Origin of the sequence: Streptomyces sp. S465 (assembly GCF_026898115.1) — a bacterium.
In the GTDB taxonomy this organism is placed as follows: domain Bacteria; phylum Actinomycetota; class Actinomycetes; order Streptomycetales; family Streptomycetaceae; genus Streptomyces; species Streptomyces luomodiensis.
Map to the genome: position 1 here is coordinate 8891807 of NZ_CP114036.1, position 115343 is coordinate 9007149.

The 115343-nt window shown below is 70.7% G+C and carries 80 protein-coding genes and 3 pseudogenes (2 of these 83 running past the window's edge); 48 read left to right on the forward strand and 35 right to left on the reverse strand.

Features of this window, described 5'->3' with window-relative positions; translation table 11 throughout:
- The 5 genes and pseudogenes from N6H00_RS37570 to N6H00_RS37590 form a co-directional block, all read left to right on the forward strand.
- Nucleotides 1-552, forward strand: the end of a protein-coding gene (locus N6H00_RS37570; RefSeq protein ID WP_268976360.1) for an aspartate aminotransferase family protein. 705 nt of this gene lie to the left of the window's left edge; only the last 552 of its 1257 coding nucleotides appear in the window; its start codon lies beyond the left edge, outside the window; it ends in the stop codon at nucleotides 550-552.
- A 42-nt stretch (nucleotides 553-594) separates the two neighbouring features.
- On the forward strand, nucleotides 595-1059 hold the full coding sequence (locus tag N6H00_RS37575) for a type II toxin-antitoxin system RatA family toxin (protein WP_268976361.1): 465 nt from the start codon (nucleotides 595-597) through the stop codon (nucleotides 1057-1059).
- 85 nt (nucleotides 1060-1144) lie between these two features.
- Nucleotides 1145-8728, forward strand: a complete 7584-nt coding sequence (locus N6H00_RS37580) for a type I polyketide synthase (RefSeq protein ID WP_268976362.1) — start codon at nucleotides 1145-1147, stop codon at nucleotides 8726-8728.
- A gap of 71 nt (nucleotides 8729-8799) precedes the next feature.
- On the forward strand, nucleotides 8800-20310 hold the full coding sequence (locus N6H00_RS37585; protein ID WP_268976363.1) for a type I polyketide synthase: 11511 nt from the start codon (nucleotides 8800-8802) through the stop codon (nucleotides 20308-20310).
- 86 nt (nucleotides 20311-20396) lie between these two features.
- Nucleotides 20397-25439, forward strand: a pseudogene (locus N6H00_RS37590) (type I polyketide synthase); the annotation flags it as partial.
- A gap of 71 nt (nucleotides 25440-25510) precedes the next feature.
- Here the strand turns inward: N6H00_RS37590 and N6H00_RS37595 are convergent.
- From N6H00_RS37595 to N6H00_RS37605, 3 genes are all read right to left on the reverse strand, one after another.
- A complete protein-coding gene (locus N6H00_RS37595; RefSeq protein WP_268976365.1) occupies nucleotides 25511-26053 on the reverse strand; it encodes a hypothetical protein in 543 nt (180 codons plus the stop codon).
- 119 nt (nucleotides 26054-26172) lie between these two features.
- A complete protein-coding gene (locus N6H00_RS37600) occupies nucleotides 26173-27573 on the reverse strand; it encodes an esterase/lipase family protein (RefSeq protein ID WP_268976366.1) in 1401 nt (466 codons plus the stop codon).
- 57 nt (nucleotides 27574-27630) lie between these two features.
- Nucleotides 27631-32250, reverse strand: a complete 4620-nt coding sequence (locus N6H00_RS37605) for a hypothetical protein (protein WP_268976367.1) — start codon at nucleotides 32248-32250, stop codon at nucleotides 27631-27633.
- Nucleotides 32251-32394: 144 nt separating this feature from the next.
- On the opposite strand from N6H00_RS37605, the gene N6H00_RS37610 reads away from it, so the two are divergent.
- Nucleotides 32395-33414, forward strand: coding sequence for a translation initiation factor 2 (locus N6H00_RS37610; protein ID WP_268976368.1), 1020 nt, complete (start codon nucleotides 32395-32397; stop codon nucleotides 33412-33414).
- Between the two features lie 89 nt (nucleotides 33415-33503).
- Here the strand turns inward: N6H00_RS37610 and N6H00_RS37615 are convergent, their stop codons facing one another.
- The gene (locus N6H00_RS37615; RefSeq protein WP_268976369.1) at nucleotides 33504-33938 is read right to left on the reverse strand and encodes a DUF4231 domain-containing protein; all 435 of its coding nucleotides are present in this window, start codon (nucleotides 33936-33938) and stop codon (nucleotides 33504-33506) included.
- 147 nt (nucleotides 33939-34085) lie between these two features.
- Here N6H00_RS37615 and N6H00_RS37620 point away from each other — a divergent pair.
- Nucleotides 34086-34355: pseudogene (locus tag N6H00_RS37620) on the forward strand (VOC family protein); the annotation flags it as partial.
- A 277-nt stretch (nucleotides 34356-34632) separates the two neighbouring features.
- Complete coding sequence (locus N6H00_RS37625; RefSeq protein ID WP_268976371.1) at nucleotides 34633-35898, forward strand: glucuronyl esterase domain-containing protein; 1266 nt, start codon at nucleotides 34633-34635, stop codon at nucleotides 35896-35898.
- A gap of 93 nt (nucleotides 35899-35991) precedes the next feature.
- Here N6H00_RS37625 and N6H00_RS37630 read toward each other — a convergent pair whose 3' ends face one another.
- Nucleotides 35992-36633, reverse strand: a complete 642-nt coding sequence (locus tag N6H00_RS37630) for a LysR substrate-binding domain-containing protein (RefSeq protein ID WP_268976372.1) — start codon at nucleotides 36631-36633, stop codon at nucleotides 35992-35994.
- Here N6H00_RS37630 and N6H00_RS37635 point away from each other — a divergent pair.
- Nucleotides 36582-37177 (forward strand): annotated as a pseudogene (locus N6H00_RS37635) (EamA family transporter); the annotation flags it as partial. The gene N6H00_RS37630 and the pseudogene N6H00_RS37635 overlap by 52 nt on opposite strands.
- Nucleotides 37178-37203: 26 nt before the next feature.
- Here N6H00_RS37635 and N6H00_RS37640 read toward each other — a convergent pair.
- Nucleotides 37204-37626, reverse strand: coding sequence for a MarR family winged helix-turn-helix transcriptional regulator (locus N6H00_RS37640; protein ID WP_268976373.1), 423 nt, complete (start codon nucleotides 37624-37626; stop codon nucleotides 37204-37206).
- Between the two features lie 139 nt (nucleotides 37627-37765).
- On the opposite strand from N6H00_RS37640, the gene N6H00_RS37645 reads away from it, so the two are divergent.
- Nucleotides 37766-38599, forward strand: coding sequence for an SDR family NAD(P)-dependent oxidoreductase (locus N6H00_RS37645; RefSeq protein ID WP_268976374.1), 834 nt, complete (start codon nucleotides 37766-37768; stop codon nucleotides 38597-38599).
- 48 nt (nucleotides 38600-38647) lie between these two features.
- Here N6H00_RS37645 and N6H00_RS37650 read toward each other — a convergent pair whose 3' ends face one another.
- A complete protein-coding gene (locus N6H00_RS37650; protein ID WP_268976375.1) occupies nucleotides 38648-38989 on the reverse strand; it encodes a DUF3140 domain-containing protein in 342 nt (113 codons plus the stop codon).
- Nucleotides 38989-39216 (reverse strand): DUF2945 domain-containing protein, encoded by a 228-nt coding sequence (locus N6H00_RS37655; protein WP_268976377.1) that lies wholly within the window; start codon nucleotides 39214-39216, stop codon nucleotides 38989-38991. The genes N6H00_RS37650 and N6H00_RS37655 overlap by 1 nt, the downstream gene beginning before the upstream one ends.
- A 240-nt stretch (nucleotides 39217-39456) precedes the next feature.
- Here N6H00_RS37655 and N6H00_RS37660 point away from each other — a divergent pair, with 240 nt between their 5' ends.
- The 4 genes from N6H00_RS37660 to N6H00_RS37675 all read left to right on the forward strand — a co-directional run bounded on the left by N6H00_RS37660 (nucleotide 39457) and on the right by N6H00_RS37675 (nucleotide 43178).
- Entirely contained in the window at nucleotides 39457-41181 is a 1725-nt protein-coding gene (locus N6H00_RS37660) for a hypothetical protein (RefSeq protein ID WP_268976378.1), read from the forward strand.
- Nucleotides 41181-41768 (forward strand): hypothetical protein, encoded by a 588-nt coding sequence (locus N6H00_RS37665; protein ID WP_268976380.1) that lies wholly within the window; start codon nucleotides 41181-41183, stop codon nucleotides 41766-41768. Before N6H00_RS37660 ends, N6H00_RS37665 begins: the two co-directional genes overlap by 1 nt.
- Nucleotides 41769-41783: 15 nt before the next feature.
- Nucleotides 41784-42395: a hypothetical protein gene (locus N6H00_RS37670; RefSeq protein WP_268976382.1), complete on the forward strand. Its 612-nt coding sequence runs from the start codon at nucleotides 41784-41786 to the stop codon at nucleotides 42393-42395.
- A gap of 75 nt (nucleotides 42396-42470) precedes the next feature.
- A complete protein-coding gene (locus N6H00_RS37675) occupies nucleotides 42471-43178 on the forward strand; it encodes a class I SAM-dependent methyltransferase (protein WP_268976383.1) in 708 nt (235 codons plus the stop codon).
- A 9-nt stretch (nucleotides 43179-43187) separates the two neighbouring features.
- Here the strand turns inward: N6H00_RS37675 and N6H00_RS37680 are convergent, their stop codons facing one another.
- Entirely contained in the window at nucleotides 43188-43628 is a 441-nt protein-coding gene (locus tag N6H00_RS37680) for a glutaredoxin domain-containing protein (RefSeq protein WP_268976384.1), read from the reverse strand.
- 490 nt (nucleotides 43629-44118) lie between these two features.
- Here N6H00_RS37680 and N6H00_RS37685 point away from each other — a divergent pair, with 490 nt between their 5' ends.
- The 11 genes from N6H00_RS37685 (at nucleotide 44119) to N6H00_RS37735 (ending at nucleotide 61517) form a co-directional block, all read left to right on the forward strand.
- On the forward strand, nucleotides 44119-49272 hold the full coding sequence (locus N6H00_RS37685) for a non-ribosomal peptide synthetase (protein ID WP_268976385.1): 5154 nt from the start codon (nucleotides 44119-44121) through the stop codon (nucleotides 49270-49272).
- Between the two features lies 1 nt (nucleotide 49273).
- Nucleotides 49274-53797, forward strand: a complete 4524-nt coding sequence (locus N6H00_RS37690) for a non-ribosomal peptide synthetase (protein WP_268976386.1) — start codon at nucleotides 49274-49276, stop codon at nucleotides 53795-53797.
- Entirely contained in the window at nucleotides 53794-53988 is a 195-nt protein-coding gene (locus N6H00_RS37695) for an MbtH family protein (protein WP_268976387.1), read from the forward strand. Before N6H00_RS37690 ends, N6H00_RS37695 begins: the two co-directional genes overlap by 4 nt.
- Nucleotides 53989-54107: 119 nt before the next feature.
- Nucleotides 54108-54782, forward strand: coding sequence for a class I SAM-dependent methyltransferase (locus tag N6H00_RS37700; RefSeq protein WP_268976388.1), 675 nt, complete (start codon nucleotides 54108-54110; stop codon nucleotides 54780-54782).
- Nucleotides 54783-54808: 26 nt separating this feature from the next.
- Entirely contained in the window at nucleotides 54809-55591 is a 783-nt protein-coding gene (locus N6H00_RS37705) for a thioesterase II family protein (protein WP_268976389.1), read from the forward strand.
- Nucleotides 55592-55651: 60 nt separating this feature from the next.
- On the forward strand, nucleotides 55652-56878 hold the full coding sequence (locus N6H00_RS37710; RefSeq protein WP_268976390.1) for a cytochrome P450: 1227 nt from the start codon (nucleotides 55652-55654) through the stop codon (nucleotides 56876-56878).
- 434 nt (nucleotides 56879-57312) lie between these two features.
- On the forward strand, nucleotides 57313-57804 hold the full coding sequence (locus N6H00_RS37715) for a nucleotidyltransferase domain-containing protein (protein ID WP_268976391.1): 492 nt from the start codon (nucleotides 57313-57315) through the stop codon (nucleotides 57802-57804).
- 134 nt (nucleotides 57805-57938) lie between these two features.
- Nucleotides 57939-58784 carry a hypothetical protein gene (locus N6H00_RS37720; protein WP_268976392.1) on the forward strand — a complete coding sequence of 282 codons (846 nt, stop codon included), beginning with the start codon at nucleotides 57939-57941 and terminating at the stop codon, nucleotides 58782-58784.
- Between the two features lie 211 nt (nucleotides 58785-58995).
- Complete coding sequence (locus N6H00_RS37725) at nucleotides 58996-59274, forward strand: polyprenyl synthetase (protein ID WP_268976393.1); 279 nt, start codon at nucleotides 58996-58998, stop codon at nucleotides 59272-59274.
- Nucleotides 59264-60319 carry a polyprenyl synthetase family protein gene (locus N6H00_RS37730; RefSeq protein WP_268976394.1) on the forward strand — a complete coding sequence of 352 codons (1056 nt, stop codon included), beginning with the start codon at nucleotides 59264-59266 and terminating at the stop codon, nucleotides 60317-60319. Before N6H00_RS37725 ends, N6H00_RS37730 begins: the two co-directional genes overlap by 11 nt.
- Nucleotides 60320-60353: 34 nt before the next feature.
- Nucleotides 60354-61517, forward strand: a complete 1164-nt coding sequence (locus tag N6H00_RS37735) for an oxygenase MpaB family protein (protein WP_268976395.1) — start codon at nucleotides 60354-60356, stop codon at nucleotides 61515-61517.
- 45 nt (nucleotides 61518-61562) lie between these two features.
- Here the strand turns inward: N6H00_RS37735 and N6H00_RS37740 are convergent, their stop codons facing one another.
- The 8 genes from N6H00_RS37740 to N6H00_RS37775 all read right to left on the reverse strand — a co-directional run bounded on the left by N6H00_RS37740 (nucleotide 61563) and on the right by N6H00_RS37775 (nucleotide 70792).
- On the reverse strand, nucleotides 61563-63182 hold the full coding sequence (locus tag N6H00_RS37740) for an FAD-dependent oxidoreductase (RefSeq protein WP_268976396.1): 1620 nt from the start codon (nucleotides 63180-63182) through the stop codon (nucleotides 61563-61565).
- Nucleotides 63179-64309, reverse strand: coding sequence for a zinc-dependent alcohol dehydrogenase (locus N6H00_RS37745; protein WP_268976397.1), 1131 nt, complete (start codon nucleotides 64307-64309; stop codon nucleotides 63179-63181). The genes N6H00_RS37740 and N6H00_RS37745 overlap by 4 nt, the downstream gene beginning before the upstream one ends.
- A complete protein-coding gene (locus N6H00_RS37750; RefSeq protein ID WP_268976398.1) occupies nucleotides 64306-64593 on the reverse strand; it encodes a YciI family protein in 288 nt (95 codons plus the stop codon). The genes N6H00_RS37745 and N6H00_RS37750 overlap by 4 nt, the downstream gene beginning before the upstream one ends.
- An 86-nt stretch (nucleotides 64594-64679) precedes the next feature.
- Nucleotides 64680-66398 (reverse strand): FAD-binding protein, encoded by a 1719-nt coding sequence (locus tag N6H00_RS37755; protein ID WP_268976399.1) that lies wholly within the window; start codon nucleotides 66396-66398, stop codon nucleotides 64680-64682.
- 29 nt (nucleotides 66399-66427) lie between these two features.
- Nucleotides 66428-67279, reverse strand: a complete 852-nt coding sequence (locus N6H00_RS37760) for a TIM barrel protein (protein ID WP_268976400.1) — start codon at nucleotides 67277-67279, stop codon at nucleotides 66428-66430.
- Entirely contained in the window at nucleotides 67252-68355 is a 1104-nt protein-coding gene (locus N6H00_RS37765; RefSeq protein ID WP_268976401.1) for a Gfo/Idh/MocA family protein, read from the reverse strand. Before N6H00_RS37765 ends, N6H00_RS37760 begins: the two co-directional genes overlap by 28 nt.
- On the reverse strand, nucleotides 68355-69740 hold the full coding sequence (locus tag N6H00_RS37770) for an MFS transporter (protein WP_268976402.1): 1386 nt from the start codon (nucleotides 69738-69740) through the stop codon (nucleotides 68355-68357). The genes N6H00_RS37765 and N6H00_RS37770 overlap by 1 nt, the downstream gene beginning before the upstream one ends.
- Nucleotides 69741-69895: 155 nt before the next feature.
- Nucleotides 69896-70792 (reverse strand): LysR family transcriptional regulator, encoded by an 897-nt coding sequence (locus N6H00_RS37775; RefSeq protein ID WP_268976403.1) that lies wholly within the window; start codon nucleotides 70790-70792, stop codon nucleotides 69896-69898.
- Between the two features lie 154 nt (nucleotides 70793-70946).
- Here N6H00_RS37775 and N6H00_RS37780 point away from each other — a divergent pair, with 154 nt between their 5' ends.
- Nucleotides 70947-72674, forward strand: a complete 1728-nt coding sequence (locus N6H00_RS37780; RefSeq protein WP_268976404.1) for an FAD-dependent oxidoreductase — start codon at nucleotides 70947-70949, stop codon at nucleotides 72672-72674.
- Entirely contained in the window at nucleotides 72671-73360 is a 690-nt protein-coding gene (locus N6H00_RS37785; RefSeq protein ID WP_268976405.1) for an SDR family NAD(P)-dependent oxidoreductase, read from the forward strand. The genes N6H00_RS37780 and N6H00_RS37785 overlap by 4 nt, the downstream gene beginning before the upstream one ends.
- Here the strand turns inward: N6H00_RS37785 and N6H00_RS37790 are convergent.
- Nucleotides 73327-73584 carry a hypothetical protein gene (locus tag N6H00_RS37790; protein ID WP_268976406.1) on the reverse strand — a complete coding sequence of 86 codons (258 nt, stop codon included), beginning with the start codon at nucleotides 73582-73584 and terminating at the stop codon, nucleotides 73327-73329. The genes N6H00_RS37785 and N6H00_RS37790 overlap by 34 nt on opposite strands.
- Nucleotides 73585-73601: 17 nt before the next feature.
- Nucleotides 73602-74210: a TetR/AcrR family transcriptional regulator gene (locus N6H00_RS37795; protein WP_268976407.1), complete on the reverse strand. Its 609-nt coding sequence runs from the start codon at nucleotides 74208-74210 to the stop codon at nucleotides 73602-73604.
- Nucleotides 74211-74383: 173 nt separating this feature from the next.
- Here N6H00_RS37795 and N6H00_RS37800 point away from each other — a divergent pair, with 173 nt between their 5' ends.
- The 8 genes from N6H00_RS37800 (at nucleotide 74384) to N6H00_RS37835 (ending at nucleotide 84568) form a co-directional block, all read left to right on the forward strand.
- Nucleotides 74384-75358, forward strand: a complete 975-nt coding sequence (locus tag N6H00_RS37800; protein ID WP_268976408.1) for a phosphotriesterase — start codon at nucleotides 74384-74386, stop codon at nucleotides 75356-75358.
- 57 nt (nucleotides 75359-75415) lie between these two features.
- Nucleotides 75416-76369, forward strand: coding sequence for a phosphotriesterase family protein (locus N6H00_RS37805; protein WP_268976409.1), 954 nt, complete (start codon nucleotides 75416-75418; stop codon nucleotides 76367-76369).
- Nucleotides 76370-76429: 60 nt separating this feature from the next.
- Nucleotides 76430-77554 (forward strand): FAD-dependent monooxygenase, encoded by a 1125-nt coding sequence (locus N6H00_RS37810; RefSeq protein ID WP_268976410.1) that lies wholly within the window; start codon nucleotides 76430-76432, stop codon nucleotides 77552-77554.
- A gap of 4 nt (nucleotides 77555-77558) precedes the next feature.
- Nucleotides 77559-78482 (forward strand): alpha/beta hydrolase, encoded by a 924-nt coding sequence (locus N6H00_RS37815; protein WP_268976411.1) that lies wholly within the window; start codon nucleotides 77559-77561, stop codon nucleotides 78480-78482.
- A gap of 36 nt (nucleotides 78483-78518) precedes the next feature.
- A complete protein-coding gene (locus N6H00_RS37820) occupies nucleotides 78519-79484 on the forward strand; it encodes an MBL fold metallo-hydrolase (RefSeq protein ID WP_268976412.1) in 966 nt (321 codons plus the stop codon).
- A complete protein-coding gene (locus N6H00_RS37825) occupies nucleotides 79481-81196 on the forward strand; it encodes a CocE/NonD family hydrolase (RefSeq protein WP_268976413.1) in 1716 nt (571 codons plus the stop codon). Before N6H00_RS37820 ends, N6H00_RS37825 begins: the two co-directional genes overlap by 4 nt.
- 53 nt (nucleotides 81197-81249) lie before the next feature.
- The gene (locus N6H00_RS37830; RefSeq protein WP_268976414.1) at nucleotides 81250-81690 is read left to right on the forward strand and encodes a hypothetical protein; all 441 of its coding nucleotides are present in this window, start codon (nucleotides 81250-81252) and stop codon (nucleotides 81688-81690) included.
- Between the two features lie 202 nt (nucleotides 81691-81892).
- Nucleotides 81893-84568, forward strand: a complete 2676-nt coding sequence (locus N6H00_RS37835; protein WP_443073157.1) for an NACHT domain-containing protein — start codon at nucleotides 81893-81895, stop codon at nucleotides 84566-84568.
- A 27-nt stretch (nucleotides 84569-84595) separates the two neighbouring features.
- Here the strand turns inward: N6H00_RS37835 and N6H00_RS37840 are convergent, their stop codons facing one another.
- From N6H00_RS37840 to N6H00_RS37855, 4 genes are all read right to left on the reverse strand, one after another.
- A complete protein-coding gene (locus tag N6H00_RS37840; RefSeq protein WP_268976416.1) occupies nucleotides 84596-85060 on the reverse strand; it encodes a MaoC family dehydratase in 465 nt (154 codons plus the stop codon).
- Nucleotides 85061-85072: 12 nt separating this feature from the next.
- Nucleotides 85073-86557, reverse strand: a complete 1485-nt coding sequence (locus N6H00_RS37845) for an acyl-CoA synthetase (protein ID WP_268976417.1) — start codon at nucleotides 86555-86557, stop codon at nucleotides 85073-85075.
- A 76-nt stretch (nucleotides 86558-86633) separates the two neighbouring features.
- The gene (locus N6H00_RS37850; protein ID WP_268976418.1) at nucleotides 86634-87527 is read right to left on the reverse strand and encodes an amidohydrolase family protein; all 894 of its coding nucleotides are present in this window, start codon (nucleotides 87525-87527) and stop codon (nucleotides 86634-86636) included.
- 1 nt (nucleotide 87528) lies between these two features.
- Nucleotides 87529-88443, reverse strand: a complete 915-nt coding sequence (locus tag N6H00_RS37855; RefSeq protein ID WP_268976419.1) for an SDR family oxidoreductase — start codon at nucleotides 88441-88443, stop codon at nucleotides 87529-87531.
- A 167-nt stretch (nucleotides 88444-88610) separates the two neighbouring features.
- On the opposite strand from N6H00_RS37855, the gene N6H00_RS37860 reads away from it, so the two are divergent.
- Complete coding sequence (locus tag N6H00_RS37860) at nucleotides 88611-89051, forward strand: MarR family winged helix-turn-helix transcriptional regulator (RefSeq protein ID WP_268977266.1); 441 nt, start codon at nucleotides 88611-88613, stop codon at nucleotides 89049-89051.
- Nucleotides 89052-89106: 55 nt separating this feature from the next.
- Here the strand turns inward: N6H00_RS37860 and N6H00_RS37865 are convergent, their stop codons facing one another.
- On the reverse strand, nucleotides 89107-89757 hold the full coding sequence (locus N6H00_RS37865; RefSeq protein ID WP_268976420.1) for an HD domain-containing protein: 651 nt from the start codon (nucleotides 89755-89757) through the stop codon (nucleotides 89107-89109).
- A 142-nt stretch (nucleotides 89758-89899) separates the two neighbouring features.
- Here N6H00_RS37865 and N6H00_RS37870 point away from each other — a divergent pair, with 142 nt between their 5' ends.
- Entirely contained in the window at nucleotides 89900-90910 is a 1011-nt protein-coding gene (locus N6H00_RS37870; RefSeq protein WP_268976421.1) for a GlxA family transcriptional regulator, read from the forward strand.
- Nucleotides 90911-91255: 345 nt separating this feature from the next.
- Here N6H00_RS37870 and N6H00_RS37875 read toward each other — a convergent pair whose 3' ends face one another.
- Nucleotides 91256-92182 (reverse strand): LysR family transcriptional regulator, encoded by a 927-nt coding sequence (locus tag N6H00_RS37875; protein ID WP_268976423.1) that lies wholly within the window; start codon nucleotides 92180-92182, stop codon nucleotides 91256-91258.
- Between the two features lie 236 nt (nucleotides 92183-92418).
- Nucleotides 92419-93270, reverse strand: coding sequence for an SDR family oxidoreductase (locus tag N6H00_RS37880; protein ID WP_268976425.1), 852 nt, complete (start codon nucleotides 93268-93270; stop codon nucleotides 92419-92421).
- A gap of 122 nt (nucleotides 93271-93392) precedes the next feature.
- Here N6H00_RS37880 and N6H00_RS37885 point away from each other — a divergent pair, with 122 nt between their 5' ends.
- Together N6H00_RS37885 and N6H00_RS37890 are read left to right on the forward strand one after the other, a co-directional pair.
- Nucleotides 93393-93779 (forward strand): winged helix-turn-helix transcriptional regulator, encoded by a 387-nt coding sequence (locus N6H00_RS37885; RefSeq protein WP_268976426.1) that lies wholly within the window; start codon nucleotides 93393-93395, stop codon nucleotides 93777-93779.
- A 345-nt stretch (nucleotides 93780-94124) separates the two neighbouring features.
- Nucleotides 94125-95570 (forward strand): MFS transporter, encoded by a 1446-nt coding sequence (locus N6H00_RS37890; protein WP_268976427.1) that lies wholly within the window; start codon nucleotides 94125-94127, stop codon nucleotides 95568-95570.
- 115 nt (nucleotides 95571-95685) lie between these two features.
- Here the strand turns inward: N6H00_RS37890 and leuD are convergent, their stop codons facing one another.
- Together leuD and leuC are read right to left on the reverse strand one after the other, a co-directional pair.
- The gene (gene leuD, locus N6H00_RS37895) at nucleotides 95686-96291 is read right to left on the reverse strand and encodes a 3-isopropylmalate dehydratase small subunit (RefSeq protein ID WP_268976428.1); all 606 of its coding nucleotides are present in this window, start codon (nucleotides 96289-96291) and stop codon (nucleotides 95686-95688) included.
- On the reverse strand, nucleotides 96291-97709 hold the full coding sequence (gene leuC / locus N6H00_RS37900; RefSeq protein WP_268976429.1) for a 3-isopropylmalate dehydratase large subunit: 1419 nt from the start codon (nucleotides 97707-97709) through the stop codon (nucleotides 96291-96293). The genes leuD and leuC overlap by 1 nt, the downstream gene beginning before the upstream one ends.
- Before the next feature lie 144 nt (nucleotides 97710-97853).
- Here leuC and N6H00_RS37905 point away from each other — a divergent pair, with 144 nt between their 5' ends.
- Nucleotides 97854-98330 carry an Lrp/AsnC family transcriptional regulator gene (locus N6H00_RS37905; protein WP_268976430.1) on the forward strand — a complete coding sequence of 159 codons (477 nt, stop codon included), beginning with the start codon at nucleotides 97854-97856 and terminating at the stop codon, nucleotides 98328-98330.
- 61 nt (nucleotides 98331-98391) lie between these two features.
- On the opposite strand, the gene N6H00_RS37910 is transcribed toward N6H00_RS37905, so the two are convergent.
- Nucleotides 98392-98838, reverse strand: coding sequence for an Lrp/AsnC family transcriptional regulator (locus N6H00_RS37910; RefSeq protein WP_268976431.1), 447 nt, complete (start codon nucleotides 98836-98838; stop codon nucleotides 98392-98394).
- A gap of 191 nt (nucleotides 98839-99029) precedes the next feature.
- Here N6H00_RS37910 and N6H00_RS37915 point away from each other — a divergent pair, with 191 nt between their 5' ends.
- The 3 genes from N6H00_RS37915 to N6H00_RS37925 all read left to right on the forward strand — a co-directional run bounded on the left by N6H00_RS37915 (nucleotide 99030) and on the right by N6H00_RS37925 (nucleotide 103906).
- Nucleotides 99030-102455, forward strand: coding sequence for an indolepyruvate ferredoxin oxidoreductase family protein (locus N6H00_RS37915; RefSeq protein ID WP_268976432.1), 3426 nt, complete (start codon nucleotides 99030-99032; stop codon nucleotides 102453-102455).
- A gap of 221 nt (nucleotides 102456-102676) precedes the next feature.
- Nucleotides 102677-103468 (forward strand): hypothetical protein, encoded by a 792-nt coding sequence (locus tag N6H00_RS37920; protein WP_268976433.1) that lies wholly within the window; start codon nucleotides 102677-102679, stop codon nucleotides 103466-103468.
- Nucleotides 103469-103504: 36 nt separating this feature from the next.
- A complete protein-coding gene (locus N6H00_RS37925; RefSeq protein ID WP_268976434.1) occupies nucleotides 103505-103906 on the forward strand; it encodes a hypothetical protein in 402 nt (133 codons plus the stop codon).
- 117 nt (nucleotides 103907-104023) lie between these two features.
- On the opposite strand, the gene N6H00_RS37930 is transcribed toward N6H00_RS37925, so the two are convergent.
- Together N6H00_RS37930 and N6H00_RS37935 are read right to left on the reverse strand one after the other, a co-directional pair.
- Nucleotides 104024-104866 carry an HpcH/HpaI aldolase/citrate lyase family protein gene (locus tag N6H00_RS37930; RefSeq protein WP_268976435.1) on the reverse strand — a complete coding sequence of 281 codons (843 nt, stop codon included), beginning with the start codon at nucleotides 104864-104866 and terminating at the stop codon, nucleotides 104024-104026.
- Nucleotides 104867-105083: 217 nt separating this feature from the next.
- Nucleotides 105084-106298 carry a CaiB/BaiF CoA transferase family protein gene (locus N6H00_RS37935; protein ID WP_268976436.1) on the reverse strand — a complete coding sequence of 405 codons (1215 nt, stop codon included), beginning with the start codon at nucleotides 106296-106298 and terminating at the stop codon, nucleotides 105084-105086.
- 157 nt (nucleotides 106299-106455) lie between these two features.
- Between N6H00_RS37935 and N6H00_RS37940 the strand changes: the two genes are divergently transcribed.
- The gene (locus tag N6H00_RS37940) at nucleotides 106456-107145 is read left to right on the forward strand and encodes a GntR family transcriptional regulator (RefSeq protein ID WP_268976437.1); all 690 of its coding nucleotides are present in this window, start codon (nucleotides 106456-106458) and stop codon (nucleotides 107143-107145) included.
- A gap of 185 nt (nucleotides 107146-107330) precedes the next feature.
- Here the strand turns inward: N6H00_RS37940 and eno are convergent, their stop codons facing one another.
- Entirely contained in the window at nucleotides 107331-108614 is a 1284-nt protein-coding gene (eno, locus tag N6H00_RS37945; RefSeq protein WP_268976438.1) for a phosphopyruvate hydratase, read from the reverse strand.
- A 93-nt stretch (nucleotides 108615-108707) separates the two neighbouring features.
- Between eno and N6H00_RS37950 the strand changes: the two genes are divergently transcribed.
- Complete coding sequence (locus tag N6H00_RS37950) at nucleotides 108708-109571, forward strand: winged helix-turn-helix transcriptional regulator (RefSeq protein WP_268976439.1); 864 nt, start codon at nucleotides 108708-108710, stop codon at nucleotides 109569-109571.
- 128 nt (nucleotides 109572-109699) lie between these two features.
- On the opposite strand, the gene N6H00_RS37955 is transcribed toward N6H00_RS37950, so the two are convergent.
- The gene (locus N6H00_RS37955; protein WP_268976440.1) at nucleotides 109700-110461 is read right to left on the reverse strand and encodes an SDR family NAD(P)-dependent oxidoreductase; all 762 of its coding nucleotides are present in this window, start codon (nucleotides 110459-110461) and stop codon (nucleotides 109700-109702) included.
- 253 nt (nucleotides 110462-110714) lie between these two features.
- On the opposite strand from N6H00_RS37955, the gene N6H00_RS37960 reads away from it, so the two are divergent.
- Nucleotides 110715-111122: a YciI family protein gene (locus N6H00_RS37960; RefSeq protein WP_268976441.1), complete on the forward strand. Its 408-nt coding sequence runs from the start codon at nucleotides 110715-110717 to the stop codon at nucleotides 111120-111122.
- A 361-nt stretch (nucleotides 111123-111483) separates the two neighbouring features.
- Here the strand turns inward: N6H00_RS37960 and N6H00_RS37965 are convergent, their stop codons facing one another.
- Nucleotides 111484-112233, reverse strand: a complete 750-nt coding sequence (locus N6H00_RS37965; RefSeq protein WP_268976442.1) for an SDR family NAD(P)-dependent oxidoreductase — start codon at nucleotides 112231-112233, stop codon at nucleotides 111484-111486.
- Between the two features lie 94 nt (nucleotides 112234-112327).
- Here N6H00_RS37965 and N6H00_RS37970 point away from each other — a divergent pair, with 94 nt between their 5' ends.
- Both N6H00_RS37970 and N6H00_RS37975 read left to right on the forward strand, forming a co-directional pair.
- On the forward strand, nucleotides 112328-112936 hold the full coding sequence (locus N6H00_RS37970) for a TetR/AcrR family transcriptional regulator (protein ID WP_268976443.1): 609 nt from the start codon (nucleotides 112328-112330) through the stop codon (nucleotides 112934-112936).
- A 73-nt stretch (nucleotides 112937-113009) separates the two neighbouring features.
- Nucleotides 113010-113750 (forward strand): class I SAM-dependent methyltransferase, encoded by a 741-nt coding sequence (locus N6H00_RS37975; protein ID WP_268976444.1) that lies wholly within the window; start codon nucleotides 113010-113012, stop codon nucleotides 113748-113750.
- Between the two features lie 147 nt (nucleotides 113751-113897).
- On the opposite strand, the gene N6H00_RS37980 is transcribed toward N6H00_RS37975, so the two are convergent.
- Nucleotides 113898-115343, reverse strand: the 3' portion of a protein-coding gene (locus tag N6H00_RS37980) for a glycoside hydrolase family 35 protein (protein WP_268976445.1). It continues 306 nt past the right edge of the window; only the last 1446 of its 1752 coding nucleotides appear in the window; its start codon lies beyond the right edge, outside the window; the stop codon is at nucleotides 113898-113900.

The following is a 115343-nucleotide window of genomic DNA, read 5'->3' on the forward strand; positions in this document are numbered from 1 at the left end:
CGCACCGGCACCTGGTGGGCCATCAGCGAACTGCCGGTCCAACCCGACGTCATGCTGGTCGGAAAGGGCCTGTCCGGCGGTGTGGTACCGGTCTCGGCCGCGGTCGCCACGCCCACCGCGTACGCGCCGTTCGACAAGGACCCGATCCTGCACGCCTCCACGTTCGGCGGGTCGCCCATCCAGACCGCGGCGGTGCTGGCCGCCATCGAGGCGACCAAGGCCCATGACGTCCTCGGCGCGGCCGGCACGATCGGCGAGCGCCTCCTGCGGACCCTGCGCACAGCGGCGCAGGCCGCGCCCCCGGGCTCGATCAGGGAGGTACGGGGCAAGGGGCTGCTGCTCGGCGTCGAATTCGAGGACCCGGGCTCGTCCGCCGAGCTGATGCTCCACCTGCTGGACCGGGGCGTGCTCATCAACCACTCGGTGAACAATCCGCACGTGGTGCGGTTCACGCCGCCGGCGCTGATGTCCGAGGACGAGGTGGACACGCTCGAAGCGGCGATGGAGGACTCCTTCCGGCAGCTCGGAAAGCTGTCGGTGGGACGCCGGTGACCGTCCGGTGAGCTGGTGGCAGATCGAAACGGGGAAGGCGAAATGAAGACCGTACACGTCGACCAGATGGTCGTCGGATGGGACCGGTTCGCGATTTACGAGAAGCTCAAGGACGGCGAAAGCTACAAACAGCACGCCCCGGAGCACGTGAAATCGGTCCTGATGGAATCCACCGACGATCCCCACACCATGCTCTCGCACTGGGAGCTGTACTTCCGCAACGGCCTGCTGGAGTGGTCCGAGCGGGATCACTACGACGAGGAGAACACCACTCTCCGGTTCGAGCAGATCGACGGCGACTTCGACGAGTTCCACGGCAGTTGGGAAGTGTCCCCGGTGCCGGACCCCGCCGGGGAGCCGACGGTTCGCGTCCGGTTCACCGCCACGTTCGACTTCGGTGTGCCCAGTGTCGAGGCCATGATCGAGCCGGTGGCCGCGAAACTCCTCGAGGAATCCGTGAGCCGGATCATCACCGAGCTGTTCAGCGGCAGCGGGTCAGCGGTGTGATCCGGACGGTCGTCGTCACCTTGTGCTGAAGTGCCGGCCGGCCCGCACCGGCCGGGGCGCGGTTTTCTGGGGGAAGGTTCAGGCCATGCACGGTTCTTATGTCGATCTGCTCCGCCTTCGGGAGTCGGAGCAGCCGGAGGCGCACGTCTACCGATTCCTGGAATCCGGCGAGGTCGACGGCGACATCACCGAGATGTCCTATCGAGAGCTGGCGACACGCGCGCGTGCCATCGCCGCCACATTGCAGGAGCGCGGATTCGCGGGCCGGCACGCGCTGCTGCTTTATCCGCCGGGCCTGGAGTTCACGGGCGGATTCTTCGGCTGTCTTTTCGGCGGGGCCGTCGCGGTGCCCGTCCCGCTGCCGGAGTTCCACCAGCTCGACCGCTCCCTGCGCAGGTTGAAGCGGATCATCGCCGACGCCGGCATCGCGGTCGTCCTGACCACGCGGCTGGTGGCCGACGGCCTGGCCGCCGTGATCCACGAGATGCCCGAACTCGCCGCCCTGGAGTGGATCGCGACCGACGACATCGCCGACGAGCGGCAAACCGCGTGGCGCGACCCGGGCGTCGGCCCGGATTCCACGGCGTTCCTCCAGTACACCTCCGGCTCGACGTCCGAGCCGCGCGGGGTGATCGTCAGCCACCGCAACCTGCTGCACAACCAGCGGGCCACGGCGGAGGGAATGGGACACACCCCCGAACTGGTCGCGTCCTGGGAGGGCGACCTGATCGGCAGCTGGCTGCCGGTGTACCACGACATGGGCCTGATCGGGCCGGTGCTGCACACGGTCTACGTCGGCAGCAGCGCGGTGCTGATGTCGCCGCTGCACTTCCTCCAGCAGCCCAGGCGCTGGCCGGCGATGGTCTCGGCGTTCGGGGTGCGGTGCAGCGGTGCGCCGAACTTCGGCTACGAGCTCTGCGTCCGGCGCGCCACCCCGGAATCCGTGGCGAGCCTGGACCTCAGCCGGTGGCGGGTGGCCGCCAACGGCGCCGAGCCCGTCCGGGCGGGCACCTTGCGCCGGTTCGCGGACACGTTCGCACCCGCGGGCTTCCGGCCCGCGTCGCTGTTGCCGGTGTACGGACTGGCCGAGGCGACGCTGACGGTGACCGCAGGCTCCGGCGGCGGCCTGGACCGGGCGCCCACGATCCTCCGGGCCGGACCCGGACAACCGGAGTGGGTCAGCTCGGGACGGCCCGCCGAGGGGACGACCGTCCTGATCGCCGACCCGGAACGGTGCACCGAGTGCCCGGAAGGGACGGTCGGCGAGATCTGGGTGACCGGCGGGAGCGTGGCGGGCGGCTATCACGGCGACGCCGAGAAGACCAGGGAGACGTTCGACGGCCGGCTCGACGACGGGCGCGGCGGGTTTCTGCGCACCGGCGATCTGGGCTTCCTCCGGGACGGCGAACTGTTCGTGACGGGGCGACGCAAGGACCTGCTGATCATCGACGGCAAGAACCACTACCCGCAGGACGTGGAGCTGACCGTGGAGTCCGCGCACCCCGCGGTGCGCGCCGGCTGCGTGGCGGTGTTCTCCGTCGAGCGTGGGGATGGCGAGGTCGGAGATGACGGCAATGACGGCGGTAGCGGTGGCGATGGCGAGGTGCCGGTCGTCGTCGCGGAGGTGAAGACGACCGACCACGCCGAGCTCGACGCGGTCGAGGACGCCGTCCGCAGCGCCGTCGGCGCGCAGCACGGCCTTGCCGTCCGCGCGGTGGTGCTGATCCCGCCCAGCACGATATTCAAGACCAGCAGCGGCAAGATCCAGCGGCAGGCCACCCGTGCCGCCTATCTGGCCGGGGAACTCACGGCCGTGGAGCGAGCCGCGCCGGACACACCGGTGGAGCAGCCACCGGCAGCGCAGCATGCAGCAACCCCGGATCAGGCACCGGCAGAGCACACGTCCCCGGCGCCGCCGTCCCGTACCCCCGTGCCCACCGTCGCGTCGATCCGGGACTGGCTCGTCGCGGCGGTCGCCCGGGACACCGGCACCGACCCGGCGCGGATCGACCTGGACCGGCCGATCGCCGAGTTCGGGCTCGGCTCACGTGGCCTGGTCGAACTCACGGTACGGCTGTCCGAGTTCGTCGGCCGGAAGCTGGAACCCAGCCTGGTGTTCGAGCATCCGTCGATTTCGGCGGTGGCGACCGCGCTCGGCACCGCCGGGACGACGAGTTCGGCCACCGAGCGGGTCCCGGCCGACAGCGCGGTGGCGATCATCTCGATGGCCTGCCGCTTTCCGGGCGGCGCCGACGACCCCGAGGCGCTCTGGAAACTGCTCGCCGACGGTGTCGACGCCGTCCAGGCCGTGCCGGAGGAGAGGTGGGACACCACCGGACTGCACGACACGGACCCCGACGCGCCCGGAAAGACCTACACCCTCCAGGGCGGCTTCCTCACCGGCGTCGACCGCTTCGACGCGCCGTTCTTCGGGATCTCCGCGCATGAGGCCGCCGCGATGGACCCCCAGCAGCGGTTGCTGCTGCAAGCCTCCTGGGAAGCGATCGAACGCGCGGGCATCGATCCCCGACGCCTGGCCGGCACCGCCACCGGTGTCTACATCGGGCTGTACGACAGCGGATACCTGGCGGGCGCCGACCTGGACCAGCTGAACGGGCACGTCGGCACCGGCAACGCCGGCAGCGTCGCCTCCGGCCGCATCGCCTACACGCTCGGGCTGCGGGGACCGGCGCTCACGGTCGACACGGCCTGCTCCTCGTCCCTGGTGGCCCTGCATCTGGCCGCGCGGGCCGTGGCCGCCGGTGAATGCGAACTCGCCCTCGCGGGCGGTGCCTCCGTCATGGCGACACCGCGTGCCCATGTGGAATTCAGCCGCCTGCGCGGACTGTCCGCCTCCGGCCGCTGCCGGCCGTTCTCCAGCGACGCCGACGGCGTGGTCTGGGCCGAAGGGTGCGGTCTGGTCCTGCTCAAACGACTCGACGCCGCGTTGCGGGACGGCGACCCGGTGCTCGCGGTCGTCCGCGGTTCGGCGGTCAACCAGGACGGCCGCAGCCAGGGACTCAGCGCACCGAACGGACTCGCCCAGGAACAGGTGATCCGAGCGGCCCTCGCCTCGGCCGACCTGGAGCCGCAGGACATCGACTACGTCGAGACGCACGGCACCGGCACACCGCTCGGCGACCCGATCGAGGCCCGTGCGCTGGCCAGGGTCTTCGGACCCGGCCGCGCCGCCGACCGGCCACTGGCGATCGGGTCGCTCAAGTCGAACCTCGGCCACACCCAGGCCGCGGCCGGTATCGGCGGGGTCATCAAGACCGTACTCGCCTTGCGTCACGAACTGCTGCCCGCGTCGCTGCACGCCGACCACCTGACGCCCCACATCGACTGGGCCACGGCCGGACTGACGGTGCAGCGCGATCCGGCGCCGTGGCCGTCGGGCCGGGGTACCCGGCGTACCCGGCGTGCCGGGGTCAGCGCGTTCGGTATCAGCGGCACGAACGCCCATGTGGTGCTGGAGGAGCCGCCGGTCAGGGGCCACCTGCCGACGGACTCGGCAGACTCACCGGCCTCGGCCGACTCGTCCGCCTCGGCGGTGTCGGAGCCGCTGCTCATACCGGTCTCCGCCCGTACCCGGACGGCGCTGTCGGGCCAGGCCGAGCGCCTGCTGGCGTTCCTCCAAGCCGGTCCCGACGACACCGGTCCCGACGACATCACGTCCGACGACATCACGTCCGATCTGTCGCTTCCCGCCCTGGCCCGGTCGCTCGCGACGCGACGCACCCACTTCGAACACCGGGCCGTCGTCAGGGCCCGGACCGCGGACGAACTCCGCGCCGGACTGGCCGGGCTCGCAGGCGGCGACACCGCGCCGAACCTGGTCACCGGCTCCGCCCCGGCGTTGAGCTCCGGCAAGGTGGCGTTCGTGTTCCCGGGCCAAGGGGCACAGTGGGCGTCCATGGCGCTCGACCTGCTGGACTGCTCGGCACCGTTCCGGACCGAGCTCGCCAAGGCCGACGCCGCGATCCGGCGGTACACCGGCTGGTCCGCCACGGCCGTGCTGCGCGGTGAGGCCGACGCTCCCGAGCTGACCGGGGACGATGTCGTGCAGCCCGTGCTGTTCGCCGTGATGGTGTCGCTGGCCGCGCACTGGCGGGAGCGCGGAGTGGCTCCGGACGCCGTCATCGGACACAGCCAGGGCGAGATCGCGGCTGCCTACGTCAGTGGCGCGCTCGGACTGTCCGACGCCGCCGCCGTGGTCGTCCTCCGCAGCCGGGCCCTGCCGCGCATCGCCGGCGCCGGCGCGATGGCGGTCGTCGGACTGCCCGCCGACGAACTGCGGTCGCGGCTGGGCGGCGCGGTGGCGGTCGCCGCGGTCAACGGACCGAGGACGACGGTGGTCGCCGGCGACCGCGCCGCGGTGACCGACCTGCTCGCGACGCTGGACGGCGAGCAGGTGTTCCATCGCATGCTCGACGTCGACTACGCCTCGCACACCGAACACGTGGCGTCCCTGCGCGAGTCGCTGGCGGCCGATCTGGCCGGTATCACCGCCCGGCCCGGCCCGATCGCCTGGTACTCCACGGTGCTGGCCGAGGCGGTGACCGGCGCCGCACTCGATGACGGCTACTGGTACCGGAACCTGCGCGAACCGGTGCGGTTCGCCGAGACCGTCACCCGGATGATCGCGGACGGCTACCGGTTCTTCGTCGAGATGAGCCCGCATCCGTCGCTCGTCACCGCCGTGCACAGCGTCGCGGAGGACAACGGCCGCGAGGTCGTCGCCGTCGGCTCCCTGCGCCGCGAGGAGGACGGGCCGGCGTGTCTGGACCGCGCGCAGGCCGAGTTGTACATCGGTGGCCTGGAGCCGGACTGGGCCAGGCTGCTGGGGACGGACGACGGCGGTGGGCGCGGCGATGCCCTCCCGGACCTCCCCACCTACGCCTGGGACGACCATGCGTACTGGACCACCCCGAGGCCGGGAACCACAGGGCTGCCGGGCTTCGGACGGACCGGTCACCCGTTCCTCACCACCGTCGTGCCGAATCCGGCGACCGGGGCCGTGACATTGGCCGGTGCGCTGGCGCTGGACCGGCAGCCGTGGCTCGCCGACCACGCGGTCGAGGACACGGTGGTGCTGCCCGGCACGGCGTTCGTGGAGCTGGCACTGGTCGCCGGTGACGAAGTCGGCTGCGACGCGGTGCGGGAACTGGTCATGCGCGAGCCGCTGAGCCTGTCGCCGGGCACCGAGATCGCGCTCCAGGTCGTGGTGGGCCCGTCGGACGACGCGGGCGACAGGCCCGTTTCCATCCACGCCTGCGGGGATGGCGAACGGACGTGGACCGAGCACGCGCGCGGGACGCTGTCACACGCGGACGACTCCGGCACCGGAGCACCCGGCAGCGAAACACCCGGCAGCGAAACCATGGCGTGGCCGCCCGCCGATGCCGTGGCCGTCGATCTGACCGACGGCTACGAGCGGCTCGCGGCGCTCGGCTACCAGTACGGACCGACGTTCATGGGTTTGCGCGCGGCATGGCGGCTCGGCGACGACCTGTATGCCGACGTGGCCCTGCCCGACGACGTTCAGGATTCCGCCACGGCCCACCTGCTGCACCCCGCGCTGTTCGACGCCGCACTGCACGCGCTGGCGCTCCAGGCCGGTCCGGTGCCGGACGACACCATCCCGCTGCCCTTCTCCTGGTCGCGCGTCACGGTACGGTCGGCCGGCGCCGTGGCTCTTCGCGCGCATCTGGCCCTGATCGGCGACGAACAGGTCCGGATCACCCTGACCGACGCCGACGGTGCGCTGGTGGCACAGGTCGACACGCTGGAACTGCGGAAGACGCCGCTGTCCCGGCTCGTGACGTCCACGCGCCCCCATGACTCGTGGTACGTGGTCGACTGGGTCCCGCTGCCTGTGCCGGACGAGGCGTACGAGCCGCCGCGATCGCCGAGCGAAACGCCCGCGCTGCTCCTACGCCGCAGCACGGAACCGGAGCCCGCCGATCGCCTGCCGGCCACGGCCGAGAGCGAGGTCTCGGCCGTCCTCGACCAGGTCAAGGCGCGACTGGCCGCCGAGGACGACGACGAACCGCCGTTGGCCGTCGTCACCAGCCAGGCCATCGCGGTCGACGGGCACGAGACCGACCTGGACCTGTGCCACGCACCGGTGTGGGGCCTCCTCCGGTCCGCACAGACCGAGCATCCGGGCCGGATCGTGCTGGTCGACGTGGACGACTGGGCCGACGCGCCGATCGCGATCGCGACCGCGACGGCGGCCGGCAACGACGAGCCACAGCTCGTCTTGCGCCATGGACGTTTCTTCGCACCCCGGCTGGCAGCGGCCACCCCGGAGCAGGAAACGGGCCGGGGAGGGGAGCAGGGACAGGGAACGCGGCCACGGCTCAGTGACGGCACAGTGCTGATCACCGGCGGCACCGGATCGCTCGGCAGCCTGGTCGCCCGACACCTGGTGAGCGCGTACGGGGTACGGAACCTGCTGCTCGTCAGCAGGCAAGGCCGCTCCGCCGCCGGTGCGGAGGCGCTCGTCACCGAACTGGAGGAGAGGGGCGCCTCGGTACGCGTCGCCGCCTGCGACGCGGCGGATCGCGCGGCCCTGGCGGCAGTGCTCGACGAGCTCCCCGCGGCACAGCCGTTGACCGCGGTCATCCACACCGCCGGTGTGCTTGCCGACGCCGTGTTCTTGTCGACCACACCGCGGAACCTCGCCGCGACGTTCCGGGCGAAGGTGGCGACCGCCTGGAACCTGCACGAACTCACCAAGGACCAGAACCTGTCGGCCTTCGTCCTGTTCTCGTCGGCGGCCGGTGTGCTGGGCGCGCCGGGCCAGGCCGGTTACGCCGCTGCCAACACGTTCCTGGACGCGCTGGCCCAGCACCGGCGGTACCTCGGACTCCCCGGTTCCTCCCTCGCTTGGGGCCTCTGGGAGCAGTCGGACGGAATGACCGCGTCGTTGCGGGAAGGCAGGCTGTCCCGGATCGGCCGCGGTGGCATGATCGCGCTGTCACCGGACCATGGCCTGGCCCTGCTCGACAGCGCACTGTCCACGGAGCCCGTGCTGGCCGTGCCGGCGCGGTTGCGGCTGGACGCGCTGGCACGGTCGGAGACGATCCCGTCGGTACTGCGTGGGCTGGTGCGTGGCCGAGCGCGTCGGTCGGCGGACGGTGGCCGCGCGGCGCGGTCGGCGTTGTTGCGGCGGCTGGAGGGGGTGTCCGAGGTCCAGCGGGACGCGGTGGTGCTCGAGCTGGTGCGTACGCACGTCGCGGCCGTTCTCGGGCGTGCGGGGGCCGGGGACATCGCTCCGGACCGGGCCTTTCAGGACCTCGGTTTCGATTCCCTGACGGCGGTCGAGCTGCGGAACCGGCTCAAGAACGCCACCGGGCTGACCCTGTCGGCCACAGTGGTCTTCGACTACCCCACGCCCGACGCGCTGGCGAAATACATCGTGACCAACCTGCCCGGCCAACCCGACGCGCCTGCTGCGAGCGTTGCGGCGGACTCCGACGTCTGGTCGGTCATCAGAGCCATTCCGCTCGCGGATCTGCGGGATTCCGGACTGCTCGACAAGCTGTTGCTGCTGGCCGAAGCGTCCGAGGAGCGGCAGGCCAAGGCAAAGGCGAACGACGATCTCATCGACTCCATGGGCGCGGACGATCTGGTGGCGTTCGCCCTGTCCCAGGGGGAGTGACATGTCGGCTATCCGTGCGCTATCGACCTCGGACAACGTCGGTGGGCCTCTTAATGGAAAGTGTGGTTTCCGTGACCGGTTCTGATGGTGAGCTGATCGAGGCACTGCGTGTGTCGCTCAAGGAGAACGAGCGGCTCAAGCAGCGGATCGAGACGTTGGTGACGCGTTCGTCCGAGCCGATCGCGGTGGTGGGTATGGCGTGCCGGTTTCCGGGTGGGGTGGATTCGCCGGAGGATTTGTGGGATGTGGTTGCCGGTGGTCGGGATGTGGTGTCGGGGTTTCCGGTTGATCGGGGTTGGGATGTGGGGGGTTTGTTTGATCCTGATCCTGATGCGGTGGGGAGGTCGTATACGCGGTCTGGTGGTTTTCTGGTGGATGCGGCGGGTTTTGATGCGGGGTTTTTTGGGATTTCGCCGGGTGAGGCGTTGGCGATGGATCCGCAGCAGCGGTTGTTGTTGGAGTTGTCGTGGGAGGCGTTGGAGCGGGCTGGTGTTGATCCGGTGTCGTTGCGTGGTTCGGCGACGGGTGTGTTTGCGGGGTTGATTGCGCAGGCGTATGGGATTGATGCTGGTGATGCGGTGGATGGGTATCGGTCGACGGGGTTGCAGTCGAGTGTGGCGTCGGGGCGTGTGGCGTATGTGTTGGGGTTGGAGGGGCCGGCTGTTTCGGTGGATACGGCGTGTTCGTCGTCGTTGGTGGCGTTGCATTTGGCGGTGCAGTCGTTGCGGTTGGGTGAGTGTGATGTGGCGTTGGCGGGTGGGGTGACGGTGATGGCGTCGCCGATGATTTTTTCGGAGTTCAGTCGGCAGCGTGGGTTGTCGGTGGATGGGCGGTGTAAGGCGTTTTCGGGGTTGGCTGATGGGACGGGGTTTGCTGAGGGTGGGGGGTTGTTGGTGGTGGAGCGGTTGTCGGATGCGCGGCGGTTGGGGCATGAGGTGTTGGCGGTGGTGCGGGGTTCGGCGGTGAATCAGGATGGTGCGTCGAATGGTTTGACGGCGCCGAATGGTCCGTCGCAGCAGCGGGTGATTCGTTCGGCGTTGGCGGGTGCGGGGTTGTCGGCGTCGGATGTGGATGTGGTGGAGGCGCATGGGACGGGCACCACGTTGGGTGATCCGATCGAGGCCCAGGCGGTGTTGGCGACGTATGGGCAGGGTCGGGAGTGTCCGTTGTGGTTGGGGTCGGTGAAGTCGAATTTGGGTCATACGCAGGCTGCGGCGGGTGTGGCTGGTGTGATCAAGATGGTGGAGGCGATGCGGCACGGGGTGTTGCCGCGGACGTTGCATGTGGATGAGCCGACGCCGCATGTGGATTGGTCGGCTGGGTTGGTGGAGTTGTTGGTTGAGGAGCGGGTCTGGCCGGGGGATGGTGGCAGGCCGCGGCGGGCTGGTGTGTCGTCGTTCGGGATCAGTGGCACGAATGCGCATGTGATTCTTGAGCAGGCACCCGCGTTGGAAGCGGTCCCGGAACCGGCAGGCATGAGGTTGCCGGTGGTGCCGTGGGTTTTGTCCGCGAAGAGTGACGCGGGTTTGACGGATCAAGCCCGCCGATTGCTGGAGCACATCGAGTGCCATCCTGAGCTGGACGTGGTCGATGTCGGTCATTCGTTGACCCATCGGTCGGTGTTCGAGCATCGGGCTGTGGTGGTCGGTGCTGATCGGGAGGAGCTGGTCCGGGGGCTGGCGGGTCTGGTCGAGGGCGAGCAGCCTGGGCGGGGTGTGGTGCGGGGGCGTGCGGCGGGTGAGGGCAAGACGGCCTTTGTCTTCCCGGGGCAGGGGTCGCAGTGGCTCGGCATGGGCGCGGAGCTGTATGTGGATTGTGCCGCTTTCGCTGAGGTGTTTGATGTGGTGGTGGGGGAGTTGGATCGGCATCTGCGGCTGCCGTTGCGTGAGGTGATGTGGGGTGAGGATGCGGGGTTGCTGGATTCGACGGAGTTTGCGCAGCCGGCGTTGTTCGCTGTGGGGGTGGCGTTGTTCCGTGTGTTGGAGGGTTGGGGTGTGTGTCCGGATGTTGTGGTGGGGCATTCGGTGGGTGAGTTGGCGGCGGCGCATGTGTCGGGTGTGTTGTCTTTGGCGGATGCGGCGGTGTTGGTGGTGGCGCGGGGTCGGTTGATGCAGGGGTTGCCGGCGGGTGGGGTGATGGTGGCGGTTGAGGCCAGTGCGGAGGAGGTGGCGGAGTCGCTGGTGGAGGGTGCTGTTCTTGCTGCGGTCAATGGTCCGGATGCGGTGGTGGTCTCTGGTGTGGAGGAGGCTGTGGGTGAGGTTGCGGCGGGGTGGCGGGAGCGGGGGCGCAGGGTTCGTCGGTTGGCGGTGTCTCATGCGTTTCATTCGCCGTTGATGGATCCGATGTTGGGTGGGTTCGGTGAGGTTGCGGCGGGGGTGTCGGTGGGTGTGGCGGAGATTCCGCTGGTGTCGAATGTGAGTGGTGAGTGGGCTCGGGATGGTTATGGTTCGGCTGAGTACTGGGTGGATCATGTGCGGCAGCCGGTGCGGTTCGCTGATGGTGTGCGGTGCCTGGTATCGGCTGGTGTGACTCGGTTTGTTGAACTGGGTCCGGCCAGCGGGCTGACCGCCACCATTCCATCCGCGCTGACCGTTCCCGTGCTGCGGAAAAAGCACCCAGAAGCGTTCTCTGTGATCACCGCGTTGGGACAGCTGGCGGCAGCCGGTGTGGGTGTCGATTGGCGTGCTGTCATCGGACCTGGTGCGCGGCGGGTGCCGTTGCCGACGTATGCGTTTCAGCGGTCCCGGTACTGGTTGCGCGGGTCCGGTGCGCCGGGGGACGTGAAGCGGTTCGGGTTGGAGGGAACCGAGCACGCGTTGCTGGGTGCGGTGGTCGAGCAGCCGGATACCGGCGGGGTGGTGCTGACCGGCTGGCTGTCGACGGCCGCGCAACCGTGGCTGGCGGATCACGCGGTGGCGGAAACGACGGTGTTCCCCAGCACGGCGTTCGTGGAATTGGGCATCCGCGCCGGGGACGAGGTGGACTGCGGTGTCATCGAAGACCTGACAATGCGGGAGCCGTTGGTGTTGCCGACCGAGGGCGGCGTGCGGATCCGGGTGGTCGTCGGCGAGGTCAGCCAGAACGGTCGTCGCCCAGTGGCGATGTATTCGCGTGGCGATACTGAATGGGTCCTGCACGCCGAGGGCGAATTGAGCTCGGAAGAACCGTCGGCCAACGCCACAGATCTGTCGGTCTGGCCGCCCGAAGGCGCGGTCGCTGTCGACATGACCGATGCCTATGGGCGTCTGGCTGAGCGTGGTTATGAGTACGGGCCTGCTTTTCAGGGGTTGCGTGCGGTGTGGCGGCGGGGTGAGGAGTTGTTCGCCGAGGTTTCTCTTCCGCAGGACACGGAGGTGAGCGACCTCGGGGTGCATCCGGCGCTGCTGGACGGCGTACTGCATGCGTGGCACATCAACGACATCAGCACCGCTGAAACGGTCCTTCCGTTCGCGTGGGAGGGGGTGTCGTTGTGTGCGGCGGGTGCGGTGGCGGTGCGGGCGCGGATCGCGCCGGTGGGGCCGGGTGCGGTGTCGGTGGAGTTGGCGGATACTGCGGGCCTGCCGGTGTTGTCGGTGCGGTCGATGACTTCTCGTCCGGTGTCCCCGGAGCAGCTGCGGGCAGCGGTCCAGGCCGCTGGTGGGGTGTCGGACCGGTTGTTCGAGGTGGTGTGGTCGCCTGTGTCGGTTGGCCAGTCCGGTGCGGAGCGCGGTGATGCGGACGCCGTGGTGTTCGAGGTGCGGTCGGGATCGGATGTGGGGGTGGTGGCGGGGGTGTACGAGGCCACGCACCGCGTGCTGGAGGTTGTGCAGTCCTGGTTGTCGGGCGCGGGGGTCGGCAAGCTGGTCGTTGTCACGCGCGGGGCGGTGGGTCTGCCCGGCGAGGGTGTCGCTGATCTTGCCGGGGCGGCGGTGTGGGGTCTGGTGCGCTCGGCGCAGACGGAGAACCCCGACCGGATCGTCCTGGTCGACACCGACACCGACGCTGACGTCGACACCGGTGCGATCCTCGCCACCGGTGAACCACAGCTCGTCATCCGTGCCGGAACGCTTCACGCTCCGCGTCTGAGCGGGGTGCCGGTCACCTCCGCCCGTCCGACGCCCGTCGGCTCGTTGGCTGAGGGCACGGTGTTGGTCACCGGTGGTACGGGGATGGCCGGTGCGGTGCTGGCCCGGCACCTGGTGCAGGTGCACGGCGCACGTCATCTGCTGCTGGTCAGTCGTCGCGGTGAGCGGGCCGATGGTGCTGGGGAGCTGGTGGCCGAGTTGTCCGAGCTGGGGGCGGATGCTCGGGTGGTGGCGTGTGATGTGGCCGACCGGTCCGCGTTGGAGCGGGTGCTGGCGGACATCCCGGAGGACCGGCCGTTGGCCGGAGTGGTGCATGCGGCCGGTGTGCTGGACGACGCGGTGATCGGCTCCCTGACACCGGAACGGGTCGACACGGTGCTGCGGGCCAAGGTCGACGCGGCATGGAACCTGCACGAGGCGACGCGCGATCTGGGCCTGTCGATGTTCGTGCTCTTCTCTTCCATGGCGGGGACGGTCGGCGCGCCGGGGCAGGGCAACTACGCCGCCGCGAATACCTTCCTCGACGGCTTGGCAACCCACCGACGTGCCCTGGGGCTGCCCGCGGTCTCGTTGGCGTGGGGTCTGTGGGCCGAGGCCAGTGCCATGACCGGGCACTTGGGTGCGGAGGACCTGGCCCGGCTGGGACGAGGTGGTGTGCAGCCCATGGCCGCACACGAGGCGACCGAATTGTTCGACGTGGCGCTGCTCGCCGACCGTGCGCACATGGTGCCGGCGCGCATTGACGTCACCAGGTTGCGGAGCCGATTGGCGAGTGGACTGGTGCCCCCGCTGCTCGCCGGGTTGGTGCGCGGCCGGGTGCGTCGGACGGTCGACACTGCTCGTGCTGCGGAGTCGGCGTTGGCGCAGCGCCTGGACGGAGTGTCCGCAAGCGAGCAGGACGCGGTGGTGCTTCAGCTGGTACGTTCGCACATCGCCGCTGTGCTCGGACATGCGGGCGCCGACGCCGTCGATCCGGACCGGGCCTTCCAGGACCTCGGATTCAGTTCGTTGACTGCGGTCGAACTCGGCAACCGGCTCAACAACGCCACGGGTCTGACGCTGCCGACCACCCTCGTCTTCGACTACCCCACGCCCAACGCGCTCGCGCGGCACATCCGCGAGAAGATCACCGGCACCCGGTCGCAGGTCCGGCGCGCACCGGCCGCTGCCGCGAGTCTGTCCGAGCCGATCGCGGTGGTGGGTATGGCGTGCCGGTTTCCGGGTGGGGTGGATTCGCCGGAGGATTTGTGGGATGTGGTTGCCGGTGGTCGGGATGTGGTGTCGGGGTTTCCGGTTGATCGGGGTTGGGATGTGGGGGGTTTGTTTGATCCTGATCCTGATGCGGTGGGGAGGTCGTATACGCGGTCTGGTGGTTTTCTGGTGGATGCGGCGGGTTTTGATGCGGGGTTTTTTGGGATTTCGCCGGGTGAGGCGTTGGCGATGGATCCGCAGCAGCGGTTGTTGTTGGAGTTGTCGTGGGAGGCGTTGGAGCGGGCTGGTGTTGATCCGGTGTCGTTGCGTGGTTCGGCGACGGGTGTGTTTGCGGGGTTGATTGCGCAGGCGTATGGGATTGATGCTGGTGATGCGGTGGATGGGTATCGGTCGACGGGGTTGCAGTCGAGTGTGGCGTCGGGGCGTGTGGCGTATGTGTTGGGGTTGGAGGGTCCGGCTGTTTCGGTGGATACGGCGTGTTCGTCGTCGTTGGTGGCGTTGCATTTGGCGGTGCAGTCGTTGCGGTTGGGTGAGTGTGATGTGGCGTTGGCGGGTGGGGTGACGGTGATGGCGTCGCCGACGGTTTTTTCGGAGTTCAGTCGGCAGCGTGGGTTGTCGGTGGATGGGCGGTGTAAGGCGTTTTCGGGGTTGGCTGATGGGACGGGGTTTGCTGAGGGTGGGGGGTTGTTGGTGGTGGAGCGGTTGTCGGATGCGCGGCGGTTGGGGCATGAGGTGTTGGCGGTGGTGCGGGGTTCGGCGGTGAATCAGGATGGTGCGTCGAATGGTTTGACGGCGCCGAATGGTCCGTCGCAGCAGCGGGTGATTCGTTCGGCGTTGGCGGGTGCGGGGTTGTCGGCGTCGGATGTGGATGTGGTGGAGGCGCATGGGACGGGCACCACGTTGGGTGATCCGATCGAGGCCCAGGCGGTGTTGGCGACGTATGGGCAGGGTCGGGAGTGTCCGTTGTGGTTGGGGTCGGTGAAGTCGAATTTGGGTCATACGCAGGCTGCGGCGGGTGTGGCTGGTGTGATCAAGATGGTGGAGGCGATGCGGCACGGGGTGTTGCCGCGGACGTTGCATGTGGATGAGCCGACGCCGCATGTGGATTGGTCGGCTGGGTTGGTGGAGTTGTTGGTTGAGGAGCGGGTCTGGCCGGGGGATGGTGGCAGGCCGCGGCGGGCTGGTGTGTCGTCGTTCGGGATCAGTGGCACGAATGCGCATGTGATTCTTGAGCAGGCACCCGCGTTGGAAGCGGTCCCGGAACCGGCAGGCATGAGGTTGCCGGTGGTGCCGTGGGTTTTGTCCGCGAAGAGTGACGCGGGTTTGACGGATCAAGCCCGCCGATTGCTGGAGCACATCGAGTGCCATCCTGAGCTGGACGTGGTCGATGTCGGTCATTCGTTGACCCATCGGTCGGTGTTCGAGCATCGGGCTGTGGTGGTCGGTGCTGATCGGGAGGAGCTGGTCCGGGGACTGGCGGGTCTGGTCGAGGGCGCGCCTGGACGCGGTGTGGTACGCGGGCGTGCGGCGGGTGAGGGCAAGACGGCTTTTGTCTTCCCCGGACAGGGGTCGCAATGGCTCGGCATGGGCGCCGCACTCATCGACACGTCACCGATATTCGCGGAAAAGATTCGTGCCTGCGCGACCGCTCTCGACGAGTTCGTGGACTGGTCATTGACCGATGTGCTGCGAGGTGCTGACGGAGCGCCTTCGCTCGATCGCGTCGACGTCGTGCAGCCCGCGTTGTTCGCCGTGATGGTGTCGCTGGTCGAACTGTGGCGGTCGGCCGGTGTGCGTCCGGACGCCGTGATCGGACACTCCCAGGGTGAGATCGCCGCCGCGCACGTGGCCGGTGCGCTCTCGCTGCGCGACGCCGTCCGTGTGGTCGCCTTGCGGAGCCGGCTGCTGACCGCCCTCTCCGGAGCCGGCGGCATGGTCTCCCTCGCGTGTGGAGTGGAGCAGGCGAAGAAGCTGATAGCGCGTTGCGGCCACCCGCTGAGCATCGCAGTCGTCAACGGGCCCGCCGCGGTCGTGGTGGCAGGCGAACCGGCCGGACTGGACGACCTGATGGCACGTTGTGCGGCCGAGGACGTACGCGCCCGCCGCGTCGACGTGGACTACGCCTCGCACTCGGCACAGGTCGAGGCGATCCGAGAGGAGCTGCTCGCCGCGTTGTCCGGCATCGAGCCGCGTACCACCGAGATCTCGTTCTTCTCGACGGTCACGGGAGACGTGCTCGACACCGATGTGCTGGATGGCGACTACTGGTATCGAAACATCAGGCACACGGTGGAATTCGCAGCCGCCGTGCGCTCCGCCCGTGGTCAGGGATACCGGTTCTTCATCGAGGCCAGCCCGCACCCGGTGCTGATCGCGGGCATCGAGGACGCCGCCGACGATCGTGCGGACCACCATGGGGAAGCCGTCGTCATCCCGTCCCTCGGACGTGGCGATGGTGGGTTGGACCGATTCCTGACCTCACTGGGCGCGGCCCATGTCCGGGGTGCCCGTGTCGATTGGCGTGCTGTCATCGGACGTGGTGCGCGGCGGGTGCCGTTGCCGACGTATGCGTTCCAGCGGTCCCGGTACTGGTTGCGCGGGTCCGGTGCGCCGGGGGATGTGAAGCGGTTCGGGCTGGAGGGAACCGAGCACGCCTTGCTGGGTGCCGTGGTCGAGCAGCCGGACACGGGCGGGGTGGTGCTGACCGGCCGGTTGTCGACGGCGGACCAGCCGTGGCTGGCGGATCATGCGGTGGCGGGAACGACATTGTTCCCCGGTACCGGGTTCGTGGAGTTGGCGATCCGCGCCGGCGACGAGGTGGGTTGCGGTGTTGTCGAAGAGTTGATGCTGCGGGCGCCGTTGGTGGTGCCGGCCGAGGGCGGGGTACAGATCCGGGTCGTCGTCGCCGGGGAGGCGGAGCAACGCCCTGTAGCGGTGTATTCGCGCAGCGACGTCGGCGATACGGACTGGGTTCTGCACGCCGAAGGCACATTGGGCTCGGGTGATCCGGCACCGAACGTCGCCGACCTGTCGGTGTGGCCGCCCGAAGGCGCGGTCGCTGTCGACGTGACCGATGCCTATGGGCGTCTGGCTGAGCGTGGCTATCAGTACGGGCCTGCTTTTCAGGGGTTGCGTGCGGTCTGGCGGCGGGGTGAGGAGTTGTTCGCCGAGGTTTCTCTTCCGCCAGAGATGGAGGTGAGCGACCTCGGGGTGCATCCGGCGTTGCTGGATGCCGTGTTGCATGCGGTGGTGGTGGCTGCTGGTGGGGTGGAGATGGCGCTTCCGTTCGCGTGGGAGGGGGTGTCGTTGTGTGCGGCGGGTGCGGTGGCGGTGCGGGCGCGGATCGCGCCGGTGGGGCCGGGTGCGGTGTCGGTGGAGTTGGCGGATGCCGCTGGTCTGCCGGTGCTCTCGGTGCAGTCGATGACTTCTCGCCCGGTGTCACCGGAGCAGCTGCGGACAGCGGTCCTTGCCGCCGGTGGGGTGTCGGACCGGTTGTTCGAGGTGGCGTGGTCGCCTGCGCCGGACGGCCGGCCCCGCGTGGTATCGGCGGTGTCGTGGGAGGAGTTCCGTAAGACGGGCGGTGATGCGGACGCCGTGGTGTTCGAGGTGCGGTCGGGATCGGATGTGGGGGTGGTGGCGGGGGTGTACGAGGCCACGCACCGTGTGCTGGAGGTTGTGCAGTCCTGGTTGTCGGGTGCGGGGGTCGGCAAGCTGGTCGTTGTCACACGTGGGGCGGTGGGTCTGCCCGGCGAGGATGTCGCTGATCTCGCCGGGGCGGCGGTGTGGGGTCTGGTGCGCTCGGCGCAGACGGAGAACCCCGACCGGATCGTTCTCGTCGACACCGACACCGACACCGACACCGACACCGATGCCGACGTCGACACCGCTGCGATCCTCGCCACCGGTGAACCACAGCTCATCGTCCGTGCTGGGAAGATCCACATCCCCCGCCTCACCACCGCGTCCCTCGACGGTGTCCTGGCCCTGCCGGAAGGACCAGAGGCATGGCGGCTGGGGCTCACCGAGAAGGGAACGCTGGAAAACCTGACCATCGAGCCCTTCCCGGAGGCGGAGGCCCCGCTGAGGACGGGCGAGGTCCGCGTCGCGGTACGGGCCGCCGGCATGAACTTCCGCGATGTGCTGATCGCCCTCGGCATGTACCCCGACGAGGACGCCGTGCCGGGTGGCGAGGGTGCCGGTGTGGTCGTGGAGGTCGGGCCCGGGGTCACCGATCTGGCGGTTGGGGACCGGGTGATGGGCGTGCTGGTGGGCACCGGTCCGCGAGTCGTGACCGACCACCGTCTGGTCGTCACCATGCCCACGGGGTGGTCCTTCCCCCAGGCCGCCGCCGTCTCCGTGGCGTTCCTGACCGCGTACTACGCACTGGTGGATCTGGGCAGGGTGCGGGCCGGTGAATCCTTGCTCGTACACGCGGCGACGGGCGGCGTCGGCCTGGCGGCGCTCCAACTGGCTCGGCACTTGGGTCTGGAGGTGTTCGCCACGGCCAGCCCCGGCAAGTGGGACACCTTGCGAAACCTGGGATTCGACGACGACCACATCGCCAATTCGCGGACGGTCGAGTTCGAGCGGAAGTTCCTGGCGAGTACGGGCGGTCGTGGCATGGACGTGGTCCTGGACTCGCTCGCCGGCGAGTTCGTCGACGCGTCGTTGCGGCTGCTGCCTCGTGGCGGGCGATTCCTGGAAATGGGCAAGACTGACGTACGGAACGCCGAGTCGGTCGCGGAGACACATCCCGGAGTCCGCTACCGCGCGTTCGATCTGTTCGAAACGGGAGCCGAGCGGATTCGAGAGATCCTGACCGAGCTGCTTCGTCTCTTCGAGGCGGGAATCCTGCGGCCGCTGCCGGTCACCACCTGGGATGTGCGCAACGCCCCGGCGGCGTACCGATTCCTCAGCCAAGCACGGCACACGGGAAAGCTCGTGCTCACGATGCCCGGCTCGTTGGCTGAGGGCACGGTGTTGGTCACCGGTGGTACGGGGATGGCCGGTGCGGTGCTGGCCCGGCACCTGGTGCAGGTGCACGGTGTGCGTCATCTGCTGCTGGTCAGTCGTCGCGGTGAGCGGGCCGATGGTGCTGGGGAGCTGGTGGCCGAGTTGTCCGAGCTGGGGGCGGATGCTCGGGTGGTGGCGTGTGATGTGGCCGACCGGTCCGCGTTGGAGCGGGTGCTGGCGGACATCCCGGAGGACCGGCCGTTGGCCGGGGTGGTGCATGCGGCCGGTGTGCTGGATGACGCGGTGATCGGCTCCCTGACACCGGAGCGGGTCGACGTGGTGTTGCGGGCGAAGGTCGATGCGGCGTGGAATCTCCATGAGGTGACGCGTGGCCTGGGCCTGTCGATGTTTGTGTTGTTCTCGTCGATGGCGGGGACGGTCGGCGCGCCGGGGCAGGGCAACTACGCCGCCGCGAATACCTTCCTCGACGGCTTGGCGGCGCACCGGCGTGCCCTGGGGCTGCCCGCGGTCTCGTTGGCGTGGGGGCTGTGGGCCGAGGCCAGTGCCATGACCGGGCACTTGGGTGCGGAGGACCTGGCCCGGCTGGGACGAGGTGGTGTGCAGCCCATGGCCGCACATGAGGCGACCGAACTGTTCGACGTGGCGCTGCTCGCCGACCGTGCGCACATGGTGCCGGCCCGCGTCGACGTCACCGGGTTGCGCAAGCAGGCCGCGAGTGAGGTGCTCCCACCGCTGTTCGCCGGGTTGGTGCGCGGTCGGGTGCGTCGGGTCGTCGACGGCGATCGCGCGGCGGCGGCGTCGATGTCGGCGTTGGCGCAGCGGCTGCACGGGCTGCCCGCGGACGAACAGGACGCGGTGGTGCTTGAGCTGGTGTGTTCGCACATCGCTACCGTGCTCGGGCATGTGGCGCCCGACGACGTCGCTCCGGACCGGGCCTTCCAGGACCTCGGTTTCGACTCCCTGACGGCGGTCGAGCTGCGGAACCGGCTGAAGAGCGCCACCGGCGTGGCCCTGTCGGCCACGGTGGTGTTCGACCATCCCACGCCCAAGGCGCTGGCCCGGCACATCCAAAACAACATAGCGACCGACACGTCCCGGTCGGCGCCGCATTCGGATCCGCAGGACGAGGAAGTCCGGAAGCTGATCGCCTCCATCCCCATCGGCCGACTGCGTCAGGCGGGCGTGCTCGAAACACTGATGAATCTGGCGAATGCGGAGAACGGCGTGTCGACAGCCCCGGAACCACAAGGAAAAGATCTTGCGGATATGGACCTGGAAGATCTTCTCGGTGTCGCCCTCGGCGACCACGACGATATACAGGTGACTGACTGATGCGCACCAAAGTGGACCAGGCCACGGAAGCCCTGCGTAAAGCGCTGATGCAGGTCGAGCGCTTGAAACAGCAGAACAAGGCCCTCGCCGCGAGTCTGTCCGAGCCGATCGCGGTGGTGGGTATGGCGTGCCGGTATCCGGGCGGGGTGAATTCGCCGGAGGACCTGTGGGATGTGGTCGCCGATGGCCGGGATGTGGTGTCGGGGTTCCCGGTCGATCGGGGCTGGGATATGGAGCGGTTGTTCGATCCGGATCCTGATGCGGTGGGCAGGTCGTATACCCGGTCCGGGGGTTTCCTGCATGACGCGGCGGGTTTCGACGCGGCGTTTTTCGGGATTTCGCCGGGTGAGGCGTTGGCGATGGATCCGCAGCAGCGGTTGTTGTTGGAGTTGTCGTGGGAGGCGTTCGAACAGGCGGGGATCGATCCACTGACGTTGCGCGGTAGCGCAACCGGAGTGTTCGCCGGTATCGCGACCCAGGGCTACGGGATCGTGTCGGACGGGAGCGCGGAAGGCCACCGAATGACCGGCTTGACGTCGAGTGTGGCGTCGGGGCGTGTGGCGTATGTGTTGGGGTTGGAGGGGCCGGCTGTTTCGGTGGATACGGCGTGTTCGTCGTCGTTGGTGGCGTTGCATTTGGCGGTGCAGTCGTTGCGGTCGGGTGAGTGTGATGTGGCGTTGGCGGGTGGGGTGACGGTGATGGCGTCGCCGATGATTTTTTCGGAGTTCAGTCGGCAGCGTGGGTTGTCGGTGGATGGGCGGTGTAAGGCGTTTTCGGGGTTGGCTGATGGGACGGGGTTTGCTGAGGGTGGGGGGGTGTTGGTGGTGGAGCGGTTGTCGGATGCGCGGCGGTTGGGGCATGAGGTGTTGGCGGTGGTGCGGGGTTCGGCGGTGAATCAGGATGGTGCGTCGAATGGTTTGACGGCGCCGAATGGTCCGTCGCAGCAGCGGGTGATTCGTTCGGCGTTGGCGGGTGCGGGGTTGTCGGCGTCGGATGTGGATGTGGTGGAGGCGCACGGGACGGGCACCACGTTGGGTGATCCGATCGAGGCCCAGGCCGTTCTCGCGACGTATGGGCAGGGTCGGGAGTGTCCGTTGTGGTTGGGGTCGGTGAAGTCGAATTTGGGTCATACGCAGGCTGCGGCGGGTGTGGCTGGTGTGATCAAGATGGTGGAGGCGATGCGGCACGGGGTGTTGCCGCGGACGTTGCATGTGGATGTGCCGACGCCGCATGTGGATTGGTCAGCTGGTTCGGTGGAGTTGTTGGTTGAGGAGCGGGTCTGGCCGGGGGATGGTGGCAGGCCGCGGCGGGCTGGTGTGTCGTCGTTCGGGATCAGTGGCACCAACGCGCATGTGATTCTCGAGCAGGCACCCGCGTTGGAGACGGTCCCGGAACCGGCAGGCATGAGGTTGCCGGTGGTGCCGTGGGCGCTGTCCGCGAAGAGTGACGCGGGTTTGACGGATCAAGCACGCCGACTCCTGGAGCACCTCCAGCGCCATCCTGAGCTGAGCGCTGCCGATGTGGGCTTTTCCTTGGCGGGGCGGTCGGTGTTCGAGCATCGGGCTGTGGTGGTCGGTGCTGATCGGGAGGAGCTGGTCCGGGGGCTGGTGGGTCTGGTCGAGGGCGAGCCTGGGCGGGGTGTGGTGCGGGGGCGTGCGGCGGGTGAGGGCAAGACGGCTTTTGTGTTCCCGGGGCAGGGGTCGCAGTGGCTGGGTATGGGCGCGGAGTTGTATGCCCAGTGCAGTGCCTTTGCTGAGGTGTTTGATGTGGTGGTGGGGGAGTTGGATCGGCATCTGCGGCTGCCGTTGCGTGAGGTGATGTGGGGTGAGGATGCGGGGTTGTTGGATTCGACGGAGTTTGCGCAGCCGGCGTTGTTCGCTGTGGGGGTGGCGTTGTTCCGTGTGTTGGAGGGTTGGGGTGTGTGTCCGGATGTTGTGGTGGGGCATTCGGTGGGTGAGTTGGCGGCGGCGCATGTGTCGGGTGTGTTGTCTTTGGCGGATGCGGCGGTGTTGGTGGTGGCGCGGGGTCGGTTGATGCAGGGGTTGCCGGCTGGTGGGGTGATGGTGGCGGTTGAGGCCAGTGCGGGGGAGGTGGCGGAGTCGCTGGTGGAGGGTGCTGTTCTTGCTGCGGTCAATGGTCCGGATGCGGTGGTGGTCTCTGGTGTGGAGGAGGCTGTGGGTGAGGTTGCGGCGGGGTGGCGGGAGCGGGGGCGCAGGGTTCGTCGGTTGGCGGTGTCTCATGCGTTTCATTCGCCGTTGATGGATCCGATGTTGGGTGGGTTCGGTGAGGTTGCGGCGGGGGTGTCGGTGGGTGTGGCGGAGATTCCGCTGGTGTCGAATGTGAGTGGTGAGTGGGCTCGGGATGGTTATGGTTCGGCTGAGTATTGGGTGGATCATGTGCGGCAGCCGGTGCGGTTCGCTGATGGTGTGCGGTGTCTGGTATCGGCTGGTGTGACTCGGTTTGTTGAACTGGGTCCGGCCAGCGGGCTGACCGCCACCATTCCATCCGCGCTGACCGTTCCCGTGCTGCGGAAAAAGCGCCCCGAGGCTTCTTCCGTGATCACGGCGTTGGGACAGTTGGCGGTGAGCGGTGTGCGGGTCGAGTGGCGCCGAGTGTTCGCCGGAAGCGTTGTCCGACGCGTGCCGTTGCCGACGTATGCGTTTCAGCACCGTCGGTTCTGGTTGTCGGGCCCGACAGCGCCGGGTGATGTGTCGAGGCTCGGATTGGACAGTGCCGGGCACGCGTTGCTGGGTGCGGTGGTCGAGCAGCCGGATACCGGCGGGGTGGTGCTGACCGGCTGGCTGTCCACGGCCGCGCAACCGTGGCTGGCGGATCACGCGGTGGCGGGGACGGTGTTGTTCCCCGGCACCGGATTCGTGGAATTGGCGATTCGCGCCGGGAATGAGGTGAAGTGCGCCGCGCTGGAGGAGTTGATGCTGCGGGCGCCGTTGGTGTTGCCCGCCGAGGGCGGGGTGCGGATCCGGGTGGTCGTCGGCGACGTCGGCCAGACCGGTCGCCGTCCGGTGGCGATGTACTCCCGGAGCGGGGAGACAAGCTGGGTACTTCACGCCCAAGGCGTTCTGGGCCCCGCCGCAGCTCCGCGCTCCCCGGCGGACACCACGGACCTGTCGGTGTGGCCGCCCGAAGGCGCGGTCGCTGTCGACGTGACCGATGTCTATGGGCGTCTGGCTGAGCGTGGCTATGAGTACGGGCCTGCTTTTCAGGGGTTGCGTGCGGTGTGGCGGCGGGGTGAGGAGTTGTTCGCCGAGGTTTCTCTTCCGCGGGAGCTGGATGTGAGGGACCTCGGGGTGCATCCGGCGTTGCTGGATGCCGTGTTGCATGCGGTGGTGGTGGCTGCTGGTGGGGTGGAGATGGCGCTTCCGTTCGCGTGGGAGGGGGTGTCGTTGTGTGCGGCGGGTGCGGTGGCGGTGCGGGCGCGGATCGCGCCGGTGGGGCCGGGTGCGGTGTCGGTGGAGTTGGCGGATACTGCGGGCCTGCCGGTGCTCTCGGTGCGGTCGATGACTTCTCGTCCGGTGTCACCGGAGCAGCTGCGGGCAGCGGTCCAGTCCGCCGGTGGGGTGTCGGACCGGTTGTTCGAGGTGGTGTGGTCGCCTGTGTCGGTTGGCCAGTCCGGTGCGGAGCGCGGTGATGCGGACGCCGTGGTGTTCGAGGTGCGGTCGGGATCGGGTGTGGGGGTGGTGGCGGGGGTGTACGAGGCCACGCACCGCGTGCTGGAGGTTGTGCAGTCCTGGTTGTCGGGTGCGGGGGTCGGCAAGCTGGTCGTTGTCACGCGCGGGGCGGTGGGTCTGCCCGGCGAGGGTGTCGCTGATCTCGCTGGGGCGGCGGTGTGGGGTCTGGTGCGCTCGGCGCAGACGGAGAACCCCGACCGGATCGTCCTGGTCGACACCGACACCGATGCCGGCGTCGACACCGCTGCGATCCTCGCCACCGGTGAACCACAGCTCGTCATCCGTGCCGGAACGCTTCACGCTCCGCGTCTGAGCGGGGTGCCGGTCACCTCCGCCCATCCGACGCCCGTCGGCTCGTTGGCTGAGGGCACGGTGTTGGTCACCGGTGGTACGGGCATGGTCGGTGCGGTGCTGGCCCGGCACCTGGTGAAGGCGCACGGTGTGCGTCATCTGCTGCTGGTGAGCCGTCGCGGTGAGCGGGCCGATGGTGCCGCGGAGCTGCTGGCGGAGCTGTCGGCGTTGGGTGCACAAACCCAGATCGTGGCGTGTGATGTGGCCGACCGGTCCGCGTTGGAGCGGGTGCTGGCGGACATCCCGGAGGACCGGCCGTTGGCCGGAGTGGTGCACGCGGCCGGTGTGCTGGACGACGCGGTGATCGGCTCCCTGACACCGGAACGGATCGACACGGTGCTGCGGGCCAAGGTCGACGCGGCATGGAACCTGCACGAGGCGACGCGCGATCTGGGCCTGTCGATGTTCGTGCTCTTCTCTTCCATGGCGGGGACGGTCGGCGCGCCGGGGCAGGGCAACTACGCCGCCGCGAATACCTTCCTCGACGGCTTGGCGGCGCACCGGCGTGCCCTGGGGCTGCCCGCGGTCTCGTTGGCGTGGGGTCTGTGGGCCGAGGCCGGTGGCGTGACCGGCATGAGCGGGCACTTGGGAGCCGCGGACCTGGCCCGGATGAGCCGCAACGGCCTGCTGCCCATGCCCGCCCACGAAGCGACCGAACTCTTCGACACGGCACTCGCCACCGACCGCGCGAACCTCGTGCCCGCACACATCAACCGGGCGGCGGTCGAGAGTGCGGTGCAGGTGCCACCGCTGTTCCAGGCCCTGGTGTCGACTGCCCACCGGCGCACGGTGCCGCAGAAGCCCGACACGGAACTGCCGGATCTCACCGCCCTGAGCGTCGAGGAACGCCGAGCCCGATTGACCGCCATCATCCGTGAAGAAGTCGCCATGGCTCTGGGGCATGACGGCCCGGGTGACATCGACCCGGACGCTCGTTTCGAGGAACTGGGATTCGACTCGATGAGCGCCGTCGAGTTGCGGAACGCCATGACGGCCGTCGTCGGGCGCCCGCTGTCTCCCGCGTTGGTGTTCGAGTACGCGACAACAGCCGCCCTGGCGGACTATCTGGCGACGGAACTGGTGTCGTAGCGAGTGGCGCCCGCGAGCGCGATCGCGCCCGCCCGTTGTCCGGTCGGCTCCCCGGCGCTGGTTGCGCCGGCTCAGACGGTGACGACGAGCTTCCTCGCGGAGACGCCGTCTCGGAGCTGCCGCAGCGCATCGGGGATGCGGTCGAGCCCGTGGCCGACGACGGTCGCGTCCGGTGCGGCCTGGTAGACACCGGTGGCGAGCGCGGTCGGGAGGAAGTCGACGTAGATCGCCGGTCCGACCTCGTTGTCCTTCAGGGTGCCGCCCCAGATGCCGCTCACCCGCACCCCGTGTCGCGGCGCCCGCCATCCCTCGATGCGTGCGAGCAGTGAGGGCTGTGCCGAGGTGACCCGCTTGCTGCCCGTGGTCCGGGCCGCGATCGCGATCGCCTTCCGGAGCGATCCGAATCCGATCGCGAGCGTGCCCGCGAGCGGGCTGTCGCCGATCCGCTCCACGATGTCCTCGACGGCGGTGGGGCTGCGGCGGTGGACGGCCTCGGCTGCGCCCAGCGACCGGACGAAGTCGAAGTTGTGCGGTGACGCGGTCGTCACGACCCGGTAGCCGGCGTTGCGGGCGAGCTGGATCGCGTTGCTGCCGACGCTCGTCGTAGCGCGCACGCCGCATTCGCAGACTAGACATCGTCTAGAACCTAGTTAACGCCTACTTCGGTGTGAGAGCCGTGCCCCATCGGCCGCATCGGCCTCTCGCCATCGATACGAACGGCCGTCGGCCTCGCTCACGGTGAGACCGAGGCGGCGGCATCGGCCCCGGTGACCAGGACGGCGTCCCGGTGGCCCACGCCGTGCTTCCGCGAGCGCACTTCCAACGTCCACAAGCCGGCCGGTGCCCGCAGCTCGCACCGCAGACCGCCCTGCCCGTCGGGTTGCAGTGGTTCGTCGGCGAGCGTCTGGCGGCCGTCCGGGGACAGCAGACGGGCCCGGAGCGCCAGGGCGGGGTCCGCGTCCGGGGTGGTGATCTCCATCGGTTCCCCCGCCACGGCCAGGTCGGGCAGGTCGACGGCGAACTCCGCGTCCGACGCCAGGTACTTCCTGACCTCGACGCTCTGGCAGATCTCGCGCAGGGCGGCCAGAACCGGACCCTCGTTGGCCAGTGTGGCGTGGCGGAAGGGAAACCAGTGCGTGTACACGGTGGACTCCAGCTCGGCCGGCGTGGCGGAGATCGTGGGGACGGTGGAGTCGCCCTGCCAGTCGCGTGTGTCGTCGAAGGCATGGAGGAAGCGGATCCGGTCGCCCACCACGGACACCCCGTGCACGGTACGCAGCCCGTGCCCGCCCAGCGGGACGAGGCGGTAGCCGGGCTTCTCCGCCTGGTCGTTGCGGGATCGGGCGTTCCTGATCTGCTCATGAAAGCGGAACATGTCCTCCACGGTGGCCGTCGGGAGGCTCAACGCGTCCGCGATACCGGTGGCGTTGAGCGGCCGCGGCCGTGGGCTCTCGGTCACCACCGCCCGGTAGCTCGGCAGGAGTTGACCGAGCGAGGGGAAGCTCCCACAGATCTCCGCGAGCGACTCGCTGATCCACCGGGGTGTCCCGTGCCCGAACCGGCCCGTCAGGAAGCGGATCGCCTTCGCGCTGCCTTGGTGCGGGGTGCCGAGCGTGGCGACCGTCCGGGTGATCTCCCGGCCGCCCAGGCACTCGAGGTAGTACTTCACCACCAGACCGCCCATGGAGCGGCATAAGAAGACGACCTTGGGATCGTCCGCGTCCGGATGCCGATCGCGGTCGATCCGCTCCCGCCACCGCGCCAACCGCCGCTCGACGAACGCCCGGAGCTTCTCCGCCGAGTTCCGGTTGGACAGCCGCCAGTCGTAGCGGAAGACCGCCAGGCGCTCGGGCGGCTGGATGTCCAGGCCCTTCAGCAGATCGCGGTATCCCAGATGGGAAACGAGGCCGGGCAGGACCCGAGGTGCCTCGATCGTGTCCCCCGGGGTCAGGGCGGACTCGCCCTCCGGGTCGCCGTCCTCGATGCCCTCCTGAAGCATGAGGCGTCTGCGGAGCTTGCTCGGGCGCAGCAGCCCGGCCAGCGCCTCGGGCGTGAGGTTCCAGACGTCCCTGCCCTCGTGCAGCAAGGACGTGCCCATGATGCCGGGAACGATGACCACCAAATCGTGTCGCACGCCCGCCCCTTTTCCTCTTCTTTCCTCTTCGGTCGTCTGTCGTCGCGGCCGGGGTCCTCAGACCAGCTGCCTCGGTGGGGTGCCGAGCAGGTCAGCGAGACGATCGGCCGGGAGGAGCACCTGATCGCACCGCGCTCGGTCCTGGACTCCGCCCTGGATCATGAGAGTCACCCCCGCCGCGCTGTGGACAGAGGCCACGTCGTCCACTTCGTAGCCGCGGTGTTCGATGTCCGGCAGCCGCCTGTTGTCCCACACGTCCCACACATGTATCCGGCCGGACTCCTTGCGCCAGCCCAGCAGCAACGGCCGCTCCGGCGGACCGGCGAAGGTCAGCCCCTGCGCGGCCACCGGCGGTCCGGCCAGCGGCTCGTGCGCGGGCGAGTCGGAGAGGCACTCCGCGATCCATACCTGGCCACCGGCTGTGTAGGCCACCACGGGATGGCCCTGTCCGGTGTCCCGCAGTACCCCGAACGCGGTGGCCGACCGCTCCGAGGGGTCGATACCGTACGGCGCCGGTCCCCGGTCGGGCAGGTTCCAGACCCGGACGGACTCGCCCCCGGCCGCGTACAGCCAGGCCGGCCCGCCGGGCACAGCCCGCACAGCCACCTGCTGCGCGGTCGCGGCCGTGGTGAACGGCCAGGTCTCCGGCGCTTCCCGCCAGTTGCCCCAGTCCTGTCCGCGGCATTCCCAGACCCGGACGCACTGGGTACCGGAAGCGAACAGCCGGACCGTGCCCGCCCCTGTGACGTGCAGGTCCACGGCACCCACCAGCACATCGTCCTGACCGCCCAGATCGAGTACGGCCGTGGGCCGGACGAGGGACGGACCCTCCAGCCGTGGCGGCAGATGCCAGAGGGACGTCGTCCGGCGCACCACGGTGGCGACCAACCAGCCGTCGCGGACCCGGGTGGCGGCGAGCGCGGTGAACTCGTCGTCTCTGTCGCCTCTGTCACCTCTGTCGTCGCGGAGGCGCAGCCGCGCGGCGCGCGGACCCGGCAGCCGACCGGCGGGGCCGTGCAGGGTCGCCAGCACCTCACGGCCCTGGGCCCGGCAGAGCAGGTGCCCGTCGGAGTCGGAACCAGAGGCCATACGCAGGAGCGGTCGGCCGCCCTCGGTTCCGTGGCCGCGAACGTCCGGCGCATCGTGAACGTCCGGGGCATGGCGAATGTCCGGGGCATCGCGACCGTCTGGCGCATCGTCAACGTCCGGCGCATCGCGACCGTCCCGGGCATCCGGCGCGGCCTCGTCGGCGGCGGGAGGATCCCACAGCCGTACCTGAATCCCGTCGGCGACCAGCAGCCGCCCGCTGCCCGCGGGGTCGAATGCCAGCGAAGGCTGCTGTTCGTCCCCGGGCAGCGGGGTGTGCTCGGTACCGGACAGGCTCCACAGGCGGACGTCGCGTCCTTCCCGCACCCCGGCCAGCACGCCGTGCGGACTGTGTCCCAAAGCCACCGCGCGCTGCCCGCTGGTGGGCGCGCTCAGCACCGGCCCGACGTCGTCCTCCTGGGCCGGGTCCAGGAAGTCCGGCAGCTGCCAGACGCGCAGCGCGCCACCGCCCGCGGCGGCGATCCAGCCTCCCGTGCCGTCGGTGGAGGCCATCGCCGCCACCGCGCGGGCCGGGCGGCCGTCCCGACGCGCGCCCAGCTGGAGGACGCCGCTGCCGGGCCGGGAGGCGCGGGCCGTGACGTCCCACAGCGTCACGCCATCGGGGCCGCCGAGCACGGCGAGGACCTCGTGGTCCACCGTCAACAGGGCCGCGTCGTACACGTTTCCGGGCAGCCGGACGTGCCGGATGGTCTCGTGGTCCGGAGGCACGTCGGCCGGCCAGCGCCACAGCCACAGCCCGTCGCCGTCCACCGCGGCCACGTAGACCGTGGCTCCACACCGTACGGCGCACACCGCCTCCGGTGCCCCGCCCCAGTAGAACCGTTCCGCGGGCCAGCGCGCACTGCCCTGCCACACATGGATGGCGTGTCCGTCATGCGCGGCGATCACCTTCCCGGCCACTGTTCCGGGAGGGGCACCGGGAATCGCTCCGCCCGGTGCCACCGCCAGGCCGCGCAGCGGTCCGGGCGCCGCCCGGCCGGCCGGGCGGGGGAGGGCCCGGCCCCGGTACTCCCGGCCGTCCGCTCCCCAGGACCGGATCTCCCCGACCCCCGCCGCGTGCACCAGCCCGTCCGAGGAATCCTCCCAGGCCACGGCGAAGGCACCGCCCTCCGGGGCAGGCCAACCGCGCCCGAGCGGCAGGGGGCGCGCGCTCGTCCACAGGTCCTGCCAGAACAGCTCGGGCGGATGCGCCAGGGCCGGCAGCAGCTCCTGCGCCGCGGTGGCCAGCGCGGTGGCGCGCAGCATCGCCCACCGCGCGAGGGGGGCGGGGTGTGCGCGAAAGTGTCCGGCCACCCGCAGATAGAGCACCGACCGGGTGGTCACGTCGAGTTGTGAGGCGACCAGTGGCTCGAGGACGTCGGGGTCGGCGTAGACGACGAAGGCGTCGTCCTCGACCAGATCGGCGAGGCTGTCATCGCCGGCCAGCGCGGCATGAGTGGCCAGGTGGGTCAGCACATAGGGGTCCGCCCCGGCCCAGCCCGTGTCCGGTGCCGGGCGCAGCGCCCGGCACACCGCGCGGTGCAGGCGCCGCGGATCGGCGTCCCGCCCGACCAGCTGTCCGCCGAAGCTGGGGTGCGCCAGCCGATAGACGTCCCGGCCGGCCTCCCGGCCACGGACCACCGGTGCGCCCCGGGCGGCATCCAGCACATGCTTCAGGTCCCGCTCGGTGTACTCCCGCCGGGAGGAGAGCCGTACCGCGTTGGCGATGGCGAGCCAGACGCCGGGCTGGGGCAGGCCGTGTCCCTCCGCCAGCGCGAGCGGCCGCAGCACATCGCGGACGCGGTCGGGATCCTCCGGGTCCAGCAGCTCCAGCTCCTCGGCGAACAGCCGCCCCAGACCCATCGTGCCGACCTCCCGGTCGGCGTCGAGGTCCCCGGGACCGTCCGGCAGGCCGCCGCGGCGGGCCACCCGGCGCGCCCACAGCGTGGCCACCAGGAAGATGCCGTTGCTCTCTCGGGCGATGTGCCGGGCCACGTCGGCCAGCCGCCGTCCGCCGTCCACCGTCCGTTCTCCGAAGCCCGCCCGTCGGAGCAGCTGCTCGACATGGCCGGCGATATCGCTCTCGGTCTCCGGTAACTCGTCCAGTACCACCGTGTGGGTGCTGTCCAGTGCGTCGCGCAGGGATTCGGCGGGTGGGCCGCCCGGCAGGTGGCGGCGCGCGTCGGCCCTGGTCCCGACCACCACCTTGATCGCGGGGTCGACCGCCAGCCGGTTCAGCAGTTGGCGGGCGATGTCCAGGGCGTGGCCGGCGGCGGCCTCGTCCAGGCCGTCGAAGAGCAGCGTCAGGCTGCCCTTGCGCTTCGCCACCTTGACGACTGCTTCCACGGAGGCGGCCGGTGATACGGAACCGAGGGGGCCGGGCAGCGCCAGACCGAGCGGTAGCAGTCGGTGGCACAGCTCCTGGCAGACCGCCGCGAGCGTCTTGCCGCGACAGTGGATCGCGGCATGGATGGAGTTGAGTCCGGGCTGGCTGCCCGGCCGCCGATCGGCAGGCAGCGACGCGACGAACCCCGGGGTGGTCAGATGGGCCAGGTAGGTCAGCAGCGCCGACTTGCCCGCCCCCCATGCGCCGGTCACGGTCAACAGGCCCGAGCTGCGGGTGCCCAGCCAGGTGACCACGGTGTCCAGGACGGTCTCGCGCGGGGCGAAGTCGCGCAGCTCCCAGTCGGCGGCCTCGCCCGCGAACACCGGCAGCGTCTCGTCCCGTAGCTCTTCGCCGATCCAGGTCTCGTCGTCCGGTGGGCGGGAGGCCGGTTTGGCGGTCTCCGACCGGTAGGGGTTGTGGAAGAAGTTGAGCCGCAGCGGCCGCAGCTCCCTGGCCAGCGGCTCCTGGCTGGCGTCCCACCGCGCACGGTCGTCCACCGCGCGCATCAAGGGCCCGAAGAAGAGATACGGCGTCTCCCGGTCGAAGAGCCGGTGGCCGTACAGCTCCAGGCCCGCCTCGTCGAAGAGGGCGGTCAGTTCGGTGACCCACCGCCCTTCGGCGGCCCGCTGATCCTCCGAGGCGGTGGCCACGACGGCGAAACCGCCGGCCCCACCGCGCTTGCGGAGCAACACGTCCAACTCGTTGACCGTCTGCGCCAGAGCCGCGCCGGCGAAGCAGGCGTCCAGGATCAGCAGGATGTCCGCCGGGTCGTCGGCGAGCCAGGAGATCAGCTCGGCGGCGGTGACGGCGGTACGGGGATCGAACGTCCCGCCGTCCGGATAGCTGTCCTGGCACGCCAGGTGATAGCGGTCGTCGTCGGCCTTCTCCCCGTGACCGGTCCAGTAGAGGATCTTGCGGGTGGCGGGGTGGGCGCGCAGCCGGTGCACGGTGGCCTCGATCTCGGCCCGCGTGGTGCCGGCCGCCGGGCCGCCCGGTTCGCCCGCGGCGACGCCACCGCCGGTGTTGCGCAACGGGGGTGCGGTGAAGCCGAGCCGGGCTGCCACGTCAAGGAAGGAGCCGGCGGTCACCCGCAGTTGGTGCCGGTCTTGACGCCCCTGGCCGCCGCCCGCGTACCGGTCCACCACTACGGCGGCGACCACGCCTTCCGACTCCACACCCACCCCCGGCGCCCGGACCGTCTCCATGGCGGCAAACACCACTATGTACGAAATAGGTCGAGAACCATAGTTACCCATCCGGCCGCGGATGGGGGAGTATTTCGGGAGGAGCGAGCGTGACGCGAGGCTCGCCCCGGCGGCAGGACCGGCAGGGCGGACGAAGGAGAGCGGATGGCGCAGCGGGACAAGTTCGTCGTGGGATCCCGGACCACCGACTGCCACGTCTTCGAGGGAGACGGCACCCGGGCCATCCTCGAGGAGAACGTGCACATCCTGTACGAGCGTGGACGCCGACGGGTGAAGCTGCCCGCGGTCGTGCAACGCTGGCGGGACGAGACGGCGGAGCGGGAAGCCCGCAAGGAAGCGGCAGGGCTGCCCCACCGCTGGAACAATCCCCGCTTCGCGGTGGAGAGCGTGGAGATCGCACGCACGCACGAGCGTGAGGAACCCGTCGTCCGGATGCAGCTGTGCGATGCCGACTACTTCGACTTCCTCGCCACGTCGCACAATCTCGACCGGCCACTTAGGGAAGGCTCGGCCGAGACACTGCGCACCCAGTATCTGGAGAACACCGATCCGGTGACCGTGGAACCGTTCCTGTCCTGCAGTTTCGGGGTGAACATCGCCGTGGAGACGGAGCCGGACCGGAAGATGGTCTTCTCCCGGCGGAGCGCGCAGGTCTCCGGCCGGTATACCGATCACTGGAACTCCTCCGCGAACGAAGGGCTCGCCAGCATCCATGACGTACCCGAGGACGGCTCCCGCATCAGCCTGCACGCGGTGGCGCGCCGGGCGCTGCGCGAGGAGTTGGCGATCCAGGCGGACGACGCGGTGGAGCTGGAGTTGCTGGCCTTCGCCCTGGACCTGAGCAACCACCAGTGGGCGGCGTTCTTCCGGGCGGTGTTGAAGGATCTCACCGCGGACGACCTGCTGGCCCGGCGCGCCCGCGGGGTGGAGGACAAGTGGGAGCACGCGGGCCACGAGTTCGTGTCCGCCGACCCGGACAGCGTGCTGGACTTCATCCTCAGCAGGCCGGAGGAGGAGTGGACACCGTGTGCGCCGGCGCTCTTCTATCTGGCGCTGGTCCGTGGCGCCGTCATCGCCCGAGGCGGGAATCCTTCCGGTCGGCTGGACGTCGAGGCGGCCGAGCGGCGCGCCCTCGCCCGCCTCGCCACGGCACCAGGACGCTGATCCCCGCGGGCCGTCCCGGTGACGCCCGAACGGTCGTCTCCCGCAGCCGTGCCGCCATCTGTGAGATCGGTCAGATCCATCAGGTCCGGTTAGAAGATGTTCTTCTCCCGGTGCTGACGACGCAGCGCCGTGAACTCCTCACGGACTTCCTCGGCGGTCAGGCCATGCCTGCTCCGGACCATCAGATCGGCCAATGTGTCCCGGGATTCCATGAAGCCCTGCCACTTCTGCTGGGGCTTGAGCCAGGTGTCGAGCGCGGTGAGCACGGCCACGACCAGGGCCAACGCCGGCACCCACGCGACCAGGAAGCTCCCTTTGCCGTCACTGAGATTCCGGTCGGCTGCCACGACGGCGCTGGCGACGATGAGCAGAATGCGCGACAGGTAGTAGGTCACCCCGTAGTTGACCGTGGCCACCCGCCACCGCCGCATCTCCCGATGTATTTCGGCGGACAGCTCCTCCTGCAGCCCGTCCGCCCCGGTCTCCGACCCACCCCCGCCGCCCCCGGCCGGCTGTGCGCTCACCTGTCTCCCCCATTCCGCCCACGGACATCGCGCGGCACACGCAGTCGTTGTCTTCGCCTGCCCTCTACCCCTGGCCTATCCGGCGTACGCCCACAGATGAGGGCACATCCGCATGCGTACCGGGCTGGAGGAGGCGGCGCGCTGGGCACTGTGGGCCGGCACACCAACGACCGTGGACTCTCCTACGACGCCCGCACCCCCTCCGGCTTCGAGTGGGAAGTCGGCTGGAACCCCATCGTCATCGACGAGACGACGTGGGAGCCCAGCACCCATCAGGGCATCAGCGTCTGGGGCCACCTCCCGGTCGGCCGGACCATCGTCGACACGCTCGCCCAGTTCCGGGCCGGCGCCCGCTCCCTGGCCCATCCGGAGTACCTCGTGCCCGCTCCCAGCGGCACCGGTATCGCCGACGGCTGACCGGCCCACGCCGCCGTACCGGCGTGGCCGGAGGAAGAAAAACAGCCAACTTCCAGGCCCCGCGTTCCGGGTGTTGTCGGCCTCGCGGCCCGCTCCTAGAGTGGGAGCGCTCCCACGGCGTGTGACGGGCCGCGATTGAGGTCGGGGGGCGGCTTCGAGGCATCGTGTGTCCGCGCACGTCCCACCATCTGGCGTGCACCGGCGTGTCCCTGACTCCATGCCGTCCGGCCGGGGCCATCGCCCGCCGGGACCGCGCGCCTTCCCATGGAGGTCCCCCATGCGCATTCATCGACATCGGCCCCGGGCATGGGCAGCCGCGGTCTTCCTGGCCGTCGCGAGCCTGACAGCCACCGCCCTCGACACACCGGCAGGCGTCGCCAATGGCCTCAGGGCCGACGCGTATGTGCGGCCCGGTGTCGAGGACGACGGTGCCGACTGCGCGGTGCCCGACCCGGGCGCCGTGACCGCCAACATCAAACTTCCCGATCCCTTCACCAGGCTGGACGGCACGCGCATCTCCGCCACGTCCGACTGGCGGTGCCGACGGGCTGAGATCAAGAAACTGGGGGAGAGGTTCGTCTACGGCGAGAAGCACGGAAAGCCCGCGGGTGTCACGGGTACGGTCTCCAGCACCGGCATCACCGTGAACGTGACCGACCAGGGCAGAAGCTCCAGCTTCTCGGCGAAGGTCGAGCTGCCCAGTGGCTCCGGACCTTTCCCGGCCGTCGTCGTCCTGGGCGGCTTCGGGGCGGACACCGCCACCATCAAAGCCTCCGGTGTCGCCGTCATCACCTACGACCCCCTCGTCGTCGGCCGAGAGGGCACGCCACGGAACAACAAGCAAGGCGCCTTCTACAGCCTCTACGGCTCATCGAGCAGTACCGGGCTGCTCATGGCCTGGGCCTGGGGCGCGAGCCGGATCATCGACGTCGTCGAGCAGTCGGGCGGTGGCATTCTCCAGGCGGACGCGATCGGCGTCACGGGATGCTCACGGTACGGAAAGGGCGCCTTCGCGGTCGGCGCGTTCGATCAGCGCATCGCCCTGACCATGCCGATCGAGTCGGGCACCGCTGGTGTTCCCCTCTACCGCGGGGTTCCGGGAGAGGGCGGCGCACAGCCGCTGAGCAGCGCCTACTCCGAACAACCGTGGTTGGGCGACGCGTTCGGCTCGTTCACCGGCAACCCGGCCAACCTGCCGGTGGACACCCACGAGATCGTGGCCATGGTCGCACCGCGGGGACTGTTCATCATGGAGAACCCCCACATCGACTGGCTGGGCGCCAGGTCCGGAAGCGTGGCGGCCCTGGGTGGCGCGGAGGTCTACAAGGCGCTCGGCGCGGAGCACAACATCACCTACTGGTCCGACATCCAGGACGGCACCCACTGCGCCGTCCGGTCCGAATGGAAGACCCCCTTACAGCAGAACCTCAAGAAGTTCCTGCTGAAGACGGGCAACGACCCCGGCGTGTTCAGGATCTCGGGCAAGAAGGCGGGCAACTTGTCCGCATGGCGGGACTGGCAGACCCCGGTCCTCACCGGCTGACCCTGACCTGACGTGATGCCAGCAGCCCGGCGCGGATACGCGCCGGGCTGCGCGCCCCGCTGCCGGGGCCGCCGTCCGCCACGGGCGTCCGCGCTACGCGGGTGAGCTGACCCCGAGGACGCCGAGCATGGCCCGGGTCGCCGGGCTGGGGTTGAACCGGCTCCACGCCAGATACTCGACCCGGCGCGGACCGTCGGCCACCGGGATCAGCACCAGTTCCGGATCGTCGGCGGCCAGCGGGCGGAGGAACGCCGACGGCATCAGCGCGATGCCGAGCCCCCGCGCGCCCGCGCCCTGCATGACCCGGGACGCGCCCACGAGCCGGTGCCCGGCCGCCACCACCAGCGCGTGCCGGTCGTGATCGAGGGCGACGGTCTCCACCCCGGACGGCCGTTCGCCCTCCGGCAGGCCGAGGAAGGCGATGTCCAGGTGGCCCTCGCGGATCGCCGCCACCAGCTCGTCGCTGCGCCCGGACCGCAGGACGACGCGGACCTCCGGATGCCGGGCGCGGTACCGCTGGAGCAGCTCGGGTACGTCCACGGCGGCCGTGGTCACGATCACGCCGACGGCGAGCCGGCCGCGCACCGCGCCGGTCGCCGCGGCGGCGTCGGCGGCCGCCCGGTCGGCCGCGGCCAGGCACTCGCGGGCGCCGGCGACGAACGCCGCCCCGGCGCAGGTCAGACCTGCCGCGGACCGCGTCCGCGCAGCAGGTGGCGACCGTCGCACTGACCGCACTCGCACCGGCGTCCTGGGGCACCACCTACGCCGTGACCACGGAACTGCTCCCGTCCGGTCACCCGCTGTTCGCCGGGCTGATGCGCGCTCTGCCCTCCGGGCCGGCCGGGCTGGTGATCACCGTGTGCTCCCGCGCGGGGACTCGTGGTGGAAGGCCGCCATCCTCGGCGCGCTGTTCCCCCTGCTGTTCGTGGCGGCCGGCCGGCTGCCCGGAGGCGTCGCCGCCACCCTCAGCGCCACCCAGCCGCTGCTGGTCGCCGGGCTGGCCGGCGCGGTGCTCCACGACCGGCCGACGGTCTGGCGGTGCGCCTGGGGTGTGCTCGGCGTGCTCGGCGTCGCGCTGGTGGTGCTCGGGCCGCGGGCACGGCTGGACGCCGTCGGGGTGCTCGGCGGCCTCGGCGGTACGGCCACCATGGCCGGCGGGGCCGTCCTCACCAAGCGCTGGGGCCGCCCCGCCGGGGTGGGTGCCCTGACCCTCGCGGGCTGGCAGCTGACCGCCGGCGGCCTGCTGTTCCTCCCGCTCACCCTCGCGCTCGAGCCGCCCGGTCGGGCACCCGCTCCGGCACCCGCTCAGTCCGCCCGGTCGAGCACCTGCCGCAGGATTTCGGCGAGGCGGTCCAGCTCGTCCGGCTCGCAGCCGGCGAAGGGGCTCTGGTCGAGCGTCAGCCGTACGACGCGCTCGCGGACCTCCCGGCCCCGCTCGGTCAGCACGGCCACCCGGGCGCGCCGGTCGGCCGGGTCCGCGCCGCGCTCGACGAGCCCGCGGTCGACCAGCTGGTTGATGACGAAGCTGAGATTGGGCGCATTGCAGAACAGCCGGCCCGCCAGCACCTTCATGGACGGCGCGGGCTCGTCCGGGTCGATCGCCCACAGGGCCTGCGCCGTCGCGTGCGTGAGTCCCAGCTCCTCGAGTGGCCGGGCGAGGCGGTCGGTGGTGCGCATGAAGAGCTCGTGGTTGGCGCGCACCACCGATTCCAGCGACTGGTTCGTCATGGTCCGAGGCTAGCAGTGTGCTTCGAGCCTCGAAGCTGTTACCGTGCTCCAAGTACTTCGAGCCTCGAAGTACTTTCGACTGCCCAGTTGCCCCGGTGTGCCCCGACGGCGCCCGGCCGCAGAAGGAAGAGAGATCCGCATGGACGGCTACTCCGGCATCACCGCCCTCGTCACCGGGGCCTCGAAGGGGCTGGGCGAGGCGTACGCCCGCGAACTCGCCCGGCGCGGCGCCCGCCCCGTGCTCGTGGCCCGCTCCGGCGACGCGCTGCGCCGGGTCGCGGACACGATCCGGGAGGAGTACGGCGTCGAGGCCGCGACCGAGGCGGTCGACCTCGCGGCCCCCGACGGGGTGTCCCGCCTGATCGCGGAGCTGGACCGGCGCGGCCGCACCATCGATCTGCTGGTCAACAACGCGGGTGCGGGCACCGTCGGCCCATTCCTGGACTCGTCGCTGACGCGGCACGTCGACTCCGTCGGACTGAACGTCGTCGCCCTGATGAGCCTGTGCCACCAGCTCGGCGGCCGGATGATCGCGCGGGGGACTGGCGGCATCATCAACGTGGCCTCCACGGCCGCGTTCCAGTCCATGCCGTACCAGGCGAGTTACGCGGCGACGAAGGCGTTCGTGCTGTCCTTCACCGAAGCGCTCGCCGAGGAATTCCGCGGGGCCGGGGTGCGGGTCATGGCGGCCCACCCCGGGGCCACCGCCACGGGGTTCTTCGACGGCACGTCCGCCACCATGAAGCCGGCGTTCACCGACGCGCCCGGACGCGTCGCGGCCAGGACCCTCGACGCCTTCGCCAAGGGTGCCGTCAACGCCTACCCGGGGCGTGCGAGCTTCCGCGCGACCACCTGGGCCGCCCGGGTGCTGCCCCGCACCACGGCCACGCGCCTGACGGCGCGTCTGAACCGCGCCATGGGCTTCGACCGCGCCCACGATCTCGACGCCCCGGTGGCCCCTCCGCGGTCGTGACCGCTCCTCGGCCGCCGGAGTGTCGGGCCCCCGGACTGACGCGGCCCATCACTTCAGCGGGTCGTGACCCCAGTTCATGAGGGAGTAACGCCATCTGGTGTCGGTGACGTCCCCGCTGGGGCGCTGCTTGATGTGCCGGTGGACGTAACCGACGACCTTGCGCATATGGGCGATGTCCTCCTCGCCCAGGTCGGCCTTCCTGGTGTGCAGAAGCTCGACGATGCGACGCCCGGAGGCATGGCCGACGCTCTCGCCGCCATCGCTCTGTCCCACGCTCTTGGACTCGTCGGTGTCAAGCCATCTCTCCAGCTCCCCCGCGGTCATATTGACTGCCTCGCTGAACGCCTTCTGGGTGTCGTCCCGGTCGTGGCCCCGTTCTTTTGCGGCCATCACGAGCTCTTGCCCCGCTTCCGCAGGGCTCCCGGTTTGTGCACGGCCGAGCGACCGGACGTATCGCTTTCCACCTCGTACTGCGGTTCTTCCTCCGACGCGGCGACGGTCCGGCCGGCTGCCCGGGTACGGCCGGTGATCTTCTTCTTGACCTTTCCGGTCACGTTCTGGCCGTGGCTCTTCCATGAGACTTTGTCGCCTTTGTGTGGTTTGTCCTTCTTGGGCATGACGCTCTCCTTCCGTCCTGTTTCCAGACTCGTGCAGGCGGCCCGAGGGTGCATCCCCGGATCGCCCGGCGATCTGGTGCGCACCGGATGGAAAGACCCTGGCGGTATGCGCGTTGTTGCCCGTAGAGTCGTGTCAGCTCTGGTTTGGCCCGTGGGTGGATGTTTCACGAGGCTCCCTCGGGGGCCGAGGGGCCGGTGGCCGGGGCACGGCACACACGCACTGATGTCGCGGGGGGCCTCATGGCGGATACGAGGCGTGAGCACGGTACGGACGATGCGGCGGGCCGTCGAGCGCATGGGCACGCGCCGCCGCCCGGGAAGCCCGTCGCGCCGCCTCGGCCGGCCTCCGCGCCGCGGGGCGGTATCCGGACCGAGGCCACCCGGCTGCTGTGCGCGGGCGTCTACTTCGACAGCGAGTATCGCCGCCGTGTGATCGAGGAGCTGGTCCAGCACGAGGAGCGCCCGATCGCCCCCTCGCTCGGCATCGACGCGTTACCCGTCCTCGTGCACGCGCTGCGCGCCCGTCGGAAGGAAGCGGAGACCGCGCTCGTCCTGCTGGCGATCTGGACCGTGTTCATCGGGCTCGGCGTGGCCGGGGTCGGTTCGGAGACGATGCTTCCGGTCCCCTGGTGGCTGGCCTACATGCTGGTGTGCTTCCTCCTGGGAAGCGTACGCTCCGGGACCGGGCTCGGCGTGGCGGTCTTCACCCTCGACCGCTCCATGGTCAAACGGGCCACCCGTGGGCGGTTGCGGATGCTGCTGCCGCTCATGCCCCTGTTGATAGCTCTGCTCTACTGGGTGAGTGCGCTGTTCGCACTCTTCAGCGGTGCCCACGCCTGGGTGAGCGTGGTGTTCCCGTTCCTGCTGGTGCTGCCCGTGTGGGCGTATCGCGCACATGTCTCGGCCGTCATGCGCGACGAGCTGGGCCCGGAGACGTTCTTCCGGGCGCCTCGCGAGACAGTGCCGCCCACCCCCGGCTACCGGCGCATCGCCGAGGCCATCGACCGCGAGCAGTATGCGGTGCTCACGATCTACGACCCGTTCCGGCCCTTCATCGGCGCCGGGCGGCCGTACCGGGAGCCCTGGTCGCTGGTGATGGAGCTGAAGGAGCGGACCTCACCCGCGAAGGACGACAAGGGCGCGGAGCCGACGGCCGGGCGGGGCGCGCGACTCACCGGCCGCGAGGTCATCGACCTCATCAAACCGCGGCTGGAGGAGTTGCGCACCGCGGCGGCGGCCACCAGCCGCGACCGGCTCTGCGCCCTGGAGATCGAAGAATTCGTCTATCTGCCGTCCGGACTGGCCCGCTGGGAGGTCGCCTACGATCCGGCCGCCACCCGGCGGCACCTCGATGAGGCCGTGGGAGAGGGCGGCGAGGCGCGCCGCCACTTCCTGCGCATCCGGGTCGGGGCATGGGACGAGCAGGTCGTGGTCTCGGTGCTGGTGCGCGTCCACACCCAGGGCGGGATGCTCGTCCTGGAGGTCGTACCGCACGTACTGACCCCGGTGCGGCCGGAGTTCAGGGCCGTGGACGTGATCGAGGCGCGGGGCGAGGACGACCTCCTGCGTGAGGCCGTGCGTGGTCTGCTCGCGACCCCGACCGCGAACTTCGCCGCCGGAACGTCGCTGATCCGTACCGGCGTCGCCGTCTTCCGCACCTGGCTGGCCAACCCCCGGCGCGCGCTGCCGGACGCGCCGGCCACGTCCGTACGGGAGTTGGGGAGCACGACCGACCTGTCGGTGTTCCAGGAGATGGACGTCAGACGGTATGTGAGGACGGTGCAGGACCGGATCGCGAGCGGCGTCCGGGAGTCACTGCGGGTGAACGGCTACGAAACCGGTGACTTCGAGCAGCAGGTCGTGAACGTGAGCGGCGGTGGGGTCTTCATCGGCGCGATGAGCGGTGGTGCGGTCGCGACGGGGGAGGGAGCCTCGGCGGCGCACACGGAAGGCGGTAAGAAGTGATGGCAGTACACCGGGAAACACCGGACGAGGAGCAGAGCGCGGGGTCCGGCCGCACCGACGCGCACACTCCCTCTGCGGAAAGCGCAGGGAGTGCGGGAAGTGCGGGAGGGATCTCGATCGGCCTGCTGGCCGGTGGTGTGGTGGCGAGCGGGGAAGGAGCGTCCGCGGAGGACCGCTCATTGCGGATCGGGGCGCCGGTCCCCCTCCCGGCCTCGTCCGAGGGTCTGTCCGCGCCCGCACCCGTCCCCGGCGGCATCGGCATCGGCGCGATGACCGGGGGCGCGGTGGCGTCGGGTAAGGGCGCGAAGGCCGTGTCCGCCGCCACCCAGGTCATCGACGCATCGTCCGACCTCCAGGCCACCATCAGCACGCTGCGCGAGCAGCTGACCCTGCTCGCACCCACGGCCGAGGTCGCGACGGTGGACGCCCAACTGGCCGCGGCGGAGGAGGAGATATCCGAAACCCGCCAGGTGAGCCGTGACCGGTTGCAGTGGCTGCGGGACCGGTTGTCGCTCGGTGCCACGGCCGCGGCGGGGCTCGCTTCGGCCGCCGCCGTGGTCCAGGCCATCGACCAACTGGCCGGCTAGAGAGCGCGGGGCGCCATGAGCAACTGGGACGCCAACGCGCAGCGTTGGGTGCAGAGCCCGTCGTCGTCCGGGGGCGGCCCCGGTGTGCCGCCGCCGGACGACGGTTCCCAACGCCTGCTGATCGTGGCGATCGTCACGCTGCTGCTGTGCGCGGCGGCGGGCACCGGCATCTGGATGTTGGCACACCACCAGGGCGGCGGCAGCCCCCGACAGGAGGCGCCGCTGCTCACGCCGTCGGACATGGCGACGGACACCTGGACGGCGACGCCGGCGTTCCCGGAGACGGACGAGCCGTCCCCGACGGACTGGCCGTCCCCCGAGGCGACCCCTTCGGCCGACGACGGGCCGGATGCCACGGTGACGAGCTACTTCGACGCGATCAACGAGGGTGACTACACCACCGCCTGGAACCTCGGTGGCAAGAACCTCGACAACAGCTATTCCGCGTTCGTCTCCGGCTTCTCCGAGACCCAGCGCGACGAGGTCACCATCGTGTCCGTCCAGGGCGACACCGTGTCCGTGGACCTGGTCTCCTTCCAGACGGACGGCACCCAGCGCAGCTTCACCGGCACCTACACCGTGCGCGACGGTGTCATCACCGAAGCCGATATGCGGAGGACGAGCTGAGCCTCGGGGTGGCGTCCGTCGCGCGGCGGTCGCCCTGGCCGGCGACGCTCTTGGCGTGGAGGGATGGTCGGTGCGATGACAGCGGATGAACGCAGGACACGGGTCCGGGAGGTACGCCGCCGGCTCGCGCAGGAGGGGCCGCCGTGGACGCGGGGCTTCGCGGCGGACTTCCCGACGGTCACCGTGCCCGAGCGCGATTGCGACCAACTGCGCGACGTGCTGATCTCCGAGGGCGCGCAGACGGTCGTCGAGGTCGGTCTCGCCTACGCCAGTTCCGCCCTCGCGATCGGTGAGGCGCTGGTCACGGTCGCCCCGCCGCGTCCCCGGCACATCATCATCGACCCGTTCCAAGAACGTGAGTGGTCGAACGCGGGCTGGGACCTGCTGCGCTCCGCGGGACTGGACGCGATCGCCTCGCTCATGCTCGCTCCTTCGTCGATCGCGCTCCCGCAACTCCTCACCGAGGGTCTGGTCGCCGACGCGGCCTTCGTGGACGGCAGTCACCGGTTCCACGAAGTCTTCGTCGATTTCTACTATCTGCGTAAGATCGTCCGGCCCGGCGGGCTGATCGTCATCGATGACGCCTGGGCGCCGTCAGTGCGCACCGCCCTGCGGTACTACGAGCGGAACCTGGGGTGGACGGTCATCCCCGACGCCTTCCCCGACGGAACCCTGATGAAGGCCGCCGCCGACCCTCGGGCCGCATCAGTGCCCCGGTGCCAGGCCATCCGCTTGCCTGATCCGTCGTTTGAGCCGCCCTTCGAAGAGTTCCACGCCTTCTGAGCTTGTCGGTCAACCTCCGTCCGCGTCGAGCTGTGCGCGCACCCATGCGGGATCGGGGTTGACATGCGGCCGGCCCGCCATGAGGACGGTCGGTACGGTCTCATTGCCGTCGTTGGCCGCCCGCACCGCTGCCGCTCCAGCCGGATCACGCCAGATGTCGACCCAGTGCAGCCGGTCGGCCCTGCGGCCCAACCGGATACGCAGCCGCAGACAGTACCGACAGCCCGACCGCCAGAAGACGACCGGCCGGCCGTCGACCGCGCTGCGGCGTTGTGCCTCCAGCGCACCGATCGACCTCGGGAAGATCAGAGGCGAGTTCACGCCCGCGAGCAGCGCGAACACCAGCAGGAGCGTTACGGCCTCGCCGGGGCTCCCGCTGGAGAACAGGCCGGCCGCGACGACTGAGCCGCAGAGTACGAGCAGTATGGGCAAGGTCCAAGCGCGCGTCATAATGACGCAGGCTATCGAGGTCGAGGAGACGTGCGGGCGGGCGCCGCGGTTCAGGCAACGTTCCTATTCGGACATCGTCCGATAAGTGCGACGATCAACTCCGGCCAGCGTTGCAGGCCACCCACCGAAAGGATCGTCGCGGAGCGAGCACGACGGTAGGGATCTGGCCACCGGTGCGAAGACCTTATTGATTACGATCGCCTATCGGTGCAAAGTCTTTTAGGACCAAGCACGGATGCTGCGTCCACGGCATGACGCAGCTCCTCTACGACTGGCACCTAGGCGTCCGCGGCAAGCGATGACGCCGGCGCTTCACTGGGACACCGGACCTCGTCCCGCTGCGTACTGCGCACGTCGATGGCACCACCTGTCCGTACCCCCGGATCCGTTGAACAGCGCACGTACCACCTCGCGGCCATCGTGTACGGACGCCCGTGAGGTGGGCCGGCACGTCGTGCACCCCTCCTCTGGATCGGTAGGAGACCCCGAGATGCCCGCACGGTTCAGCATTTCCCCCACCGAGCGGCCGCCTGGAGCGGTGGCCGTACGGTGCGACGGACGTTCCCCCGTCACCTATGCCGAACTCGACGCCCGCTGTACCCGACTGGCCAACCGCCTGCGGGCACGCGGCGTCGGTCCGGAGACCGTCGTCGCCGTCTCCCTGACCGAACGCGCCGACACCTTGGTGGCCCTGCTCGCCATTCTGCGGGTGGGCGGCGTCTACCTGCCGCTGGACGCCACGGCGCCGGCCGAGCGCCGGCGGGAGGTGCTGGGGGACAGCGGTGCCCGCGTGGAGCTGCGCGACGGCCCGCACCCCGGTGCCGAGCCCGTTCTGGAAGGCCGGGCCGATTCCCCCCTGGCCGGCACCGACCCCACGGACGCCAACACGGCGTACCTCCTCTACACCTCGGGGACCACTGGGCGCCCCAAGGGCGTGTGCGTCTCCCGCGCGGCCCTGGCCACGCACCTCGACGACATGGCCGAGCGGCTGGAACTGGTGGCGGAGGACCGCGTTCTGTGGTTCGCCGCCCCCCATGTGGACGTCGCGCTGGAGCAGGCCCTGACACCCCTGCGGGTCGGCGCCACCGTGGTCACGCGCGGACCCGGGTTGCTGTCCTTTGATCAACTGGCCGATCTCATCGATCGCCACGCGGTGACCGTCGCCAACCTGCCGGGCGGTTACTGGAACACGTTCGCCTCGTCCCTGACCGGACATCACCGTGCCGCCTGCCGACGGCTGAGACTGATGATCTCGGGCAGTGAACGCATGTCCGCCCGTGCGGTGGCGAACTGGCAGCGGCTCCTTCCGGACGTGCCACTGCTCAACGCCTACGGACCCACCGAATCCGTCATCACCTCGACCCTCTTCCGGGTGCCGGCCGGTAGGACACCGCGGGACGAGATTCCCATCGGAACCGCCTGCGGGACGCGCGCCCTGCGCGTGCTGGACCGGCGGATGGCGCCCGTCCCCCGTGGACACGTCGGCGAGTTGTACATCGGCGGTGCTCCACTGGCCCGGGGATACCTGGCCCGTCCGGCGACGACCGCGGAACGCTTCGTGCCCGATCCGTACGCGGACTCCCCGGGCGCCCTGATGTACCGCACCGGCGACCTGGTCCGGGAGACCGACGGCGGGGACCTGGAATTCGTCGGCCGCGCCGACGACCAGGTGAAGATCAGAGGCTTCCGAGTGGAGCCGGCGGAGGTGCGGACCGCCCTGGAACGCCATCCCGCGGTACGTCACTGCGCCGTACTGGGGCGGTCCGCCCCCGGCGGCCGAACCACCCTGGTCGCCTACGTAGTGGCCCCCGACACCCCCGCCGCGGAGCTGGTGGCCCTGGCCCGCCGATTACTTCCGCCGCATATGGTGCCCACTGTCGTACCGCTGTCGGCCCTGCCGCTGACCGCGGACGGCAAACTGGACCGAGCGGCCCTCCCCGAACCCGCCCAGGCCACCCCCGACACCACCGCCGGAACCATCCACGAGGCGGAACTGTCCGCCACACAGAAGGCGCTGGCCGAGATCTGGCAGAGAATGCTGCGCGTACCGCGGGTCGGCAAGGACGACAACTTCTTCGCCCTGGGCGGTGACTCGCTGGCCGCGCTGCAACTGGCCGCCGAGCTCATCAGCGCGTACGGGCCCGGCCTGCCCGCCCAAGCGGTCTTCTCCGCGACCACGCTGGCCGAACTGGCCACCGTCCTCGACCAGGTCACCGGTGCGGCCGAGACGGAGTCCGCCGCGGCCGCGCACCAGCCCGGACCGGACGGCGCGCACCCCGCCACCGAGGGCACCGCCCAGCCGGAGGACGGCGGCCTGTCGGCCGGCCAGCGGTCGCTGTGGTTCCTGGAGCGCTGGGCGCCGGGGACGGCCACCTACAACGTGCCCTGGGCGTTCGAGCTCAGCGGTCCGGTCGACCACACCGTGCTCCAAGCGGCCCTGCGCACGGTCGTGGCCAGGCACGAGGTCCTGCGCTCGGTCGTCGTCGAGGACCTCGGCGAGCCGCGGCGCGTGATCCGCCCCGATCTGACGCTCGACCTGGAGCTCGTGGACCCGGCGGACCAGGAGGGGTCGGTCCACGCCCGGCTGCGGGCCGCGGCCCGGGACCCGTTCGACCTGGAGCGCGGCCCGCTGTTCCGAGCGGTCCTGGTACGCGGAGACGAGCAGCGGGCGGAGCGGGCGGTGCTGCTCACCGTCTTCCACCACCTGGTCTGGGACGAGCTGTCCCTGGCGGTCTTCGAGCGCGAACTCGCCGAGGCGTACACCGCGGCCCTGGAGCGGCGCGAGCCCGTCCTGCCGCCGCTGACCGCCGGTTACGACGACTTCGTCGCCTGGCAGACGAGGACGGCCGCCGGTGCGCCGCACCGAGCCGCGCTCGACCACTGGGCCCGCCGTCTGGCCGGTGCGCCGACCCTGCTGCGGCTGCCCACCGACCGGCCCCGGCCGGAACACCCCTCCTACGACGGCGCCACCGTGGAGTTCGCGGTGCCGGTGAGCGTCGGCTCCCGGGTCCGCGCCCTGGCCCGGCAGGAGGGCGCCACCCCCTTCCTCGTGCTGCTCACTTCCTGTGCCGCGACGCTGCGCAGGTACAGCGGCCAGGAGGACATGGTGATCGGCACCCCGGTGGCCGGCCGGAGCAGGCCCGAGTTCGAAGGACTGATCGGAAACTTCGTCAACCTGCTCGCCCTGCGCCTCGACCTCTCCGGCGAGCCCACCTTCCGGGAGCTGTTGCGCAGGGTCCGCACCGCCGTGCTGGCCGACTTCGGCCACCAGGACGTGCCGTTCGAGGCCGTGGTGGACCGGGTGCTCGGCCACCGCCCCACCGCACACGCCCCCCTGGTACAGGCGGTCTTCGAGATGCACCGGCACGCCGACGACGGGTGGCGGGCCGGACCGCTCACCGCCCGTCGTGCGCTGGTCCCCACCGGGACCGCGAAGTTCGACGTCGGCTGGCAGGTCACCGACGACGGACGCAGCTTCCACGGAGTGGTCGAGTACAACACCGGGCTCTTCGACGCGGGCACCGTGCGGGAACTGGTCGAGGAGTGGAAGGCCCTGTTGCGCGACGCGGTGCACGAGCCGGACACCGCGACCCGCGTCTGGCGAGGGGGCACGGCCCGGCCCGCGTCCGAGTCGGCACCGAGGGGAACGGCGATGGATGCCACACCAGCTGAGCACCGGTCGAGCAGACCGGCACCGACCGCCACCAACGCGCGGCGATCCGCCGCCCGGCAAAGCGGCCGGGCGCGCCCGGCCGACGAGGAGACCTTGGAACATCTGCTCCGTTCCCGCCCCGGCGGTGCCGATCCGAAGCGGCCCGCCGTGGCCGTCGAGGGGGCCTGCCTCAGCCACGCGGAGCTGACCGCGTCGGCAACCCGCCTCGCCCACCGGCTGCGCTCGCTCGGGGTCGGCCCCGGGGTCGTGGTGGGCGTGCTGGCCGAGCGCTCCCTCGACCTGGTCGTGGCGCTGCGCGCGGTGGTGGCGTCCGGCGGTGCCTACCTCCCGCTCGATCCGGAACACCCGGCCGAGCGCCTGGAGCACATGGTCACCGAGGTGGCGGCGCCGGTGGTCCTCGCCCAGCGCCGGTTCGCCCACCTGCTGCCCGCGGGAGAGGCCACCGTCGTGGACCTCGACGACCCGGACCGCTGGGCCGGGGAGCCCGACCAGCCCCCGGCGCCACTGGCCGGCCCCGCGGACCCCGCGTACGTGATCTTCACCTCCGGCTCCACCGGGCGGCCCAAGGCCGTCGCCACTTCCCACCGGGCCATCCACAACCGGCTCGTCTGGATGGACCGTCGGTTCCCGCTCGCCGCGGACGATGTGGTGCTCCAGAAGACGCCCTTCGGCTTCGACGTGTCGGTGTGGGAGTTCTTCTGGCCGCTGATGACCGGTGCGCGATTGGTCCTGGCCCGCCCCGGCGGCCACCGGGACCCCGGCTACCTGCGCGACCTGATCGTGGCCGAGCGGGTGACCACGGTGCACTTCGTCCCCTCCATGCTCCGCGTCTTCCTCGCCCAGCCGGGTGTCGAGGACTGCCGGTCGCTGCGCCGGACCGTGTGCAGTGGGGAAGAGCTGCCGCCACGGCTGGTCAACGACTTCCTCGGCCGGATGCCCGGAGTGCTGCACAACCTCTACGGTCCGACCGAGGCCGCGGTCGACGTCAGCGCCTGGCGGTGCCGGCCGCTGCCGCGGACGGCCGGCACCACGCCGATCGGGCGCCCGATCAGCGGCGTGCGGCTGCATGTGCTCGACTCCACCGGCGAACCGGTCCCGGCCGGTGTTCCGGGAGAGCTCTACATCGGCGGCGTGGCCGTGGCCATCGGCTACCTCAACCAGCCACGGCTCACCGCGGACCGCTTTGTGCCCGATCCGTTCCGCGATGACGGAAGCCGGCTCTACCGCACCGGCGACGCCGCGCGCCGGCGCGAGGACGGAGAGCTGGAATACCTGGGCCGGCTGGACGACCAGATGAAGATCCGCGGTCAGCGGGTCGAGCCGGGGGAGATCGAGGCCGTGCTGGAAGGACACCCGGCGGTGTCGACGGCGGTGGCGGTCCTCGTTCCCGACGGCGAGGACCACCGTTTGCAGGCCTATGTGGTGGTGGCGCCCGGAGACGAGGTCGACGCCGCGGAACTGCGCGACCGGGCCCGGTCCGTACTGCCGGACCACATGGTTCCCACGCACTTCCGTCGCCTGTCCGACGTGCCGCTCACCGCCAACGGCAAAGTGGACCGGTCCGTCCTGCGGGCCGGGGACGCCGGGGACCCCCTGCCGTCCGGCGCGCCCCTGCCCGAAGCGGGCGGTGCGGACGGTGACGAGCCGGTGGAGCACGTGCTGAACCGCATCTGGTCCATGGTGCTCAACCTGCCCGGACTCCACCGGGACCAGGACCTGTTCACCTCGGGGGCGCACTCGCTCAACGCGGTCCGCGTGCGGGCCAGGATCGCGGTGGCGCTGCACACCGACATCCCCCTGCGCGCGATGTTCGAGTCCCGGACCGTCGCCGAACTCGCCCGGTCCGTCCGGGCGAGTGCCGACTCCGTCGATGAGGTGGAGCGACGGGCCTCGGCTGTGGCCTCGCTTCCGCCGCTGGGGGACGCCGAGTGGGTGCGTGCGGTGACCGAACTCGATGTCGAGGTGAGGTGAGATGAGCGCTTTCTGGCAGCCCATCGTCCGGGCCGGCGAGCCGACGGCACCGCTGTCGGCCGGTCAGCGGTCCCTGTGGTTCCTCGACCGGTGGGCACCGGGCACGGCCACCTACAACCTGCCCTGGGTCCAGCGGCTGAGCGGGCGCCTCGACCCGGCTCTGGTGGAGCGCGCCCTGCGCGGTGTCGTCGAGCGGCACGAGGCGCTGCGCACGGTGTTCTCCGCGGCGCTCGGGGAGCCGAGGCAGGTGGTCCGCGCGGAGGCCGAGGTGCCGTTCACGGTGCGCGACCTCACCGAGGAGCCGGATCCGGAATCCCGGTCGGCGCTGCTGCTGCACGATGTGGTGCGCCGGCCGTTCGACCTGGAGCGGGGGCCGCTTCTGCGCGGCTGCCTGCTCAAGACGGGGCAGGACCGGTGGATCCTGGCAGTGGTCTTCCACCACATCATCTGGGACGAGCTGTCCACGGCCGTCTTCGAGCGGGAGCTGGCCGAGCTGTACACCGCCGCCGAGCACGGCCGGCCACCGGCCCTGGAACCCCTTCCGGTGCAGTTCACCGACTACGCCCGCTGGCAGCGGGAGCGGATGACCGGGGCCGCCTACGAGCGCGAACTGAAGTACTGGGAAGAGCGGCTCGGCGACGCGCCGGAGTCGTTGGCCCTGCCCACCGACCGGCGCCGTCCCGCGGCCCAGACCTTCCGCGGTGCCACGGCCACCGTGCCGCTCCCCGGGGACCTGCTGGACCGGACGCGCGAGGTGGCGCGGCACGAGGGCGCCACCGGCTTCATGGTGCTGCTGGCCGCGTTCGCCGCCCTCGTGCACCGGCACACCGGCCAGAGCGACCTGGTGCTCGGCACCCCGGTGGCCGGCCGGGACCGGCTGGAACTCGAGGGTCTGCTCGGATACTTCGTCAACATGCTTCCGCTGCGGATCGACACCGGGGCGGAGCCGACCTTCAGACACCTGCTGGAGCGGGTCCGCGACGGTGTACTGGAGGACTTCGACCACCAGGACGTGCCGTTCCAGGCCGTGGTGGACCGGGTGCTCGCCGGCCGGCCGGCCGGCCACTCCCCGTTGGTCCACGTGGTCTTCGGCTACCACGACGGCCGGGGTGCGGACCGGTTGCGCCTCGGTGACGCGATCGGCCACCCGGTGCCCACCGACACCGGCACCGCCAAGTTCGACCTGATCTGGTCGGTCTGTGACGAGGACACGGGGGCGCGGCTCGAGGTCGAGTACAACACCGACCTCTTCGACGAGGCGACCGTGGTGCGCATGGCGCGGCGCTGGGTGAGGCTGCTGGACGCGGTGCTGGCCGACCCCGAGGCCGGCATCGCCCGTGTCGACCTGCTCACCGACGAGGACCGCGCGGTGGTCCAGCCGGTGGCCGCGCCCCGGGTGCCGGCCGGCGCCAGACTGCACGAAACCTTCGAACGGATCGTGGCCGCACACCCCGAGCACATCGCCGTCAGCCACGGCGAGGAGCGCCTCACCTACGCGCAGCTGAACGCCCGAGCGAACCGGCTGGCCCGGTTCCTGCGATCGCGTGGCATCGAGCGGGGAGACCGGGTCGGGCTGTCGCTGGAGCGCGGTCCTGCCCAGGTCGAAGCGGTGCTCGCGGTGCTCAAGGCGGGAGCCGCCTACGTACCTGTCAACCCCGCCGACCCGGTCGACCGGCAGGAGCTGGTCTTCGGTGACGCGCGGGTCCGGCTGGTGCTGCGGGACGAGGACGTGGCCGCCGCGGCGGCATCCCGGACGTGGCCGGAGGGGAACCTGTCCCTCGCGGGCTCGGCCGAGGACTCCGCGTATGTGATCTTCACCTCGGGTTCCACCGGGCGCCCCAAGGGGGTGGAGGTGGCACACCGCAACGTGACCGCCCTCTTCGAGGCGGCGGCCGGGAGGTTCGGTTTCCACGCGGACGACGTGTGGACCGCGTTCCACTCCTATGCCTTCGACTTCTCCGTATGGGAGATGTGGGGGGCCCTGCTGTACGGAGGACGGTTGGTCGTGGTGCCCCTGGCGACCGCGCGGGCACCCGGGCGGTTCGCCGAACTGCTGGTGCGCGAACGGGTCACCGTCGTCAGCCAGACCCCGTCCGCGCTGGCCCAGCTGACCTCCGCGCTGGCCGACATCCCCGTTCCGGCCGAGGACCTGCGGTGGGTGGTGCTGGGCGGCGAGGCGTTGCAGCCGCACCACGTCGCCACCTGGTTCGAACGGGCCAAGGCCCCGGCGGCCCGGCTGTGCAACATGTACGGGATCACCGAGACCACCGTGCACGTGACCGCGCATCACATCGAGTCCGCGGGCTCCTTCGAGCACAGCGTCATCGGCCGCCCGCTGCCGCACCTGTCCGTCGCGGTGCTCGACCCGCACGGTGCGCCGGTGCCGATCGGTGTGGTGGGCGAAATGGTGGTCGGCGGGGCCGGTGTGGCCAAGGGCTACGTGGGCAATCCCCGGCTGACCGCGCACCGGTTCGCTCCCGGACCGGTGCCCGGGGACACCTCACCGTGGTATCGCACCGGCGACCTGGCCCGGTGGCGCGGGGACGGCACCCTGGAGTACCACGGCCGCGGCGACGACCAGGTGAAGATCCGCGGCTTCAGGATCGAGCCGGGCGAGATCCGCCATGCGCTCCTGGCACACCCGCAGGTCCACGACTGCGCGGTGGTCGCGCACCAGGACCCGGACGCCCCGCCCCACCTGGTCGCCTACGTGGTGGGCGAGGCCGGCGCCGCCGAGGTCCGCGCCTTCCTCGGCGCGCGGCTCCCGGCCCACCTGGTGCCGTCCATCGTCATGTCGCTGGACGAACTGCCGCTGACCTCCAACGGCAAGGTGGACCGGCGTGCGCTGCCCCGGCCCCGGGCCGAGGCCGAGCGCGGCACCGGGCACACCGCACCGGAGACCGACGCGGAGCGGCTGGTGGCCGAGGCGTGGCAGGAGGTACTCGGCGTGGCGGACATCGGCAGGGAGGACAACTTCTTCTCCCTCGGCGGCGACTCCATCCGCAGTGTCCAGGTGGCCGGGACGCTCCACAAGCGGGGGTACGAACTGGACCTGGAGGCGTTCTTCACCACCCCGGTACTGGCCGAACTGGCGTCCCGGCTGCGACGCGCCGACGGGTGCGCCGACACCGGCGGCCGGACGCCGTTCGAGCTGGTCCCCGCCGCCGACCGCGACTTCCTCCCGGCCGGCCTGGACGACGCCTATCCCATGACCTCCATGCAGCTGGCCATGGTCTACCACATGGAGGCCGACCCGGGGCGCCGCCCCTACCAGAACGTCAACAGCTACCGGATGTCCGGTGACTTCGACGAGAAGGCGTTCGCCGCCGCGCTCGCCGAGGCCATCCACCGGCACCCGGTCCTGCGCACCAGTTTCGACCTGGTCTCCTTCAGCGAACCGATGCAACTGGTCCACCGGGACGCGCCGGTGCCCCTGAAGGTGGAGGATCTGCGTGCGGTGGGCGAGTCCGAGCAGCTGACCCGCGTCACGGACCTGGCGCTGCGCGAATGGGCCGTCCCCTTCGACCTCACCACCGCCCCACTGCTGCGGGTCGTCGTGCAACGCCTCGCCGAGGACGTCTACCAGCTCACCCTGGTCGAACACCACGCCATCCTGGACGGCTGGAGCTTCACCTCGCTCTTCGCCGAACTGCTGGAGCGGCACGCCGCACTGCGCGACGACCCGGCGTCCCCTCCGCCGCCGGCGCCCACCTCCCTCTTCCGGGACTACGTGGCCCTGGAGGCCGCCGCCAAGGTGTCCGCGGTGTCGCGGGAGTTCTGGGCACGGCGGATGTCCGGGGTCCGCCCGACCCGGTTGGGCAGCACCGCGAAGCGGGGTGAGGGACGCGGTGCCGACACGGGCGTGGTGGAGCGCGTGCTGCCGGACGCGCTGGCCGCCCGCGTCCCGGCGTTGGCCGCGGCCGGCGGGGTCGGCGCGAAGAGCGTCGCGCTGGCCGCCCATGTGGCGGCGATCTCCCGGCTGGCCCGCACCCATGAGGTGGTGACCGGGCTCACCGTCAACGGCAGGCTGGAGGACGGGGCCGGTACCGAGGCCCGCGGTGTCTTCCTGAACACCGTCCCGCTGCGCGTACCGCTCGACGGGCAGACCTGGACCTCCCTGGTGCGCGAGGTGCACCAGCAGGAGAGCGAGATCACGCCGCACCGCAGGACGCCGTACAGCGAGATCGCAAGACACCTGGCCGACCCCACCCTGGACTGCAGCTTCACCTTCAACCGGTTCCACGCCCTGGGCCGTCTCCCGGCCGCGCAGACCCGCATCGTGGACCCGCGGCTCGGTGTGGAGCCGACGGTGCGCCGGGAACCCAACCACTTCGCGCTGAACGTGGCGTTCGTCCAGGACCCGACGTCGGACCGGGCCATGCTGATCGTGGACAGCGCGGACAGCTCCCTGACACCCGATCAGCTCCACCAGTACGTCGCCGACTTCCTGGCGGCGATCCAGCACATGGCCGACGTACCGGACGGCTCCGTCACCACGTGGCGGGGCGGAGAGGGACCCCGATGAGTGAACCACGACCGCCGGAGACCTACACGGTGGTGGTCAACGACGCCGGCCAGTACTCGGTGTGGCCGGCCCACCGGGCGGTGCCCGGAGGCTGGCGGGAGACCGGCTTCCGGGGCGACCGGGACAGCTGCCTCGACCACGTCGAGCAGGTGTGGGAGGGGCCGCGCCCCGCCACGCCGCGTCCCGCCTGATCCCCCGGCGGGCCGGCCCCGGGGAGGGGGTGAGGCACCTGGAGTTCCGCGCCCCGGACACCGGAGCACCGTCTGCCACCCCTCGCCAACCGATCGCCCGACAACCCAAGGAGTGCAACATGTCGCGTCAGAAGGGCACCGGCCCGGGTGCGTTCAGCCCCGAGGGAGACCCGGTCGAGCTGTACTCGATCCTGCGGGCCGGCCGGACGCCCCAGGTGGTGGACAGCGCACTGCCCCGCGAAGCCTCGGTACTGGAACTCGGCGCGGGCACTGGACGTGTCACCCACCCGCTGATCGCCCTGGGGCACCGGGTGGTCGCGGTCGACCACAGCGCCGAGATGCTGGCCAGGATCGAGGGAGCCGAAACCGTCCACGCCGAGATCCCGGACCTGCGGCTCGGCCGGACCTTCGACGCCGTGGTGCTCGGCTCCTGCCTGGTCAACCTCACCGACGCGGAAGTGCGCTACGAGATGATGGCCACGGCCAGGCGCCATGTGCGCCCCGGCGGCAGCGTACTGATCGAACGGGCACTGCCCGAGTGGTTCACCGGGGTCGGCGAACCCAGGGTGTGGGACGACCTCACCGCCACCCTGCTCAACGTGGAGCGGCTCACCCCCGATCTGGTGCGCGCGTTGATGGAGTACCGCTGGCAGGGGCGCCGTTGGACGCACCTCCAGATCGTCCAGTTCCTCGACGACAGCACCATCGACACCTACCTGGAGGCGGTCGGGCTGCGTCGCAAGGAATGGATCACCGAGGACACCTCATGGCTCGCCGCCTGCCCCGTCAGCTGATCAGCCCAAGAGAGCGAGGCGCCTTCGTGCACGCTTCCCGCACGGCCCCCCGGACCGAGGGAGACTGGTTCTGGCTACCGGTGCCCCGCCCGCACGCCGCCATCCGACTGCTCTGTTTCCCCCACGCGGGTGGGGACGCCACCGCCTTCACCTCGCTCGGCCGGCTGCTGCCCGAGGAGATCGAGCTGTGGGGGGTGCGGATGCCCGCGCGGGGCGGGCGCGCCCGCGACCCCTACCCGGAGAGTTTCGGCGCACTGGTCCACGCGGTCGGCGAGGCCGCGCTGCCCCACCTCGACCGGCCTTACGCCGTGCTCGGCCAGAGCATCGGCGCACTGGTCGGCTATGAGGTGGCCAGGAAGCTGAGCGCCCGGCTGGCCCCGACGGCCTGCGTCGTCATCGGATTCGCGCCCCCGCACACGTGGCGGGAGACACCCGGTTCCGGCGGCGACGCCGACGTGCGCGACCTGGTGGACTTCATGCTCCGCAACGACGCGCGGGCCGGCGCGGTGATCACCCATCCGGCCCTGCGGGAGATGGTGCGACGGGTGCTCCTGGCCGACATGGGTCTGGTCCGCAGCTACCGGGACCCGGGCACCGGACCGCTGGACTGCCCCCTCCAGGCCATCCTCGGGGCCGACGACGAGGCGGTCACCGCGGGGGAGATGGAGGAGTGGAAACGCTGCTCCACCGGTGGCCACCGGCTCGATGTGCTGCCGGCCGGGCATCTGGTGATCCAGTCCGGCGAGACCGCCGCGCGGCAGGTGGCCGCCATCGTCGGGGACCTGCTGCTGCCGTCCCTGTACCAGTGAGTCACTCGCCGATGACGGGCCGAGGAACCGCAACCGATGCCGGCAGACCTAAGGACCAGCATGAACACGGTAACCCGTACGACCGCCCTGCCCGACCTCACCGACCCCGCGTTCTGGGCGCGCGAGGACAGCCACCTGATCCTCCGTGAGCTGCGCCGCCGGGCGCCGTTGTGGCGACTGGAGTCGGCCGCGGAGGGGCCGCTGTGGTGCGTGCTCTCCTACGCGTTGGCCGGCGAGGTCCTGGGCGACGCGGCCCGGTTCAGCTCCGAGCGCGGATCTCTGCTGGGCACCGGCAGGGACCGGGCGCCGGCCGGCGCGGGGAAGATGATGGCGCTCACCGACCCGCCGCGCCACCGGGAGCTGCGGAATCTGGTGCTGCCGTTCTTCACCAAGCGGAAGGCGGCCGAGCTCAGCGGACGGGTGGCCGACCTGACCCGGCAGGTGGTGCACGGCGCGCTGGAAGCGGCGGAGACCGACTTCGTCAGGGACATCAGCACGGCGGTTCCGCTGACCGTCATGTGCGATCTGCTCGGTGTCCCGGACGAGGACCGGGACCATGTGGTGCGGATGTGCGACCGGGCGTTCCTCGGCGACACCCCCGCAGAGCGCGCCGAGGCGCACCAGCAACTGCTGCCCTACCTGTTCGCCCTCGGGCTGCGTCGCCGGGCCGACCCGCGGGACGACATCATCAGCTCACTGGTCACCCACGAGGTGGACGGCCGTCGGCTGCCGCTGGACGAGGCTCTGCTCAACTGCGACAACATCCTGGTCGGCGGGGTGCAGACGGTACGACACACCTCGACCATGGCGATGCTCGCGCTGACCCGGCACCCGGACGCCTGGCAGGCCATGCGCGAGGACGGATACGACCCCGAGCTCGGGGTCGAGGAGCTGCTGCGCTGGACCTCGGTGGGCCTGCACGTGCTGCGCACGGCCCGGACGGACACCGAACTCGCCGGACAGCGCATCCGGGCAGGGGACCGAGTGGTGGTCTGGACACCGGCCGCCAACAGGGACGAGGCGGAGTTCGAGGACCCCGGCCGACTGCGGCTGGACCGCACCCCGAACCGGCATCTGGCCTTCGGCTGGGGACCGCACTACTGCATCGGTGCGCCACTGGCCCGGGTGGAGCTGGCCTCGCTCTTCGGCGCCCTGGCCGAGGTGGCCGAAGGGGTCGAGGTGCTGCGGCCACCGGTGCCCAACCGCTCCCTCATCAACTTCGGGCTCGACTCCCTCGTGGTGCGCCTGCACGCGAGGGAAACGGCCGGCCGGCCGCGCCCGGTCTGAGCACCGTGTCGAACGCGGCCGCGCCGCACAGGTCCGCGCCCCGACGCGGACGGGGATCGAGGGACCGGGCGGGCCCTCGTTCCCCGTGCCACCGAGCCGACGTGGGGGAGTGCGGCGTCACTCGGCCGGATCGGTCTCCCAGGGACGCGGGGGCTCGGCACGTCCAGCGACCACCTCACCGACTCCGGCATCACCGCGATCGCCACGGGAGTCTTCGACGAGTACGGCATCTGCGCGACGATCGCCGTCGTGGGCACGATCCGCACGCTGCCGGTGGACGGCGGTCCCTTCCGCGACGACCTCCTGTCCGCGGCCGCCTCGATCTCCGAGCGCATGGGCGGCGTGGTACCCGTGGCGTGACGCGAGGGGTCCATCGGGACGCAGGGACGGCACCCTGGACTTCCCGCCTCGGGAGAGCGAAAGGAACACGGGCCATGACCGGCGACGATGTGCTGGAGATCCTGGACACGCTCCGAAAGGCCGGCGCGGACGTCTGGATCGGTGGCGGCTGGGGCATCGACGCCCTGCTGGGCAGGCAGACCCGGCCGCACCGCGATCTGGATCTCATGCACCGCCAGGAACAGGAGCCGGCGGTCGTCGCGGCCCTCGCCGAGGTCGGCTTCACCGAATCGCTCAACTGGCGCCCCGTGCGATTCGTCGTCGCCGATACGGCGGGACGCGAGATCGACCTGCACCCCCTGGTCTTCACACCGGATGGACGCGCCACCCAGGCTTCGCCGGAACCAGGGCGCCCGTTCATCTATCCGGCAGCGTGCTTCGTCACCGGCGTAATTCAGCACCGCACCGTTCCCTGTCTCTCCGCCGACCAGCAGGTCTACTTCCACCAGGGCTACGAGCCCACCGACCGCGACCGCCACGACATGGCCCGGCTCCGCGAAGCGTTCGGGATCGCCACGCACTTCTGAGCCGCTCCACTCGGCGGAACCTCGTGAGCCGCGTGTCCCGGCTTCATGTGATGTGTCACGAGCGGGTACACGTCTTGTGGCGGAACGTCCACCGGGGGAACGGGCGGACGTGTGGTTCGCTTAGAGTGCCGGTCATGTCTCAGCCAATGATCTTCGAGCGCACCGCTCAGCACCAGCAGTCCACCCGGATACCGTCCCGACGGAAGAAGCAGACCCTGATCGCGGCCATCGGCATCGGCCTGGCCGTCGTCCTGAGCGGGTGCAACGACGACACCGGCGATGCCACGGACAACGACACCAGCGCCGCGGGGTCGAAGTCGCCCTCGGCGGCGTCATCCCCGTCCTCTGCGTCCTCCGCCCCGGCGAGCCCCTCGGGCGATCAGCCGTCGGTCGCGGGATGGCAGACGCAGACCGCGCAGAAGCACCACTTCCGCTACGACGTGCCCGCCAAGGCCGCCAAGTGGAAGGTCCTCGGCGAGGACACGGCCCTCTCCTACACGGACAAGGACGGCCGGCCGATCGTCGTCATGACCGCGGCCGCCAACTACCGCGAGGGCGGCTGCGCGTCGAGTCCCAACCCGAAGGCATTCGGCGAGGCGGGCAAGGGCCAGCTGGCCACCGTCGGCACCACGGGCGGCGGCAAGGACGGCACCCTCCAGGAGAACGCGCGTAACTGGGCGGGCAACTGGGGCTTCGCCGCGTACGGCGGTGCGGACCACAAGCCCGAGATCGAGGTCAGTCAGGCCAAGCCGTGGAAGCAGGGTGGCATCGACGGCTACACCGCGACCGCCCAGGTGACCGTCACCAACCGCCCCAGCTCATGCGTCCCGCCGAAGGCCGTCGTGCACAGCATCGCGCAGAAGCTCCCCGACGGCACCATGCACGGCTGGGTGATCTACGCGGACCAAGGGGTGCCGAACGCGCTGACGGACGCCGAGATCAAGAAGATCATGAGCACGGTCCGGTCCACCGGCAGCTGACACGATCGAACTGAAGCGAGGAAGGCGCAGGACCTGAACCCCGGCCACCGGCGAGTGCGGGTCCTGCGCCGGAGTTGCAATCCGCCGGACACGCGCATGTGTTCGTGTGATCACCCGTTCGTGAGTTCCGTCGTTCTCTCGCTCCCCGCGAGACGATGCTGAAGAGGGGGCGCGCGACCGGCGACGCCCCCGAGGGGTGAGGGGAGAAGGCGTGGCTGGGGATACCGGACGCCGTGGGGACCTGGACGAGCAGGCGGTGTTGCTGGTGGCGGGTCTTGCCGATGTGGCCGTGAGCACTCTGGGTTCGGCCGTGGGAGCGGTGCGCGGGTTGTTGCGCCGTTCGGACACCGCGCAGCTGGCCGCGGACGCCGAGCGGGATCTGATGGCGCGCGGGCGCCTGGCTCTGGACCGGTATGCGGCTGTGCCGCCGGCCCACCTCGAGGTGCTGGCTCAGCATGTCCTGGCCCGGCAGGCGGGCGATGGCGCCTGACCGGGGGGACGCGTCGACGTTCAAGGACCGTGTCGACGGCGTGCTGTGGCGGTTCGTGGGGGCGGAAGCCGACCGGCTGGCAGCCATCGACGCGGCCCTCGATCCGGTCGCCGATCAGCTGCGGGCGGCGGTGGTGGCAGGCAAGCGGCTGCGGGCGGCGTTCTGCTACTGGGGCTGGCGGGCGGCCGGGCAGCCGGACAGTGACGCCATGGTGCGGGCGGCGGCCTCGATGGAGCTGGTGCACGCCGCGGCGGTGGTCCATGACGACCTGATCGACGACAGCCCGCTCCGGCGTGGCCGGCCCACCGTCCACATGGCATTGCGGTCCGCCGTGGCCGGTCGGCCCCGGGCCGCGCACACCGGACAGGCGCTGGCGATGCTCGTGGGCGACCTGCTGATGTCGCTCGCGGGACAGCTGTTCGCGACCAGCGGTCTGCCCGCCGCGTACCTCGGCCGGGCACGCCCGCTGTGGGGGACCCTGGCACGGGAGCTGATCGCCGGTGAGTGCCTGGAGATCCTGCACACCGCGGGCACCCCCGACGTGGCGGCTTCGCTGAAGGTGGTGCGCTACAAGACCGCCAAGTACACCGTCGAGCAGCCGCTGCTGATCGGCGGCGCCCTGGCCGGGGCCGGGGACCGGCTGTGCGCGGGCTACTCCGGCTACGGTGTGCCGCTGGGGGAGGCGTTCCAGCTGCGGGACGATCTCCTCGGACTGTTCGGCGACGAGCGGCTCACCGGCAAGTCCGCCGCGGATGACCTGCGCGGCCACCGCCCCACCGCGCTGCTGGCGGAGACGTGGCGCCTGGCCGACGACACCGAGCGTGAGCGGCTGCGTGCCCTGCTCGGGCGTCCGGACCCGGACGGGGAGTGCCTCGACACGGTACGGGAGCTGATGCGCCGCCTGAAGGCGCCGGACCGCGTCGAGGTGATGATCGGCGAACGGGTCGACGCGGCACTCGCCGCGCTGGACACGCTGCACCTGCCCGCGCCCTCGGCCGAAGCCCTGCACGCCCTGGCGCACTCGGCCACGGTTCGCCAGTACTGACCTGCTTTCCGGCCGGCACACAAGGAGCACTGCCATGACCTACACCGAGACGTCGCTGGACGCTCTGCGCCAGGCCGGTGACGAACTGGCCGACGCCACCGTCGCCACGCTCTTCGAACGCGGGGAAGTCGGCACGTTCAACACGCTGATGCGCTACGTCTCCACCGTCGGCGCCCCCCTGCCCGACGGGCTGCCGGAGGTGGCCCGCGCGTACCTTGAGGCGACCAGCGTCCCGCCCGCCTGGGTGGACTGGGGGGAGATGGAGAAAGCACGGCTGTTCTTCATCGACAACAACGTGCACATCTCCACCGCGCTGTCCTTCGCCTCCATGCCCGCCTGCTACCTGGTTCCCCGCGTGGCGAAGCTGTTGTCGGCCACCCACTCGCTGAAGTACCCGTCCAAGCGGATGGCGGAGACCGGCCAGTTCACCGTCTACCTGATGCGGCCCGACGCCTTCGAGGCCGGCAGCCGGTTCGTCCCCGCCGCCCAGAAGGTCCGCCTGCTGCACGCCTCCATCCGCCACCACCTCAAGCGCGAGAACCGCTGGGACAGCGAGGCGCTCGGGACACCGATCTGCCAAGAGGACATGATCGGCGGGCAGATGTTCTTCTCCCTGCTCGTCCTCGACAGCCTGCACCGCCTCGGCATCCACCTGTCCACCGAGGGCGCGGAGGCCTACTACTACGCCTGGCGCGTGGTCGGCGCCATGCTCGGCGTCGACCAGGACGCGGTCCCCAAGACCCTCGAGGAAGCCCGCCGGTTCCTCGACGCGTACATGATCCGGTACATGGGCCCCTCCGACGAGGGCGCGCACCTGACCCGGCAGCTCATCGACCTCTACGAGGAGGTCGTCCCCGGCACCTTCTTCGACCCGATCGTCTCCGCGCTCATCCGCTACCTCATCGGCGACACCTGCGCCGACTGGCTCCAGGTCCCCAGCGGCCCATGGGACAGCGTCGTCAAGGCCGCCCCCCACCTCCTCGGTGTGCTGGAGACCATCGAGGACCGCTCTCCCCTCGGCGCCTGGGCGCTGGACCGCCTCGGCCACCTCACCACCGTCTTCGAACTGTCCTCCCTCACCCGTGGACGCGTCATGCACTACGCCATCCCCGAACACCTCAAGAAGGACTACGGCGTCGCCGGCACCGTGCCCCGCACCCGCCGCTGGACCCCACCCGCACCCACCGTCGCGCCCTGACCCTGTCCTCCAGCGGTGGGGCGGCGGCGGGCACCCCCGAGGGCGTCATGCGGAAGCGCTCACCGTGGCCGCGAGGTGCTCGCCGACGGCGAAGCCGCGGGTGATGGCCGAGCCCAGGGTGGCGCCACCGCCCGGATAGGCGTCGTGGAAGACGGTCGCCGAGCAGTTCCCGGCCGCGTACAGCCCGGCGATCGGTGCGCCGTGGTGGTCCAGTACCCGCCCGTCGAGGTCGGTGCGCAGGCCGCCCGCGGTGCCGAGCACACCGGCGTGGACGGGCACGGCGTAGAACGGGGCCTTCTCCACCGGTGCCAGACAGGGGTTGGGGGTGTGGGCCGGGTCGCCCAGATGCCGGTCCTGTTCGCTGGCGCCGCGCCCGAATTCGGTGTCGACGCCGACGCGGGCGTCCGCGTTGAAGCGCCGCAGGGTCCGTATCAGACCGTCCGGGTCGATGCCGCAGGCGCGGGCCAGGTCGGCGGGGGTGCCGGCGGAGACCATCCACGTCTCGGGCGTACCCGGGGTGGAGCCGGCGATCGGGTACGTGTTCAGGTAGGACTGGTCGAAGACAAGCCACGCCCGGGCGTTGGCGCTGCGGCCGCTGCGCGGGTCGGTGTTGCCGAAGACCCGGTTGAGGTCGTGGTAGTTGGTGGCTTCGTTGACGAACCGCCGGCCCTGGGAGTTGACCGTGACCGAGCCGGGCAGCGTCAGCTCCACGTTGCCCATACGGCCCGACGGCAGACCGTCGTACCGCTGGGTGGGAGCGGTGATCACCGGTACGCCCCATACGGCGGTCATGTCGGCGACCGCGGCCCCCGCGGCCAGTCCCAGCAGCAGCCCGTCGCCCTCGTTGCTGGGTGCGCTGATCGGGGTGACCGGGAAGGGCAGGTAGGCGGCGCGTAGCCGTGGGTTCCACTCGAAGCCGCCGGAGGCGAGGACGACCCGGCCGGCCGCCACCCGCGCCGCGCCGTCGGATACCGACACCCGCCATCCGGTGTCACCGCGCTCCAGACCGGTGACCCGCGCCGGTGCGGCGAGCGTCACACCGCGCCTGAGGGCCGTGACCACCAGCCGCCCCACGAGGGCGCCGCCCATGGTGCGCACACCGGACCGCCCGCGCTGGGCGAGCAGTTCCGGGTCGACGGGGGCGCCTTTGAGGGCGTCCCGCTCGTTCATGCTGATCGGCGGGAAGTAGGTGGGCGGGCGCAGGGCCTCGGCGAGCCCCGGGTAGGGGGCCGGGTCGAACGGATCGTTGTCCAGGCCGCGTCCGGTGGCCGCGCCGTCCCATTCCGGGTGGTAGTCGGGGCGGGCGAGCGGGGTCAGACGGACTTCCGTGCACGCGTCGAGGTAGCGGACGGCGGCGGCCGATGTGGTGAGGTACCAGTGGATCTCGGCGTCGGTCATCCGGCCCTCGGTAGCGGCCCGAAGATAACGCGCCGCCGCCTCGCGGCTGTCCGGGTAACCGGCCTTTTCCATCAGGTGGTTGCACGGCGCCCACATGACACCGCCACCGACCGCCGAGGTACCGCCCAGCCGTTCGGCCTTCTCCAGGACGAGTACGGACAGGCCCGCCCCCGCGGCACGCGCGGCCGCCACCAGGCCGGCCGCGCCGCTGCCGATGACGGCGACGTCGTAGTGATCGCGCAGCTCCGTGAGCGGGGTGGTGATCATGAGGCGGCGCCCGGCATGTCGATGGCGACCTTGCCGACCAGTTCGGTGCGGGAGCGCATCGTCTCGAACGCCGCACCGGCCTGGTCGAACGGGAAGCGATGGGTGATCAGCGACGCCGCCTGCCGGGTGTGCCGGGAGAGCAGTTCGGCGGCCTCACCGATCAGCTCCTGGCTGTTACGGCTGCCGATCAGGTCGATGTCCTTCACCGGCACGGTGCGCATGGAGAAGGTGACCTCGCGGTCGGAGATGCCGACGGCGACCACGCGGCCCGCGGTGGCCACCGCCCGCAGGGCGTTGTTCAGTGAGCTGGGCACACCGGTGGCCTCGAAGACCAGCGAGGGTCCGTGCCCGCCGGTCCACGTGGTCAGCAGCTCGGCCTGGTGCGGTTCGGGGAACGGCGCGGCGGTGTCGATCAGTACGGTGTCCACCGCGCCGAACTCGCGGGCGAACGCACAGCGTTCCGGCACCGTGTCGGCGGCGACCACCTCGACGCCGAGCGAGGTGAGGTACAGCGTGCACAGCAGCCCGATCGGACCACTGCCCAGCACCAGCGCCTGCTCCCCGGCGACGGGGCGGGCCCGGTTGACGGCCTGCATCGCGATGCTGGTCGGTTCACACAGGGAGGCGAGGCGAGCGGGCAGGGCCTTGGGGGCGGGGAAGAGCTTGGCGACGGGGATGGCCATCAGCTCGGTGAGCGCGCCCGGCACGTCGTAGCAGCCGTACACGGACATCCGGTCGCAGGCGTTGGTGCGGCCGATGGAGCAGGCGTGACAGCTGCCGCAGGCGAGGATCGGGGACACGGCCACCCGGTCGCCGACCGCCAGGCCGGGGTGCGGAGCGGGGAGTTCCTCGATCACACCGCAGAACTCGTGGCCCTGCACCATGGGCAGTTCGGTGGCGTAGTCGTCCTCCCAGATGTGCAGATCCGTGCCGCAGAGGGTGACCGTCTCCACGCGTACCAGCGCCTGGTCCGGCGCGGGGACCGGGACCGGACGCTCCTCGTAGCGGATCGTCTCCTTGGCGACCGTGCAGGCGGCCCGCATGGTGCGTCGCCGCACGGTACGTCGCGGTCCGGCGGCGGCACCGGCCGCCTCGACCGCGGTGGCCGCGCTCGTGGTGGGGTTCACCGCACACCGCCGAAGAAGATCTGCCAGTCCCGGATGGTGCGCTCGGCGATCAGACCCTCCCGGTGGAAGGGGTCCTGGTCCAGCAGAGTGGCGAGCTCATCGGCCGACTCGGCCCGGAAGACCAGCAGCGCGCCGGGCGTGCCGTCCGGACCGAAGGGGCCGGAGACGCGCAGGCGCCCGGCGTCGACCTGGCTTTCCAGGAAACTCTTGTGCTCGGGCCGGTGCTGGTCCCGGGCACGGGCCGAGTCCTCGGCGTAGGTGTAGGTGACTGCGAAGGTGGCCATGGGACGGGTTCCTCTCCCGTTCTCGATCGTTGTGTTCGTGGGGTTGCCGCTGTGGATGGGGGGGCGAGCCGGAGGGGGCCGTGTCCTCATCCCTCCGGGCTCGTGGCGCGGGCGGCGTGGCGGGCCGCCAGGTACCCGAAGGTCAGGCCCGCGCCGACCTGGCAGCCCGCTCCGGGGTACTCCGACGCCATGATGGAGTTCGCGTCGTTGCCGCAGGCGTAGAGCCCGGGGACCGGTTCGCCGTGGTCGTCGAGGACCTGGGCGTCGGGATTGGTCCGCAGCCCCAGCGCGGTGGCCAGCGGGGTCGGGACGACGGCGACCGCGTGGAAGGGCGCCCGCTCGATGGGGCCGAGGTTGACATTGGGGGTATGGGTCGGATCGCCGTACTGGTGGCCGAAGGGGCTGCGTCCCTTGCCGAACTCCTCGTCGACGCCGGTGCGGGCGAAGCGGTTGTGGTCGGAGACGGTGCGTTCCAGACCGCCGGGGTCGACACCGATGGCGGCCGCGAGTTCCCGGACCGTGCGGCCGGTGTACAGGTATCCGGCGTCGGCGTACCGCTTGAGTCTGGCCTTGGGCAGATGCGGGCGGATCATGCCGAGCCCGTACGCGGCCAGGCCGGCGGAGTCGATGACGAGCCAGGCCGGGATGGTCGGCACGGACGTGTGCGAGTCGAACATCGCGCGGGTGAACCGGTGGTAGGACACCGACTCGTCGACGAACCGGCGGCCGGCGGCGTTGACGGCGACGATGCCGGGCTTGGCCCGGTCCCAGATGTGCGGGAAGACCGCGGTGGAACCGTCCGGGCGGCGGCCGATGGAGCTGGGGAACCACAGGGCGTTGTCGTCCCTCGGCTCGCCCAGCGCGCCGCCGACGGCGCGGGCGAGGTCGAGGGTGTCGCCGGTGGCGCCCTCCCCGGCGCGGGTGAACTGCGGGGTGGGCCGCGGCAGGTACTGGGCACGCAGGCGCGGGCTGGCGGAGAATCCCCCGGCGGCCAGCACGACACCACGGCGGGCGGCCACCCGCACCGTGCGGCCGCGGTGCGAGACGACCGCGCCCACGACGCGGCCGGTGCGGTCGGTGACGAGCTCCGTGGTGCGCGCGGTGAACCACACGTCGCCGGAGCGTTGCAGGAGTGTGTGGTAGAGATTCGCCACGAGTGCGTTCCCCATGGCCAGCCGGGTGCCGCGCGGGTACTGAAGGCGGTCCGCGGCCCAGCGGGCGCCGAGCCGGGCGGCGACGGCCATGCCGCGCACCGATCCGTCGAAGACGGTCAGGAGCTGGTTGACCTCGGGGCGGCGGACCATGAGCGTCCCGTGGAAGAGCGCGAACTCCGGCACCGGGCGGCGGATCCTGCCGAAGCGGGTTCTGCCGAGCTTGCGGCCGTCGAAGGTGTGGGGTTCCAGGGCGCGTCCGGTACCGGCACCGGCGATCTCGGGGTGGTAGTCCACGACGGTCTTGGAGTGCCAGAACCCCACGCCGATGCGGTCCAGGTAGTCGATCATGGCGGGTCCGTGTGCCAGGTAGGCCTCGCGCAGTTCGCGGGGGGCCCGGTCGCCGACCAGGGCGTCCAGGTAGCGGCTCGCGGCCGTGGTGTCCGCGGCCGGGTCGCTCTGGTAGCGGTGCCCGGGGATCCAGCACGTTCCGGCGGAGTAGGCGGTGGTACCGCCGAGCCACTCGGTCTTCTCCAGCACCAGCACGGACAGTCCCTCCTGGGCGCCGACGACCGCGGCGCCCATGCCGCCCGCGCCGGAACCGAGGACGAGGAGGTCGACCTCGCGGGTCCAGTTCCGGCCTGTCTCAGTCATGGATCGGTTCCCTCCTGTGGGGGGTCGTCTCAGGCACGGGCGCTCACCGCGGCCAGGACGGTCCGCAGGCCCTGGAGGTTGCGCCGTGCGTACTCCAGCGGGGTGAGGCGGGATTGCAGCGCGGCGTGGGGGACCTCGATGCTCAGAGGTGTTCCGGCGGGGGCCGCGGCGATCAGCTCCGTCAGCGGCAGTTGCCCTTCGCCGATCAGCTGCCGCCGCACCCGGGCTTCGATCTGGAGGACCGAGCCGTCGGCCGTCATCCCGAGCGGAAGCCGGTCGGGGAGATCGAGGTGTTCGGGTACGTCCAGCGGGCCGTCGCACAGTTGCAGGCACGGGATGAGGTGGGGCTTCAGGGCACGGATGTCGTCGACCGAGTTGCCGCCGCGCTGGAGGTGCAGGGCGTCGAGGAGCACGGCCGCCCCGGCGGCCGAGGCGATGTCGGCGGCCTCGGCGATGGTGCGCACCGGCTGGTAGCTGATGGGTTCGAGGGTGGGCCGGATGCCGACGGCCGTGGCGTCGGCGGTCAGCGCGGCGAGGGTGTCGGTCAGGCGCCGCCGGTCCGGGTCGGCGCCGGCGACGCTGATCGTGCGGGCGCCGAGGGCGGCGCCGGCGTCGAGGGCGGGCCGCCAGTGGGCCGGGACGGTGTCCGGGCCCAAGGTCAGGAACTCCACGTCGCGCACCCGCAAGCCGGTGTCGTCGAGGCGCTGGAGTGTCTCGCGGGACATCGGCGAGCCGGGCTCCATGGGGTACTGGCGTTCGCCCTCGGTGGCCGCGTTGACCCGGATGCCGACGAAGTCGTACCCGGCCGCCGCCGCGGTGCTGACGAGTTCCGGCGGGCTGAGCCGCAGCAGGGTCAGGTGGGCGAGTCCGATGGGGGACATGGGGTGATCTCCTCGTCCAGGGTGGGGACAGGCTCAGGTCGGCCGGCGGCGGCCGAGGCGTAGCAGGCGGTGAGGATCGCGAGGGACTTCGCGGCCTCGCGTCCGGTGACGGCGGGTTCGCGGCCGCCTCGGACGGCGTCGGCGAACTCCGCGATCAGCAGCGCGTGGAAGGGGGCGAGAGCGCCGTTGATCCGGGACAGCGGGGGATCCGCGATCAGGCCGGTGCCGAAGGGCGATGCCGCTGTCCCGGCGCCGGGGACGGCCCATACGTCGATCCGTGCCTCGCTGCCCTCCGGGTACTCGGCGAGTCCCGCACTCGCCCCGGTGCGGCCCGAGACCAGCACCCGGGTGCCCAGGCCGGGGGTGAGCGCCGTGGACGCGGCGAGCGTGGCCAGGCCACCGGAGGCGAACCGCACGGTCGCGACGGCGGTGTCCTCGACCTCGATCGCCTCGCCGTGCCGGAACGCGGCGTGTGCGCAGCTCACCTCGACCGCTTCGCCCATGTACCACTGGAGCAGGTCGATGTTGTGGATGGCCTGGGTCATCAGGACCCCGCCGCCGTCACTCGCCCAGGTCCCGCGCCAGGCGTCGGCCGTGTAGTACGAGGTGTCGCGGTGCAGCAGGACCGAGGTGTGCCCGAGGACCGGGACGCCCAGGGTGCCGTCGTCGATCGCGGTCCGGATGCGCCGGGCGGCGGGCCAGAACCGCCGCTGGAACGCCACTCCGAGGGTCACTCCGGCCGCCTCGCACGCGGCCACCATCCGGGCGGCCGCGCCGAGTTCGGTGGCGATCGGTTTCTCGCACAGCACATGTACTCCGTGTGCGGCGGCCTGGGTGACGACGGCCTCGTGCGTGGGGTGCGGGGTACAGACGCTGACCAGGTCCAGGCCCAGTGCGAAGAGGTCGTCAGGAGTGCCGGCGCCGGCCCCGTACCGTCCGGCGAACCGGGCGGCGCGGGTCGGGTCGATGTCACCGCACGCCACCAGTTCCACACCGGGCAGATCGCGGTAGGCGGCGGCGTGGTTGCCGGCGACGTTTCCGCATCCGATCACGCCCGCGCGCAGTGCCGACCCCATCAGCGTGCCTCGGAGGCGTCGGCCCGCGGGCCCGGCCCGGTCGCGGCGAGCCCCGCGGGGCGGGGTTCGCCGAGCAGTGCGGTGGGCGTGCGGTGGGTTTCCGGGCCGGTCAGCGCGGCGATGGCCGAGGCGAGGGTGAAGCCGGCGCACAGCCACCCCACCGGCGTCCAGTTCGCCTGGTCACCCGCGGTGATGGCGGTGGCGAGCAGCGGGGTGAAGCCCGCCGCGAGCAGGCCGACCATCAGCCCGATGGCCATGCCGCTGTAGCGGACCCGGGCCGGGAACTGTTCGGGGAAGTAGGCCGGGTAGACACCGTTGGGAGCGGCGTAACACAGGCCGATCAGCAGCACGCACGAGGCGTAGATCCATGGGACGTTCCGCGTGCCGATGGCGTGGAAGAAGACGAACACCATGGCGCCCACGCCGATCAGACCGGTGACGAAGACGGGTTTGCGTCCGATCCGGTCGGCGATGATGCCGTAGACGGGCTGGGTGAGCACGGCGACCCCGTTGGAGACCGAGATGACCGTCAGCATGGTGGGCTTGGAGATGCCGGCCACCTCGGTGGCGTAGGCGAGGGCGAAGACGTTGACCATCGTGTTGACCATGGCGAAGGACGCACAGACCGCGACCCGCAGCAAGGTCGCCCAGTGGTGGCGGAACAGCTCGACGACGGGTGCCTTGGCGGTCTCGGCGCTCTCCCGCAGTTCGGCGAAGACCTCGGGCTCGTGCAGCGAGCGGCGCAGGAAGTAGGCGACAGCGGTGACCACGATGCTCAGCCAGAACGGGATGCGCCAGCCCCAGCTGATGAGCTGGTCCTCGGGCAGGGCGGCGATCGGGATGAACACCAGGCTCGAGACCACGATCCCGAACATGATCCCGCTCATGGTGAAGCTGGTGTAGAACGCCCGGTGCCGGTCGGGGGCGTGCTCGACGGTCAGGGAGCTGGCGCCGGGGGACTCTCCGCCGGCGGAGAGTCCCTGGAGCAGTCGCAGCCCGACCAGGAGGAGCGGCGCGGCGACGCCGATCTGCCGGTAGCCGGGCAGGCAGCCGATGAGGAAGGTGGAGCCGCCCATCAGCAGCAGGGTGCACATCAAGGTGTTGCGGCGGCCGAGCCGGTCACCGAAGTGTCCGAACAGCAACGCGCCGAGCGGGCGGGCGACATAGGCCACGCCCAGCGTGGCGATGGACATGAGGGCGCCGGTGGCCCCGGCGTCCGGGAAGAACACCTTGCCGAACACCAGCGCGGCGGCCGAGCCGTAGATGAAGAAGTCGTAGTACTCGAGGGTGCTTCCCAGGAAGCCCGAGACGGCGGCCTTCCTGGGATCGTTGCGGGTTCCGGAGGGGGAGCTGCCCGGGTGAGTAGCCGATGCCGCTGCGGACATGGGCGGTCCTTTCGATCCGGCGTCGTCGACGGAGATCCGGCCCGGGGCGGTGGTGCCCGTGCGGAGTCCGGTGGGGGTGTCGACGAGAGTCGCAGGCTCGAATATGTGCCGTCCAATACTTGATTTAACTTAGACTTTGCTTGCTCGACACACAATCACGTCTCCGGTGTGGGCAGCACCTCCTCGGCGACCTCGAGCACGGCCCGCAGCACGGGCGACGGATTGTCCTCCCGCCACGCCAGGGCGTGGTCCATATAGGTCGGCTCGTCGCGCAGCGGTACGAACGCCGAGGCCGAGGGCATGATCCCCGCGACATTGGACGGCATCAGCGCGACCCCGACGCCGGCCGACACCAGGGTCAGGATCATGTACGGGTCGGTGATCTCCTGGACCACGCGGGGCCGGAACCCGGCCTTCACGCAGGCCCGCAGCGTCGACTCCTGGAGCGCCGAACCGGCCGCGGCCGGCGTGGTGATGAACCCCTCGTCGGCCAGGTCGGCGAGGTCGATCGCGGACTCCCCGGCCAACGGGTGGTCGACCGGCAGCGCCGCGCCGAGCGGCTCCCGTCCGATCAGCCGCGTACGCACCGGGGAAGGGGCGATCGGCAGGCCGACGAAGGCGATGTCCAGGCCGCCCTGCTCCAGTTGCTCGATGCCGTCCCGGGTCACGACCCGCATGGTCAGCGACAGGGTGACCTGGGGGTACCGCTGACGGACCGCCCTGGTCAACGGCGGCAGCGTGTGGTGGTTGAGGGCGCCGGAGAAACCGAGGGAGACCGTGCCGTACACCTCCCCGGCGGTGGCCCGGGTCGACTGCCGCCCCAGTTCGAGCTCCTCGAACACGCGGTGGGCGTGCGGCAGGAACGCCTGCCCGGCCGGGGTCAGCGCGACGCTGCGGGTGCTGCGGTCGAACAGCCTCACCCCGAGTTCCTTCTCCAGCTTGCGAATGGTCTGGCTCAGTGGCGACTGGGCGAGCCTCAGTCGCGTGGCGGCGCGACCGAAGTGCAGTTCCTCGGCGACGGCGATGAACGCCTCGAGCCAGCGGATCTCCATGTGCGGAACCTCCCCGGCGACAGGGCTTGCGCTGCCCCGTCCTCGGCATGTAGTCAATTTCGAGCACAGTGATGCGTTGATTTTATACGTGAACTTACATAGTCCTGGACCGTACGGCACACAGTCGGCTCCGGGACGCAGGAGGGACAGCACCGTGACCACGCGAACATCCCCAACGGCACCAGCACAGCGGTACGACGTGGTCGTCGTCGGCTCCGGAGCGGGCGGGCTCGCCACGGCGGTGACCGCCGCCCACCACGGCCTGCGGGTCGTGGTCCTCGAACGCGCCGCGGTCTGCGGTGGCGCCACGGCCTGGTCCGGCGGGTGGATGTGGGCACCGGGCAACCCCCTGGCGCGGGCCGACGGAGTCCGGGAGGAGACCGATGAGTTCCGCGACTACCTGCGCGCCGCACTCGGCGAGCACTACGAACCGGCCCGGGTCGACGCCTTCCTGGCCGCCGCCCCCGAGATGGTGCGGTTCTTCCACGATCACACCGCCCTGACCTTCGAACCGGGCGCCAGGATCTGCGACATCTACGGCGATCTCCCCGGCGCCGGCACCGGACACCGGTCCGTGGCGCCCGCCCCCGCCGACCTCCGCCGGCTCGGCGACGACGTGGCGCGCCTCCTGCGCCGTCAGCTGTACGAGACCTCGTTCCTCGGCATGGGGATCATGGCCGGGCCGGATCTGGCCGGCTTTCTCGCCGCGTCCCGCGGCGACGTCCGCGGCCTGCTGCACGCCACCCGCCGAGTCGGGCGCCACCTGTTCGACCTGGCCACCAAGCGACGGGGCATGCAACTGGTCAACGGCACCGCGCTGGTCGGACGGCTGCTGCGGTCGGCCCTGGACGCCGGTGTCGACATCCGGGTGTCGACCCCCGTCACCGAACTGATCCGCGAGAAAGGCCGGGTCACCGGCGTGGTGGCGGCCACCGCGGGCGGCCCGCTCCGGCTCACGGCGGCGCAGGGCGTGGTCCTGGCCACCGGCGGTTTCCCCCGCGACGAGGCCCGGCGCCGTGCGCTGTTCCCGCGCGGGGAGCGGCACTGGACCCTCGCCCCCGAGGAGGCCGACGGCGCGGGCGCCACCCTGGGTGAGTCGGCCGGGGGCCGGCTGCACACCGACCTGGCCTCCCCGGCCGCCTGGTGCCCGGTCTCCCTGGTGCCCTACCGGGGCGGCCGCACCGGAGTGTTCCCGCACATCATGGACCGTGCCAAGCCCGGCAGCATCGGCGTGCTGCGCGACGGACGGCGGTTCGTCAACGAGGCCAACGGCTACTACGACTACGTCGCGGCACTGATCGCGGCGACCCCGGACGGCGAACCGGTCGAGGCCTGGCAGATCGCCGACGCCCGGTTCGTACGCCGCTATCCGCTGGGCATGGCCAAGCCCCGCCCGATCCCCCTCTTCCCCTACCTGCGCAGCGGCTATCTCCGCCGCGGCCGTACGCTCGAGGAACTCGCCCGCGCCTGCGGCATCGACCCGGCCGGGCTCGCCACGACCGTCGCGGAGTTCAACGACGCCGCCCGCCGCGGCGAGGACCCCGCCTTCGGCCGCGGGGCGACGCCGTTCAACCGCTACGGAGGCGACCCGACGGTGACCCCGAACCCCTCGCTCGCCCCGCTGGAGAAGGGACCGTTCTACGCCGTGCGGATCGTCCCCGGCAGTTTCGGCACCTTCGCCGGGCTGGCCACCGACGAGCACGCCCGGGTCCTGGGCGACCGGCACGAACCGGTCCACGGGCTCTACGCCGTCGGCAACGACCAGGCGAGCGTGATGGGCGGCCACTACCCCGCCGGCGGAATCAACCTCGGGCCGGCCATGACCTTCGGCTGGATCGCCGCGCGCCACCTCGCCCAGGTGACCTCGGGAGCCGCCGCATGAGGCACCCCGAGGGCGTGTCGGCCCTGGTCACCGGGGGAGCGGGCGGGATCGGCGCCGCGACCGCGGCGAAGCTGCGCGCCGAAGGGGTACGGGTCGTCACCGCCGACCTCGCCCCGGGCGCGGACGAGAGGCTGGACGTCACCGACCCCGAGGCCGTCGCCGCGCTCGTCGAGAGGCTGGGCCCGGTGGGCATCCTCGTACACTGCGCGGGCATCGTAGGCCCCTCCCGCCCCCTCGCCGAACTCGACCTGGACGCGTGGCAGACCACCTTCCGGGTCAACGTCGACGGCACCTTCCTGCTGTGCCGCGCCGTCGTGCCGGGCATGGTGAACGCGGGCTGGGGCCGGATCGTCACCTTGGCGAGCATCGCGGCCAAGGACGGCAACCCCACCCAGAGCGCCTACTCGGCGTCGAAGGCCGCCGTCGTCGCGCTCACCAAGTCCCTGGGCAAGGAGCTGGCCACGACCGGCGTCCTGGTCAACGCCGTCGCGCCCGCGGCCGTCCGGACCCCGATGAACGCGCACACCGCTCCCGAGGTGCTCGCCCGCTCCCAGGCCCTCACGCCGATGGGCCGCTTCGGCCGGGCCGAGGAGATCGCCGAGCTGATCGCGTGGCTCTGCTCGGAGCAGGTCAGCTTCTCCACCGGCGCCGTCTACGACGCCAGCGGTGGCCGGGCGACGTACTGATGCGCTGATGCCTGCTCGCCGCCGCGGGCGATCCAGGTCTTCCCGGCCCGTGCCCCGGCACCGGCGAACGCCTCCTGCGCCTGTGGCGGCGGGAAGCGGGCCTCGATGAGGGCGCCGGGCCGCACCGCCCGCTCCAGCCACTGGGGGTGCGGCTCGGTGACGGCCGGCCGGATGCCGAGCCGGACCAGGATCAGGCAGAGCGGCGAGGCCATCGCCGAGGACATCCGGCGGCGGTACGCCCTCAGGTCAGCAGCCGTACCCAACTGTCGCCGAGCTCGTCGAGCATCTGGTCGGGCGTGAGCTTCCAGTCGGCGCGCTCCCAGTTCTGGGCGACGTAGTCGAGCTGCGCCATCGCGAGAACGCCCCGGAAGTGGCGCTGATGGGGTTCCAGACGCTCGGCCACCGCCAGTCCGTCCGCTATATCGCTGATGGCCTCCTCCATCCATCGCTCGACCAGATCGGTGAGTTCCGGGTCGACCACCGCGGCGTCGCGGCCGACGCGGATGATCGGCCGGATGGCCGGCCAGCTGCCGGCGGTACGCCGCAGCCACGCCATGATCGCCTCCGGCGTTCCGTCGGCGACAGTGGCGACGAGGTCCTGCGCCGTGGAGCCGTGCTCGGAGGAGCGGACGCGTTGCAGCGCCTCGTTGAGCTGCTCGTCGATGAGCGCCTTCATCAGTTCGCTGCGGGACGAGAAGTACGCGTAGAAGGTCACGCGTGTGGTGCCCGCCGCGGTCGCGATGTCGTCCACCGTGGTGGCGGCGTACCCCTTCGTCTTGAAGAGCTCAAGCCCTGACTCCAGCAGCAGGCGGCGCGTCATCCGTTTGTGCGCCTCACGAAGGTTCGCCATGCCCGGATCCTAACGCGCCACCGCACGTCGAGCGTACAGACTGACTGTGCGACATACGAATTGTTCTTCCTCTGTACGGTGTGCTTGTTTGGTTGACGCGCTGTAAAGCGAATGGCTATCGTGACGGCAGCCACAGGGTGCTGTGCACCTCATTCGGACACGTGAGAGCAGGCATGAGCGTCAAGAGCAACACCGTGAACACCGTCCTGGGCCCGGTGCCCCCTGAAGAGCTGGGTGTCGCCTTGGTCCACGAGGCGCTGCTGTCGGTGGTCCCGGGCGCGGAGCACGCCTTCGACGTCACCATCGACCGCGCGGAGATCTTCGAGACCCTCGCCGCGAAGCTGCGGGACTTCCGCGCCCACGGCGGCGGCACGATCGTCGACAGCACCGGCATGTTCCACGGCCGGGACCTCCGGCTGTACGAGACCCTGTCCCGCACGACCGGCGTGCACATCGTCGCCTCGACGGGGCAGGGCCCGCAGGACATGCTCGGCGGCTACTTCCTCACGCCGCAGACCAACCCGCCGACGCCGTGGCCGGCCGAGAAGTTCGCCGACCTCTTCACCAAGGAGGTCACCGAGGGCATGGTGGTCCCCCGCGTGGAGCGCCGCGGCGCCGCCGGCCTGGTGGCCACCGCCGCGACCCCTACGGGCATGACCGCCACCGACGAGAGCCTGTTCCGCGGCGCGGCCCGGACCGCCCTGAGCACCGGCGTCGCGGTCTCCCTCCGCTACGGCAGCGACGCCGTCCACGACCTCGACGTCGTCCTGGACGAGAAGCTGCCGGCCGGCCGCGTCGTCGTCGGCGGACTCGACCGCGAGGACGCCATCGCCGCCGGCGCGCCCCTGGAGATCGCCCGCCGCGGCGCCTACATCGCACTCGACCACGTCGGCGTGGCGGACCGGCCCCACATCGCCGATGCCGAGCGCGCCGCCCTGGTCGCCGACCTCGTGCGGGCCGGCTTCGGCCACCGGATCCTGCTCTCGAGCGGCGCCACCGGGGTGGCGAAGGGCCACCCCGGCAACGACCTGCCGTACAGCTACGTCCTGACCACCTTCGTCCCGCTCCTGACGGAACAGGGCCTCAGCGACGAGGACGTGCGACGGATTCTCGTGGCCAACCCGCGCGACCTGCTGTCGGTGCGCTGAGCACACCGGCGCCAACGACCGTCAAGTCTCTTTCTTCAAAGGTGAAGGTGAGTGTTTGTGTCGAGAGTGAACACCGTCCTGGGAGCGATCCCGGCCGAGGAACTGGGTCTCGTGGCCGTCCACGAGCACATCGGCTACGGCATGCCCGGCTCCGAACTGGACACGCGATGGTGGAAGACCCCCGAGCAGCGGTACGAGGAGACCGTCCCGAAGCTGCGCCGGTTCCACGAACACGGCGGCGGCACCTTCGTCGACGTGACCGGGATCTGCAACGGCCGGGACGTCGACTACTACAAGTCGCTGTCCGCGAAGACCGGCGTCCACATCGTCGCCTGCACCGGCTTCGTCGGCGGCGACACCGCCCTGCCGCACTTCGCGCGGGCAAGCGTGGACTACCTGACCCAGCAGTTCGTCCACGAGATCACCGTCGGCATCGCGGACACCGGCAGCCTCGCCGGTGTCATCAAGGTCGGGGTGAGCCGCGGCGGCCGTATGACCGATCTGGACCAGCGCATCTACCGCGCCGCGGCCCGCGCCTCGCTGACCACGGGCGTGCCGATCCTGACCCACCTCGCGATCGACGCCGAGAACGCGATCGCGATCTTCAACGAAGAGGGCCTGCCCCTGGACCGCGTGCTGTTCGGGCACGTGGACGACGGCGTGAACGCCGACAAGACACGCGATGTCTGGATCGCGGAACAGGGCGGTCGCATCGGCTTCGACACCTTCGGCTACGAGACCGAGCTGCCGGACCCGCCGTTCTGGGCCCGCCCCCGCAAGGAGCGGCTGGACCACTTCCTGAGGTTCATCGGCGGAGGCCGGCTGACGCAGGTCCTCGCCTCCGCCGACGCCAACTGCAGTCCGCTGGGCTGGCCGGGTGTGAAGGGCCACACCGTCAACTACATCTTCGAGGACCTCATCCCGGACCTCCGCGCCGCCGGTCTCGACGAGACGGCGATCAAGACGATCTTCGTCGACAACCCCGCTGACTTCCTGACCATCCAGCAGTAGCGCCATCCAGAAGCAGCGCCATCCAGCAGTAGCGCCATCCAGGAGTGGGAGAGAGCCACCATGCAGCCCTCAGACCTGAAGAACCTCACTGTCGCCGTCGTCGGGGCGGGATACGGCGGCGCGGCGGCGGCCAAGGCCCTGAGCCTGCTCGGCGCCGACGTCACCGTCTACGAGCAGGCGCACCGGATCCGTGAGGTCGGCGCCGGCATCGGCCTGCGTCCCGCCACCATGAACCGGTTCCGCCAGTGGGGAATCCTCGACGCGATCACGAAGGTGAGCTCGCCGAGCGACTACTTCGAAATCCTCACCGCCACCGCCGACCCGATCAAGAAGGAGACGTGGCCCGGGATCCACGACTTCCCCGAGGAGACCACGACCCACCTGATCCACCGCGGCGACTTCATCGACGCCCTGCTGGGCGTACTCCCCGACGGCATGGTGCACCTCGGCCACAAACTGGAGACCGTGCGGGACGAGGGCGACCGCTCCGTCCTCACCTTCGCGGGCGGCAGGACCGTCGAGGCGGACCTGGTCGTCGGTGCCGACGGCATCAAGTCGGTGGTGCGCCGGCAGCTGTTCAGCGACAAGGACCCGGTGTTCTCCGGTGAACACGCCTACCGCGCGGTCATCTCCGTCGACGACGCCTACGGGATGGTCACCGACGACAACCTCCGGATGTACATCGGCCGGGGCACGAAGGTCTACCTGCTGCCGCTGCGCCACCGCGGCCAGGTGTCGTTCGACATCACCGCGCTGTGCCGGGACAGCACCTGGGCACCGCAGGTCACCAAGGACGACCTGGTGGCGACGGTGGCGGGCTTCGACGAGCGCATCGTGAACATCACGCGCGAGCTGGACATGGACACCGTGAACATCCGCGCGGTCTACGACATCGACCCGGTCGACACCTGGCACTCCGACTCCGTCGTCCTCGTGGGCGACGCGGCCCACTCGATGCTGCACCACCAGGGCCAGGGCGCGAACTCGGCCATCGAGGACGCCGGAGCGCTCGCCGACGCCCTCGCGCGGGCGGACTCCCCGAAGGAGGCGCTGGCCCGGTACCAGGCCACCCGGAAGCCGGTGACCGACGCGCTGCAGCGCGTCTCCCGCCAGGGGTGGACCGAGGACGAGATCGATGAGGTCTTCCCCGGCCAGAAGCCCGCCGCCGCTGCCACGCAGGAGTGACGCCATGCCACTGCACCCCGAGATCGCCAAGGTCGTGGCCAATCAGCCGGCCCCGCCCGAGGGCCCGCTCGACCCGGTCGCCCTGCGCGCCGCGGAGGAGGCGCATATCGCTCCCCCCGAGGAGCGCCTGCCGCTCCACGCGGTCGACGAGGTGACCGTCCACACCGCGTCGGGCGGGATACCGGCGCGGATCTACACGCCGGCCGAGGCCGACGCTTACGGCCTGCTGGTCTACTTCCACGGCGGCGCGTTCTTCCTCGGCAGCCTGGAGACGCACGACCACGTCGCGCGCTCGCTGGCGAAGGAGACCGGGCTCAAGGTCATCTCCGTCGGCTACCGGCTGGCGCCCGAGGCCGCCTTCCCGGCCGGTCTCGACGACTGTTACGCGGTCGTGCGGTGGGCCGCCGAGACGGGCGAGAGCCTGGCGTGGGACGGCACGACCCTCGCCATCGCCGGCGACAGCTCCGGCGGCAACTTCGTCGCCGCCGTCGCCGCCAAGGCGCACGACGACGGCTTCCACCGGATCACGCACCAGATCCTCTACTACCCCTCGCTCGACCTGGACTTCGACGTCGACCGCTATGCCTCGCTGCGGGAGAACGCCGTGGGCTACGGCCTGGAGACGGCGGGACTGAGGCCCTTCAACGCCTTCTACCTCGACAGCGGCGCCGATCCCGCGGACCCGCTCGTCTCGCCGATCAAGCGCGCGGACCTCACCGGGCTGCCGCCCGCCCTCATCGTCACCGCGGCCTGCGACCCGCTGCGCGACGAGGGCGAGGCCTACGGCCGGCGGCTGCGGGAGGCCGGCGTGGAGGCGACGGTGAGCCGGTACGAGGGCGCGGGCCACGGATTCGTCCAGCACTTCTCCTGGATTCCCGAATACCACAGGGTCTTCGCGCAGACCCGCGACTTCCTCGGCCGGCGCTGACCCGGCCGACCCGCGTACGAGTGCGGAAGGAACACCATGACGCACGAAGTCAACGTCCATCCACTGGTCTCGCCGTGGGGCCGTTTCGGTCTCTACAGCTTCTTCATCGACGCGCCCGAGCCGGCCATCGTCGACACCGGGATCGCCTCCTCGCCCGCCGAAGGGATGGCGCCCGCGCTCCAGGCGATCGGGCGCCGCGTCCAGGACGTGCGCTGGATCCTGCTGACCCACGGTCACATCGACCACATCGGCGGGGCGCACGCCCTGTGGGAGCTCACCGGCCGGCGCGCACAGGTGGTGATTCACGAGGCCGACGCACCGATGCTCCGCTCGCGGCGGGCCCACGTGGCGGAGTACCGCCGAGGACGGGGCCGGTACCTGGGCGACCCCGAGGGCGAGGCGAAGGTGGCGGCCGCCACGCATGCCGTCATCTCCGGCGAGATGGAACCCTCCCTGCTCGTCCAGGGCGGCGAGACCATCTCTCTCGGCGGTGACGTCACCGTTACGGTGCACTCGACCCCGGGCCACACGCCCGGGTCGGTCGCCTACGTCCTCGACGGGCAACGCTCGGTGTTCGTCGGCGACGCCGTACAGGTCCACGGGGCCGCCAACAACTTCCCCGGCTACACGGACCCGGCCGCCTACCGCGCGAGCCTGAACCATCTGCGCGAGGAGATCCGTCCACGGCGCCTGTACCTCGGCCACCCCTACCGCCGCGCCGACGGCACGCCGTACGGCGTCGAGCTCGACGCCGTACAGGCCCAGGAGGCCCTCGCCCAGAGCCTCGCCGCCGAGGGCCGGGTCGCCGAGGCCGCCCGCGACTGCCTGCGGGCCGGCCCGCGGGAGACCGACTCGCCGTACTCCCCGTTCGCCCGCGCCGCCGAGCGGCTCGGCTACACCGGCGATCCCACGCTCGAGCCATCGCCGTTCTTCACCTCGATGCACGGCTACCGCACCAGCCACGACCAGCATTCATGGCAGAGGAGCTCTCGTCACTCATGACCGACTTTCAGACGATCCGGGCGGGCGAGCAGACCATCGCCGTCCGCAAGGATCTCCGGATCCCGATGCGGGACGGCGTCGAACTCGCCGCGGACGCCTACCACGGCCAGGACGCGACGCCACGGCCCGCCCTGATCGCGATGAGCGCCTACGGCAAGGAGCTTCAGGCCCTCGCCCTCACCATGCCGCCCCAGCGCCGGCCGAGCCCGATGTGGGACGGCTGTATCGAGGCGGGCGACATCGCGCGCGTCGTCGGGGAGGGCTATGTCCACGTCATCGGCGATATGCGCGGGACCGGTGATTCCGGCGGCGTCATGATCGGCAACTACAACTTCGGCGGGGTTTCCCAGGGGCAGGACCTGTACGACCTCATCGAGTGGGTTGCCGCACAGCCGTGGTGCGATGGCAACGTCGGCATGATCGGCATCTCGTACTTCGGCTCCATGCAGGTGCTCGCCGCCGCCGAGCGCCCGCCGCACCTCAAGGCGATCTTCGTCAGCGGCGGCCACTACGACTTCTACGAGACCACCTACCACGGCGGCATCATGTGGTTCATGCCGCGCGCCGCCCGCGAGGGCCGCGGTGGCGACTCCGGCATCGCGCACACCAATGTCAGGTCCCGGATGCGGGAGGTCCACTCTCCCGAGGAACTGAAGAAGCTCGTCGAGAAGCGGCTGGCCGACCCGGACGTGGCGGCCTGGCCGAACCTCGTGCACGTGCTCACGTACCCGAAGAACCGCGAGTTCTGGTTCGACATCGTGATGAACCCCCTCGACGGCGACTGGTACGAGGAGCGCAACCCGATCACCCTGGCGCGGAACATCGACATCCCGGTCTACCTCCAGATCGACCAGGGACGCGGCTGGACCGTGGACGGCCACATCGAGCTGTTCAACGTCCTCAAGGGCCCCAAGAAGCTGGACATCGGCTCCTACCCGCCGATGCAGTCGCGCCCCTGGATCGAAGAGCACGACAAGATGTTCCGCTGGTACGAGTACTGGCTGAAGGGCGTCGACAACGGCGTCATGGACGAGCCGGCCGTGAGCGTCTTCGTCGAGGGCTCGCGCGAGGTGGTCACCGCGGCGCAGTGGCCGCCGAAGGAGACCGAGTACACACCGCTCTACCTGCGCCCGCGGGGCAAGCTCTCCTTCGAACCCGAGCTCATGGGTGCCGAGCACGCCGCCCCCGACGGCTTCTACCAGGCACCGCTCACCGTCACCGACAAGGTCGAGGTGCTGAGCTGGTCGACCGATCCGTTCGAGCAGCCCACCGAACTGATCGGCACCGGCGCGGCGCACCTGTTCGCGGAAATCGACCAGGACGACACCAACTTCATCCTGCGCCTGTGGGACGAGACTCCCGGCGGCGGCCGGCAGCTGATCACCACCGGTTATCTCAAGGCCTCCCACCGCGAACTCGACGAGGAGCGCACCACCGAGGGCAACCCCTACCATCCGCACACCCGAGCGGTGCCGGTGGAGCCCGGGACAATCGAGGAGTACGTGCTGCGGCTCTATCCGTTCGCGGCCACCTTCCAGCCAGGCCACCGCCTGGTGGCGGAGCTGTCGAACGACGAGCCGCCGGCCGACGCGCACAACGCGCTGCTGCCACCGGACGCCTTCCACCTGCCGGTCGGCCGCCCCGTCACCCACAAGATCTACCGCGACGCCGCACACCCCTCCCGGCTCGTGCTCCCATTCACGAGCCGCTGATCACGGACCACATCCCGGGGGAGCGGCCGCACGGCTCACGTACCCTCGGCACCGTGCCCCGTCACCCGAAGAAGCCCCGCCGCCTGGTCGCCGACGGGCGCGCGTACCTGTGGACGCTCCGCCACAGCCACCGCGTGCTGGACAACGGCAGGTCCGCGGACTGCCGCGAGATCCTCACGCTGTACCCGCAGCCGGCCGGCACCGGCGGCCCGCTGCGCATCGTCTTCGCCGAGGGTCCGGGCCGGTACGTCCCGGGCGGCTTCCCCATGGGTTCCGGGGACGTGGGGTACGTCCGGGGCGGCTCCCTGAACCTGCACCAACCGGGCGCCGTCCGGGCCCTGCTCGACGCGGTGTCGGCCCGCGGGTGGCAGCCGGGGGAGCGGCGGGCGTCGGAGGTCGACGGCTGGCCCCTCCTGGAGGCGGCAGCCACCGCACGAGCCGGGGACGGCGGCCCCGCGGAGCCGCAGGAGACGATCGCGGGGCCGCGCCGGTAGGTAAAACCGGCCTGGGCGTGGATGCCGCGGTCGCTCACGCCGCGTGCGCGGTGCTTCCTGGCGGGTACTCACGTATTCCACGTGGTCGTACACGTGTCGGAATAGGCGCCGCGGTCCTTTTTTCGATGCTCTGGTCCGTCAACTGGAGCCGGAGGACCGCGCTGTGCCCTACGCTGGTCCTCTCTATACCTGGGGGGAATGGGTGGAACCTGGAGCAATTGGTGCTCGCTTGGCCTCGAGCGTCGTGTTCCCGCTGATCAGGAGATTGTTCGTATCGGAAAGCGCTGGGGCGGGACTGGTCGACAAACCCGTGCGTGTCTCAGGACTGGTGTCGTTCAAAGGCGAGAAGCGCACGCTGTCCGACCGCGAGTTACAGAAGATCGCTGATGAGTTGGTGCGACGCGCTGGGCAGTCGACCGGGGTCGAGGAGCGGATGCCGTCCTATGAACGACGCGCGGTGGCTCATGCGGTAGCCGACTCTTTACGCGCCATGGGCGATCTGGACATGGACGATGTGCAAGCGGTAAGCCTTGGCCATTTGGCGTTGTCTCAACGTCTTAGATCTCAGAGTCCGACGGCGACTCTTGGACTGTCGAGCGACGCGATCACGCTGCACGCAGCTGTCATGGACACCGCTTGCCTCCACGTATTGCACTTCTTCACCCAGCGGTCCGCGTTCGTGCCGAGAACGTTGGTCGAACAGAGCCGTCGGCTCGATGACCTGCGAGCGAAGGTCGATGCCTTGCTCTTCCGGACCCCATCGCCGGCGGACACCCCCTTCGAAGACCGCTATGCGGCGTACATCATGTCGAAGTACGGCAAGTTGACTATTTTCGGTCTCGATTTTCCTGGTGTGTCCGGTGTGTGGCCTCTGGACGCCGCCTACCTGAGCTTGGACGCGGCATCCAGGGCGGCAAGTGACGTGCCTTTGCTGCTTCCTGCCGATCATGTATTGGAGGGGCGCAACCGAGTGCTCCTCAGGGGTGTGGCAGGGTCCGGCAAAACAACTCTTGTGCAGTGGCTTGCGGTCACCGCGACCCAAGAGGAGCCCGACGAGCCCCTGCTCTATTTGTGGGGACTCGTTCCCTTCGTGCTTCCGCTGCGCGCCCTTACCCGAGACGGGGCATCATTCCCGACCCCGGACCAATTTCTCGCGGCAGTGGGCTGCCCCCTGGCGAACCTCCAGCCCACGGGGTGGTTTGATCGCGTTTTGACCTCGGGTCGCGGTTTGATCCTCATCGACGGTATGGATGAAGTTCCAGAAATTGAGCGGGAGAGCGCACGGCGATGGCTGCAAGATCTCCTCGCCGTCTATCCTGAAAACCGTTGGTTGATTACTTCGCGTCCGTCTGCGGTTCGGGACGAGTGGTTGGCCGACGAGGGGTTCATCGAACTGGACATGGCTCCGATGAGCCGGGACAGCGTGGCATCATTCATCAAGCGCTGGCACAAGGCAGCCGGTATTGGTGATCAGTACGCCCCGGAACTGATTCGAGAGGTACAAGCCAAGCAGGCCCTTGGGCGGCTCGCGGCCAACCCTCTGATGTGTGCACTCATCTGTGCCCTGCACCAGGATCGACGCGGCTATCTGCCTGACGGTCGAAAGGAACTCTATGATGCGGCGCTTTCCATGCTTCTCTCGCGTCGTGACCGTGAGCGCGGTATCTACAAACCCGGGATGATCCGAATCGGTGAGGCCCATCACATTCAGCTCATTCAGAAGCTTGCTTACTGGATGATCAGAAACGGCCGAGTGGAGATGGGCCGAGGTGATGCCGTGGATTTGCTGGCGCAGTCTCTTCCGGCCATCCCGCAGGTGGCCGAGCAGGGGACGCCGGAGGAAATCTATCGGCACTTGCTGGTGCGGAGCGGCCTGTTGCGTGAGCCGAGTGTCGGGTCGATGGATTTCATTCACCGCACCTTTCAGGACTACTTGGGGGCGAAGGCCGCTGTCGAGGGCCTTGATTTCGATTTCCTCATCTCCAACGCCCACCTCGATCAGTGGGAGGACGTGATCAGGATGGCCGTTGCCCATGCCCGGCCGGCCGAGCGTGTGCGCCTTCTCAATGGCCTGTTGGAGCGGGGCGATTCATCCGTGGACGGTCGCCATCGACTGCACCTGCTGGCGGCCGCCTGTCTGGAACATGCCACGGAACTGGACCCATCCGTCAGAGATGCGGTGCAAAAGCGTGCTGCGGCTTTGATTCCGCCCCGCTCGGCAGAGCAAGCGCGAGCATTGGCGGACGTGGGACCCGTTGCCCTGGAACTACTGCCTGGTCCGCAAAATCTGCACCATGAGAATAAAAACGAGAATGAAGACGCCGAAAACGACAAGGCGTCGAACGAAGACTACTTCACGGTTCTGGCGGCCGCGCGCATTGCGACCGATGCGGCGATTCCAGTTCTGGCCCGCTACAGAAGCCACAAGGATCTGCGGGTGCGGGCCGAACTGGTGCGGGTGTGGGGGAGATTCGACACCGTCCACTTCGGGGAAGAAGTGGTGGCATACCTCGATGATACGAATCTCTACTTTCCGGTTTCGAACAAGCGGGAATTGCGGGAACTACAGAGGTACGGGGGCAGGGCTCGGATCAAGATTGTCGGGAACATCTCTCAAGAGGACCTTGTAGATGCGGTTTCACGTCACCGGCTGACCCATTTATGGGTGGCTGTGGACGTCGGGTGGACATGGGAATGGCTTTCCGTGTTCACGAATTTCCAGGTACTCACCCTGGAAACCTCTCTGGTGAGTGTCGACGTGACATCGCTGGCAGATGTGCGGTTGCGTGAGGTCCGTGTGCCGGCCGGAGTCGCTGTCCTCGGCTCCGAGAACCTGTCTCCGGCCACGAAGATCGTTCAGGAGGACTCCCTCAGGTAGGAGTTGCTCGCCGGTTGGTGGCGGGTGTCAGGCGTAGTGGCGGTAGATGGCCTGCGCCACGCAGGCGGGCTTGTCGGAGCCCTCGATCTCCACGGTGAAGGCGAGCCGCATCTCCACGCCGTTGCCGCGGACCTCGTCGACGGACTCCACCACGCCGTGCAGGCGGATCGTGGCGCCGACCTTCACGGGGGACGGGAAACGGACCTTGTCCAAGCCGTAGTTGATGCTCATGGAGGTGCCCTCGATGGCCAGCAGCTGGTTGAAGAGGGGGATGATCAGCGACAGGGTCAGATAGCCGTGGGCGATCGTGCCGCCGAACGGGCCGGTGGCGGCGCGCTCGGGATCGGTGTGGATCCACTGGTGGTCGTCGGTGGCGTCGGCGAAGGTGTTCACCCGGTCCTGGGTGATCTGAAGCCAGTCGGTGCGGCCGAGGTCGGCTCCGGCCAGGGCCTTGATCTCATCGAGTCCGGTGGCGGTGCGGGCTGCGGTCATGGCGGGGCTCCTTCAGGAAGTGGTACCGAAGTGGTCGCGGATGCGGGGCTTGAGCAGCTTCCCGGCGCCGCTGCGGGGCAGCGCGTCGGTGAAGACGAGCGACTTGGGGATCTTGTAGCGGGCCAGCCGCCCTTCCAGGGAGGCGAGGATGTCCTCGGCGCTCGCCCGGACACCGGGTGCGAGGACCACGACGGCGCGCGGGACCTCGCCCCACGTGTCGTCCCGGACACCGATGACGGCGCAGTCGCCGACGGCCGGGTGTTCGTACAGGAGGTTCTCGATCTCGGCCGGGTAGATGTTCTCCCCACCGGAGATGATCATGTCTTTGGCGCGGTCGACGAGGGTGACGTACCCGTCCTCGTCGGTGCGGGCGATGTCCCCGGAGCGGAACCAGCCGTCCTGGAGGGCCGCGGCCGTCTCCTCGGGCAGGTTCCAGTAACCGCTCATCACGTTCGGTCCCTCCACCAGCAGTTCGCCGTGCGGGGCGTCGTCGCCGGCCGGGTCGACGAGGCGGATGTCGCTGAAGAAGTGGGGGAGGCCGGCGCTGCCGGGCTTGGCGAGGGCGTGCTCGGCGTCGAGCAGGCACACGCCGGGGGACGCCTCGGTCATGCCGTAGCCCTGGATGAAGCCGAGCCCGCGCTGTTGGTAGGTGCGGATCAGTGCTTCGGGTACCGGGGCGCCGCCGCACAGCAGCATCCGCAGTGACGACAGGTCGGCCTCGGCGAACCGGGGTTCGGCGGCGATCTGCTGGAACATGGCCGGCACACCGAACATCACCGTGACCCGGAGCTGCTCGACCAGGTCCAGGGTGCGGGCGGAGGAGAACGACTCCTCCAGGACGAGTGTGCCGCCCTTGAGCACAGTGGGCAGACAGGTCATGTTCAGCGCGGCCGTGTGGAACAGCGGCGCGGACAGCAGGGTCACGTCACCGGCCGCGAACTCCCCGTCGACCAGGGTGTTCAGGCTGTTCCAGATGAGGTTGCCGTGGGTGAGCACGGCCCCCTTGGCACGCCCCGTCGTCCCGGAGGTGTACATGATCACGGCGGTGTCGGCGTGTGTCACGGGCACGTCGAGGGGCGCCGGTGTGCCCGCGGCGAGGTCCTCGTCCAGCGTGTCGCCCACGGGGACCAGGCGCGGGGTGCCGCAGGAGAGGGCGAACGGCGCGAAGGCCGGGGTGTGCACCAGCACGCTCGCCCCGGAGTCCGTCAGGCAGTGCCGCAGTTCGGGCTCGGCGAGCCGGGTGTTGAGCGGCACGAAGATGGCTCCGAGCTGGCCGGCCGCGAAAAAAGTCTCCAGGAACGAGGGGTGGTTGGGGCCGAGGAAGGCGACGCGGTCGCCGGGACGCACGCCGAGGTGGCGCAGGTGGTGGGCCAGGCGCGTGCTGCGGTCGTGCAGTTGGGCGTAGGTGATCTGGACACCGCCGTGGACGACGGCGGCACGGTGCGGGGTTTTGCGGGCGCGTCGTGCGGTCCAGGATCCGACGCCGTGGTTGCGCATACGGATGCCCTGCCTTTCGGATGGGTGGGCCGAGTCCGCCGGCCGGGGCCGGCCGGGCTCACAGAGGGGAAGAGGGTCAGCTCTTCGTGAGGCCGAGCAGGCGCACCGCGTTGTCCTTGAGGATGCGGGGCCGTACCTCGGGCTTGATGTCGATCTTCTCGAAGTCGCTCAGCCAGCGGTCGGGGGTGATGACCGGGTAGTCCGAGCCGAAGAGCACCTTGTCCTTCAGCAGCGTGTTGGCGTAGCGGACGAGCTGCGGCGGGAAGTACTTCGGGGACCAGCCGGACAGGTCGATGTACACGTTCGGCTTGTGGGTCGCCACCGCCAGCGCCTCGTCCTGCCACGGGAACGACGGGTGGGCCAGGATGATCGGCAGGTCGGGGAAGTCGGCCGCCACGTCGTCGATCAGCAGCGGGTCGGAGTACTTCAGGCGGATGCCCCCGCCGCCCCGTACGCCCGCGCCGATACCGGTCTGCCCGGTGTGGAAGAGCGCCGGAACCTCCAGTTCCTGGATGGCCTCGTACAGCGGGTAGGCCATCGGGTCGTCGGGTGAGAACGCTTGGAGACTGGGGTGGAACTTGAAGCCCCGCACACCGTAGTCCGCCACGAGCCGGCGCGCCTGGCGCACCGCCGCGCGTCCGCGCCACGGGTCGAGCGAGGCGAACGGGATGAGGACGTCGGGGTGGGCGGCGCAGTCCTCGGCGACCTCCTCGTTCGGGATCGGCGGGTGGCCCAGGGCGTGTTCGGCGTCGACGGTGAAGACGACGGCCGCCATGCCGCGCTGCCGGTAGTAGTCGGCCGTCTCGGCGATCGTGGGCTGTCGGTGGCCGTGCGCGGCGAAGTACTTCTCCGAGGCGGCCATCAGTTCCGGGCTGAGGGAGGGGTGCCCCGTGCGGGACACCTCCGCGTGGGTGTGCACGTCGATCGCGGTCAGCCGGGACGGGTCCAGGGGAGCGGCGGGGGTGGCCATGTCAGCTGCCCGTCGGCGGCTGGGGCGCGGGGATGCCGAAGGTCTCGGGCCGCGCACCGACACCCTCGCTCCAGGCGGCGGCGATCTCGTCGGCGCTCCAGCCGCCGTCCCGGAAGTCGACCGCCTTCTCCTGCGGGTGCGACCACAGCGCCAGCCGGTCCCCGCCGAGGCCGATGGCCTGGCCGGTGACGGCGGCCGAGGCGTCGGAGGCGAGGAAGGTGACCAGGCCGGTGACGTCCTCGACGGTGCCCAGCCCCTCCTGCTTGCGTATCCAGTCCGGCAGGGACGCTCCGGTGCGTTCGGCCTCCTCGATGGCGGGGCCGAAGGCCGGAATGGTCTTGGTCATCTCGGTGGCCGCCACGGGGATGACGGCGTTCACCGTGATCTTCGCGCGGGCCAGTTCGAGGGCCCAGGTGCGGGCCATGGCCGCGATGCCGGCCTTGGCCGCCGCGTAGTTGGTCTGCCCGAAGTTGCCGCGCTGGCCGGCCGGCGATCCGATCAGGATGATGCGGCCGCCCTCGCCCTGCTCCCGCATCCGCACCGCGGCCGCCCGCGCGCAGCTGAAGGTGCCGCGCAGGTGGACGCGGATCACGTCGTCGAAGTCGTCGTCGGTCATCTTCCACAGGACCTTGTCCCGCAGGATGCCGGCGTTGGTCACCAGCACATCGAGCCGGCCGAAGTGCTCCACCGCGGCGGAGACCAGCTCATCGGCCGCCGCGGTGGTGCCCACCGCGGCGGTCACCCCGACCGCCTTGCCGCCGGCCGCCGCCACGCTTTCCACGGCGGCGTCGACGGCCTGCTGGTCCACATCGTTGACCACGACATGCGCCCCGGCCGCGGCCAGCGCGCGGGCGTAGGCGAGTCCGAGACCGCGGCCGCTGCCGGTGACGACGGCCACCTTTCCCGTGAGATCCATGGGAGTCCATCCTCCATTGACAGGATTCCTGGCTAAGCAGGACCAGTCTTATGACCAACAGGAATCCTGTCAATGGAGTAGGCTGGGCTCATCTTCCGCAGGGCGCCGCGGCCGTGGCACGCCCTTGGGGACGGCCACATGAGGAGGGCGCCGTGTCGGAAACCGCCATGCAGTCGGCCGGTCGAGGTGGGAAGGCTGCCCCTTCACTGCTGTACCTGGTCAAACGCACCGAGCTGGTCGTGCGGGCACGGCTGGAGGAGGTGCTCAAGCCCGCGGGTGTGACCGCCCTGCAATACACCGCGCTGACCGTGCTGGAGAGGCATGACGGCCTGACCGCCGCTCAGCTCGCCCGCGACTCCTTCGTCACCGCCCAGTCCATGGCCGACATGGTGCGCACCCTCGAGGCCCGCGGCTACGTCGTCCGGCGCCCCAACCCGGCCAACCGGCGCGAGCTCCTCATCGCGCTGACCGACCTCGGGCACCAGCTCCTCGCCGATTACGCAGAGCCCGTGCGCGACGTGGAGCGGCGCATGACCGACGGTCTCACCGCCGACCGGACCGCCCAGCTGCGCGCCGCGCTCGACCACGCCTGGCGACAGCTCTCCTGAGCGGAACGCGGCCTGCTCACCGGCCGCTACCGCAAGGATCGGCCGGCCGTCCTGCTCAGGACTCCCAGGGGCAGGCGGCCAGCAGCTGCGCGTACCCGGGGACCGCGGATTTTGGTGACCGCTCCTGGAGGACCCCGCCGGGGAAGGTGAAGGGCGGCGCCTTGTGTGGCTTGGCGGTGGCCTGCGCCACGATGATGTCGGCCATGTCGCGGCCCAGGTCCAGCCTGGGGTAGTCGGCGTGGACGCTGAGGCCGTGGCCCTCGGGGAGCAGGTCCGCATGGAGGCCGAAGATGTCCGCTCCGATCCCGGAATGGGTCAGGGCGATTTCGGGGCGCTTGCGGTTGGCGATCCCCTGGGAGGTGTGCAGAGCGATCGCGTCCCAGACGATCGCCGCCCGGTCCTCGTCCAGCCCGTTCCCGATCAGGAACCTGGTGGCGAGATCGGCGCCGTCGACCTCGAACCGCTGCTCGCCGTCGCCCTCGTCGGTGAGGCCGATGTCGTGGAGCGCGCAGCCGAGAAAGAGCAGCTCGTCGTCGTAGTCCGCATCCGCGTGCAGGCCCTGGTGGTCGCCGATGGCCCGGGCGAACAGGTAACTGCGGAGGCTGTGGTTGACCAGACTGGTGGGGGCGATGCCGGTCAGATAGGTGTGAGCCGTCCGGGCGAGTGCGGTGTCCGGAAAAGCGCTGGAGTAGTCATCGCCGCTCATGAGAGTGCTCCTTGCCAGAGGGCGGCCGCCGGGGCGGTGCCGGGCCCGGCGGCAGGCGTCGAAGGGTGTGGAATGTCAGTTTCCGGGCTCTGTTGTCGATCACTCAAGTGGCCAGATGGCCTGATGTTGCTAAGATCTGGCCATGACGGTTGTCGCGGTGCTCGGACTCGACGGAGCCCTCGGATTCGAGCTGATGACCCCGGGTCAGGTCTTCGGCACGGCCAATACCGTGGACGGCCCCGGCGCGGCGTCCCCTCCCCGCTACGACGTGCGCCTCTGCGCACCGGGCCGCTTCCTCAGCACCGCGGCCGGCTGGGGCGCGGTGGAGATGCGCACTCCGTACGATCTGGACGCGGTGGCCGATGCGGAGATCGTCATCGTCCCGGGCACTGAACGGTTTCTCGATCCTCCGGACCCGGAGGTGGTCCAGGTGTTGCGCGACGCGGCGGCGCGCGGAAGCCGCATCGCGTCGATATGCGTGGGGGCCTTCACCCTGGCCGCATCGGGCCTGCTCGACGGGGGGCGGGCGACGACCCACTGGCAGTGGGCCGATGAACTCGCGCGGCGACACCCCGCCGTGGAGGTCGATCCCGCCGTGCTGTTCGTGGACAACGGCCGGACGCTCACCTCCGCCGGTGTGGCGTCCGGGCTGGACGTTTGTCTGCACCTCATACGGACGGAAGCCGGGGCGGAACTGGCCGCGCAAACCGCCCGGCGCGTCATCATGCCGGCGTGGCGGGACGGCGGCCAGGCGCAGTTCATCGAGCACGTCAGTCCCGGCGACACGAGTGATTCGCTCCAGCCGACCATCGACTGGATGGAGAAGAACCTGACGGCGCCGCTGGATCTCACGGCGATCGCACGGCATGCGGCGATGAGTGTGCGCAGCCTGAACCGGAAGTTCAGACACCAGATCGGCACCACGCCACAGCAGTTGCTGTTGCAGATGCGCATCGACCGCGCCCGGCGACTGCTGGAGACCACGAATCTGCCGGCCGATCAGGTGGCGGAAGAATCCGGATTCGGCTCGCAGGCCTCACTCCGCTACCACTTCACACGACTCGTGGGGACATCTCCGAGCGCCTACCGGCTGGCGTTCAATGCACACCGTCGCACGCCATCGCGCACCGCTCTGGGCGCGGATGGTGGGTGAGGCGGCTGGTCGATACCGTGCGCTACACTTGATCTTGCTGCGGCGCCCGAACTCCCGGCCGCCGGACGCGCGTTGGTGGTCCAAGGAAAGACGCCCCGCTTCCTGCGGGGAGATGCGGGTGCAAGGCCTGCCCAGCGCTCGGGAGACGAGCCCACCCCGCATGCTGCGGGGTGGGCTCGTTGGGTTTCAGGGGCGTCGTGGTGGCCCGACCCGGCCCCGGACCCGCCGGCCGTCGAGCTGCCCCGGCTCCCGCTGCCCAGGGCCCTCGCCGGCCAGGTCCTCCGGGCTCATGGCCGCACGCCGCCGGCTCGCGCGGCCGCTCACCGACCCATGGGGGCGGGCCCGTCAGGCGTCCGGGACCAGGAGATTCTTCGCGGAGTCGCGGAAGTGGGCGATGAGCGGGTTGCGATCGTCGGCACGGGTGACGACGACCACCTGACAGGGTTCGACTCCCTCGATGGGGACGGTGGCGAGGTCGTCCCGGAGCGCGCAGCGCCGGTCATAGGCCGGCACGAGGGCGATGGCCTGGCCGTCGGCGACCAGTTCCAGCTTGTCCTCGAAGGTGTCGACGAGCACCGGACCGTGGGGAGCCGGGGCACCGTCCGGGCGGGGATCGAGCCGCCAGAACCCGTTCCACACCGCGGCCATGCCGGCAACGGCCACCAGGGGTTCGTCGGCGAAGTCGGCCGGGCTGACCGACTCCTTGCCCGCGAGGGGGTGGGAGGCGGGCACGAGCAGGACCCGGGGTTCGTCGTAGAGGACGGTCACGCGCAGGCCATCGGTCGGGATCGGCAGCGGCGTGCGGACGACAAGCGCGTCGACCCGGCGGTCGGGCAGGGCACGGACCTGGTCCCAGTCCAGGTGACGGGTGCGGACGTGGGCGTCGGGATGGCGGTCGCGCAGGTCCCGCACCACGCCGGTGATGACGAGGTCCTCGACGTATCCGATGGTGATCGTGCGCGCCGGCGCCGCGGCGCGCGCGGTGCGCACCGCCTGCTGGGCGGCGTGCAGGAGTGCCTGTGCCTGCGGGAGGAATGCCGCGCCGGCCGCGGTGAGGCCGCTGCCCTGCGTGGTGCGCTCCAGCAGGCGCACCCCGAGGACGTCCTCCAGCCGCTGGATCTGGCGGCTCAGGGACGGCTGGGCCAGATGCAGTGCCTCGGCTGCCCGGGTGACGTTCAGGTGCTCGGCGACGACCACGAAGTACCGCACCAGCCGCAGGTCGAGGTCCGAAACGGCGGTGGGCGGTGAGGCGGGGGAGGGCTCGTCGGGCATACCGCCGTTATACCGCTCCGGCATGACGGGTGCGAAGCAGAACCGTGGACGCCCGGCGCAGAGGGTTGTCGACGCGCCGGGGACCGCGGCGCCTCAACCGCTCACCGCACGCGCAGCGTGTGCGCGATGGCCACCGGGCGCGGCCGTGCCGAGGACGCCGACAACCGCCGGGGGCCGAACCGGGCGCCGAACCACGCCGGGTGAACACGCCGATCAGCCAGCGACGCGCCGAGCTTCTACCGGAAGGCGTCGACGTGGTCGGTGACAAAGGCGCGCAGGCCGCGGGGGCTGGTTCCGGTGAGAGAGGCGACATCGTCGGACAGCCACGCGGCGTCTCCCTCCGCGATCAGGCCGAAGACCTGGGCGTTGGAGGCGGCGACCGGCTCGGGCAGCCCTGCCTGGACCATTGCCTCCCGGTGCTGCTCGGGCGTGATCCGGCGGTACTCGATCTCCTGGCCCAAGGCGTGGGTCAGCTCGGCGGCCACGTCGGCGTAGGTGACGAGCTCCGGCCCGGTCAGCAAGTAGGTGCGCCCCACGTGACCGGCGGGAGCGGCTGCCACGGCCGCCGCGCATGCGGACACGTCACGGGCATCGACCATCCCGAACCGGCCCTCGCCGGCCGACATGACGAACCCGTGCGTCTGCTTGATCATCGGGGCCACGGCGAACAGGTTCTGCATGAGGAGATTCGGCCCGAGCAGCGTGTACCGGAGTCCACTCGCCCTCAGATGAGCCTCGATGCGCGCATGGTCGCGGCGGCGGTCGACGGGGGAGTCGGGTGTGGCCTTGTGATTCGTGATCTTGACGATGTGTTGTACGCCCTGGCGTGCAGCGCTGTCGATGACGGCGATCTCCTGGCCGGGAAGCGACGGGCTGATGAGCAGCAGGGTGCCGACACCGCGCATCGCCTCGTCCAGCGTATGCGGGCGGTCGAAGTCACCCACGGCAACCTCTGCGCCGCTCCAGGCCCCGTCCTTCGGTACGCGGGACGTGTCGCGCACCAACGCCCTGGTGGGGAGGTCGCGCCCGGCGAGCAGGCGCACCGCTTCGGAACCGATCCTGCCGGTCGCTCCGGTAACCAAGATCATGACGTCTCCTTCAACAGGCGCAAAGAAAGTGAGGCCGCTTCGTCACCGCGAGCGGCCTCACAAGCCTGCCGGTGGCTGGTGCCGATTGTGAAGTAGGAACCGTTTGGATATATAGGTACCTCATGGATACCAACTCGGGGATCACCTATGCGAAAGACTGTCCGTCGCGCACGGTGCTGAGCGTCCTGGCGAACAAGTGGTCGCTCTATGTACTCGGAGTGCTGAGCGGGAACGACCGGCCGCTCCGCTTCACCGAACTGCGCCGGAGTATCGAAGGCGTGACGCAGAAGTCCCTCACCCAGGCACTGCGCAACCTCGAACGCGACGGCCTGGTCAGCCGCACCATCCACCCGACCATCCCTCCGCGTGTCGAGTACCGCCTCACCGGCCTCGGCCGCGAAGCGGGAACGCTCACCACCGCGATCGCCGACTGGTCCAAGACCAACGCGGCCCGCGTGCACGCGGCCCGCGCCGCCTACGACGCTCGCCTGGCCGACGACCGGGCCTGACCCGGAAGCCACGGGTCAGGCGACGAGCCGCCGCGGATCGCTCAGCACTCGGTGAGTTCGGCTGGGCGGGCGGCGGGTCACAGTTGCCGGAGCGCGACGCCTGGCCCCGCGCGGCGGCTCGGGATGACCCTGCGCCCGTGGACCACGTGCCGACCGCTGGCCGTCGGATCGCCCATGCGATCTGACCAGTTGCTCATTATTCCCCCGCGTTATTGACCCAGGTGACGCGTGCCGCATACCTTGCCCGGCATCGTGGCCTGGCGTGCAGTGACCGCCGCGGGTCCCTGGGACGGGGCCCCGTCGTACGCGCTGGGGCACCGCTGTCGCCTCAAGGAGGAGAATGCCGTGGCAGTGAACGACGTGGGTGCCGCCGCTCGTTCCGCATCAGCGCTCATCGCCGCTCGGCTCGACCGGCTCCCGGTCGCCCGGTGGCATTGGAGACGGACGCTCCTGGTGGGGCTGGCCGCGTTCTTCGACCTCTACGAGGTCTTCATGAGCGGCGTCCTGGGAGGCGTCCTGGGCGAGGAATGGCATCTGGGGAAGTACGTCAAGGCCACGCTGATCGCTGCCCCGTTCCTCGGGATGATCTTCGGCGCCATCTTCCTGGGCATCGCCTCGGACCGGTACGGCCGCCGGCGCATGTTCATGATCAACCTGGGCACCTACTCGGTGCTCTCGGTGCTCGCCGCCTTCTCGCCGAACATCGGCGTGCTCATCGCGATCCGGCTGCTGTGCGGCGTCTTCATGGGGGCCGAGCTGATCCTGATCGACACCTACCTGAGTGAGTACATGCCGAAGCTCAGGCGCGGCCGGATGATCGCGGTCGCCTACACCATCGGGTTCTTCGGCACCCCGGTCGTCGCACTTCTCGGCGGTGTGCTGGTCGCCCGCTCGCACTTCCTGTGGGAGGGCTGGCGCTGGCTGCTGCTGTGCGGCGGTCTGGGTGCGATGGCCGTGTTCATCGTGCGCCGCGGGTTGCCGGAGTCCGCGCGGTGGCTCGCCGAGCGGGGCCGGGTCGAGGAGGCGGACCGGATCGTCACCGACATCGAGCGCGTCGTGGAGGCCGAGCGGGGGCCGCTGCCCGCCCCGGAGCCGCCGGCGCCGGTCACGGTGTGGCGGGTCTCGCTGGCCGACATGTTCCGGCCGCCGTACCGGCGCCGGACGGTGATGCTCTGGGTCTTCCAACTGCTCCAGACCGTGGGCCAGTACGGCTTCTCGTCGCTGGTGCCGATCGTGCTGCTGGACAAGGGCTACGACATCGTCGACTCACTCGGCTACACGGCCATGACCTTCATCGGCGCACCCGTCGGTGCGGCGATCGCCATTCCGCTGGTCGAGCGGTACGAGCGCAAGCACCTGATCATCGCGTCCGGGCTGATCACGGCCGGCGCCGGGCTGCTGTTCGGGACCGCGACCTCACCGGTGCTCATCGTCGCGACGGGCCTGGTCATCACGATGTCGAACAACGTGTTGAGCGGGGCCTACCACATCTACCACACCGAACTGTTCCCGACTCAGGTCCGCAGCTCCGCGATCGGCATGGCCTACGCGCTGTCCCGTCTGTCGGCGGCCGCGTTGCCGTTCGCGGGCGTGGCGCTGCTGGACGCCTTCGGCTCGATCGGTGTCTTCATCGGCTCGGCCACCCTGCTGGTGCTGATGTGCGTGAACGTCGGTGTCCTGGGGCCGCGGAGCAACGGCCGCAGCCTCGAAGCGATCACCGGTGAGACGGCGGAGGCCGGCACCGGGGAGCCGGCGTCCTCGGCGGTCCGCGCCGACGCGACCAACGCCTGAGCCGGCCTGACGGGCCTGACGGAGCGGGGCGGCGGCCGGTCACCGGCAGCCGCCCCGCTCCGTCCGTGCCCCTTTGTCCGCCCCGCTCCGTCCGTGCCGCTCCGTCCGTCCCGCGCTACGACAGCCGGTCGGTCCGCCCGGTCGTCGGCAGGGCGGCGCGCCGTCCGGCCTCGTACGCCTCGATGGCGTCCAGGTGGTCCAGCGTGTTGCCGATCTCGTCGAGCCCCGCCAGCAGACGCCTGCGCGTCTCGGCGGGAACGCTGAACCGCTGCCGGATGTCACCGGCCCGGACCTCACCGGCCTCCAGATCGACGGTGACGGGCGTGGTGGGCTCCCGGTCCAGGAGGTCCCACAGCCGGACGACGACGTCTTCGGGGACCACGACGGGCAGCAGCCCGTTCTGGTAGGCGTTACCGGTGAAGATGTCGCCGAACCGCGGCGCGATGATCGCGCGGAACCCCCAGTCGGTCAGCGCGTAGACGGCGCCCTCACGCGAGGAGCCGGTGCCGAAGTCCCGGCCCGCGACGAGGACCGTCGCCGAGTCGAACGGCTCGCGGTTGAGGACGAATTCCGGGTCGTCCCGCCAGTCGGCGAACAGGTCCTGGCCGTAACCGGCCTTCGTCAGCCGGGTGAGGAAGCGGACCGGGATGATCTGGTCCGTGTCGACGTTGTCGATCCGCAGGGGCGCGGCCTGTCCGGTGTGGACGGTGAACGTGCGCATCAGCCGATGTCCTTCCGGGGCGCCAGGTCAGCGGGGGCGGCGAGGCGGCCGGCGACCGCGCTGGCGGCCGCCACCGCCGGTGCGACGATATGCGTCCGGGCGCCCTTGCCCTGCCGTCCCTCGAAGTTGCGGTTGCTGGTGGACGCGGCCCGCTGCCCGGGGCGCAGCCGGTCCTCGTTGACCGCGGCGCACAGCGAGCATCCCGCGGTGCGCAAGCGGACCCCGGCGGCGGTGAAGACCTCGTCGAGACCCTCCTCGACGGCCTGGGCGCGGACCGTGTCCGAGCCGGGCACGAGCACCACCTCGACCCCCTCGGCGACCTTGCGGCCGCGCAGGACGTCGGCGGCCGCGCGGAGGTCCTCGATCCGGCCGTTGGTACAGGACCCGATGAACACCGTGTCGATCTCGACGTCCCGCAGGGAGGTACCGGGCTCCAGGGCCATGTAGCCGAGCGCGCGCTCGGCCGCCGCCCGCTCCTGCGGATCGGCGAAGGACGACGGATGCGGCACGACGCCGTCGAGCGGTGCGGCCTGTCCGGGGTTGGTGCCCCAGGTGACGTACGGGGCGATCGTGGAGCCGTCGAGCACGACCTCCTTGTCGAACACCGCGTCGTCGTCGGACCGCAGGGTGCGCCAGTACGCGAGCTCGGCCCCCCAGGCGTCTCCCGCCGGGGCGTGCGGGCGGCCCTCGAGGTAGGCGAAGGTCTTCTCGTCCGGGGCCACCATGCCGGCGCGGGAGCCGGCTTCGACGGTCATGTTGCACACCGTCATCCGGCCCTCCATCGACAGGGCGTCGATGGCGGAGCCCTGGTACTCGACGATGTGCCCCTGCGCCCCCGCCGTCCCGATCCGGGCGATCAGCGCCAGGATCAGGTCCTTGGCGTACACGCCGTCGGCGAGGGTGCCGGTCACGGTCACCCGCATCGTCCTCGGCCGGGTCATGGGCAGCGTCTGGGTGGCGAGCACGTGCTCGACCTGGGAGGTGCCGATGCCGAAGGCGAGGGCCCCGAACGCCCCGAGCGTGGTGGTGTGCGAGTCGCAGCACACGACCGTCATCCCGGGGTGCACGAGCCCGAGCTCCGGCGCGATCACGTGCACGATGCCGCGTTGCCGGTCCCCGGCCCGGTAGACCTCGATGCCGAACTCGGCGCAGTTCTCGGCCAGCAGCGCGGCCTGCCTGCGCATCGCCGGGTCCTCGATCCGCTGGAACAGGTCCACCGTGGGCACCAGGTGGTCCTCGGTGCCCAGGGTGAGGTCCGGGCGGCGCACGGTACGGCCGGCGGCGCGCAGACCGTCGAACGCGATCGGCGTGTTGACCTCGTGCAGCAGGTGCAGATCGACGTAGAGCAGGTCGGGCTCCCCGGGGGCGGAGCGAACGAGGTGCGATCGCCACACCTTCTCGGCCAGCGTCTGTCCCATGCGTCTCTCCCTTTGACTGGTCAGGTCCGGCCAGACTGACGTCCATCTGTCCAGGAGTTCAAGTGACCGCGAAAGTCCCTTACCATTGGCGCAGAATTCACCGTCACACCATTGCCAGGTGTTCATACGGAAGGTCGAGATGAGATGTCGGCGTTTCTGGAACCGTTAGACCTCGACGTCCTGCGCCTTATCGCGGAGGAGCCCCGCGCCGGAGTCCGTGAGTACGCGCGCAGGCTCGGCGTCGCCCGCGCGACCGTGCAGGCGCGGGTGGACAAGCTCCAGCGCCTCGGCATCCTCATCAGCTGGCGCCCGCAGTTCGATCCGGCGGCGATGGGCTACTCCGGACTGGCCTACGTCCGGCTGCACATCGCCCAGGGCATGATCGAGCAGACGCTCAGCGGGCTGGCCGACATTCCGGAGGTCATCGAGGCGAACGCGGTCGCGGGCAACGCCGACCTGCTCTGCCGTGTGGTGGCGAAGGACAACGCCGGTCTGGAGGAGGTGCTCCAGCAGATCATCGCGATCGACGGGGTCCAGCGCACCTCGACCGAGGTGGTGCTCAGCCGCCGCCTCATGCCGCGGATCGTGCCCCTGATCGCCAAGCTGCACGGGGAACTCTGAGCGGGAAGCCGCACGCGGAACTCTGAGCGTGAAGCGGGGGATTCAAGGGCTGACCGCCGTCTCAGTCCTCCCTCGACCACGACCCGAGCACCATCAGGGTCCTGGTGCCGATGACCTTGCCCGTGCCGCGCAGCCGGTCGATGACCTCCTGGAGGTGGTTGATGTCGCGCACCCGCATGTGCACCAGGGCGTCGAGGTCTCCCGCGATGGTGAACACCGCCTGCACCTCGGGCGTACGGGTCGTGCTGCTGAGGATGTCCCTGACGCTGGTGGTACCGGCGTAGCGGAGCTCGGTGAAGGCCTCGATGCCCCAGCCGAGCTTGGCATGGTCGATCTTGACGGTGAAGCCGGTGATGACCCCCGCCTGGCGCATGCGGTCGATCCGGCGTTTGACCGCGGCGACGGAGAGCCCGACCTCGGGGGCCATCTCGGAGAACGTACGGCGGCCGTCCGCCTGGAGCAGGCGGAGCAACTGGTGATCGATCTCGTCCAACTCGTACGGCGTCATCGCAAGTCCTCCGCCTCGGCACAATGACGCAATCAAATCGAGCTCATCGCGCTGTGTCCATAGGTTCTTTGCGTCTTCGCGGTGATCTCTCGCGCGGTCCTTGCGTCGGTCGAGGTGTGGTTGCTGTGCTGTGGACCACTTCCCACTCCCTGCTTCCCACTCCCCGCTCCCCGGCTCTGTGGAGGATTTCCGTGAGTGCCCTGCCCATCTCCCCGTCGCGCGACGACACGTACACGGCCTCGGAGGGACGCGCTCCGATGTCGGGAGTGCAGGCGCTGGTGCGCCTCACCCTGGAGCAGCGGCGGCTGGACCGGGCGCGCGGTCTGGACACCCGGGTCTTCGTCTCCGGTTACCAGGGCTCCCCGCTGGGCGGCGTCGATCTGGAGATGGGCCGCGCGGCCCGGTTCCTGGAGGAGGCCGGGGTGGTGTTCCAGGCCGGGCTGAACGAGGAACTGGCCGCCACCGCGGTCGGCGGCACTCAGCTGCTCGACCAGCTCCCGGGCCGTCGTCACGAGGGCGTCACCGGTTTCTGGTACGGCAAGAACCCGGGCCTGGACCGGGCCGCCGACGCGATCCGGCACGCGACGCTGGCCGGTACGGCGCCGCTCGGCGGGGCGGTCGCCTGGATCGGGGACGACCCGGACTGCAAGTCCTCCACGGTGCCCAGCTCCTGCGAGCCGATGTGCCAGAGCCTGTGCATGCCCCTGTTCGCGCCCGGTTCGGTGCGCGAACTCATCGACTACGGGCTGCACGCGGTCGCCCTCTCCCGGGCCGCCGGGCTCTGGACGGGACTGAAGATCGTCGCCGATGTCGCGGACTCGTCGGCGACCGTCGACCTCACCGGTCTCGGCCACGGCATCCCCGAACCCGTACGGCGCGCGGCCGGCTCCCCGCCCGTGCTGGTGGGCCCCGCCGCGCTGGACGCCGAACAGGACCTGCTGGTCCGCAGGCTGGACATCGCCCGTGGCTACGCGCGCGAGCACCGTCTGAACCGGATCGTCTCCTCCGCCCGGCAGGCGACGCTGGGCGTCATCGCGTCGGGGACGTCCTTCGCGGTGGTCCGCCGGGCGCTGAACGATCTCGGCATCGACGAGGCGGAGACAGAGCGGCTCGGCATCCGGCTCATCGCGCTGGGCATGCCCTTCCCCCTCGACGGTGACCACCTGGCGGAGCTGACGCGGGGCCTGGACCGGCTGCTGGTGGTGGAGGACAAGACCGCGTTCCTGGAGGGCCACCTGAAGAAGGCCCTCTACCGGCGGCCCGACGCCCCGGCCGTCGTCGGCCGCCTCGACGAGACAGGCCGCCCGCTGCTGCCGGTCCGTGGCACCCTGAAGGCCGACGACGTGTCCCGGGCGCTGGCCGGCCTGATCGGCGCGGAGCGACTCCCGCGGCAGGCGGCGGTCATCGTGCGGCGGCCACGACCGTCGGGACTGCGGATGCTGCCGCTCGTCGCCGCCCGCACACCGTTCTTCTGCTCCGGCTGCCCGCACAACATCTCCACCCGCACGACGCAGGACACCCTGGTCGGCGTGGGAATCGGCTGCCACGCCATGGTCGCGCTGGACGGCGGCGGGAACCGCGGCCACCAGATCGGCGTGACGCAGATGGGCGGCGAGGGCGCGCAGTGGTTCGGCCTCGCGCCGTTCACCGACGACGGACACTTCGTGCAGAACCTCGGCGACGGGACGTTCCACCACTCCGGCTCGCTCGCCGTCCGCGCCGCCGTCGCCGCCGGGGTGACCATGACGTACAAGCTCCTCTACAACGAGGCCGTCGCCATGACCGGAGGGCAGAGCGTCGAGGGCCGCCTCGACGTCGCCGCGCTCACCCGGCTGCTGGCGCTGGAGGGCGTGCGGCGCATCGTGGTGACCACGCCCGAGCCACGGTCCTACCGCCGGGTCCGCCTCGACCCGCGTGCCTCGGTGCGCCACCGGGACGACCTCGCGGACGTCGAGCGCGAACTGGCGGCGATCGAGGGCGTCACCGTGCTGATCCACGACGACCGGTGCGCGGCCGAGGAACGCCGGCTGCGCAAGCGCGGTGTGCTGCCGACACCCACCGGGAAAGTGGTCGTCAACGAGCGCGTCTGCGAGGGCTGCGGGGACTGCGCCGAGCAGTCCACCTGTCTGTCGGTGCAGCCCGTCGAAACCGAATTCGGCCGCAAGACACGCATCCACCAGCCCTCCTGCAACTCCGACTTCAGCTGCCTCAAGGGCGACTGCCCCTCCTTCCTCCTGGTCGAACCGGGCCCCTCGGCCGGACGTACCCCACGACGCATCCCCGAGCCGCCGGTGGAACTGCCCGACCCCGAGCGCCGCTTCACCGGCCGGGAAATCGTGCTGCGCATGCCCGGGATCGGCGGCACCGGTGTGGTCACCGCCGCGCAGATCCTCCAGATGGCCGCGCACCTCGACGGGATGTACGCCGCGGGCCTGGACCAGACCGGGCTCGCCCAGAAGGGCGGCCCCGTGGTCAGCGATGTGCGGATCGGCAAGGACCCGGTGACCGGCGCGGTGCGCGCCTCGGACGCCACCGTCGATGTGCTCCTCGGCTTCGACCTGCTCGGCGCGGCGGCCGACGGCAACCTCACCACCTGCGCGCCCGAGCGAACGGTGGCCGTCGTCAACACGGCCGTCGTGCCCACCGCCGCCATGATCACCAAGGGAGCCCCCGTGCCCGGCGGCCCCGAGGACGCACTCGCCAGGATCGCCGCCGCGACCCGCTCCGACGCCCTGCTCCCGCTCGACGCCCAAGGCCTGGCGGAGCGGCTTTTCGGCGACCACATGCCGGCCAACCTGCTGCTGCTCGGCGCGGCCTACCAGCACGGCTGCCTGCCCGTCAGCGCCGAGGCGGTGGAGCGCGCGGTGGAACTCGGCGGGGCCTCGGTGGCGAAGAACCTGGCCGCGTTCCGCTGGGGCCGCGCCGCCGTGGCCGACCCGGAGGCGGCGCGGCGCGTCACCGCCCCGCAGGAGGCGGCCCGGCCGAGCACCACCCTGGAGGAGGCGATCGACCTTCGCGTGGCCGACCTGACGGCCTATCAGGACAGCGCGTACGCCGAGCGCTACCACCGGGCGGTGCGGACCGTCACCCGCCTCGCCACCGAGCGTGCGGGGGAGGAGCACGGCCGCCGCGTCGCGTTCGCCTTCGCCAAGGCGCTGCACCAGCTGATGGCGTACAAGGACGAGTACGAGGTGGCCCGCCTGCATCTGGACCCCGCCGAACAGGCCCGTATCCGCGAGGAGTTCGGCCCGGACGCCACCGTCTCCGTCCTGCTGCACCCGCCGGTACTGCGCGCCCTGGGCATGAACCGCAAACTGCGCCTGCGCCGCACCAGCGGTCCCGCCTTCCGCGCCCTGCGGGCCACCCGACGGCTGCGCGGCACCCCACTGGACCCCTTCGGCCACACGGCCGTGCGCCGCATGGAGCGCGCCCTGATCACGGAGTACGAGGAGCTGATGCGGCAGGCCCTCGACCGGCTCACCCCGGACAGCGCGGACGCGGTCGTCCGGATCGCCGAACTGCCGGAGACCATCCGCGGCTACGAGCACATCAAGGTGGCACGGGTTAGGGAATACCGCGAGCGGGCCCGCTCGGCGCTGGCCGCACTGCCGGACTGAGCCCGGCGGCGCAGCGCGGCCTGGCAGCTCACCTCCGTCTCACGCGATCCCCTGTCGGCGGGTGCGGCCCGCCGTGGTCAGCACGGCAGTGAGATCGGCTCGGAGGCCGCCGGGCCGCACCGCGACAGTCCGGGCAGCGCGTTCTACGGTGGAAGAGGGGACATCAACGGTGGAACCTCCGCCATGGCAATTCCGGACCCCAGGGGCAGCGAGGCCGTGTGATGAGCGAAGCGGAGCACGACGGCCACGGGTTCGTCGACGAGGAAGAGCAGGACGACCAGGAGATCGCCCATGGCCGGGCACACCGCCGGGGCGAGTGGCATCGGGACGAGCGGGGCGAGGAAGCACAGGAAGGTGAGCTCCTCCCCGCGGGTGAGGAGACCGATCGGAGCCCCGATGTCCTCCTCGACGTCCCCCGCCTGGAGGTCGATGAGATCGGCCTCGAGGTGGAGGATCTGCGTGCTCGTGTCTCCTTGCAGGCGGAAGTCCTGGACCTGCTCAAGCTGAACGTCGGCGCCGATGTCCACCTGGGACGCGTCAAGCTGGAGATCAAGGGCGTGGAGGCGCAGGCGCTGCTGAAGGTGCGGCTGGACAACGTCGCGCGGGTCGTCGGCCGGGTACTGCGCACGATCGACAACAACCCGCAGATCCTGGAGCAGATCACCCAAGGGGCCGGAGCCGCGGTACGGGACGTCGGCGGCGGAGCCGGCAGCGCGGTCGACGAGCTGGGACGCGGCACAGCCGAAGCGGCCGAGGACGTCGGCAGGAGCGCGGGCGGCGCCGTCCGGGAGGCGGGCAGGACCGCGGGCGAGTCCGCGCGGGCCCTGGGCAAGGGGGCGGGAAAAGCAGCCGGTAAGGCGGTGCGCGGCGCGGAGAAGAGCGCGCGGAGACCGAGCGGGTCCGCGGAATCGGCTGCCGAGGACACGGCCGACGCCGCCGAGCCGACCGCGCGGCGGCCGAAACACGGGGCGGAGCGCGGACAGACCCGGAAGCGCACGTCTGAGCCGCCCTGAAACGATGCGCCCGACGGACGCGGACCGGGGCGCGCCGTGGGCCAGGAGGAGGCAGCGGGACAGGACGCGGGCGACGCCGCGGAGGCGGCGGGGCGCGGTCAGGACGAGCGGACGGCGGACATCTCCTTCGCCTCCTCCCTGCGGGCATCCGATCTTCGTTTTCTGCACGAGCCACAGGCACGGGTGACCTTCCACGGCACCCCCGGCCGCCGGTCGACATCACGCAGCGTGCGAAGAAACCTGCCCGAGCGTGTGCGGGCGCGGGTCGCCTACCAGGACGTCGACATCGCCTACACGCTCGCCACGACATGCACCGGCGGCTCCCACGACTCGACCGAACGCCGCACGCTCGGCGATCCCGCCCCGGACAGCGATGACGCGGCCCGCGACGCGGACGGGCCGGCGGACGCCGAACGCACCGACAGCGCCTGGCCATGATGTGTGCCACGTGAGCCGCGTGGCCGTCTTCGGCAGGGCAGATCGCGCCCCAGCGGGCTGGGCGTGGCGACGACCTACGCCCAGGTCCTCATCGCCACCGACGAGCCACCCCGCGGCTCACTCATCGGTGGCCTCCCCTCGTGTGTCGCGGACCGCGTGCAGAATTGCCTGGGCGCGTTCGTAGACGGGCCGGTCGAGCATCTCGCCGTTGAGCGCGGTCGCGCCGCCGTCGTGTGCGGCCGCCGCCAGGACCTGGCGGGCCCAGGCCACTTCCCGCTCGTCGGGTGTGAACGCGCGGAGAATGGGTGGGATCTGGCGGGGGTGGATGCACAGTTTCGCGGTGTAGCCGAGGCTTTTGGCGTGCACCGCGTCCGCGTGGACCTGGTCCGGATCGTCGAATTGCGGGGTGACGCCGTCGATCGGGCCGGCGGTCCTGGCCGCCGCGGCGGCCAGGACCAGGTGCTGGCGGGCGTGGCTGAGGGCGGCGGGGTCGGTGGGGGAGACGCCGAGGTCGTTGGCGAGGTCGATGTTGCCGAGCGCGGGCCGGGCCACGTTCGCCGCGGCGCAGATCCGGTCGGCGGCCAGAACGCCCGCCGCCGTTTCGATGAGTGGCACCACGGCGCGGTCCGGGGCCAGACGGGAGGCGGCCGCGGCGATGTCCTCGGGTGTCTCGGACTTCGGCAGCATCACATGGCAGTGGGCTTCGGCGACCAGACGCAGGTCGCCGGCGAACCAGGGGGTGCCGACGGCGTTGACCCTGACCACGACCGAATCGAGGACGGCCTGTGTACGCAGCCATGCGGCGACCTCGTCGCGGGCCGTGTCCTTGTCCGAGGCGGGCACCGCGTCCTCGAGGTCGATGATGGTGGCGTCGGCTCCGGAGGACAGGGCCCTGGCGAAGCGGTCGGGCCGGTTGCCGGGGACGAACAGGAAGCTGCGGGCGTGTCGGAGGGTGTTCATGCGAGCGATACCACCGTGGTCTTGGTCTCGGTGAAGAAGTCCAGGGCCTCGTAGCCTTTTCGCGGCCGTAGCCGAAGGCGCCGAAGCCGCCGAAGGGCGGTTCGACACCGCCGCCGGCGTCGTACGTTGCGGTGGCCGCGTCCGATGCCGCGGGTCCATACCGCTCCGAGCAGGGCGTAGTCGGTGCCGTTGGCGAGGGCGACGGCCTCGGTGGTGTTCAGGCCGTGGCCTGCGTGTGGCCGGCGTCCAGGCCGAGCCATTCCAGGACGGAGTCGGTGTGCTCGCCGACCGCGGGGACGGCGCCCATCGCCGTCTCGCGGGTCTCGTTGAGCATCGGTGGGCGCAGCGCACGCACCGGGCCGGCCGGGGTGGCGACGGTGCGCACGCGGTCGCGTGCGAGGAGCTGGGGATGCTGGGCGGCGTCGGCGACATCGCGCAGCCGGGCGTTGGCGATGCGGGCCTTCTCCAGCAGGGCCTCGACGTCCTCGATGCTCCGTCCGGCGAGCCGGGCCTCGATCAGGGCCGCCACCTCGTCGCGGTGCTCGACCCGGTCGGAGTTGGTCGCGAACCGCGGATCCCGCGCCAGCCCCGGATCCTCCAGAATGTCCGAGCACAGCACGGCCCACTCCCGGTCGTTCTGCACCGCGAGGAAGATCTGCCGGCCGTCCCCGGTGGTGAAGGGGCCGTAGGGGGCGATCGCCGCGTGGTGGGCGCCGCTGCGCTGCGGGGGCGTGCCGCCGTAGGTGGCGTAGTACATCGGGTAGCCCATCCACTCGGTGAGCGCGTCCAGCATCGAGATCTCCAGATGCTGGCCCGTTCCGGTGCGCTCGCGCTCGTACAGGGCCGTCAGTACGGCCGAGAAGGTGTACATGCCTGCCGCGATGTCCGCGACGGGGATGCCGGCCTTGGCCGGGGTCTCGGGTGTTCCGGTGACCGAGACGACGCCGGCCTCGCACTGGACGAGCAGGTCGTAGGCCTTCTTCGCGCGGTACGGGCCGGAGGGGCCGTAGCCGCTGATGCCGGCCACGATCAGCCGGGGGTGGTCGCGCAGCAGCTGCTCGGCGCCCAGCCCCAGCCGTTCGGCCGCGCCCGGACCGAGGTTCTGTACGAAGACATCCGCCCTGGCCAGCAGCCGGCGCATCACCTCGCCGCCGTGTGCGCTCTTCACATCGAGCGTGATGCTCTCCTTACCGCGGTTGAGCCAGACGAAGTGGCTGGACTGGCCGAGCACGGTGGTGTCGTAGGCGCGTGCGAAGTCGCCGCCGCCCGCACGCTCCACCTTGATCACCCGGGCGCCGAGGTCCGCGAGATGCCGGGTCGCCATGGGAGCGGCGACGGCCTGCTCGATCGCGACGACCGTGATCCCGCTCAACGGCAGCGCGGGACCTTCCGCCCCCGCGTGCGGTCCGTGCCTGCGCTGGTCCTCACCCATGTGTGTTCCTCCGGTGTCGGTGTGCGGGGCGGCGGGCGCCACGTTACGCACCAGAAATGCATGAGACAAGCGATAATGCATTATCTGCTGAGAGTATGCTTCCAGGGCTCTGTCCAGGCATGGTGACGACGACGGGACGACGACGGGAGAGGACACGATGACGACGCGGGCCGGGACCGGCGGCGCGACGAAGAAGGACAAGATCGCCGCTGAACTGCGCCGCCGCATCCTCACCGGTCAACTGCCCCGCGGTGAACGGCTGCGCCAGGACCAGCTGGCCCGGGAACTGTCCACGAGCATCACCCCCGTCCGGGAGGCCATGCGGGTCCTGGAGGCGGAGGGGCTGCTGGTCTCCGAGTCGCACAAGGGGGTCCGGGTCGCCGGTCTCGACCTCGAGCGCACCAAGGGCACCTACATCGTGCGCAGGCTGGTGGAGAGCTACGCGATGCGCCGCGCCACCCTGCGGTTCAGCCGCCTGGACCTCGCCCAGGCCAGGGGGCTGATCGAACAGATGCAGCAGGCACTCGACGCGGCCGACCCGGCCCGCTACCAGGAACTCAACGAACGCTTCCACTTCCACTTCTACGAGCGGTGTGGCGTGCCCTCGCTGTGCGACGAGATCAGAGCGACATGGCAGAGCTTCCCGTGGGACCTGTCGCTGGAATCACTGGAGCGCAGCGCCGCGTCCCAGGCCGAGCACACGGCGATCGTCGACGCCATGGCGGTCGGCGACCCGGACCTCGTCGCCCAGGCCACCGAACAGCACATCGCCCATGGCTTCGCCTCGCTGATCGAGCGTGCCACGGGAACCCGGCGCCCCGATCCGTTCCCCCTGGAAGCCGACTGACATCCGGTGATCGGACGTCAAGCCGGCCCGCACGCGCCTCGTTGGAACCGGGGGGGGCGAAGGGCGGCCGCTTCGGGCGGCGGGCACGGGAGCGGCGTTGGACTCCGCCCCGGGCGCGGAGCCTGCCCACCGGCGGCCGGGCCGCACCACGTCCGGCACGGCGGCCGATGAGTGTCGGCCCGGTGTCAGCGGCGCAGCCCCAGGACTTCCGCGCCCGCGTAGCGGGCCTGGGGACCCAGCTCTTCCTCGATGCGCACGAGCTGGTTGTACTTGGCGGTGCGGTCCGCGCGGGAGAGCGAGCCCGTCTTGATCTGGCCGCAGCCGGTGGCGACGGCGAGGTCGGCGATCGTGGTGTCCTCGGTCTCGCCGGAGCGGTGGGACAGGACGACGGTGTAGCCGGCGCCGCGGGCGGTGGCCACGGTGGCCAGGGTCTCGGTGAGGGTGCCGATCTGGTTGACCTTGACCAGGATCGAGTTGGCGATGCCGTCCCGGATGCCGGCGCGCAGCAGCGTCTCGTTGGTGCAGAAGACGTCGTCGCCGGTGAGCTGGCAGCGGTCGCCCAGCCGGGCGGTCAGGGCCCGCCAGCCGTCGTGGTCGTCCTCGGCCATCGGGTCCTCGATCGAGGCGACGGGGTAGCGGTCGACGAGGGCGGCGAGGTAGTCGGCGTGTTCGGCGGGGGTGCGGCGGACGCCCTCGCCGGTGTAGTCGTAGTCGCCGTCGCGGAAGAACTCCGAGGTGGCCGGGTCCATGACGAGGGTGATGTCGGTGCCGGGCCGGTAGCCGGTCTGTTCGATGGCGCGTACGACGCAGTCGAGGGCTTCCTCGGCGCTGCGCAGTTGGGGTGCGAAGCCCCCTTCGTCGCCGACGTTCACGCTGTGGCCGGCGGCGAGCAGGTGGGTGCGCAGGGTGTGGAAGACTTCCGAGCCCATGCGGACGGCCTCGGCGAAGGTGTCCGCGCCGATGGGGGCGATCATGAATTCCTGGAAGTCGAGCGGATTGTGGGCGTGGGCGCCGCCGTTGATGATGTTCATCATCGGCACCGGCAGCAGCCGGGCGTCGACTCCGCCGACGTAGCGGTACAGCGGTAGCCGGTGGGCCGCGGCCGCGGCCTTGGCGGTGGCCAGGGAGACACCGAGCAGGGCGTTGGCGCCCAACCGTGACTTGGTGGCTGTCCCGTCCAGTTCGATCATGGTGCGGTCGACCGTCGCCTGGTCCTCGGCGTGGAGTCCGGTGACGGCGTCCGCGATGCTCTCGTTCACGGCGTCCACGGCCCGCCGTACGCCCTTGCCGTGGAAACGGGCGGGGTCGCCGTCGCGCAGCTCCACCGCCTCCCGGGCGCCGGTGGAGGCGCCCGACGGGACGGCGGCGCGGCCGAGCGAGCCGTCCTTGAGTTCGACGTCCACCTCGACGGTCGGATTGCCCCGGCTGTCGATGATCTCCCGTGCGACGACCCGGCTGATAGCGGTCACGGTGCAGCTCCTCAGGCTGAGCCCGCACGGCGGCGGGCAGTAAGTTCCACGATGAAACAAAGTGAGTTCCGATTGGGAACCTACTATGGGCGCATGAGGATGCACAACGCCGACGAGACATGCGGCATCGCCCAGGCCGCCCTGGTCCTGGGGGACTGGTGGAACGTACTGGTGCTGCGGGAGGTCGCACGCGGACATGTCCGCTTCGACGCACTGGCCACCGAGATCGGCCTGTCCAGGAAGGTGCTCACCGAGCGGCTCGGGCGGCTGGTCGCCCAGGGGGTCCTGCGTCGCAGCCTCTACCAGCGGCGTCCGGTGCGCTACGCGTACCTGCTCACCGACGCCGGGGAGGCGCTGCTGCCCGTGCTCGTCGCCATGCAGGACTGGGGCGACCGATGGGTGCTGGGTGACGGCGACGTCACCGCGACGGCCGCGGTGGACGGCGCCGAGCACGCCAGGGTGCGCGCCCTGGTGGGCACCCGCCTGCCCGAGGGGCTCGAACTGCCCGGCACCGAGGGCACCGACCTGCCCCTCGTCTCACCGGACGCCACGGCGACCGTGCTGTTCACCTACCCCGGCACCGGAGTGGAGTGGGGCGCGATCCCCGGAGCGGCCGGCTGCACGCTGGAGAACCGGCTCTTCAGGGACGCCTGGCCGGACTTCCTGCGCGCGGGGGCGGACGTGCGCGGCATCAGCACCCAACTCTCCCATGAGCAGGCCGAATTCGCCCGCGCCGAGGCCGTCCCGTACCCCCTCCTGTCCGACGCCCGCCACCAGTTGGCCGCAGCCCTGCGGCTGCCGACCTTCCGCGGCGCGGGCCGGCTGCGGCACAAGCGCCTGATCGTCGTCGTCGACGCCCAGCGGACCGTGCGGCACACGCTGTTCCCGGTCGTCGACATCCCGCACGCGGTCGACGAGAGCCTGAGACTGGCCGCGGACTGCGCCCGGAGCGCCTGAGCGGCGCACCGCGCCGGTGACGTGGCGCCAGTGCGGCACCGGTATCCCGGCGGGGTGGCGCAGCGGGCAGGACGCGCCGCCGGGGGACGTTCGTCAGCGCGGCCGTCTTCCTGGAGCGGCCGGTGGAATCACGTGCGCAGATGAGACGCGCCGTTGAGGTCGACGACGGTTCCGGAGGCCCACACCGCCGCGGGGGACGCCAGGAAGTGCACAGCGGCGGCGATCTCCTCCGGGGTGCCCACCCGGCCGAACGGGCTCTCCGCCCGCAGGCGTTCGCCTTCCGCACCGGACAACTTCGCCGCCTGCCGCTCGGTGGCCACGAACCCGGGAGCGACGGAGGTGACCGCGATGCCGTGCGGAGCCAGTGCCACCGCCAGCGACTGGCCGAGTGCGTGGAGCGCGGCTTTGGCCGCCCCGTAGGCCGGGAAGTCGGGTTCCCCCCGGAACGCGCCGCGTGAGCCGACGTTCACGATCGCGCCGCCGGCCCCGCGGTCCACGAGGTGGCGGGCCACGGCCCAGCTCAGATCGGCCGCACCGAGCAGGTTGACCTCGACCATGCGCCGCCAGATCCGCTGCCAGTCCGCCAGCGGGGTGTGCGCGATCGGGTGCCGAGTGTCCGCCGTGGGCGCCACGGCCGCGTTGTTCACCAGGACGTCCACCGTGCCCAGGGCGGCGAGCGCCTCGGCCACCACCCGCTCGGCCGCGCCGGGCTCGCCCAGGTCGGCCTGGAGCAGCGTATGTCCCTCGCCCGGCAACTGCCGCAGGGTCTCCTCGGCATCCGCGCGGCGGCCGGCGTACTGCACCGCGACCCGGTCGCCACCGCGGGCGAAGGCCAGCGCGACGGCCCGGCCGATACCGCGCGAGCCGCCGGTCACCAGTACGCCCCTCATCGGGCGGACACCATCGGCTCGTCACGTTCGTGGGTCGCGGGTCGGTGGGACATCGGCGCTCCTCTCCGGCGGACAGACGCTTGTGGCGTAGGTGTTCCTATGGTGACAGCCCGCCCGCCTGGCCGTGGTCCGGGCCTGGGCCGGACGACCGTTTCAAAAAAATGCGGACGGCGATGTCGAGAATCCGTGACCGGCTCCGTCCCTGTGGTGAACGCGGCCACAATGGGTCGCACCAGCACCGAGGAGAACCACGATGGCCAAGTACTTGCTGCTCAAGCACTACCGAGGCGCCCCGGCTCCGGTCAACGGCGTGCCCATGGACCAGTGGACGCCGGAGGAGGTCTCGGCGCACATGCGGTACATGCAGGACTTCGCGGCCCGGCTCGAGAAGACCGGCGAGTTCGTCGACGGTCAGGCGCTCGCCCCCGAGGGGACGTGGGTCCAGTACGGCGGCGAGGGGCGCCCGCCGGTCACCGACGGCCCGTTCGCCGAGACCAAGGACCTCATCGCCGGCTGGATGGTGATCGACGTCGACAGCTACGAGCGCGCCATCGAGCTGGCCGGGGAGCTGTCGGCGGCCCCCGGGGCGGGCGGGAAGCCGATCCACGAATGGCTCGAGGTGCGTCCGTTCCTGGCCGCGCCGCCCACCATCACGGAGTGACCTCGGCGCGGAACGAGGTCCTGCCGAGGGGAGCCTGACGCCGGTGTGCTCGCCATCCCCGGCCACCGCGGGCCCGCGCCCGCGGTGGCCGGGCCGAGCTTTCTACGAGAAGGTGGCCGCACACGTCATCGGGTACCGCGAGAAGCGGTTCGGAGCGGACTGCCGGACCCGCCTCTACAGAGGACCCTCAACCATCTCGACGTGCCGGACCAGCGCACACCGGCGACCGAGCGCTGGATGACGTTTGCGGCCCCGAGGCCGCTCAGTGGTGCTCGGGGCGGGATAGCCCCCGTGGCGGCCCCCGTCGCCGACGTGCGGGGTGCACACCGGCGACGAGCCGGGCGGGGGTGTCGTCCGCGGGTCAGATCTGGTTCTCGCCGCCGTCGACGTACAGGTTGGCGCCCAGGACGAAGCTGCTTTGGTCGGAGGCCAGGAACGCCACGGCCGCGGCGACTTCCTCCGGGCGGCCCATCCGGCCGATCGCGGCGGTGGTGGCGAGGTGCGCCTTGACGCCGGCCGCGTTCTCCTCGCCGAAGAGGTTCGTGATGGCGGGGGTGTCGATCGGGCCGGGCGAGATCGCGTTGACCCGGATGTCGCGGTCCTTGAGGGTGTTGGCCCAGGTCCGCGCGAAGGACCGGACGGCGGCCTTGGACGCCGCGTACAGGCTGAACTCCTCCCTGCCGTGGTCGGCGGCGGTGGAGGCGTTCAGGATCACCGAGGCGCCGTCGTTGAGCAGCGGCAGCGCCTTCTGCACGGTGAACAGCGTGCCTCGCACATTGACCCCGAAGGTCTGGTCGTAGTCCTCCTCGGTGATCTGCCCCAGTGCCACCAGCGAGGCGGTCGCCGCGTTGGCGAACAACACGTCCAGCCCCTGGCCCCGGGCGCGGACCGTGTCGTACAGCCGGTCCAGATCGGCCAGGTTCGCGATGTCGCCCGCCACCGCCGTGGCCCTCGCCGAGCCGATGGTCTCCACGGCGGCGTCCAGTTCGGCCTTGCGCCGGCCGGTGATGAACACGTACGCGCCCTCGGCCGCCAGCCGTACGGCGGTGGCCAGGCCGATCCCGGTGCTGCCGCCGGTGACGACGGCGGTCTTGCCTTCAAGGTGTCCCATGGGAATGTCCTCCACAAAGTTAAGTACCGATCGGTACCGAACGAGACCGTAGCACTTCCGCACCGGTCAGTACAGAAGAGGTATGATCGAGCGCATGGAGACGCAGCGGAAGGCACCGATCGGCCGGCCGAGAGGATTCGACGCCGATGAGGCCCTCGAACAGGCCGTGCGGGTCTTCTGGGAACGGGGCTACGAAGGCGCCAGCCTCACCGACCTGACCAGCGCCATGGGCATCACCCGCACCAGCATGTACGCGGCGTTCGGCAACAAGGAGGACCTGTTCCGCAAGGCGCTGGAGCGCTACGCCGAAGGCCCCGCCTCGTACGGGGACCGGGCCCTGCGAGAGCCGACCGCCCGGCAGGTGGCCACCGCGTTCCTCAACGGCTCCGTCCGGGCCACCACCCGCCCCGGCTGCCCCACCGGGTGTCTCGGCGTCCAGGCGTCCCTCGCCGCCGGCGACGCCGGACGCACCGCCCGGGACGCCCTCGTCGCCTGGCGCAACGAGGGCACCGCCCGCCTCCGCGACCGGTTCCGGCAAGCCGTCGACGAAGGCGATCTGCCCCCGGACTCCGACCCCGGAGTGCTCGCCCGCTACGTCATGACCGTGGCGAACGGCATCGCCGTCCAAGCCGCCAGCGGCGCCACCCGCGACGACCTCCAGCAGGTCGCCGACGCGGCCCTGCGGAACTGGCCGCCCGTCTGAGGTCCTGCCCGCGGGCGTGGGCGCGCCCCGTTCGCAAGGCCGCGCCGAGCGGCCGGATGGCAGGATGCCGGGCATGACGACAGCCGAGGAGCACGAGAAACACCGCCAGGCGAGCTCGTTCGGTGCCGCGGCGGACGCCTATGAGCGTGGCCGCCCGCCCTATCCGCCGGAGGCGGTGGCCTGGCTGGTGCCCGAGCACGCACGGACCGTGGTCGATCTCGGCGCAGGCACCGGCAAGCTGACCCGCGCGCTGCCGGCTCCGGGCCGGGACGTCATCGCGGTGGAGCCCTCCGCCGGGATGCGCGAGCGGTTCTCCCGAGTCCTCCCTGATGTGCGAGTTCTGGACGGGACGGGGGAAGCGATCCCACTACCGGACGCAAGCGTGGACACCCTGGTCTGCGCGCAGGCCTGGCACTGGGTCGATCCGAGGCGGGCGGTCCCGGAAGCTGCCCGCGTGCTGCGCTCGGGCGGGCGGCTGGGCCTGGTGTGGAACCTGCGGGATGTGTCGGTGCCCTGGGTCGCGGAGCTGGACCGGATCCTGCGCGACTGCGCCGCAGCGCCGACGGAGGACCGGCAGGTGGGACGCCTCGGCACGCCGTTCGGTGCCATCGAACGGCAGGACTTCCGCTGGAGCCATCCGATGACGGCCGGAGAGGTCATGGACATGGTCGCCTCCCGCAGCTACGTGATCACTCTGGAGCCCGCGCCCCGGGAGGAACTGCTGGGACGGGTCCACGCGCTGCTGGACGCCACGTGTCCGCTGGCCATGCCGTATGTGACGGAGTGTTATCGAGCTGAGCTCGGATCGCGTTGACCGGCACACCACCCGGGTCGCCGAAGCGGACCCGACGACGGACGAGGCCGGGCACCCAAGCGGTGCCCGGCCTGTGGGTGTCCGGCCGGTGGGCGTCCGGTCTGTGGGTGTCCGGCCGGTGGGCGTCCGGTCTGCGGGTGTCCGGCCTCACTCCTCGGTCGGACCGAGGTCCGGCGCCGCCCGCAGCGAGACGGTGCGGGCGCGGTGGGCCGCATGCAGTTCCAGGACGACGATCTCGTTCCGGCCGGTACGCAGCACGGGGGCGGGAACGTAGAGGGAGCGCTGCGGGCCGCGCGACCAGTAGCGGCCGAGGGCGAAACCGTTGATCCACGCGTTGCCCTTCGTCCAGCCCGGCAGGTGGAGGAAGGTGTCGGCGGTATCCGACAGCTCGAAGGTGCCGCGATGCAGTGTCGGCCCGACGGGCGTGACCGTCGTCGGGGTGAAGGGCACGCCCTCGAGGCTGTCGAGCGGCAGGGCGCGGCTGCTCCAGCCGAGCAGCTCGGCACCGTCGAGCAGGACCTTGCCCGGCAGGCCCTTGCGGTCGTGGATGCCCGGTCCGTAGTTCACCCGGCCCTGGTTCTCCACCAGCAGGGTGAGAACGCAGCCCGCGCGCGGGACGGTGAAGGCGAGGGTGTGCTCGTGGTTCTCCCGCTCCAGCACACCCACCGGCTGCCCGTCGAGGAAGACCTGGGCGCGGTCACGTACCCGCTCCACCTCCAGCAGCGCGGGGCCGGCGTCGGGCAGCACGGTTTCGTACTGCACGAAGCCGAAGTCCTGGCCCAGCTCCTCCATCGTCAGGGGCCGCTCGGCGGGGGTGGCCGCGCCGAACCCCGGAGCGCAGGAGAGCAGGTCGGCGCTCTCGGGCAACTCCACGCCCTCCAGGGCGAGTTTGGGCCCGTGCGGCGGCACCGGAGCCGCCGGCACCCCGGTGTGCTTGGCGATGACGTCGCGGAACGCGGTGTACTTCTCGGTGGGGTCCCCGGCCTCGTCCAGCGGTGCGTCGTAGTCGTAGGAGGTGACGGTCGGCCGGTAGGTGTGCTTGTCGTTGGCGCCGCTGGTGAAGCCGAAGTTGGTGCCGCCGTGGAACATGTAGAGGTTGACGGAGGCCCCCGAGGCGAGCAGCTCGTCGAGTTCGCGGGCGGCCTGATCCGCGGGGCGGACCACATGGTGACCGCCCCAGCGGTCGAACCAGCCGATCCAGAACTCCGTGGTCATCAAGGGGGCGTCCGGCTGCCGGCCGCGCACGTCCGCCAGATGCTCCGCGGAGCGGCTGCCGAAGTTGACGGTGGCGAGGGTGCCCGGCAGCGCGCCACGCTCCATGTCCGCCGGCTGGTCGCAGGTGAACAGGGGGACATCCACCCCGCAGCGGCGCAGCGTTTCGGCGAGGTGTGCCAGATAGGCGGTGTCGTCGCCGTAGGCGCCGTACTCGTTCTCCACCTGCACCGCGAGGACCGGGCCGCCCTGGCCGGCGAGTCGGGAGCGCAGGGGGGTGAAGAGCTGTGCCAGGTAGTCGTCCACCGCGGCCAGGAACCTGGGGTCGCGGGAGCGCAGCCGGATGTCGGGTTCGTTGAGCAGCCATGAAGGCAGCCCGCC

Excerpts from the sequence above, each read along its gene's own strand:
- N6H00_RS37810 (WP_268976410.1), top strand. The coding sequence starts at position 76,430 with ATGCAGCCCTCAGACCTGAAGAACCTCACTGTCGCCGTCGTCGGGGCG.
- N6H00_RS37960 (WP_268976441.1), top strand. The coding sequence starts at position 110,715 with ATGGCCAAGTACTTGCTGCTCAAGCACTACCGAGGCGCCCCGGCTCCG.
- N6H00_RS37695 (WP_268976387.1), top strand. The coding sequence starts at position 53,794 with ATGAGTGAACCACGACCGCCGGAGACCTACACGGTGGTGGTCAACGAC.
- N6H00_RS37720 (WP_268976392.1), top strand. The coding sequence starts at position 57,939 with ATGTCTCAGCCAATGATCTTCGAGCGCACCGCTCAGCACCAGCAGTCC.
- N6H00_RS37755 (WP_268976399.1), bottom strand. The coding sequence starts at position 66,398 with ATGACTGAGACAGGCCGGAACTGGACCCGCGAGGTCGACCTCCTCGTC.
- N6H00_RS37955 (WP_268976440.1), bottom strand. The coding sequence starts at position 110,461 with ATGAGGGGCGTACTGGTGACCGGCGGCTCGCGCGGTATCGGCCGGGCC.
- N6H00_RS37670 (WP_268976382.1), top strand. The coding sequence starts at position 41,784 with ATGAGCAACTGGGACGCCAACGCGCAGCGTTGGGTGCAGAGCCCGTCG.
- N6H00_RS37910 (WP_268976431.1), bottom strand. The coding sequence starts at position 98,838 with ATGACGCCGTACGAGTTGGACGAGATCGATCACCAGTTGCTCCGCCTG.
- N6H00_RS37690 (WP_268976386.1), top strand. The coding sequence starts at position 49,274 with ATGAGCGCTTTCTGGCAGCCCATCGTCCGGGCCGGCGAGCCGACGGCA.
- N6H00_RS37760 (WP_268976400.1), bottom strand. The coding sequence starts at position 67,279 with ATGTCCCCCATCGGACTCGCCCACCTGACCCTGCTGCGGCTCAGCCCG.
- N6H00_RS37970 (WP_268976443.1), top strand. The coding sequence starts at position 112,328 with ATGGAGACGCAGCGGAAGGCACCGATCGGCCGGCCGAGAGGATTCGAC.
- N6H00_RS37730 (WP_268976394.1), top strand. The coding sequence starts at position 59,264 with ATGGCGCCTGACCGGGGGGACGCGTCGACGTTCAAGGACCGTGTCGAC.
- N6H00_RS37575 (WP_268976361.1), top strand. The coding sequence starts at position 595 with ATGAAGACCGTACACGTCGACCAGATGGTCGTCGGATGGGACCGGTTC.
- N6H00_RS37645 (WP_268976374.1), top strand. The coding sequence starts at position 37,766 with ATGGACGGCTACTCCGGCATCACCGCCCTCGTCACCGGGGCCTCGAAG.
- N6H00_RS37940 (WP_268976437.1), top strand. The coding sequence starts at position 106,456 with ATGACGACGCGGGCCGGGACCGGCGGCGCGACGAAGAAGGACAAGATC.
- N6H00_RS37965 (WP_268976442.1), bottom strand. The coding sequence starts at position 112,233 with ATGGGACACCTTGAAGGCAAGACCGCCGTCGTCACCGGCGGCAGCACC.
- N6H00_RS37815 (WP_268976411.1), top strand. The coding sequence starts at position 77,559 with ATGCCACTGCACCCCGAGATCGCCAAGGTCGTGGCCAATCAGCCGGCC.
- N6H00_RS37920 (WP_268976433.1), top strand. The coding sequence starts at position 102,677 with ATGAGCGAAGCGGAGCACGACGGCCACGGGTTCGTCGACGAGGAAGAG.
- N6H00_RS37775 (WP_268976403.1), bottom strand. The coding sequence starts at position 70,792 with ATGGAGATCCGCTGGCTCGAGGCGTTCATCGCCGTCGCCGAGGAACTG.
- N6H00_RS37655 (WP_268976377.1), bottom strand. The coding sequence starts at position 39,216 with ATGCCCAAGAAGGACAAACCACACAAAGGCGACAAAGTCTCATGGAAG.
- N6H00_RS37640 (WP_268976373.1), bottom strand. The coding sequence starts at position 37,626 with ATGACGAACCAGTCGCTGGAATCGGTGGTGCGCGCCAACCACGAGCTC.
- N6H00_RS37870 (WP_268976421.1), top strand. The coding sequence starts at position 89,900 with ATGACGGTTGTCGCGGTGCTCGGACTCGACGGAGCCCTCGGATTCGAG.
- N6H00_RS37625 (WP_268976371.1), top strand. The coding sequence starts at position 34,633 with ATGCGCATTCATCGACATCGGCCCCGGGCATGGGCAGCCGCGGTCTTC.
- N6H00_RS37685 (WP_268976385.1), top strand. The coding sequence starts at position 44,119 with ATGCCCGCACGGTTCAGCATTTCCCCCACCGAGCGGCCGCCTGGAGCG.
- N6H00_RS37675 (WP_268976383.1), top strand. The coding sequence starts at position 42,471 with ATGACAGCGGATGAACGCAGGACACGGGTCCGGGAGGTACGCCGCCGG.
- N6H00_RS37950 (WP_268976439.1), top strand. The coding sequence starts at position 108,708 with ATGAGGATGCACAACGCCGACGAGACATGCGGCATCGCCCAGGCCGCC.
- N6H00_RS37580 (WP_268976362.1), top strand. The coding sequence starts at position 1,145 with ATGCACGGTTCTTATGTCGATCTGCTCCGCCTTCGGGAGTCGGAGCAG.
- N6H00_RS37700 (WP_268976388.1), top strand. The coding sequence starts at position 54,108 with ATGTCGCGTCAGAAGGGCACCGGCCCGGGTGCGTTCAGCCCCGAGGGA.
- N6H00_RS37660 (WP_268976378.1), top strand. The coding sequence starts at position 39,457 with ATGGCGGATACGAGGCGTGAGCACGGTACGGACGATGCGGCGGGCCGT.
- N6H00_RS37865 (WP_268976420.1), bottom strand. The coding sequence starts at position 89,757 with ATGAGCGGCGATGACTACTCCAGCGCTTTTCCGGACACCGCACTCGCC.
- N6H00_RS37855 (WP_268976419.1), bottom strand. The coding sequence starts at position 88,443 with ATGGATCTCACGGGAAAGGTGGCCGTCGTCACCGGCAGCGGCCGCGGT.
- N6H00_RS37770 (WP_268976402.1), bottom strand. The coding sequence starts at position 69,740 with ATGTCCGCAGCGGCATCGGCTACTCACCCGGGCAGCTCCCCCTCCGGA.
- N6H00_RS37825 (WP_268976413.1), top strand. The coding sequence starts at position 79,481 with ATGACCGACTTTCAGACGATCCGGGCGGGCGAGCAGACCATCGCCGTC.
- N6H00_RS37975 (WP_268976444.1), top strand. The coding sequence starts at position 113,010 with ATGACGACAGCCGAGGAGCACGAGAAACACCGCCAGGCGAGCTCGTTC.
- N6H00_RS37840 (WP_268976416.1), bottom strand. The coding sequence starts at position 85,060 with ATGACCGCAGCCCGCACCGCCACCGGACTCGATGAGATCAAGGCCCTG.
- N6H00_RS37930 (WP_268976435.1), bottom strand. The coding sequence starts at position 104,866 with ATGAACACCCTCCGACACGCCCGCAGCTTCCTGTTCGTCCCCGGCAAC.
- N6H00_RS37785 (WP_268976405.1), top strand. The coding sequence starts at position 72,671 with ATGAGGCACCCCGAGGGCGTGTCGGCCCTGGTCACCGGGGGAGCGGGC.
- leuC (WP_268976429.1), bottom strand. The coding sequence starts at position 97,709 with ATGGGACAGACGCTGGCCGAGAAGGTGTGGCGATCGCACCTCGTTCGC.
- N6H00_RS37750 (WP_268976398.1), bottom strand. The coding sequence starts at position 64,593 with ATGGCCACCTTCGCAGTCACCTACACCTACGCCGAGGACTCGGCCCGT.
- N6H00_RS37935 (WP_268976436.1), bottom strand. The coding sequence starts at position 106,298 with ATGGGTGAGGACCAGCGCAGGCACGGACCGCACGCGGGGGCGGAAGGT.
- N6H00_RS37885 (WP_268976426.1), top strand. The coding sequence starts at position 93,393 with ATGGATACCAACTCGGGGATCACCTATGCGAAAGACTGTCCGTCGCGC.
- N6H00_RS37610 (WP_268976368.1), top strand. The coding sequence starts at position 32,395 with ATGGCGCAGCGGGACAAGTTCGTCGTGGGATCCCGGACCACCGACTGC.
- N6H00_RS37800 (WP_268976408.1), top strand. The coding sequence starts at position 74,384 with ATGAGCGTCAAGAGCAACACCGTGAACACCGTCCTGGGCCCGGTGCCC.
- N6H00_RS37665 (WP_268976380.1), top strand. The coding sequence starts at position 41,181 with ATGGCAGTACACCGGGAAACACCGGACGAGGAGCAGAGCGCGGGGTCC.
- N6H00_RS37820 (WP_268976412.1), top strand. The coding sequence starts at position 78,519 with ATGACGCACGAAGTCAACGTCCATCCACTGGTCTCGCCGTGGGGCCGT.
- N6H00_RS37740 (WP_268976396.1), bottom strand. The coding sequence starts at position 63,182 with ATGATCACCACCCCGCTCACGGAGCTGCGCGATCACTACGACGTCGCC.
- N6H00_RS37605 (WP_268976367.1), bottom strand. The coding sequence starts at position 32,250 with ATGGAGACGGTCCGGGCGCCGGGGGTGGGTGTGGAGTCGGAAGGCGTG.
- leuD (WP_268976428.1), bottom strand. The coding sequence starts at position 96,291 with ATGCGCACGTTCACCGTCCACACCGGACAGGCCGCGCCCCTGCGGATC.
- N6H00_RS37880 (WP_268976425.1), bottom strand. The coding sequence starts at position 93,270 with ATGATCTTGGTTACCGGAGCGACCGGCAGGATCGGTTCCGAAGCGGTG.
- N6H00_RS37790 (WP_268976406.1), bottom strand. The coding sequence starts at position 73,584 with ATGTCCTCGGCGATGGCCTCGCCGCTCTGCCTGATCCTGGTCCGGCTC.
- N6H00_RS37905 (WP_268976430.1), top strand. The coding sequence starts at position 97,854 with ATGTCGGCGTTTCTGGAACCGTTAGACCTCGACGTCCTGCGCCTTATC.
- N6H00_RS37735 (WP_268976395.1), top strand. The coding sequence starts at position 60,354 with ATGACCTACACCGAGACGTCGCTGGACGCTCTGCGCCAGGCCGGTGAC.
- N6H00_RS37875 (WP_268976423.1), bottom strand. The coding sequence starts at position 92,182 with ATGCCCGACGAGCCCTCCCCCGCCTCACCGCCCACCGCCGTTTCGGAC.
- N6H00_RS37650 (WP_268976375.1), bottom strand. The coding sequence starts at position 38,989 with ATGGCCGCAAAAGAACGGGGCCACGACCGGGACGACACCCAGAAGGCG.
- N6H00_RS37860 (WP_268977266.1), top strand. The coding sequence starts at position 88,611 with ATGCAGTCGGCCGGTCGAGGTGGGAAGGCTGCCCCTTCACTGCTGTAC.
- N6H00_RS37845 (WP_268976417.1), bottom strand. The coding sequence starts at position 86,557 with ATGCGCAACCACGGCGTCGGATCCTGGACCGCACGACGCGCCCGCAAA.
- N6H00_RS37680 (WP_268976384.1), bottom strand. The coding sequence starts at position 43,628 with ATGACGCGCGCTTGGACCTTGCCCATACTGCTCGTACTCTGCGGCTCA.
- N6H00_RS37710 (WP_268976390.1), top strand. The coding sequence starts at position 55,652 with ATGAACACGGTAACCCGTACGACCGCCCTGCCCGACCTCACCGACCCC.
- N6H00_RS37765 (WP_268976401.1), bottom strand. The coding sequence starts at position 68,355 with ATGGGGTCGGCACTGCGCGCGGGCGTGATCGGATGCGGAAACGTCGCC.
- N6H00_RS37715 (WP_268976391.1), top strand. The coding sequence starts at position 57,313 with ATGACCGGCGACGATGTGCTGGAGATCCTGGACACGCTCCGAAAGGCC.
- N6H00_RS37850 (WP_268976418.1), bottom strand. The coding sequence starts at position 87,527 with ATGGCCACCCCCGCCGCTCCCCTGGACCCGTCCCGGCTGACCGCGATC.
- N6H00_RS37795 (WP_268976407.1), bottom strand. The coding sequence starts at position 74,210 with ATGGCGAACCTTCGTGAGGCGCACAAACGGATGACGCGCCGCCTGCTG.